Annotated in this window: 80 protein-coding genes, 1 tRNA gene, 1 pseudogene and 1 riboswitch (1 of these 83 running past the window's edge); of the genes and pseudogenes, 40 read left to right on the top strand and 42 right to left on the bottom strand. The window is 68.9% G+C overall.

All coding sequences use genetic code 11. The features are described from left to right. Positions 1-283: 283 nt before the first annotated feature. From rpmH to IOD14_RS43880, 9 genes are all read left to right on the top strand, one after another. A complete protein-coding gene (gene rpmH / locus IOD14_RS43920) occupies positions 284-421 on the top strand; it encodes a 50S ribosomal protein L34 (protein ID WP_005482975.1) in 138 nt (45 codons plus the stop codon). A 21-nt stretch (positions 422-442) separates the two neighbouring features. Then, on the top strand, positions 443-814 hold the full coding sequence (gene rnpA, locus IOD14_RS43915) for a ribonuclease P protein component (protein ID WP_123761899.1): 372 nt from the start codon (positions 443-445) through the stop codon (positions 812-814). Then, complete coding sequence (gene yidD / locus IOD14_RS43910) at positions 811-1,161, top strand: membrane protein insertion efficiency factor YidD (protein ID WP_123990382.1); 351 nt, start codon at positions 811-813, stop codon at positions 1,159-1,161. Before rnpA ends, yidD begins: the two co-directional genes overlap by 4 nt. A 3-nt stretch (positions 1,162-1,164) precedes the next feature. Then, positions 1,165-2,451 (top strand): membrane protein insertase YidC, encoded by a 1,287-nt coding sequence (gene yidC / locus IOD14_RS43905; protein ID WP_212673162.1) that lies wholly within the window; start codon positions 1,165-1,167, stop codon positions 2,449-2,451. A 15-nt stretch (positions 2,452-2,466) separates the two neighbouring features. Further along, on the top strand, positions 2,467-2,979 hold the full coding sequence (locus IOD14_RS43900) for a R3H domain-containing nucleic acid-binding protein (RefSeq protein WP_123990380.1): 513 nt from the start codon (positions 2,467-2,469) through the stop codon (positions 2,977-2,979). A 116-nt stretch (positions 2,980-3,095) separates the two neighbouring features. Beyond that, positions 3,096-3,812 (top strand): 16S rRNA (guanine(527)-N(7))-methyltransferase RsmG, encoded by a 717-nt coding sequence (gene rsmG / locus IOD14_RS43895; protein ID WP_123990379.1) that lies wholly within the window; start codon positions 3,096-3,098, stop codon positions 3,810-3,812. A 265-nt stretch (positions 3,813-4,077) separates the two neighbouring features. Then, a complete protein-coding gene (locus IOD14_RS43890; RefSeq protein WP_123992742.1) occupies positions 4,078-5,151 on the top strand; it encodes a ParA family protein in 1,074 nt (357 codons plus the stop codon). After that, positions 5,148-6,248 carry a ParB/RepB/Spo0J family partition protein gene (locus tag IOD14_RS43885; protein ID WP_123990378.1) on the top strand — a complete coding sequence of 367 codons (1,101 nt, stop codon included), beginning with the start codon at positions 5,148-5,150 and terminating at the stop codon, positions 6,246-6,248. The genes IOD14_RS43890 and IOD14_RS43885 overlap by 4 nt, the downstream gene beginning before the upstream one ends. Before the next feature lie 326 nt (positions 6,249-6,574). Then, positions 6,575-7,192 (top strand): GNAT family N-acetyltransferase, encoded by a 618-nt coding sequence (locus IOD14_RS43880; protein ID WP_123990377.1) that lies wholly within the window; start codon positions 6,575-6,577, stop codon positions 7,190-7,192. Between the two features lie 52 nt (positions 7,193-7,244). On the opposite strand, the gene trxA is transcribed toward IOD14_RS43880, so the two are convergent. From trxA to IOD14_RS43845, 7 genes are all read right to left on the bottom strand, one after another. Beyond that, the gene (trxA, locus tag IOD14_RS43875) at positions 7,245-7,577 is read right to left on the bottom strand and encodes a thioredoxin (protein WP_003991504.1); all 333 of its coding nucleotides are present in this window, start codon (positions 7,575-7,577) and stop codon (positions 7,245-7,247) included. A 45-nt stretch (positions 7,578-7,622) separates the two neighbouring features. Next, positions 7,623-8,591 carry a thioredoxin-disulfide reductase gene (gene trxB, locus IOD14_RS43870; RefSeq protein ID WP_212673161.1) on the bottom strand — a complete coding sequence of 323 codons (969 nt, stop codon included), beginning with the start codon at positions 8,589-8,591 and terminating at the stop codon, positions 7,623-7,625. A 168-nt stretch (positions 8,592-8,759) separates the two neighbouring features. Then, positions 8,760-9,656, bottom strand: a complete 897-nt coding sequence (locus tag IOD14_RS43865; RefSeq protein ID WP_212673160.1) for a hypothetical protein — start codon at positions 9,654-9,656, stop codon at positions 8,760-8,762. Beyond that, entirely contained in the window at positions 9,653-10,378 is a 726-nt protein-coding gene (gene sigM, locus IOD14_RS43860) for an RNA polymerase sigma factor SigM (protein WP_123990374.1), read from the bottom strand. Before sigM ends, IOD14_RS43865 begins: the two co-directional genes overlap by 4 nt. Before the next feature lie 31 nt (positions 10,379-10,409). Further along, complete coding sequence (locus IOD14_RS43855) at positions 10,410-12,125, bottom strand: protein kinase family protein (RefSeq protein WP_123990373.1); 1,716 nt, start codon at positions 12,123-12,125, stop codon at positions 10,410-10,412. A 119-nt stretch (positions 12,126-12,244) separates the two neighbouring features. After that, on the bottom strand, positions 12,245-14,536 hold the full coding sequence (gene murJ / locus IOD14_RS43850; RefSeq protein WP_212673159.1) for a murein biosynthesis integral membrane protein MurJ: 2,292 nt from the start codon (positions 14,534-14,536) through the stop codon (positions 12,245-12,247). Positions 14,537-14,580: 44 nt separating this feature from the next. Further along, positions 14,581-16,950: a DUF6049 family protein gene (locus IOD14_RS43845; RefSeq protein ID WP_123990371.1), complete on the bottom strand. Its 2,370-nt coding sequence runs from the start codon at positions 16,948-16,950 to the stop codon at positions 14,581-14,583. 257 nt (positions 16,951-17,207) lie between these two features. Here IOD14_RS43845 and IOD14_RS43840 point away from each other — a divergent pair, with 257 nt between their 5' ends. Beyond that, positions 17,208-18,650 carry a CCA tRNA nucleotidyltransferase gene (locus IOD14_RS43840; RefSeq protein WP_123990370.1) on the top strand — a complete coding sequence of 481 codons (1,443 nt, stop codon included), beginning with the start codon at positions 17,208-17,210 and terminating at the stop codon, positions 18,648-18,650. Between the two features lie 84 nt (positions 18,651-18,734). Here the strand turns inward: IOD14_RS43840 and IOD14_RS43835 are convergent, their stop codons facing one another. From IOD14_RS43835 to IOD14_RS43825, 3 genes are all read right to left on the bottom strand, one after another. Continuing rightward, positions 18,735-20,009 (bottom strand): MFS transporter, encoded by a 1,275-nt coding sequence (locus IOD14_RS43835; RefSeq protein ID WP_123990369.1) that lies wholly within the window; start codon positions 20,007-20,009, stop codon positions 18,735-18,737. An 87-nt stretch (positions 20,010-20,096) separates the two neighbouring features. Continuing rightward, positions 20,097-21,179 (bottom strand): inositol-3-phosphate synthase, encoded by a 1,083-nt coding sequence (locus tag IOD14_RS43830; RefSeq protein ID WP_123990368.1) that lies wholly within the window; start codon positions 21,177-21,179, stop codon positions 20,097-20,099. Positions 21,180-21,223: 44 nt separating this feature from the next. Beyond that, positions 21,224-21,904: a PadR family transcriptional regulator gene (locus tag IOD14_RS43825; protein ID WP_123990367.1), complete on the bottom strand. Its 681-nt coding sequence runs from the start codon at positions 21,902-21,904 to the stop codon at positions 21,224-21,226. Between the two features lie 351 nt (positions 21,905-22,255). Between IOD14_RS43825 and IOD14_RS43820 the strand changes: the two genes are divergently transcribed. Both IOD14_RS43820 and IOD14_RS43815 read left to right on the top strand, forming a co-directional pair. Beyond that, positions 22,256-24,940, top strand: a complete 2,685-nt coding sequence (locus tag IOD14_RS43820) for a transglycosylase domain-containing protein (protein WP_212673158.1) — start codon at positions 22,256-22,258, stop codon at positions 24,938-24,940. A gap of 108 nt (positions 24,941-25,048) precedes the next feature. Beyond that, the gene (locus tag IOD14_RS43815) at positions 25,049-26,551 is read left to right on the top strand and encodes a glycosyltransferase 87 family protein (RefSeq protein WP_123990365.1); all 1,503 of its coding nucleotides are present in this window, start codon (positions 25,049-25,051) and stop codon (positions 26,549-26,551) included. Positions 26,552-26,629: 78 nt separating this feature from the next. Here IOD14_RS43815 and IOD14_RS43810 read toward each other — a convergent pair whose 3' ends face one another. The 3 genes from IOD14_RS43810 to IOD14_RS43800 all read right to left on the bottom strand — a co-directional run bounded on the left by IOD14_RS43810 (position 26,630) and on the right by IOD14_RS43800 (position 29,352). Beyond that, the gene (locus tag IOD14_RS43810; RefSeq protein ID WP_123990364.1) at positions 26,630-27,661 is read right to left on the bottom strand and encodes an alanine racemase; all 1,032 of its coding nucleotides are present in this window, start codon (positions 27,659-27,661) and stop codon (positions 26,630-26,632) included. Between the two features lie 74 nt (positions 27,662-27,735). After that, positions 27,736-28,857 carry a peptidoglycan bridge formation glycyltransferase FemX gene (femX, locus tag IOD14_RS43805; RefSeq protein WP_123990363.1) on the bottom strand — a complete coding sequence of 374 codons (1,122 nt, stop codon included), beginning with the start codon at positions 28,855-28,857 and terminating at the stop codon, positions 27,736-27,738. Between the two features lie 180 nt (positions 28,858-29,037). Continuing rightward, complete coding sequence (locus IOD14_RS43800; protein WP_053846235.1) at positions 29,038-29,352, bottom strand: hypothetical protein; 315 nt, start codon at positions 29,350-29,352, stop codon at positions 29,038-29,040. 263 nt (positions 29,353-29,615) lie between these two features. Between IOD14_RS43800 and rpsF the strand changes: the two genes are divergently transcribed. The 4 genes from rpsF (at position 29,616) to rplI (ending at position 31,342) form a co-directional block, all read left to right on the top strand. Next, complete coding sequence (gene rpsF / locus IOD14_RS43795) at positions 29,616-29,906, top strand: 30S ribosomal protein S6 (protein WP_007383258.1); 291 nt, start codon at positions 29,616-29,618, stop codon at positions 29,904-29,906. 77 nt (positions 29,907-29,983) lie between these two features. Further along, complete coding sequence (locus tag IOD14_RS43790; protein ID WP_212673157.1) at positions 29,984-30,583, top strand: single-stranded DNA-binding protein; 600 nt, start codon at positions 29,984-29,986, stop codon at positions 30,581-30,583. A 57-nt stretch (positions 30,584-30,640) separates the two neighbouring features. Continuing rightward, entirely contained in the window at positions 30,641-30,877 is a 237-nt protein-coding gene (rpsR, locus tag IOD14_RS43785; protein ID WP_003949403.1) for a 30S ribosomal protein S18, read from the top strand. A gap of 18 nt (positions 30,878-30,895) precedes the next feature. Beyond that, the gene (gene rplI, locus IOD14_RS43780; protein ID WP_020134131.1) at positions 30,896-31,342 is read left to right on the top strand and encodes a 50S ribosomal protein L9; all 447 of its coding nucleotides are present in this window, start codon (positions 30,896-30,898) and stop codon (positions 31,340-31,342) included. 138 nt (positions 31,343-31,480) lie between these two features. On the opposite strand, the gene IOD14_RS43775 is transcribed toward rplI, so the two are convergent. Continuing rightward, positions 31,481-32,818, bottom strand: coding sequence for an MATE family efflux transporter (locus IOD14_RS43775; protein WP_123990361.1), 1,338 nt, complete (start codon positions 32,816-32,818; stop codon positions 31,481-31,483). A gap of 459 nt (positions 32,819-33,277) precedes the next feature. Here IOD14_RS43775 and dnaB point away from each other — a divergent pair, with 459 nt between their 5' ends. After that, on the top strand, positions 33,278-34,756 hold the full coding sequence (dnaB, locus tag IOD14_RS43770; protein WP_123990360.1) for a replicative DNA helicase: 1,479 nt from the start codon (positions 33,278-33,280) through the stop codon (positions 34,754-34,756). Between the two features lie 79 nt (positions 34,757-34,835). Continuing rightward, on the top strand, positions 34,836-36,221 hold the full coding sequence (locus IOD14_RS43765; protein ID WP_212673156.1) for a serine hydrolase domain-containing protein: 1,386 nt from the start codon (positions 34,836-34,838) through the stop codon (positions 36,219-36,221). A 127-nt stretch (positions 36,222-36,348) separates the two neighbouring features. Here the strand turns inward: IOD14_RS43765 and IOD14_RS43760 are convergent, their stop codons facing one another. Then, entirely contained in the window at positions 36,349-36,801 is a 453-nt protein-coding gene (locus IOD14_RS43760; RefSeq protein WP_123990358.1) for a GNAT family N-acetyltransferase, read from the bottom strand. 143 nt (positions 36,802-36,944) lie between these two features. Here IOD14_RS43760 and IOD14_RS43755 point away from each other — a divergent pair, with 143 nt between their 5' ends. Further along, positions 36,945-38,153 (top strand): MFS transporter, encoded by a 1,209-nt coding sequence (locus tag IOD14_RS43755; protein WP_212673155.1) that lies wholly within the window; start codon positions 36,945-36,947, stop codon positions 38,151-38,153. 88 nt (positions 38,154-38,241) lie between these two features. On the opposite strand, the gene IOD14_RS43750 is transcribed toward IOD14_RS43755, so the two are convergent. Next, the gene (locus IOD14_RS43750) at positions 38,242-39,108 is read right to left on the bottom strand and encodes a GNAT family N-acetyltransferase (protein ID WP_123990356.1); all 867 of its coding nucleotides are present in this window, start codon (positions 39,106-39,108) and stop codon (positions 38,242-38,244) included. A 204-nt stretch (positions 39,109-39,312) separates the two neighbouring features. On the opposite strand from IOD14_RS43750, the gene IOD14_RS43745 reads away from it, so the two are divergent. Continuing rightward, positions 39,313-39,945 carry a haloacid dehalogenase-like hydrolase gene (locus IOD14_RS43745; RefSeq protein ID WP_212673154.1) on the top strand — a complete coding sequence of 211 codons (633 nt, stop codon included), beginning with the start codon at positions 39,313-39,315 and terminating at the stop codon, positions 39,943-39,945. A gap of 323 nt (positions 39,946-40,268) precedes the next feature. Further along, on the top strand, positions 40,269-41,738 hold the full coding sequence (locus IOD14_RS43740; protein ID WP_212673153.1) for a globin domain-containing protein: 1,470 nt from the start codon (positions 40,269-40,271) through the stop codon (positions 41,736-41,738). A gap of 12 nt (positions 41,739-41,750) precedes the next feature. Here IOD14_RS43740 and IOD14_RS43735 read toward each other — a convergent pair whose 3' ends face one another. The 5 genes from IOD14_RS43735 to IOD14_RS43715 all read right to left on the bottom strand — a co-directional run bounded on the left by IOD14_RS43735 (position 41,751) and on the right by IOD14_RS43715 (position 45,492). Then, positions 41,751-42,233: an NUDIX hydrolase gene (locus tag IOD14_RS43735; protein ID WP_123990353.1), complete on the bottom strand. Its 483-nt coding sequence runs from the start codon at positions 42,231-42,233 to the stop codon at positions 41,751-41,753. Positions 42,234-42,320: 87 nt separating this feature from the next. Beyond that, on the bottom strand, positions 42,321-43,241 hold the full coding sequence (locus IOD14_RS43730; RefSeq protein ID WP_212673152.1) for a LysR family transcriptional regulator: 921 nt from the start codon (positions 43,239-43,241) through the stop codon (positions 42,321-42,323). Positions 43,242-43,478: 237 nt separating this feature from the next. Next, positions 43,479-44,618, bottom strand: coding sequence for a cystathionine gamma-lyase (locus IOD14_RS43725; RefSeq protein WP_212673151.1), 1,140 nt, complete (start codon positions 44,616-44,618; stop codon positions 43,479-43,481). Next, positions 44,615-45,106 carry a low molecular weight protein-tyrosine-phosphatase gene (locus tag IOD14_RS43720; protein ID WP_123990350.1) on the bottom strand — a complete coding sequence of 164 codons (492 nt, stop codon included), beginning with the start codon at positions 45,104-45,106 and terminating at the stop codon, positions 44,615-44,617. The genes IOD14_RS43725 and IOD14_RS43720 overlap by 4 nt, the downstream gene beginning before the upstream one ends. A gap of 8 nt (positions 45,107-45,114) precedes the next feature. Next, positions 45,115-45,492 carry a phage holin family protein gene (locus IOD14_RS43715; RefSeq protein WP_212673150.1) on the bottom strand — a complete coding sequence of 126 codons (378 nt, stop codon included), beginning with the start codon at positions 45,490-45,492 and terminating at the stop codon, positions 45,115-45,117. Between the two features lie 57 nt (positions 45,493-45,549). Here IOD14_RS43715 and IOD14_RS43710 point away from each other — a divergent pair, with 57 nt between their 5' ends. The 4 genes from IOD14_RS43710 (at position 45,550) to IOD14_RS43695 (ending at position 48,040) form a co-directional block, all read left to right on the top strand. Beyond that, a complete protein-coding gene (locus IOD14_RS43710; RefSeq protein ID WP_123990348.1) occupies positions 45,550-45,867 on the top strand; it encodes a cupin domain-containing protein in 318 nt (105 codons plus the stop codon). A gap of 158 nt (positions 45,868-46,025) precedes the next feature. Next, positions 46,026-46,238 (top strand): DUF5326 family protein, encoded by a 213-nt coding sequence (locus IOD14_RS43705; RefSeq protein WP_123990347.1) that lies wholly within the window; start codon positions 46,026-46,028, stop codon positions 46,236-46,238. Positions 46,239-46,769: 531 nt separating this feature from the next. Beyond that, a complete protein-coding gene (locus IOD14_RS43700; protein WP_249126344.1) occupies positions 46,770-47,504 on the top strand; it encodes a helix-turn-helix domain-containing protein in 735 nt (244 codons plus the stop codon). 98 nt (positions 47,505-47,602) lie between these two features. Then, positions 47,603-48,040, top strand: coding sequence for an SsgA family sporulation/cell division regulator (locus IOD14_RS43695; RefSeq protein WP_123990345.1), 438 nt, complete (start codon positions 47,603-47,605; stop codon positions 48,038-48,040). A gap of 101 nt (positions 48,041-48,141) precedes the next feature. Here IOD14_RS43695 and IOD14_RS43690 read toward each other — a convergent pair whose 3' ends face one another. After that, positions 48,142-49,923, bottom strand: a complete 1,782-nt coding sequence (locus IOD14_RS43690; RefSeq protein ID WP_212673148.1) for a YibE/F family protein — start codon at positions 49,921-49,923, stop codon at positions 48,142-48,144. A 72-nt stretch (positions 49,924-49,995) separates the two neighbouring features. Beyond that, positions 49,996-50,185, top strand: a riboswitch (TPP riboswitch). On the opposite strand from IOD14_RS43690, the gene thiC reads away from it, so the two are divergent. Then, positions 50,178-51,956, top strand: a complete 1,779-nt coding sequence (gene thiC / locus IOD14_RS43685) for a phosphomethylpyrimidine synthase ThiC (protein ID WP_212673147.1) — start codon at positions 50,178-50,180, stop codon at positions 51,954-51,956. (Overlaps the previous riboswitch by 8 nt.) Positions 51,957-52,047: 91 nt before the next feature. Here thiC and IOD14_RS43680 read toward each other — a convergent pair whose 3' ends face one another. From IOD14_RS43680 to IOD14_RS43670, 3 genes are all read right to left on the bottom strand, one after another. Next, a complete protein-coding gene (locus IOD14_RS43680; RefSeq protein ID WP_212673146.1) occupies positions 52,048-52,908 on the bottom strand; it encodes a hypothetical protein in 861 nt (286 codons plus the stop codon). Positions 52,909-53,101: 193 nt separating this feature from the next. Continuing rightward, entirely contained in the window at positions 53,102-54,166 is a 1,065-nt protein-coding gene (locus IOD14_RS43675; RefSeq protein ID WP_123990341.1) for a metallophosphoesterase, read from the bottom strand. A gap of 299 nt (positions 54,167-54,465) precedes the next feature. After that, positions 54,466-55,578 carry a LacI family DNA-binding transcriptional regulator gene (locus tag IOD14_RS43670; protein ID WP_123990340.1) on the bottom strand — a complete coding sequence of 371 codons (1,113 nt, stop codon included), beginning with the start codon at positions 55,576-55,578 and terminating at the stop codon, positions 54,466-54,468. Positions 55,579-56,001: 423 nt separating this feature from the next. Here IOD14_RS43670 and hisC point away from each other — a divergent pair, with 423 nt between their 5' ends. The 6 genes from hisC (at position 56,002) to IOD14_RS43640 (ending at position 66,260) form a co-directional block, all read left to right on the top strand. Continuing rightward, a complete protein-coding gene (hisC, locus tag IOD14_RS43665) occupies positions 56,002-57,081 on the top strand; it encodes a histidinol-phosphate transaminase (protein WP_212673145.1) in 1,080 nt (359 codons plus the stop codon). 233 nt (positions 57,082-57,314) lie between these two features. Next, positions 57,315-58,823, top strand: a complete 1,509-nt coding sequence (locus IOD14_RS43660) for a cytochrome ubiquinol oxidase subunit I (RefSeq protein ID WP_123990338.1) — start codon at positions 57,315-57,317, stop codon at positions 58,821-58,823. A gap of 18 nt (positions 58,824-58,841) precedes the next feature. Then, positions 58,842-59,846, top strand: a complete 1,005-nt coding sequence (gene cydB, locus IOD14_RS43655) for a cytochrome d ubiquinol oxidase subunit II (protein WP_123990337.1) — start codon at positions 58,842-58,844, stop codon at positions 59,844-59,846. A gap of 59 nt (positions 59,847-59,905) precedes the next feature. After that, the gene (gene cydD / locus IOD14_RS43650) at positions 59,906-63,394 is read left to right on the top strand and encodes a thiol reductant ABC exporter subunit CydD (protein ID WP_212673144.1); all 3,489 of its coding nucleotides are present in this window, start codon (positions 59,906-59,908) and stop codon (positions 63,392-63,394) included. A 67-nt stretch (positions 63,395-63,461) separates the two neighbouring features. After that, positions 63,462-65,123: a GAF domain-containing sensor histidine kinase gene (locus tag IOD14_RS43645; protein ID WP_212673143.1), complete on the top strand. Its 1,662-nt coding sequence runs from the start codon at positions 63,462-63,464 to the stop codon at positions 65,121-65,123. Between the two features lie 78 nt (positions 65,124-65,201). Further along, complete coding sequence (locus IOD14_RS43640; protein ID WP_123990334.1) at positions 65,202-66,260, top strand: M23 family metallopeptidase; 1,059 nt, start codon at positions 65,202-65,204, stop codon at positions 66,258-66,260. A gap of 71 nt (positions 66,261-66,331) precedes the next feature. Here the strand turns inward: IOD14_RS43640 and IOD14_RS43635 are convergent, their stop codons facing one another. From IOD14_RS43635 to IOD14_RS43600, 8 genes and pseudogenes are all read right to left on the bottom strand, one after another. Further along, the gene (locus tag IOD14_RS43635; RefSeq protein ID WP_174269178.1) at positions 66,332-67,216 is read right to left on the bottom strand and encodes an HAD-IIB family hydrolase; all 885 of its coding nucleotides are present in this window, start codon (positions 67,214-67,216) and stop codon (positions 66,332-66,334) included. 84 nt (positions 67,217-67,300) lie between these two features. Then, entirely contained in the window at positions 67,301-68,203 is a 903-nt protein-coding gene (locus tag IOD14_RS43630) for an LLM class flavin-dependent oxidoreductase (RefSeq protein WP_212673142.1), read from the bottom strand. A 52-nt stretch (positions 68,204-68,255) separates the two neighbouring features. Beyond that, a complete protein-coding gene (locus IOD14_RS43625) occupies positions 68,256-68,699 on the bottom strand; it encodes a hypothetical protein (protein ID WP_212673141.1) in 444 nt (147 codons plus the stop codon). A gap of 25 nt (positions 68,700-68,724) precedes the next feature. After that, entirely contained in the window at positions 68,725-69,273 is a 549-nt protein-coding gene (locus IOD14_RS43620; RefSeq protein ID WP_123990330.1) for an RNA 2'-phosphotransferase, read from the bottom strand. A 122-nt stretch (positions 69,274-69,395) separates the two neighbouring features. Next, positions 69,396-70,334, bottom strand: a complete 939-nt coding sequence (locus IOD14_RS43615; protein ID WP_212673140.1) for a MerR family transcriptional regulator — start codon at positions 70,332-70,334, stop codon at positions 69,396-69,398. After that, entirely contained in the window at positions 70,331-71,248 is a 918-nt protein-coding gene (locus IOD14_RS43610; RefSeq protein WP_212673139.1) for a metal-dependent hydrolase, read from the bottom strand. The genes IOD14_RS43615 and IOD14_RS43610 overlap by 4 nt, the downstream gene beginning before the upstream one ends. Then, on the bottom strand, positions 71,197-72,954 hold the full coding sequence (locus IOD14_RS43605; RefSeq protein WP_212673138.1) for an SDR family oxidoreductase: 1,758 nt from the start codon (positions 72,952-72,954) through the stop codon (positions 71,197-71,199). The genes IOD14_RS43610 and IOD14_RS43605 overlap by 52 nt, the downstream gene beginning before the upstream one ends. After that, a pseudogene (locus tag IOD14_RS43600) lies at positions 72,951-73,792 on the bottom strand (M24 family metallopeptidase). Before IOD14_RS43600 ends, IOD14_RS43605 begins: the two are co-directional and overlap by 4 nt. A 198-nt stretch (positions 73,793-73,990) precedes the next feature. Between IOD14_RS43600 and IOD14_RS43595 the strand changes: the two are divergent. From IOD14_RS43595 to IOD14_RS43570, 6 genes are all read left to right on the top strand, one after another. Then, positions 73,991-74,992: an ABC transporter ATP-binding protein gene (locus IOD14_RS43595; RefSeq protein ID WP_212673527.1), complete on the top strand. Its 1,002-nt coding sequence runs from the start codon at positions 73,991-73,993 to the stop codon at positions 74,990-74,992. Then, positions 74,982-75,890, top strand: coding sequence for an ABC transporter permease (locus tag IOD14_RS43590; protein WP_212673137.1), 909 nt, complete (start codon positions 74,982-74,984; stop codon positions 75,888-75,890). The genes IOD14_RS43595 and IOD14_RS43590 overlap by 11 nt, the downstream gene beginning before the upstream one ends. After that, positions 75,887-76,798: an ABC transporter ATP-binding protein gene (locus tag IOD14_RS43585; RefSeq protein ID WP_123990324.1), complete on the top strand. Its 912-nt coding sequence runs from the start codon at positions 75,887-75,889 to the stop codon at positions 76,796-76,798. The genes IOD14_RS43590 and IOD14_RS43585 overlap by 4 nt, the downstream gene beginning before the upstream one ends. A 10-nt stretch (positions 76,799-76,808) precedes the next feature. After that, positions 76,809-77,528 (top strand): ABC transporter permease, encoded by a 720-nt coding sequence (locus tag IOD14_RS43580; RefSeq protein ID WP_212673136.1) that lies wholly within the window; start codon positions 76,809-76,811, stop codon positions 77,526-77,528. 132 nt (positions 77,529-77,660) lie between these two features. After that, positions 77,661-77,858, top strand: a complete 198-nt coding sequence (locus tag IOD14_RS43575; RefSeq protein ID WP_123990322.1) for a hypothetical protein — start codon at positions 77,661-77,663, stop codon at positions 77,856-77,858. A 267-nt stretch (positions 77,859-78,125) separates the two neighbouring features. Further along, a tRNA-Ser gene (locus IOD14_RS43570) sits at positions 78,126-78,212 on the top strand. Positions 78,213-78,274: 62 nt separating this feature from the next. Here IOD14_RS43570 and IOD14_RS43565 read toward each other — a convergent pair. The 9 genes from IOD14_RS43565 to IOD14_RS43525 all read right to left on the bottom strand — a co-directional run bounded on the left by IOD14_RS43565 (position 78,275) and on the right by IOD14_RS43525 (position 88,063). After that, a complete protein-coding gene (locus IOD14_RS43565; RefSeq protein WP_123990321.1) occupies positions 78,275-79,078 on the bottom strand; it encodes an HAD family hydrolase in 804 nt (267 codons plus the stop codon). After that, a complete protein-coding gene (gene serS / locus IOD14_RS43560) occupies positions 79,075-80,352 on the bottom strand; it encodes a serine--tRNA ligase (RefSeq protein ID WP_123990320.1) in 1,278 nt (425 codons plus the stop codon). Before serS ends, IOD14_RS43565 begins: the two co-directional genes overlap by 4 nt. 531 nt (positions 80,353-80,883) lie before the next feature. After that, positions 80,884-81,816 carry a prephenate dehydratase gene (pheA, locus tag IOD14_RS43555; RefSeq protein ID WP_123990319.1) on the bottom strand — a complete coding sequence of 311 codons (933 nt, stop codon included), beginning with the start codon at positions 81,814-81,816 and terminating at the stop codon, positions 80,884-80,886. Between the two features lie 68 nt (positions 81,817-81,884). Continuing rightward, positions 81,885-83,162: an iron uptake transporter deferrochelatase/peroxidase subunit gene (gene efeB, locus IOD14_RS43550; protein WP_212673135.1), complete on the bottom strand. Its 1,278-nt coding sequence runs from the start codon at positions 83,160-83,162 to the stop codon at positions 81,885-81,887. An 8-nt stretch (positions 83,163-83,170) separates the two neighbouring features. Beyond that, positions 83,171-85,111: a copper resistance protein CopC gene (locus IOD14_RS43545; RefSeq protein WP_212673134.1), complete on the bottom strand. Its 1,941-nt coding sequence runs from the start codon at positions 85,109-85,111 to the stop codon at positions 83,171-83,173. 13 nt (positions 85,112-85,124) lie between these two features. After that, the gene (locus IOD14_RS43540) at positions 85,125-85,577 is read right to left on the bottom strand and encodes a copper chaperone PCu(A)C (RefSeq protein WP_212673133.1); all 453 of its coding nucleotides are present in this window, start codon (positions 85,575-85,577) and stop codon (positions 85,125-85,127) included. Continuing rightward, positions 85,574-86,230 carry an SCO family protein gene (locus IOD14_RS43535; RefSeq protein WP_123990315.1) on the bottom strand — a complete coding sequence of 219 codons (657 nt, stop codon included), beginning with the start codon at positions 86,228-86,230 and terminating at the stop codon, positions 85,574-85,576. The genes IOD14_RS43540 and IOD14_RS43535 overlap by 4 nt, the downstream gene beginning before the upstream one ends. Positions 86,231-86,307: 77 nt before the next feature. Further along, entirely contained in the window at positions 86,308-87,042 is a 735-nt protein-coding gene (locus IOD14_RS43530) for a YcnI family protein (RefSeq protein ID WP_123990314.1), read from the bottom strand. 172 nt (positions 87,043-87,214) lie between these two features. After that, on the bottom strand, positions 87,215-88,063 hold the full coding sequence (locus IOD14_RS43525) for a hypothetical protein (protein WP_212673132.1): 849 nt from the start codon (positions 88,061-88,063) through the stop codon (positions 87,215-87,217). 230 nt (positions 88,064-88,293) lie between these two features. On the opposite strand from IOD14_RS43525, the gene IOD14_RS43520 reads away from it, so the two are divergent. Then, positions 88,294-88,737 (top strand): ATP-binding protein, encoded by a 444-nt coding sequence (locus IOD14_RS43520; RefSeq protein WP_212673131.1) that lies wholly within the window; start codon positions 88,294-88,296, stop codon positions 88,735-88,737. A gap of 88 nt (positions 88,738-88,825) precedes the next feature. Next, positions 88,826-88,973, top strand: partial view of an intradiol ring-cleavage dioxygenase gene (locus IOD14_RS43515; RefSeq protein ID WP_212673130.1) — the 5' end (the start) only. Its footprint extends 872 nt past the window's final position; the window shows 148 of its 1,020 coding nt (coding positions 1-148); it begins with the start codon at positions 88,826-88,828; the stop codon falls past the right edge of the window.

The raw sequence follows: 88,973 nt of genomic DNA, 5'->3' as shown, positions 1-88,973 counted from the left end.
GAGTTCAGCCACGGTAGTCAGGGCGACGGGTGCGGTTCAAGTTGTTGTCCCCAGCCTGTGGATAGTGTCTCCCGGTGACCACTGGTTTGACCGGATGGCGTAGCCGCGCGTACCGTAACCAGGTCGAGTTGTCGATGGCTGCTGCCGCCTGCCTCCGATGGGCACAGATCGCTTCGGGTGATCGGGAAGCGGTGCACTCGGGCGTAACTGCGAGCTACTCGTGGGCGCACGGTGACAGCCAGGACGGCACCCGCAACCACCGATTTATCTCTGGAGCCCCCGAGTGAGCAAGCGCACCTTCCAGCCGAACAACCGTCGTCGCGCCAAGACCCACGGCTTCCGTCTGCGGATGCGTACCCGTGCCGGCCGCGCGATTCTGGCGAACCGCCGCAGCAAGGGTCGCGCCAGCCTGTCCGCCTGATCCCGGTCAGGTCATGCCGTCGTGCTGCCCACCGAGAACCGGCTGAGGCGGCGCGAGGACTTCGCGACCGCGGTACGACGAGGGCGCCGGGCCGGGCGCCCGTCCCTCGTCGTCCATCTTCGTAGCGGTGCCACGGACCCGCACGCGCCTGGGGAGAGCGCTCCCCCGACGCGTGCGGGTTTCGTCGTGAGCAAGGCCGTGGGTGGCGCGGTCGTGCGCAACAAGGTGAAGCGCAGGCTTCGCCATCTGATGCGCGACAGGGTCGCTCTGTTTCCCCCCGGTAGCCTGGTAGTCGTACGAGCGCTGCCCGAGGCGGGCGACGCCGATCATGAACAGCTGGCCCGAGACCTGGATGCCGCCGTTCAGCGGCTGCTGGGAGGGGGCGCACGATGAAGTACCCGCTGCTGGCACTGATCAAGCTGTACCAGTGGACCATCAGCCCGCTGTTGGGGCCGGTGTGCAAGTACTACCCGTCGTGCTCCCACTACGGCTACCAGGCCATCGACCGGCACGGTGCGATCAAGGGAACGGCACTCACCGCCTGGCGCATCCTGCGGTGCAATCCGTGGTCGCTGGGCGGTGTGGACCATGTCCCGCCGCGCAAGCGTCCGCGGTGGCACGAAATGCTGCGTAACGCCTGGCGTGCACGTAGGGGCGGGCCCTCCGCCGCCTCGGCCATCGAGGGGCAAACTCCTTCGAGCCCGGCCGCAGAGACTCCGTCCCATGCCCAAGGAGCATGATTAGTGGACACGATTGCCAGTCTTTTCAGCTTCATCACGACACCCGTCTCCTGGGTCATCGTCCAGTTCCACAAGGTGTACGGCGCCATCTTCGGCCCCGACACCGGGTGGGCCTGGGGCCTGTCGATCGTGTCCCTGGTGATCCTGATCCGTATCTGCCTGATCCCGCTCTTCGTGAAGCAGATCAAGGCGACGCGGGCCATGCAGACGCTCCAGCCCGAGATGAAGAAGATCCAGGAGCGCTACAAGAACGACAAACAGCGTCAGTCCGAAGAGATGATGAAGCTGTACAAGGAGACGGGCACCAACCCGCTCTCCTCGTGCCTTCCCATCCTGGCGCAGTCGCCGTTCTTCTTCGCCCTGTATCACGTGCTCAACGGCATCGCGACGGGCGACACCATCGGTGTCATCAACGAGTCGCTGCTGGCCAGCGCCCGTAAGGCGCACATCTTCGGGGCACCGCTGGCCGCGAAGTTCACGGACGGCTCGAGCAAGGTCGAGGCACTCGGCGCCTCGCTGACCGACGTCCGTGTCGTCACCGCGGTCATGATCGTCCTGATGTCGGCGTCGCAGTTCTACACGCAGCGCCAGCTGATGACGAAGAACGTCGACACCACGGTCAAGACGCCGTTCATGCAGCAGCAGAAGATGCTGATGTACGTCTTCCCGGTCATGTTCGCCGTCTTCGGCATCAACTTCCCGGTCGGTGTCCTCGTCTACTGGCTGACCACCAACGTGTGGACCATGGGCCAGCAGATGTACGTCATCCACAACAACCCCACCCCGGGTTCCAAGGCTCAGGCCGCCTACCTGGAGCGCCTCACCAAGCACGTCATGAACCACGGCAAGGCCCGCAAGCGCAGCGAGCGCACCATCATCAAGGCGATCGTCGCCAAGGGCCGTGACCGCAACGAGTTCGAGCGCAAGTTCATCAACGGTCTGAACAAGGCGGGCCTCGCGGCCCAGGCCGACGGCTCGGTCATCCAGAGCGAGTCCCAGGCCACGGTCCAGACCGAGGACGGTTCGCCGGCGAGCGCGGCCACTCCCAAGCGGCAGCAGCCCAAGCGGCAGAGCAAGTCCCAGCGTCAGTCGGGTGCTGCCTCGGCCGGTTCGAAGGCCGCCGGTGACACCCAGCCGTCGGAGCCGACCTCGCTCACCAAGTCCGACGAGCCCGAGGACGCCAAGCCCGCCGCTCCCGCCAAGAAGCAGTCCGGCGGCGGTACCCGCAGCAAGGCCCAGTCCGGACAGCGCAAGGGTCCGCAGCGGCCCAAGTCCCCGTCCAAGAAGTAAGAAGGAGTCCATCCCGTGACGGAAGGCACCACCTCCGCCGCTGCCGAGGGTGCAGACACCCTGACTCGCCTGGAGCAGGAGGGTGAGATCGCGGCGGACTACCTCGAGGGTCTGCTCGACATCGCCGACCTCGACGGCGACATCGACATGGACGTCGAGGCCGACCGCGCCGCTGTCTCGATCATCAGCGACGCGGGCGGCCGCGACCTGCAGAAGCTGGTCGGCCGTGACGGCGAGGTGCTGGAAGCCCTGCAGGAGCTCACCCGCCTGGCCGTGCACCGGGAGACCGGGGACCGCAGCCGTCTGATGCTGGACATCGCCGGCTACCGGGCCAAGAAGCGTGCCGAGCTCTCCGAGCTGGGCGCCAAGGCCGCCGCCGAGGTCAAGAACACCGGCGAGTCCGTGAAGCTCAAGCCGATGACGCCGTTCGAGCGCAAGGTCGTCCACGATGCGATCAAGGCGGCCGGTCTGCGCAGCGAGTCCGAGGGCGAGGAGCCCCAGCGCTTCGTCGTCGTGCTTCCCGCCTGACCGGTCCTACGTCCCCCGGCCCCGTCTGTAGAGCAGGCGGGGCCGAACTTTGTCAGCCTGATAGTTCTGGTGGTCGGCGCCCGGTGCGCTGATGCGGTACGGAAGGACGGTTCCCCGTGACGGAGGCAGCGGAGCTTCCCCCCGCGCCCGAGCAGGCGCGTGAGGTCTTCGGCGATCGCTTCGAGGACGCGGTGCGCTACGCCGAGCTGCTCGCTGAGGCAGGGGTGCAGCGCGGCCTCATCGGCCCGCGAGAAGTGCCCCGGCTGTGGGAGCGGCATCTACTGAACTGCGCGGTGCTCTCGGAGGTCGTTCCCGAGGGTGTGACGGTGTGCGACGTCGGCTCCGGCGCAGGTCTTCCCGGAATCCCGCTGGCCCTCGTCCGCGAGGATCTGAAGATCACGCTGCTGGAGCCGTTGCTGAGGCGCACGACCTTTCTGACGGAGGTCGTGGAGCTCCTGGGGCTGGACCATGTGACGGTCGTGCGCGGCCGTGCCGAGGAAGTCATGGGCAAGCTGACCCCGGTGCATGTGGTGACAGCGCGGGCTGTTGCCCCGCTGGACCGGCTGGCGACGTGGGGTGTCCCACTGCTGCGTCCCTACGGGGAGATGCTCGCACTCAAGGGCGACACCGCAGAGGAGGAGCTCAAGGCGGCTGGTACGGCTCTGAGCAAACTCGGTGCCGTGGGGACCTCCATCCTGCATGTGGGTGAGGGCGTCGTGGATCCGTTGTCCACGGTGGTGAGGGTCGAGGTCGGGGAGAGCCCCGGCGGGGTGCGTTTCGCTGCCAAGCGGGCGAAGGCGGCCCGTACCGGCCGCACGCGTCGGCGTCGCTGATCCGTCCTGACGACGAGACGTACTCCACACAAGCTGCCAAACCTATGCATGCCGGAGTGTCGCGGCAGAACGGGCACCGCAGCCCTGCATCGTGTTTCACGTGAAACGTCGCTCACTGCTGCACGGCATCATCAGCCGGGGCCGCGCCGCGGCCGAACCCCGCGACCGAAAGCCTCTCGGGTCACTCGGAGAGGTAACGGAGTTGTCCACAGAGGTGGATTTCTCCACAGAACAACAGGCCTCACTGGTTCACGACCCCGAAGACATGGGAGGCTCTGTTCATTGCGAGCCTGAAGTCGAGGAGAGTGAATCCTTGCGGTCCGACGCCAACATCGCGGGACCGATGACCGATCCGGTCCCCGGTCCCCGAACCGAGTCGATGGGGGAGGATGTTTCACGTGAAACACCGCCCCCGATGGACGACACTCCGATCGGTCGTGCTGCCCAACTGGCGGTAGAGGCTCTTGGTCGCGCCGGCGAGGGCCTGCCACGGCCTGAGCAGACCCGGATCATGGTCGTTGCCAACCAGAAGGGCGGGGTGGGCAAGACGACGACGACCGTCAATCTTGCCGCCTCGCTGGCTCTGCACGGCGGCCGTGTCCTGGTGGTCGACCTCGACCCCCAGGGCAATGCGTCCACTGCGCTGGGTATCGACCACCACGCCGAAGTCCCGTCCATCTATGACGTCCTGGTCGACAGCAGGCCGCTGTCCGAGGTCGTCCAGCCGGTCCCGGATGTCGAGGGCCTCTTCTGTGCCCCTGCCACCATCGATCTCGCCGGTGCGGAGATCGAGCTGGTGTCCCTGGTGGCACGTGAGAGCCGACTGCAGCGCGCCATCCAGGCGTACGAGCAGCCCCTGGACTACATCCTCATCGACTGTCCGCCCTCGCTCGGTCTGCTGACGGTCAACGCGCTCGTGGCCGGTGCGGAGGTCCTCATCCCGATCCAGTGCGAGTACTACGCGCTGGAGGGCCTGGGACAGCTGCTGCGCAACGTCGATCTGGTGCGGGGCCACCTCAACCCCACCTTGCACGTATCGACCATCCTGCTCACCATGTACGACGGCCGGACGCGCCTCGCGTCCCAGGTCGCGGACGAGGTGCGCACCCACTTCGGCGACGAGGTGCTGCGGACGAGCATTCCCCGCTCGGTCCGTATCTCCGAGGCGCCGAGTTACGGCCAGACGGTACTGACCTACGATCCCGGATCGAGCGGTGCCCTGTCCTACCTTGAGGCAGCACGAGAGATCGCGCTGAAGGGCGTCGGCGTCAGCTACGACCCGACGCAGGCGCACATCGGCGCACAGAGCAACCCGAGCATGGTGGAGGGCATCCAGTGAGCGAGCGACGGAGGGGTTTGGGTCGTGGTCTCGGCGCACTGATCCCTGCTGCCCCGACGGAGAAGACACCGACCCCGGCGGCGATGGGGGGCGCTGGTTCGGCGTCTCCGGCGTCCGTCCCGGTGTTGACCACAGACCGTGGGGTGGCCGCGGCGAAGGTGGCCACGCTGCCGCCTGTTTCACGTGAAACCGAGGAGCCGTCGGTCAACGGCAACGCGGAGACGCCCGCGCCTCCGATGGGCGCCCACTTCGCGGAGCTCCCCCTTGACTCCATCACGCCGAACCCGCGCCAGCCGCGTGAGGTCTTCGACGATGACGCGCTCCAGGAACTGGTCACTTCCATCAAGGAAGTCGGTCTTCTCCAGCCGGTCGTCGTACGACAGGTCGGCCCCGCCCGCTACGAGCTCATCATGGGTGAGCGGCGCTGGCGGGCCAGCCGTGAGGCCGGCCTGGAGGCGATTCCGGCGATCGTTCGGGCCACGGAGGACGACAAGCTTCTCCTGGACGCCCTCCTGGAGAACCTGCACCGTGCTCAGCTGAACCCGCTGGAAGAAGCAGCCGCCTACGACCAGTTGCTGAAGGACTTCAACTGCACGCACGACCAGCTGGCAGACCGCATCGGCCGGTCCCGTCCACAGGTCTCCAACACCCTGCGTCTGCTGAAGCTCTCCCCTGCGGTGCAGCGCCGAGTGGCCGCCGGAGTGCTCTCCGCCGGACACGCCCGCGCCCTGCTCTCCGTCGACGACTCGGAGGAACAGGACCGGCTGGCCCACCGGATCGTCGCCGAGGGACTCTCGGTGCGAGCGGTCGAGGAGATCGTGACCCTCATGGGGTCGCGGCCACAGACTGCCCAGCGCCCCAAGGGGCCGCGGGCCGGCGCCCTGGTCTCTCCGGCACTGTCCGACCTCGCGACGCGTCTCTCTGACCGCTTCGAGACGCGGGTCAAGGTCGACCTCGGGCAGAAGAAGGGCAAGATCACCGTCGAGTTCGCCTCGATGGAGGACCTTGAGCGCATCCTCAGCTCCCTCGCCCCCGGTGAGGGACCGGTTCTGCAGAGGAGTCTGCTGGACGACGAAGCCGAGGAGACGGAAGGCTGAACCAGGTCCCGTCAAGGTGACACCGCCCAGGCGAAGCACCAAGAGCGGGCTGTGTCCGGTACACACCGGACACAGCCCGCTCTTTGCTTTCAGGCGGTATCGAGGGAATCGGAGTGTGGATACGATGCGATTGGGTGCAGCACATCGACCCGGCAGTACCTCTGAGGGGAGGCAGGGGCCATGCGAACGATGAGCCGAAGCGGACTGGTGAGCGCGGGCCTGGGACTGGGGGCGGTCGGCGGATTCGTCGGCAGCCTGCTGAGGGAACGGAGCGCTCTGACAGCCGCCCGCGATGCGGCGGGCGAAGGAAGCGAGGAACAGCCTTCATGGGGCGTCGGCTTGTACCGCTCACGCTGGACAACCTTCCGGACCTCCCCCGGCGCTGCCGCTCGTGTGTCTTCTGGGAGTTGGACCCCGTCAGCGGAGAAGCCGCGGTAAAGGCGGGAACAGCTGCTCTGGAGAAGGAAGCCTGGATCTCCGCCGTCCTACTGGACTGGGGATCGTGCGGCCGGGTCGTCTACGTCGACGACGTACCGGTTGGCTTCGTCCTCTACGCCCCGCCTGCGTACGTTCCTCGCTCGACGGCGTTTCCCACGAGCCCTGTTTCTCCGGACGCCGTCCAGTTGATGACGTCCTTCATCATGCCGGGCTATCAGGGGCAGGGGCTGGGCCGGGTGATGGTGCAGACGGTGGCCAAGGATCTGCTGCGGCGGGGCTTCAAGGCCATCGAGGCCTTCGGTGACGCCCGCTGGAAAGAGTCCGCCTGTCTGCTTCCGGCGGACCATCTTCTCGCCGTGGGCTTCAAGACGGTCAGACCCCATCCCACGTACCCGAGGCTGAGGCTGGAGCTGCGCACCACGCTTTCCTGGAAGGAAGACGTGGAGATGGCACTGGACCGGCTCCTGGGGGCGGTACAGAAAGAACCGGCACTGCGTCCCCTGTAATGCGATGGGGCCGGCCCTTTCGGGCCGGCCCCATCGTGTTTCACGTGAAACATCACTCGGCGATGAAGTCCTCAAGGTCGCGGACGATCGCGGCCTTCGGCTTGGCACCGACGATGGTCTTGGCGACCTCGCCACCCTGGTACACGTTCAGCGTCGGGATGGACATGACGCCGTACTTGGCGGCCGTACCCGGGTTCTCGTCGATGTTGAGCTTGACGACCTCGATCTTGTCGCCGTACTCGGCGGCGATCGCCTCGAGGGACGGCGCGATCTGACGGCACGGTCCGCACCAGGCGGCCCAGAAGTCCACCAGGACGGGCTTGTCGCTCTTCAGGACGTCCTGCTCGAAGGAATCGTCGGTCACATTCTTCAGGGTGCCGGCCACGGCGGGCTCCTTAACTGGTTGGTGCGGTGGGGCGGGAAGGGAGGGTCAGACGGCGGTCTTCTCGGGCTCTGCCTTTTCCTCGTCCGCGAGGGCCGCGAGGAAACGCTCGGCGTCGAGAGCGGCGGAGCAACCGGTGCCGGCCGCGGTGATCGCCTGGCGGTAGGTGTGGTCGACCACGTCACCGGCGCCGAAGACACCGGTCAGGTTGGTGCGGGTCGAAGGCGCTTCCACCTTCAGGTAGCCCTCACCGTCCAGCTCGAGCTGGCCCTTGAAGAGTTCGGTGCGCGGGTCGTGGCCGATCGCGATGAACAGGCCGGTGACCGCCAGGTCCGAGATCTCGCCGGTCTTGAGGTTGCGCAGCTTCAGACCCGAGAGCTTCGGGTCACCCTGGATCTCGGCGACCTCGCTGTCCCACACGAACTTGATCTTCGGGTCGGCGAAGGCACGCTCCTGCATGGCCTTGGAGGCACGCAGGGTGTCACGGCGGTGGACGATCGTCACCGACTTGGCGAAGCGGGAGAGGAAGGTCGCCTCCTCCATCGCGGTGTCACCGCCACCGATCACGGCGATGTCCTGGTCCTTGAAGAAGAAGCCGTCACAGGTGGCACACCACGAGACACCGCGGCCGGAGAGGGCGTCCTCGTTCGGCAGGCCAAGCTTGCGGTGCTGAGACCCGGTCGTGACGATCACGGCCTTCGCCCGGTGGACCGTGCCCGACGTGTCGGTAACGGTCTTGATCTCGCCGGTCAGGTCGACGCTGACGATGTCGTCCGGGATGAGCTCGGCACCAAAACGCTCTGCCTGGGCGCGCATGTTGTCCATGAGCTCGGGGCCCATGATGCCGTCCTGGAAGCCAGGGAAGTTCTCCACCTCGGTGGTGTTCATCAGCGCGCCACCGGCGGTGACGGCACCCTCGAACACCAGCGGCTTCAGCGACGCGCGCGCGGTGTAGAGCGCCGCCGTGTAGCCGGCGGGCCCGGAGCCGATGATGATCACGTTACGGACGTCGCTCACGGCTTGGTTCCTCGTCTCTGGACTGCGTCGTCGGACCGGTGGAGCCCCTCTCAGAACTCTCACCCCACCCAACGGATCCTAAGGGGCGCGCATTCCCGGTGTGTCCGGGCACACGGAGACGCCACACCGTACGAACTACCACGCAGGACAGAGACGAAGCCGGCGCGTTCAGGAACGCGCGTAGGACTGCTTCAAGAGGATCTTCGCGGTGCCTTTGGGTGCGTTCTTCACGCACGAGGCATCCATGATGTACGCGATGACCCGGGTGCTGTCGGAGGGATCACGCAGAACGACCAGAAGCGCGTCCGTGCCCTGGTAGACGCCGTTCTCTGTCGCGAGCGGTGCGTCACTGCTGTGGAGGCCGTTCCGGATGCACTGGGGAACCTCGGGCGTCACCAGGATGCGAGGGTCCCCGGAGCCTGGGATGTCCGCGGCGCCCATGCTGGTGTGCGGAGACTTGGACCCGCCGCTCGCACTCTTCTTCTCTGTGAGAAGGCCCGAGACCCGCTCCTGGAGCCCGCTTGCGGAGAAGGTGTCGGCGGAGGCCGTCGCCTGTCCGTGTTCCGTGCCGGTCGGCTTGCCGTCATCCAACGCCGACAGCAGGACGGAGCCGAAGCCGAGTGCGGCGACGGTGAAGACCGCGCCGAGGACAGCGACCTTGCGGCGTCCGGTCCTCCTGCGGTCCTTGCGACCGGGGCCTGTGGAGGAGGTGCGGGCATGTCCCGTGGGTCGGTCGGTGGTGGGCGATGTTTCACGTGAAACATGCGCGCTCTCGACCGGTGCCGGTGCATTCACCGACTCCGGAGCAGTTGCCTGGAGCAGGGCCTCCGCTGCGAGAGCGGCGTCGATCCTGCCGGCGACGTCGGCGGGCATACGAGGCGGGCCCGGCAGCGTGCCTAGCAGGCCGCGAATCTCCTCCAGCGAGGCGTGCACGTCCGCGCAGAGTTCGCACTCGTCCAGGTGCCGACGGACGTCTGTGGTCCTGGAGGCGGAAAGAAGGCCTTCAGTGAGGTCGGAGATCTCCGCGACGTCCGGGTGCCCGGCTGTGTCTGTCGTGGAAGTCACGCTCGCCCACCTCCGCCCTTCACTGCAGCTGAATCGCTTGGTCCCGTATCCGGCGGCCCCTCTGACGGAGGTCCCGCTGCGGGTGGGACGGATGTACCCTGCGTCCGGTTCCGTCCGATGCCCCCTTCTCTGCTGTCTCCGGCGCTTTCCGGCCGCAGATGAGTGAGGAGCGGGAGCAGTCTGGCTCTGCCCCGGGCGCAGCGGCTCTTGATCGTCCCCGTCGGCACGTCGAGCATGTGAGCGGCTTCCGCGACGGGGTAGCCCTGCATGTCCACCAGTACGAGGGCGGCGCGCTGGTCGGGCGGGAGCGTGCCGAGGGCCTCCAGGAGCTGGCGGTGGAGGTCGTTGCGCTCCGCGGGCGCCGAGGCGGACTCGTGCGGCTCCAGGAGCTGCTCCAGGCGCTCGGTGTCGTCCACCGGAGAGGTCTTGCGGGAAGCCGCCTTTCTGGCCCGGTCCAGGCAGGCGTTCACTGTGATCCGGTGCAGCCAGGTCGTGACCGCCGACTGCCCCCGGAAGGTGTGGGCGGCCCGGTAGGCGGACACCAGGGCGTCCTGCACGGCGTCAGCGGCTTCCTCGCGGTCCCCGAGCGTGCGGAGGGCGACGGCCCAGAGCCGATCCCGGTGCCGCCGCACGAGCTCACCGAAGGCGTCGGGGTCGCCTTCCACGTGGCGGGCCAGGAGGTCCTGATCGCTGGTGTCGCCGTACACGGTGTCATCTGCCATCGGACCCCCTCCCCTTGTCTGCGGTGAGCTCTCAGCCGGTGAACTTCACGTTGGTGATGGCCTGCTTGTAGCCGGCATCGCTGTAGTTCGCCGGGTCGGCCCCGGAGTAGGGCAATGCGGTGAGCCACACCAGGACGTACTGCGACTTCACCGGCTTGCTGATTTTCACCGTGGCCGTGGTGTTCTTCGTGGTGGCCGAGCCGATCTTGTCCAGTGAGTCCAGCGACGACGGTGTGAGCGAGTCGGCGGCGTACAGCTCGACCGTCGTGCGGTTGCCGGGGTAGCGGAGGGACAGCGTCGCAGCCGAGACCTCCTGAGCGGAACCGAGGTCGTAGACGATGCCGACACCGGGCTTGATCACTATGTCCGGGCCGTCCTTGTAGCTGCTGGTCCGCCAGCCCGTGGTCAGGCTGCTGTCGTACGTCAGCTTCACATCACCGGGATGCTGGGCATCGCCCTCGGCCACGTACTCCTCGGCGTTCTCGATGCTGAGGGTCTTCGTCGGCTTCGGCGCGGTGCTGTTCTTGTCGCCGTCGTCGTTCGTCTGGGTCTGGTTCTCGTCCGACGTGCCGCCCCGGTCCATCAGCGCGTCCGCGAGCTGCCAACTACCGAGGCCCAGAGCGGCGATGAGAAGGGCGGAGACCGCCCACTTCAGGGCCCGGCCCGTGCGGCTCTGCAGTGGCGGCGGCGGGGGCTGTACCGGCTGGGTGACGCCGGGGTGCGGCGCCGGACGGCCGTACGTGCCCTGTTGGTAGGTCGTGCGCTGGTACTCGGGCGGGGCCGTGAACGCCGGCTCCGGCGGGCGGATGCGGGGCATCTCACCGATCGCCTTGACCAGTTCCTCAGGCGTCGTGCAGGCCGACTCGTGCCGTGAGGCGGTCGCTCCGTCGTTGGCGAGGGCTCGCATGGCCAGCTCGGACAGCCCACGGTGGACGCCCGCCCGCACCTGGTCGGGTGCGATGAGCCCGACGTCCTTGGGCAGCCCGGCCAGGCCGTAGGCGTCGCTCTCGTACGGCCAGCGCTGGGTGAGCGCCGCGTACAGGAGCGCGCCGATCGCCTCGGTGTCCGTGCGCTGGGGGGTCTCCGAACTGGCGCCCCGCAGCGCGGCGTTCACGGCGAGGCCGCGGATGCGCCACTGACCGCTCGACGTGCGCAGGACCGCGTTCGGGTTCAGCCGCAGATGCGCGAGCCCCTCACGGTGGGCCGCGGCCATGGCGGACGCCACCTGACTGACCATCTGGTAGGCGTCGTACACCTCCAGCGGGCCCGGAGCGAGAAGGGCGGTCAGCTCGGTCGCGTCCGGCAGCCACTCGTGGACGACGTAGACGAGGTCGTTCTCCTCGACGGCGTCCAGGACCTGGACGAAGCGTGGGTCGCCCAGCAGCGCGGAGGAACGGGCTGCGGCCAGCACGGAACGCGCCCGGGCATGATCCGCGGGCAGGATGTGCACCCCGACGGCCCGACGGAGTTTCTCGTCGACCGCACGCCAGCTGCTGAACCCGTCCAGACGGGTGACGCACTCCTCGAGACGGTAGCGTCTGGCGAGTTTGTGGCCGCTGTGCAACTCCGGCGGTGACGTCTTGCCAGGACTGTCGGTCCCGCCACTCCCCTGTGCCTCGACGTCTTCCGTGTCCCGCTCCCGGTTCTTGGCCACGCCGTCGGCCGTGGGCTGGTCCGCCTTGGCGGTCAGCGGCTCGTCACCGCTGTTGTCTGCCACGTCGACGGCAGCCGTGCTCCGTTCCGCCACCGTCGTTCCCTGCCTCCCCATTCATTGCGCGCCATGCGACGCAGAATCCAATTGTGCCCACAGTCCGCCGCTATGCACGACACACGGTGGCGGACGATGGTTGTGCGCGTACCCCTGGCTCAGCGCCCCAGACGCCCCCGGACCATGCCTACCAGTGAGTTCAGCTCCTCGATCCGCATCTTGCGCGCGGCGACGAAGAAGATCCCGAGCAGTACCGCCCCACCCGCGATCAGAGCGGCGAACGAACCGACCACTCCCTGACCGAGCGAGTGCCCGATGCCGTAACAGGCCGCTCCGCTCAGCAGGGCCGCAGGTACCGAGGCGATGCAGAGGCGGGCGTAGGTCCGCAGGACGCGGTTGCCGTCCAGGTCGCCGCCGAGGCGCTTGCGCAGCCGGTTCCAGGCGACGCCGACGCCGATCGCGTACGCGAGGCCGTACGAGGCGGCCATGCCCGCCACGGCCCAGCGCGGCGGCAGCAGCACGTAACACAGCACCGACGCACCCGCGTTGACCGCCGCCACGATGACCGTGTTGTAGAAGGGGGTGCGCGTGTCCTCGTAGGCGTAGAAGGCGCGCAGGACGACGTACTGAACGGAGTAGGGGATCAGGCCGAGGCCGAAGGCCATCAGCATGTACCCCATGTTCGTGGCCTCGCCGGTGCCCGAGGAGCCGAAGATCAGCGTGCACATCGGGATGCCGAGGGCGAGGAATCCGAAGGCGATCGGCACGATGGCGACGGCCGTGGTGCGCAGGCCCTGGGAGATGTCGTCACGGACGGCTCCGCCGTCCTCCTCGGCCGCCGAGCGGGCCAGCCGCGGCAGCAGAGCCGCCATCAGGGAGACGGTGATGATGGCCTGCGGCAGACCCCAGATGAGCTGTGCGTTGGCGTAGGCGGAGAAGCCGGTGCCGTCGACCGGGGAGTCCTTGCCCGCCGCGGTCGACAGCTGCGACACGACGATCGCGCCGGCCTGGTTGGCCAGGACGAACAGGACGGTCCACTTGGCGAGCGTCACGGCCTTGCCGAGTCCGTGACCCCTCCAGTCGAAGCGCAGCCGAAGCCGGAACCCGGTCTCGCGCAGGTAGGGGATCATCGCCAGCGCCTGCACCACGAGGCCGAGCAGAACGCCGATGCCGAGGAGGCGCTGTCCCTCCGGCGGGATGTTCGTGACCTTCATGCCGGAGTCGGCCGCCGAGCCGTAGACCCAGATGAACGTGCCCAGCGTCACGATGATGACGATGTTGTTCAGGACCGGGGTCCACATCATCGCGCCGAACTTCCCGCGGGCGTTGAGGATCTGGCCCATCACCACGTGGATGCCCATGAAGAAGATCGAGGGCAGGAAGTAGCGGACGAAGGTGATGCCGACCTCGTTGGCCGCCGGGTCTCCGGCCACCGAGTCGGACAGCAGCCGGATCAGGAACGGGGCGCCGAGGACCGCGAGGGCGGTCAGGGCGCCGAGCGCCACCATCACCAGGGTCAGCAGCCGGTTGGCGTACGCCTCGCCGCCGTCCTCGTCCTCCTTCATGGCACGCACGAGCTGCGGCACGAACACGGAGTTGAGGCCGCCGCCGACGGTCAGGATGTAGATCATCGTCGGCAGCTGGTAGGCGACCTGGAAGGTGTCACCGAGCAGACCGACACCCAACGCCGACACGATCAGGGCCGAGCGGATGAAGCCGGTGAGGCGCGAGACCATGGTGCCGGCCGCCATCACGGCGCTCGACTTCAGCAGGCCCCCGGCCTTCCCGCCCTTCTTCGCGGGAGCCGCGGGAGCCGCAGGGGCCGACGGCTCCGCCGCAACCGGCGCGGTACCGAGGTTCATGGTCTCGTCGGCCGAGGGCGCGGACGCGGCCGGTGCCTGGAACTGCGGCGCGGGCGACGGCGAAGGCCCGCTCGGGGCCGGGGCCGGGCCGGGTACCGACGGGGGATCCGTCGGCCGGCCGCCCCCCTGCTGCTGGTCGCGGAAGAGGTGGGCGAAGGCGTCCGGCTCGTGACGTTCCTGTCCGGCCCTGCTGACCAGGTCGTCGACCCCCACGAACTGGGTGGTGCGAGGGTTGTCGCCGTAGGGCAGGTACTGCGTCGGGCCCTCCGGCTCGGGCGCCGGTGTCTGCGCCCACACGTGCGGGTCGGGGGCGTGCGGAGACTGGGGCGGCTGGGAGTACAGCGGCTGCTGCGGCTGGTAGGTGCCGGGAGGCGGCGGGGGGTGCGCGGCACGGTCGTAGAGGGCCTCGGCGACCGGGTCCTGGGCGTAGAGGTCCTGAGCCCGGTAGGGGTCCTGGTCGTAGGCGTCCTGGAGGTACATGTCCGCGGGAGCCTGCGGCGGCACCTGGCCGTGCTCGGGCGGCGGGCCTTCGGGGCGGTCCGAGCTGCCCGCGCCCTGACCGCGATCACCGTCGTACGGCGCGTTCATGGTTACCCCACCTCATCGTCCCGGGCCCACCGGCCACGACATCCTCAACGGTCCACTCTCTCACCCGTGCCGGAAGGGTCGGCGCTTTCCGCTGCGGTGTCCGCTGTCAGGTCACTCGGCTGCTCCGGGGCGTCTGCCCCGGGCCCGGTGCCGGACTCCTCCTTGAGACGGCCCTCGGGGGCCTCCGGGTTCTCCGGGCCGTCCACGGCCTCGCCCGTCGCGTCGTCGGGGCCGTTCTGCTCGGCCTCACGGGCGGCCGCGCGCTTGCGCTGGGTGTACATCCGGAATCCTGCCAGCACCAGCAGCAGGACACCGCCGCCGATGACCAGCATCACCGTGGCCGTGAACTCGGTGACCTTCACGTCGAACCGGACGGCCTCGCCGTAGGGCCGGCCGTCCTCCGTGTACAGCTGCGCGACCACCGAGGCCTTGCCGTTGGCGTTGGCCGTCGTGGTGAACTTCACCGTCTGGCTGTGTCCGCCCGAGACCTCGACCGGCTGCTCGTAGTAGGAGGAGCCACCGATCTCGAGCCGGTTGGGGCTCAGCGAGGTCAGGCGCAGCCTCAAGTGCTCCACGCCCTGCACCAGGTTGTTCTGGACCGTCACGGGGATCGTGGCGCTGCGGCCGGAGAGCTTGGTCTCCGACTTGTCGATCAGACTGACCTGGGAGATCAGCTCGTCGAGGTAGGCCTCGACGTCATTGCGGAAACTGCTCGCCTCGGTGGCACTGCCCCGCCACGACGTGGACATCTCGCGGTTCACGGCCCGGCCGAAGGGGGTCACGACGCGGGACTGGTCGGAGAGGATGACCTTGAATTTGTCGAGCTTGCCCTGGGTGCTCGCGATCTGCTGGAAGGCCCACTTCGGCAATTCCTGCTTGCGCAGCGAGGAGGGGTAGGCCGAGGCCGGGGGCACCTTGGTGGTGGCTTCCGGGTCGGGCTTGGCCGCGGCGGCCGCCGTGAGCTTCTGGGTCTGGGACCAGTTCCCGTTCTGCAGTGCGGTGATCGCTTCGGCCATGGCATCGGCCTGGCTCGTCGTGGGCATGCGCTGCGGGGCGACCACGATGCTGCGCTGCTTGTCGGTCTGCAGGTCGAGGGCGAGGCTCTGGGCGAGGAACCGCTGGACGGCGAGCGTGGCGGTGGAGGCCCTCGTCAAGTCGCCCTGGAACGCCGTGGACAGCCGTGCGTCCGCGACGACCGCCGTGGTGCCGCCGCCGATCGGGCGGGCCGCGGACGGCGTGTACGACAGTCCGGCGGTCTCCTGGAGGCTGTCGCTGCGGGCGATCACCTTGTCGGCGCCGGCGGAGGTGGCGACCTTGACGATCGAGGGGTCCACCGCGCCGTTCACGGGCCACGCGAAGTCGGTGCTCGGCGTCACGTGGAGCACGGTCCTCACCGTGGTGGCGGCGACGTCGGTGGCCTCGTCGAGGTGACTGAGCGAGCCGGTGACACTCGTGCCGTTGTGAGCCAGGGAGGCGAGGTCGGGATCGGCGAAGGGGAGCGCGACGACCTCCTTGTCCTCCACCGCCTTCTGGAGCCTGGCCAGCCACTGCTTGGCGACCGCCTGGTGGCTGCCCGGAGTGGTGGTGTCGCCCGCGCCCTGGATCCGGTAGCTGCGGGTCATCGCGTCGACGGAGGCCAGCAGGTCCGGGTCGATCACCCAGGTGACGTCAAGGTCCTCGCCCAGGGACAGCATCTGGTCCAGCCGGCCGCCCGCCGAGATCTCCTCGGCGAGATCGTCGTTGAGGAAGACCGGCGTCTGCTGTGCGTTCGAGCCGGTCTCCGCCGTCATGTGCACGCTGGAGATCAACGGCCACAGGAAGGTCGTCTTCGTCTTCGTGTCCGCCTCGTCGGACTGCCAGGGCAGGAAGGTCCGCTGGATGCCCAGCGTCTTGTCCCACGGCTGTGCGGAGGTCTTTCCCGAGATGGCGACGGCGAGCTGGTACACGCCGGGATCTCCGAGGTCCAACTCGTCGACGGGTACGGCGATGGAGAACGGCTGGGCCACTCCGGGCGTCAGCTTCGCGAACTTCGCCACGTACTTGCCGCCGACCTCGGATCCCGTGGCGCCCTGGAGCGAGTCCTGGTCGCCGGCGGTGGTGTCGATCGACGAGCGGGTGTTCAGCTCGGGGCCCACCTGCAGCCCCACATGGGCGGCCGTGACGGTCTGCTTGCCGTTGTTGGTAACCGTCCCCGACACGGTGAGTGTGTCACCCTCCGTAGGCGCACTGGGGCTGAGTGTGTCGACTGCGACGGACACCGTTCCGGAGCCCCCGGCGGCCTGAGCGGGCGCCGCGTCGGGAAGCTGGCACAGGCCGGCCAACAGAGGGACCCCTGCGAGCAGGGCTCCGGTACGCCGCAGCCAGCGGCGGGCAGGTGAGGGACTGGTCCCCTGGAAGTCTGCCGCCTCGGCCACGCGCTCGCCCGTCCCTAGTCGTCGTCAGTGGTCGTCGGAATGTGCGTCCACGCATGGTAACGATGCGCGCTGAGGGGAAGTGCCGCGGACTGCTCCACAAGATCGGGGAACGCTGCCGCACTGTCCTGAATGTCTACGTATAAAGGGGAGCGCGCCCGTGAGTCTCCCGAGCAGACCCTGTGCAGGTCCGGGTGACGAAGCTGTGCACGTTTAATGGAGGCGCCCGCGGGTGCCCGGGCCACGTACCCTCTTCTGTTGTGCCGAACGCCAACGAAGACAGCCTCAGTGCCCCGAATCAGGTGCAGGACCGCGCGGTGAACGAGCCGTTCGAGGTAGCGCCTGTCGCCGACGAGCTCGCCCGCCGCTTCCAGGAGGCCGGGTTCTCAATCGCCCTGGTCGGCGGTTCGGTCCGGGACGCACTGCTCGGCCGGCTCGGCAACGACCTGGACTTCACCACCGACGCCCGCCCCCAAGACGTACTGAAGATCGTTCGGCCGTGGGCGGACGCCGTGTGGGAAGTGGGGATCGCCTTCGGCACCGTCGGGGCGCAGAAGGACGGCTACCAGATCGAGGTGACCACCTACCGGTCCGAGGCGTACGACCGGACCTCGCGCAAGCCCGAGGTGTCATACGGCGACTCCATCGAGGAGGACCTCGTCCGGCGTGACTTCACCGTGAACGCGATGGCCGTCGCCCTCCCGGAGAAGAAGTTCATCGACCCGCACGGCGGCCTCGACGATCTCGCGGCCCGAGTGCTGCGGACGCCTGGCACCCCCGAAGCGTCCTTCTCGGACGACCCACTGCGGATGATGCGGGCAGCACGGTTCGCGGCTCAGCTCGACTTCGAGGTGGCGCCCGAGGTGGTCACCGCGATGACGGAGATGTGCGGGCGCCTGGAGATCGTCTCCGCCGAACGGATCAGGGACGAGTTGAACAAGCTCATCCTGTCCGCCCATCCGCGCAAGGGACTGACGCTGTTGGTCGACACAGGGCTCGCGGAGCATGTGCTCCCGGAGCTTCCGGCCCTGCGACTGGAGAGCGACGAGCACCACCGGCACAAGGACGTCTACGAGCACACGCTGATCGTCCTGGAGCAGGCCATTGCGCTGGAGAAGGAAGGGCCCGACCTGACCCTTCGCCTGTCGGCACTGCTCCACGACATCGGCAAGCCGCGCACTCGACGTTTCGAGAAAGACGGCCGGGTCTCGTTCCACCACCATGAGGTGGTCGGAGCGAAGATGACCAAGAAGCGCATGACGGCGCTCAAGTACTCCAACGAGCTGGTGAAGGAGGTCTCGCGACTCGTCGAGCTCCATCTGCGCTTCCACGGCTACGGCACCGGGGAGTGGACGGACTCGGCGGTTCGCCGTTATGTGAGGGACGCAGGCCCCCTGCTCGACCGTCTCCACAAGCTGACCCGCTCGGACTGCACGACCAGGAACAAGCGCAAGGCGGCCGCGCTGTCGCGTGCCTATGACGGTCTCGAGGACCGGATCTCCCAGCTGCAGGAGCAGGAGGAGCTGGACTCGATCAGGCCCGACCTCGACGGCAATCAGATTATGGAGATCCTCGGTGTGGCACCCGGCCCTGCGGTGGGCCGTGCGTACAAGCACATGCTGGAGCTTCGGCTGGAGAACGGGCCGATGGGGCACGACGAAGCGGTGGCCGCGCTCAAGGAGTGGTGGGCCGGGCAGGGCTGAGGCCCAGAAACGGGGTCATGTTTCACGTGAAACATGACCCCGGACGCATCGAGGGGGCGATGTTTCACGTGAAACATCGCCCCCTCATCGTTTCGTCGCCGTGTGGCGTTCCTTCGTCATCGCCACAGCGATCGCTGCGTAGAGGACGGCGATACCGACCACCAGGGTCACTGAACGGCCGTCCGGCGGCAGGATCAAGGCGGCGACGGCCGCGGCGCCCACAAAAGCGGTGTTGAACAGGACGTCGTAGACGGAGAAGATCCGGCCCCGGAATCCGTCGTCGACGGAGGACTGCACGATTGTGTCCGTGGCGATCTTCGCGCCCTGGGTGATCAGACCCAGGACGAATGCCGCGATGAGCATGGGGGCGGTGGCGAAGGGAAGCCCGAGGGCAGGCTCCAGAACCGCCGCGGCGGCCGCGCACACGACGATCCAGCGCTCCGGTCCGAGTCTCCCCGCGGCCCAGGGGGTGATCACCGCGGCTGCGAAGAATCCGGCGCCGGAGATTCCCAAGGCCAGCCCCAACAGGGCGAGTCCGTCGTCCGGATCGGATGTCAGGGTGTAGCGGCAGAGCATCAGCACCATGACGAGCAGAGCCCCGTAACAGAACCGCATGAGCGACATGGCGCCGAGTGCCCGGGCGGCCGACCGGCGTGACGGTGCGGCCAGATGGCGTACACCGGCTACCAGGTCGCGGGCCGTGCCGGCGAGGGCGGCGCCGAGGTGGGGCTGGATCAACTCGGGGTCGGGGCCGAGCAGTTCCGGCGGCATGCGCAGTGCGGCGAGCGCACCGCACAGGTACAGGCCCGCTCCCAGCAGCACCACGGCCGCGTCGGAGTCGGCGACCAGGAGTCGTACGACGAAGGCCAGGCCGCCGCCCGCGGTCGCGGCGAGCGTTCCCGCCGTCGGGGAGAGGGAGTTGGCGATCACCAGTCGCTCCTCGTCCACGACACGGGGCAGTGCGGCGGACAGGCCGGACAGGACGAAGCGATTGACGGCGGTCACGCACAGGGCGGAGACGTAGAAGAGCCAGTCCGGGACGTGGCTGAGCATCAGGACGGCCGTCGCCGATGCCAGCAGGGCGCGCACCAGGTTGCCGTAGAGGAAGACCTGGCGGCGGCGCCAGCGGTCCAGGAGGATTCCGGCGAAGGGCCCCACCAAGGAGTAGGGGAGCAGCAGGACCGCCATGGCGGAGGCGATGGCGGTGGCAGAGGTCTGCTTCTCCGGGGAGAACACGACGTAGGCAGCGAGCGCGATCTGGTAGACGCCGTCCGCGCCCTGGGAGAGCAGGCGCACGGACAGCAGTCGCCGGAAGTCCCGGAGGCGCAGCAGGAGCCGCAGATCACGCACGACGGACATGGGCACAGCCTCACATACGGCGAGGGTCCCCGGTCGACACAACCCGGGGACCCTCTGTAGCCCTGGCAGGAGCGTTTTGAGTGAGCCTTAGCGCTCGACTTCACCCTTGATGAACTTCTCGACGTTCTCGCGGGCCTCGTCGTCGAAGTACTGGACCGGCGGGGACTTCATGAAGTAGCTGGAGGCCGACAGGATCGGGCCGCCGATACCGCGGTCCTTGGCGATCTTCGCGGCGCGCACGGCGTCGATGATGACACCGGCGGAGTTCGGGGAGTCCCAGACCTCGAGCTTGTACTCCAGGTTCAGCGGGACGTCACCGAAGGCACGACCCTCGAGGCGGACGTAGGCCCACTTGCGGTCGTCGAGCCACGCGACATAGTCGGACGGGCCGATGTGGACGTTCTTCGCGCCCATGTCCCGGTCGGGGATCTGGGAGGTGACGGCCTGCGTCTTGGAGATCTTCTTGGACTCCAGGCGCTCGCGCTCGAGCATGTTCTTGAAGTCCATGTTGCCGCCGACGTTCAGCTGCATCGTGCGGTCCAGGACCACACCGCGGTCCTCGAACAGCTTCGCCATGACGCGGTGCGTGATGGTGGCGCCGACCTGGGACTTGATGTCGTCACCGACGATCGGGACGCCCGCCTCGGTGAACTTGTCCGCCCACTCCTTGGTACCGGCGATGAAGACCGGAAGGGCGTTGACGAAGGCGACCTTGGCGTCGATGGCGCACTGGGCGTAGAACTTCGCCGCGTCCTCGGAGCCGACGGGCAGGTAGCAGACGAGGACGTCGACCTGCTTGTCCTTGAGGATCTGGACGATGTCGACCGGGGCCTCGGGGGACTCCTCGATGGTCTCGCGGTAGTACTTGCCGAGACCGTCGAGGGTGTGGCCGCGCTGAACGGTCACGCCGGTGTTCGGCACATCGCAGATCTTGATGGTGTTGTTCTCGGAGGCGCCGATGGCGTCGGCGAGGTCGAGACCGACCTTCTTCGCGTCGACGTCGAACGCCGCGACGAACTCGATGTCACTCACGTGGTAGTCGCCGAACTGGACGTGCATCAGTCCGGGGACCTTCGACGCCGGGTCGGCGTCCTTGTAGTACTCGACTCCCTGAACCAGCGACGCGGCGCAGTTGCCCACGCCGACGACGGCTACACGAACCGAACCCATTCCGGTTGCTCCCTGTGTGTACGAGTGAGGCCCTGGCAGGGACCTCACGTGGCGGTGTCGCCGGGCGTATCCGGACCGGGGGTGTCCCCGGGCCGGGGCAGGACGCCCGGCGCTCCCTCTGTGGTGTCGCGAGTGGTTTCTCCATGGCCGGGGCCCTTGAGGTCCCGGCCGGCCCGCTCGCTTTCGATGAGCTCGTTCAGCCAGCGCACTTCGCGCTCCACGGACTCCATCCCGTGGCGCTGGAGCTCAAGCGTGTAGTCGTCGAGGCGCTCCCGGGTGCGTGCCAACGAGGCACTCATCTTCTCCAGGCGCTCCTCCAGCCGGCTGCGGCGGCCTTCGAGGACTCGCATACGGACGTCGCGCGAGGTCTGCCCGAAAAAGGCGAAACGAGCAGCGAAGTGCTCGTCCTCGTACGCGTCGGGACCCGTCTGCGAGAGCAGTTCCTCGAAGTGCTCCTTACCTTCCGCCGTCAACCGGTAGACGATCTTGGCGCGACGCCCTGCGAGTGGTGCGGCGAGGGCGTCCTCGGTCGTGTGCCCCGGTTCTTCGATCAACCAGCCGTTGGCGACCAGCGTCTTGAGGCAGGGGTAGAGCGTGCCGTAGCTGAACGCGCGGAACACGCCCAGTGACGTATTGAGGCGTTTGCGCAGCTCATAGCCGTGCATCGGGGACTCACGGAGCAGGCCGAGTACGGCGAATTCGAGGATCCCGGAACGCCGGCTCATCGTCGCCTCCTCGTCACTGTCTCGCACCGATGTATCGACTCGATACATCAAGACGATAGAACGCCCTTCCGGAAGCGACAAGTGGGGGGACGGTGAACGGGATCACATCAATGATTCATGCGAACCAAGTTGCCTGATTTGGGGTGAACTTCGGGGCTCGGTGGGTTTTGACGGTGCGTAGTCTGTGCGGCATGCACACCACCGGGAGCCGAGTGACACCTGGGAGGTGTCGCTGTCCCGGTGCGGTACGGATGAATGCAGAACCGACCACATCCGTACTTCGGGGGGACCGGAAACCAGCCGCCGTTTCCAGGCGCGCACGGGTGCGCCTGCCCGAGGAGTAGTCGTTCGATGAGCGAGCACCGTCGCAAACCGCCGCAGCCGCAGGGAGGCGGACGTGCCGCGGCCCGACGCGGCCAGTCCGGCTCGTCCTCCGGCCGCCGCGCGGCTCCGCGAGGCGCCACCGGGTCTCTTGCCGACTCCTATGGGACGAGCTCCCAGGAGTCGGCTTCCTATGGTCCGGGAGGCGAGGAACGTCAGTACGGCAGTCGTGCCGAGGCCCGTCGCGCGGCCCAGAGAAGCACGGGCGGTGGTCGCCGCAGAGGGGCGGAGCCCGTCCGCGGAAGCCGACGTGGGGCACCGGCCGGGCGGGGCCGCGCGTCCGATCCCGGCAAGAAGCGGTTCATCGACTACCCCCGCGCGGGCAAGTACGGCGTGGCACGCTGGGTGCCGTCCTGGAAGCTGGTGACGGGGCTGTTCATCGGCTTCATCGGAGGCCTGGTCGCGATCGCCGGCGTGGGCTACGCGCTCGTGAGCGTTCCGAACGTCGCCGAGACCGCGACGGCGCAGAACAACGTCTACTACTGGTCCGACGACTCCGAGATGGTCTCCACCGGTGGCGAGACCAACCGCCAGATCGTCAACCTCGCTCAGATCCCGAAGGCGATGCAGTACGCGGTCGTCTCCCAGGAGAACAAGACCTTCTACACCGACAGCGGCATCGACCCCAAAGGCATCGCCCGCGCCGTGTTCAACATGGCCAGGGGCGGCAACACGCAGGGTGGCTCCACCATCACCCAGCAGTACGTCAAGAACGCGCGCCTGGACGACCAGTCCCAGACCGTCACGCGCAAGTTCAAGGAGATCTTCATCTCCATCAAGGTGGGCGCCACGGTCAACAAGGACGAGATCATGGCGGGGTACCTGAACTCCGCCTACTACGGCCGCAACGCCTACGGCATCCAGGCGGCCGCGCGCGCGTACTTCAACAAGGACGCCAAGGATCTGAACCCGGGCGAGTGCGCCTTCCTGGCCGCCATGCTCAAGGGCGCCACGTACTACGACCCGGCGGGCGCGACGTCCATCGACGCGACACAAGCCACGGCTCAGGCCAACCAGAGGCGGGCCCTGCGGCAGATGCAGGACACGCTCAACAAGATGGTCGAGTACGGCCACCTCAGCGCGGCGGAACGGGCGAAGTACACCACGCTCCCTGCGTGGCAGAACCCCCGGTCCAACACCCAGCTCAAGGGCCAGATCGGCTATCTGGTCGACCTCGCCAAGGCCTATCTGATCAACAACAAGATCATCAGTGCCGACAAGCTCCAGCAGGGCGGCTACTCGATCTACACGACCTTCGACAAGAACAAGGTCAAGGAGCTCGAGGCGGCGGTCAAGAAGGTCCGCAAGGAGAACATCGATCCCAAGAAGCGCCCGGCCAAGGACACCTACGTCCAGTTCGGCGGGGCTTCCGTGGAGCCGGCCACCGGGGCGATCCGGGCCTGCTACGGCGGCGAGGACGCGACGACCCACTTCACCAACAACTGCGACTCGACCGGTGCCCAGGTCGGTTCGACGTTCAAGGCGTTCGTGCTCGCCGCGGCGATGAAGTGGGGTGTGCGCGATCCGGATCTCGGCGAGAGCCAGGCGCAGGACGAGCGCACGGTCGTCAACGCAAAGAGCCTGTTCAGTGGCAAGAACGACCTGAAGATCAAGAACTACGACGGTTCGATCTGGAAGAACGAGGAGGGCAAGGAGTGGCTCCAGGAGAACGACGGCAAGCAGTCCTACGGTTCTCCGCCCAAGTACCAGATCGATCTTCGTGAGGCGATGAGGGAGTCGGTGAACTCCGCCTTCGTGCAGCTCGGCATGGATGTCGGCCTGGACAAGGTGAAGGAGTCGGCCATGGACGCAGGTCTCAAGGAGAACAGCCTGGCCGGCACCAACTTCCCGTCCTTCTCCATCGGTATCTCCGACCCCAGCGCGATCCGCATGGCGGGCGCTTACGCCACCTTCGCGGCCAGCGGCAAGCAGAACGAGCCGTACTCCGTCGAGAGGGTCACCAGCAAGGACGGGGACGTCTTCACCCACAAGGCGAAGCCCAAGCAGGCCTTCGAGAAGAAGGTCGCCGACAACGTCACCGATGTACTCAAGACCGTGGTCGACGACGGCACGGGTACCAACGCCCAGCTCACCGGCCGTGAGGTGGCAGGTAAGACCGGAACCACCGACGGCAACAAGTCCGCCTGGTTCGTCGGGTACACCCCGCAGCTGTCCACGTCGATCACCATGTTCCGGCTGGACGACGACGAGACCAAGAAGAACCGCACCTTCCTGGAGATGTACGGAACCGGTGGCCAGGAGAAGATCCACGGTGCCTCGTTCCCGTCCGAGATCTGGCACGACTACATGGAACAGGCGCTGAAGGGTCAGAAGGCGATCGACTTCCCGACGCCTGAACCCATCGGTGAGGTCCTCAACGAGGAGCCGAGCCCCACGCCCACTCCGACGCCCAGTGAGACCGAGTCGGCCACTCCGACCCCGACCCCGACACCCAGTCAGACGCTCACGCCGCCGTCACCCACGGCGAGTGAGACCTGCCGGTTCGAGTGGCAGTGCACCGACGGGGGCGGAACGAACAACGGTGGAACCGACGGAGGTGTGACCTCGACACCTACGGCCACATCGACGGACACGAGCGGTGGCAATACCAACGGGAACGGCAATGGAGGCCTCTTCGGCGGCTCAGGCGGTTAGTTGCCGAATGCCCCGTGAAGGGTGTTTCACGTGAAACATGGGCCGTCGCACCCACCAGGTGCGGCGGCCCTCGGCGTACTCCTAGCCTCGTACGGCAGGATGGGCCGCATGCCCAGTGCTGAATCGACGCCAACGAGCGTGCACGACTCGGACCCAGTGCGTCCGACCAAGGACGACGAGGTCTCCCGGAGCGGCAGCGAGTTCATCGGCGGCCCTCTCGGGCGACGCGCCCTGCTGGGGGCTTCCTGGTGGACTCCCGTCCGGGTCATCGCGCTCGTGGCCATCGGGATGTTCGCGCTCGGCCTGGTCCAGAAGGCGCCTTGCTACAACGGCGGCTGGTTCTTCGGTGCCAGCACCCAGTACACCCACGCGTGCTACTCGGACATCCCGCACCTGTATCAGGGGCGCGGCTTCGCCGATGGACTTGTCCCGTACTTCGACAAGCTCCCCGGTGACATGCAGTACCTCGAATACCCGGTGCTGACCGGTGTGTTCATGGAGGTCGCCGCCTGGCTCACGCCCGGCAGCGGCAGCATCCAGCACCAGGAGCAGTGGTACTGGATGGTCAACGCCGGGATGCTGATGGTGTGCGCGGCCATCATCGTCGTCTGCGTCAGCCGTACGCAGGCCCGCCGGCCCTGGGACGGGCTGCTGGTCGCCCTGGCGCCCGCCTTCGCGTTGACCGCCACCATCAACTGGGACCTGCTGGCGGTCGCTCTGACGGCCTCCGCGATGCTGATGTGGGCGCGGGGACGCTCGCTCGCCTTCGGTGTCCTCCTGGGGCTCGCCACGGCCGCCAAGCTCTACCCGATCTTCCTGCTCGGACCGCTGTTCGTGCTGTGCTGGCGGGCAGGCAAGTGGCGGGACTTCGGCAAGGCGCTGGGCGGCGCGGTCGTCTCCTGGCTCGTCGTGAACCTGCCGGTGATGTTCTTCGCCTTCGACGGCTGGTCGAAGTTCTACACCTTCAGCCAGGAGCGGGGCGTGGACTTCGGCTCCTTCTGGCTGATCATGGCCCAGAACTCGACCGACCCGCTGAGCACCGAGACCGTCAACACGCTCGCCACGCTGCTGATGCTGCTGTCCTGCGCCGGCATCGCGGTGCTCACCCTGAGCGCCCCGCGGCGGCCGCGTTTCGCCCAGCTGGCGTTCCTGATCGTCGCCGCGTTCATCCTCACCAACAAGGTCTACTCACCGCAGTACGTCCTGTGGCTGGTGCCGCTGGCCGTGCTGGCCCGGCCGAAGTGGCGGGACTTCCTCATCTGGCAGGCGTGCGAGGTGGCCTACTTCCTGGGGATCTGGCTGTACCTCGCCTACACGACCAGTGGAAACGCCCACAAGGGCCTGCCGACCGACGGCTACCACTGGGCCATCGGAGTGCATCTGCTGGGCACGGCCTACCTGTGCGCGATGGTCCTGCGCGACATCCTCATGCCGGAACGGGACGTGGTGCGCCGAGCCGGCGACGACGATCCCTCCGGCGGTGTGCTCGATGGAGCCGAGGACGTCTTCGTGCTGGGCGCCGCCGCCCATCCACCGCGGCACGCGGCCCACTTTGACGGGCCACAGGTGGAGTGGGGCGGCGAACAGGGGACCACCGACCGTTCGCTCTGAGCGAACACGCCTGGGTGTCACACGCGAAAGGCCGTACAGGGCAGTCCCGTACGGCCTTCTTGCTGTCTCTACGACGTCTCAGCGGTCGACGATCCGGTCGAACTGCGTGGTGGTGTGCCGCAGATGGGCCACCAGCTCCTCGCCGACCTTCGGCTCGGGGGCGTCCGAGGGCACGAAGAGGATGGAGACCTGCATGTGCGGCGGTTCGGCGAACCAGCGCTGCTTGCCGCCCCAGACGAACGGAGAAAGGTTCCGGTTGACCGTGGCGAGGCCGGCGCGTGCGACGCCCTTGGCGCGCGGCATGACGCCGTGCAGGGCCTTCGGGGCCTCCAGGCCCACACCGTGCGACGTACCGCCCGCCACGACGACCAGGAAGCCGTCGGAGGCCGCCTTCTGCTGGCGGTAGCCGAAGCGGTCCCCCTTGGAGACGCGGGTGACGTCCAGGACCGCGCCGCGGTACTCCGTGGCCTCGTGGTCCCCCAGCCACAGCCGGGTGCCGATGCGGGCGCGGAAGCGGGTCTGCGGGAACTGCTGCTGCAGCCGGGCCAGGTCCTCGGCCTTGAGGTGGCTGACAAACATGGTGTGCAGCGGCAGCCGGGCCGCGCGCAGCCGGTCCATCCAGCCGATGACCTCCTCGACGGCGTCCGAGCCGTCGGTACGGTCGAGCGGCAGGTGGATCGCGAAGCCCTCGAGGCGGACGTTCTCTATGGCTGCGTGCAGCTGCGGCAGGTCCTGCTCGCTGATGCCGTGCCGCTTCATCGAGGACATCACCTCGATGACCACGCGGGCGCCCACCAGGCCGTAGACCCCGTCGATCGACGACACCGAGCGGATCACCCGGTCGGGCAGCGGCACGGGCTCCTCGCCCCGTCGGTACGGCGTCAGCACCAGCAGGTCACCGCCGAACCAGTCCTTGATGCGCGCGGCCTCGTAGGTGGTGCCGACGGCGAGGACGTCCGAACCCAGTCGGGTGGCCTCCTCCGCCAGCCGCTCGTGCCCGAAGCCGTAGCCGTTGCCCTTGCAGACCGGGACGAGCCCCGGGAACTGCTCCTGCACGTGCTTGTGGTGCGCCCGCCAGCGCGCGGTGTCGACGTAGAGCGTGAGCGCCATGGCCGGACCCGGAACCTTTCTAGTGGCTGCGGTGTATCAGAGGTATGCGAGCTATTGAAGCGAAGATCGCGACGTCAGCGGCGCGACATGTAGATGTCGAGAGCCTTGTGGAGCAGCTTGTTGAGCGGGAAGTCCCACTCGCCGAGGTACTCGGCGGCCTGGCCGCCCGTGCCCACCTTGAACTGGATCAGGCCGAAGAGGTGGTCGGTCTCGTCCAGCGAGTCGGAGATGCCCCGCAGGTCGTAGACGGTCGCGCCGAGCGCGTAGGCGTCGCGCAGCATCCGCCACTGCATCGCGTTCGAGGGCCGGACCTCACGGCCGATGTTGTCGGAGGCGCCGTAGGAGTACCAGACGTGCCCGCCGACGATCAGCATGGTCGCCGCCGACAGGTTCACGCCCTCGTGACGGGCGAAGTACAGCCGCATCCGGTTGGGGTCCTCGGAGTTGAGGGCCGTCCACATGCGCTGGAAGTACGACAGCGGGCGGGGCCGGAAGTGGTCGCGCACCGCCGTGATCTCGTACAGCCGCTGCCATTCCTCGAGATCCTGGTAACCGCCCTGCACGACCTCGACGCCGGCCTTCTCGGCCTTCTTGATGTTGCGGCGCCACAGCTGGTTGAAGTTCTTGTGGACCTCCTCCAGGGACCGGTTCGCGAGCGGCACCTGGTAGACGTAGCGGGGCTGCACGTCGCCGAAGCCGGCTCCCCCGTCCTCGCCCTGCTGCCAGCCCATGCGGCGCAGCTTGTCGGCGACCTCGAAGGCGCGCGGTTCGATGAAGTCGGCCTCGATGTCGCGCAGGCGCTTCACGTCCGGGTTCTGGATGCCGGCCTTGATGGAGGTGGCCTCCCAGCGCCGGATGATCACCGGCGGGCCCATCTTCACGGAGAAGGCGCCCTGGTGCTTGAGGTGGGCGAGCATCGGTTCCAGCCACTCGGTCAGATTCGGCGCGAACCAGTTGATGACCGGGCCCTCGGGCAGATAGGCGAGGTAGCGCTTGATCTTGGGCAGCTGGCGGTAGAGGACGAGACCCGCACCGACGAGCTCACCGGTCTTCTCGTCGAACCAGCCGAGGCTCTCGGAGCGCCATTCCGCCTTGACGTCTGCCCAGGCAGGAACCTGCATGTGGCTCGCCGAGGGCAGGCTCTGGATGTATGCCAGATGCTGCTCGCGGCTGATCGTCCTCAGGGTCAGGCTCATTCGGGGCGCTCCTCGGGCTGGTGTGTCCCCATGGGTACAGGGGCTCCGGCTCTCGCGCCGAAGCCTACTGCGCCTTGGGAGCGCCCCGACTGGGCGCACGGAACCTGCGCCCCGGCTCGAGGGCCGCCGAGGCGTTCCGTGGTGCTTTGGGTGGTGTGGGTGGGGACGGTGCCCGTGGCGTCAGTTGATGACCCCGCCGAAGAGGCCGCCGTGCGCCATGCCGAGGAAGAAGCCGACCGCGGCCGCGCCCAGGCCCAGGATCAGTCCGAAGCGCTCCCGGGTCGTCTCCGAGATCCACTGGCCGTACGCGCCGGTGAGGATGCCGACCAGGCCGGTCCAGGAGCTGAGCAGGTGCAGGTTGTGGAACATCGCCGAGACGAACGCCGTGACGCCCAGCACCAGGGTCACCGCGAGCAGCGTGTCCTGGAGAGGGTGGGGCTTTCCGTCCGTGGCGAAAAGGCCTCCGGCGGTGTTGGGTCGCATTGCCTGTGCCATAGGGCACCTCCTGCGGAAGACGGCGCACTGTAGCGCCATACACACCCGATGTGTACAGAGTGACCGTCCCCGGGGCCGGATTTCAACCGGAAGCCGGTGTGCGGGTAGTCTGTACCGTCTGCACGGTGTCTGCCCATGTCACGACCGGGTCTACCGCGAGGAAGCCCCGATTGTCAGTGGCGGCCGATACCGTTGCGTACGCATCACAACCCTCCTGCCACGGAACGACCGTGGCCGTTGAGTCCAAAGGAGGTGGGTTCCACATGCGTCACTACGAGGTGATGGTCATCCTCGACCCCGATCTGGAGGAGCGCGCTGTCGCCCCCCTGATCGAGAACTTCCTCTCCGTCGTCCGTGAGGGCAACGGCAAGGTGGAGAAGGTCGACACCTGGGGCCGTCGTCGGCTCTCGTACGAGATCAAGAAGAAGCCCGAGGGCATCTACTCGGTCATCGACCTGCAGGCCGAGCCTGCGGTCGTCAAGGAGCTCGACCGCCAGCTGAACCTGAACGAGTCGGTCCTCCGGACCAAGGTCCTCCGCCCCGAGACCCACTGAGCTCTCCAGCTCAGTTGATCCCGGGATTCGAGTAGCAGCAACCAAGCAGCCAGAGCAAACCCGCCGAGAGGTTCCCCATGGCAGGCGAGACCGTCATCACGGTCGTCGGCAATCTTGTCGATGACCCCGAGCTGCGCTTCACCCCTTCCGGTGCGGCGGTCGCGAAGTTCCGTGTCGCGTCCACCCCCCGCACCTTCGACCGTCAGACGAACGAGTGGAAGGACGGCGAGAGCCTGTTCCTGACCTGCTCGGTCTGGCGTCAGGCGGCGGAGAACGTCGCCGAGTCGCTCCAGCGAGGCATGCGCGTCATCGTGCAGGGCCGGCTGAAGCAGCGGTCCTACGAGGACCGTGAGGGCGTCAAGCGCACGGTCTACGAGCTGGACGTCGAGGAAGTGGGCGCCAGTCTGCGCAGTGCCACGGCCAAGGTCACCAAGACGGCCGGCGGTGCCGGTCGTGGTGGCCAGGGCGGTTACAGCGGCGGTGGCGGTGGCGGCCAGGGTGGCGGCGGCTGGGGTGGAAACTCCGGAGGCGGCCAGCAGGGCGGCGGCGCTCCCGCCGACGACCCGTGGGCCACCGGCGCTCCCGCCGGTGGCAGCCAGGGCGGCGGTGGCGGCGGCTGGGGTGGAAACTCCGGCGGCAGCGGCGGTGGCGGCTACTCGGACGAGCCCCCCTTCTAGGCCTCGGGCCGAGGGGTGGGTCGTACCCACACTTCTTGATCACACAGGAGAAACACCATGGCGAAGCCGCCTGTGCGCAAGCCTAAGAAGAAGGTCTGCGCTTTCTGCAAGGACAAGGTCACGTACGTGGACTACAAGGACACGAACATGCTGCGGAAGTTCATTTCCGACCGCGGCAAGATCCGTGCCCGCCGCGTGACCGGCAACTGCACGCAGCACCAGCGTGACGTCGCCACGGCCGTCAAGAACAGCCGTGAGATGGCGCTGCTGCCCTACACCTCCACCGCGCGATAAGGGAAGGGTGACCGACTAATGAAGATCATCCTCACCCACGAGGTCTCCGGCCTCGGTGCCGCGGGCGACGTCGTCGACGTCAAGGACGGTTACGCTCGCAACTACCTGATCCCGCGGAACTTTGCGATCCGCTGGACCAAGGGCGGCGAGAAGGACGTCGAGCAGATTCGTCGTGCTCGCAAGATCCACGAGATCCAGACCATCGAGCAGGCCAACCAGGTGAAGGCCCAGCTCGAGGGCGTCAAGGTCCGCCTGGCCGTCCGCTCGGGCGACGCCGGTCGTCTCTTCGGTTCCGTCACCCCGGCCGACATCGCTTCCGCGATCAAGGCTTCCGGTGGCCCCGAGGTCGACAAGCGCCGCATCGAGCTGGGTTCGCCGATCAAGACCCTGGGCGCCCACGAGACGTCCGTGCGTCTGCACCCCGAGGTTGCCGCCAAGGTCAACATCGAGGTCGTCGCGGCCTGATCGCTGCGTCTGGCTTGAGCAGTAGAGAGAGGGGCCGTACCCATCGAGGTGCGGCCCCTCTCGCATGCCGAAAAAGCTGGTGGAGCTCGCGGTGTTTCACGTGAAACGGGGCGGCCCACGATGTTTCACGTGAAACGGTCAGCGGGTCGCGCCGGTGACGAGCCAGTTGCCTGAGCGGGTGCGCAGCCAGAGCGTCAGCATGCGGATCACCATCATCAGGGTCATCGCTGCCCACAGTGCGGTGAGACCGCCGCCCAGCGTGGGCACGAGCAGCGCGATCGGGGCGAAGACTGCCAGGGTGATCACCATGGCCCAGGCGAGATAGGGCCCATCACCCGCTCCCATCAGAACACCGTCCAGGACGAAGACGACACCGCAGATCGGCTGGGAGAGCGCCACGATCACCAGGGCGGGCAGGGCGGCGTCCTTGACCATGGAGTCACCGGTGAACAGGGGGAGGAACAACGGTCGGGAGAGTACGACCAGTACACCGAGAGCGACTCCGACGGCGATGCCCCACTCCACCATTCGACGACATGCCTGGCGTGCGCCATTGGTGTCGCCGGCGCCCAGGTAGCGCCCGATGATGGCCTGCCCGGCGATGGCGATGGCGTCCAGTGCGAAGGCGAGCAGGCTCCACAGGGACAGGATGATCTGGTGGGCGGCGATATCGGCGTCACCGAGACGCGCTGCGACGGCTGTGGCGATCATCAGGATCGCCCTCAGGGACAGCGTACGGACCAACAGAGGGACGCCGGCTTGTGCGGAAGCCCGGATCCCTGCGGCATCAGGGCGCAAGGAGGCGCCGTGCCTGCTGGCTCCACGGACGACGACCACCAGATAGGCGGCGGCCATGCCGCACTGGGCAATGACTGTGCCCCAGGCGGAGCCCGCAATGCCGAGGTCGGCGCCATAGACGAGGCCCACGTTGAGGACGGCATTGGCCACGAAGCCGGCAACGGCGACGTAGAGCGGTGTTCTGGTGTCCTGCAGCCCGCGAAGTACCCCGGTCGAAGCGAGCACCACGAGCATGGCCGGGATGCCGAGGGCTGAGATCCGAAGATAGGTGGTCGCGTAGGGACCAGCGGTGTCGGACGCACCGAAGAGTTCCACGATCGACGGAGCGGTGGGCAGGACGACGGCGATGACGGCGGCGCCGAGCAGCAGGGCCAGCCAGATGCCGTCCATGCCCTGGCGGATGGCGGCCTGGAGATCGCCGGCTCCCACGCGACGGGCGACAGCGGCGGTGGTGGCGTAGGCGAGGAAGACGAAGACGCTGACGGCTGTCGTGAGAAGGGCCGAGGCGATACCGAGACCGGCCAGTTGGGCGGTGCCCAGATGGCCGACGATCGCGCTGTCGGCCAGGACGAAAAGTGGCTCGGCGACAAGCGCGCCGAAGGCCGGAACGGCGAGCGCGACGATCTCGCGGTCATGCTGTCGCCGGGTGGCTTTGGTGGTCGCGGACGCCTGTGTCATGTGCACCAATCTAATCGTCCACAGGTAAGAGATGCAATTGGCTTTAGACCCTTACTTGTGTTCAAGGGGTGTGCGTAGCTGTGTACAGTTCGAACTGATCTTGAGCCGACCGGGAAAGTTTTTCTTCTGCACAGCCGGTGGACGGCGAAGTCGCAGTTCAGAGCACTTCTCTGAGATGAGGGCAGGGCTTGTTCACAGGGCTGTCCACCGGGTCGTGCACAGGTTTTGCGGAGTTCTCCACAGCATCCGGGCCGTCGTCCACATGGCCTGTGGATAACCAGATTGGCTGACGGTGCCCGCGGGCCTACCGTGGTCCGGCGCCCGCTCCGTGTGTCGGCTGGGAAACCATCACAAAACCGACGCGCCAGAACCGGAGTTGGGCGTCTCATTTGTCAGTGCCGTGCCGTAGAACTGAGAAGCACGGCGAGGTCCGCTCGGCGGACGGGAGGAGGTGGCTCGGTGAGTATTTCCGAGCCCTTGGACGACCCGTGGGCCGACAGCGGTCCCAGTGATCGTCTGCCTTCCTCGCGTCGCCGCGGCGACGGGGGCCGGGGGCGGGACGAGCAGCACGACCGCGGCAGGGACAGCGGCGAGTGGGACGGCGGAGGTACCGCCTTCGAGCGTGTGCCGCCCCAGGACCTGGACGCCGAGCAGTCCGTCCTCGGCGGCATGCTCCTGTCCAAGGACGCCATCGCGGATGTCGTCGAGGTCATCAAGGGCCATGACTTCTACAAGCCCGCCCACGAGACGATCTTCCAGGCGATCCTGGACGTCTACGCCAAGGGCGAGCCGGCCGACCCCATCACGATCGCCGCCGAGCTCACCAAGCGCGGTGAGATCAACAAGGTCGGCGGTGCATCGTATCTGCACACCCTCGTCCAGACCGTTCCGACGGCGGCGAACGCGGAGTACTACGCGGAGATCGTCCACGAACGGGCAGTCCTGCGGCGCCTGGTCGAGGCGGGGACGCGTATCACGCAGATGGGATACGCGGCCGACGACGACGTCGACGAGATCGTCAACCGCGCCCAGGCCGAGATCTACGCGGTCACCGAGCAGCGCACCAGCGAGGACTATCTGCCGCTCGGCGACATCATGGAGGGCGCGCTCGACGAGATCGAGGCGATCGGCTCGCGCAGCGGTGAGATGACCGGTGTGCCGACCGGTTTCACCGACCTCGATTCGCTCACCAATGGCCTCCACCCGGGCCAGATGATCGTCATCGCGGCCCGTCCCGCCATGGGAAAGTCCACCCTCGCACTGGACTTCGCTCGCGCGGCCTCGATCAAGCACAACCTGGCCAGCGTCATCTTCTCCCTTGAGATGGGGCGCAACGAGATCGCGATGCGTCTGCTGTCGGCCGAGGCGCGGGTGGCCCTGCACCACATGCGTTCGGGCACCATGACGGACGAGGACTGGACCCGGTTGGCGCGCAGGATGCCCGAGGTGTCCTCCGCGCCGCTCTACATCGACGACTCCCCGAACCTGTCGATGATGGAGATCCGGGCGAAGTGCCGGCGACTGAAGCAGCGCAATGACATCAAGCTCGTGATCATCGACTATCTGCAGCTGATGCAGGCCGGTGGCTCCAAGCGCTCCGAGAGCCGTCAGCAGGAGGTCTCGGACATGTCCCGTAACCTCAAGCTTCTGGCCAAGGAGCTGGAGGTCCCGGTGATCGCGCTCTCGCAGCTCAACCGTGGTCCCGAGCAGCGCACGGACAAGAAGCCCATGGTGTCCGACCTGCGTGAGTCCGGCTCCATCGAGCAGGACGCCGACATGGTGATCCTTCTGCACCGCGAGGACGCGTACGAGAAGGAGTCACCGCGCGCCGGTGAGGCGGACATCATCGTGGGCAAGCACCGTAATGGCCCTACGGCGACGATCACTGTCGCTTTCCAGGGCCACTACTCGCGCTTTGTGGACATGGCGCAGACCTGATGTCCGTGCCCTCTCCGCATCGCGCTGGTCAGGGCAAAAGAAGTCGACGTCCGCGTCCCCCGCGGGATGGACTGGGGGCATGACGACTTCTCAGGAAGAGCTGCTCCCAGTTACGCGCCGGGCGCTGCTGCACCGGATCGCCGTGGCCCAGACAGAAGGCCGGGCGCCTTCACTGGTCGGGGCGGTCGTACGGGACGGACAGATCGTGTGGCACGGTGCGCGCACGTGTGTGGACGGGCACGGCCCGGACGAGAACGTGCAGTACCGCATCGGCTCGATCACCAAGACGTTCACCGCGGTCCTGGTGCTGCGACTGCGTGACGAGGGGCTGCTCGACCTCGGCGACCCGTTGGAGAAGCACGTGCCCGGCACGGGAGCGGGGGAGGCCACCGTCGCTGAACTCCTCGCTCACACCGGTGGATTGGCGGCCGAGTCCCCGGCGCCCTGGTGGGAACGCACCTCCGGAGATCTGCGTCCCGAACTCACCGACGTGCTGGGTGAGCAGCCCTTCCTGCATCCGGCAGGCCGCCGTTTCCACTACTCGAACCCCGGCTACACCCTGCTGGGCGTACTCGTCGAGAAGCTGCGCGGGGCTCCGTGGGAGGAAGTACTCCAGCGTGAAGTGCTCGCACCTCTGGGGCTCGACCGCACGAGCGTCCATCCTGAGGCGCCGCATGCGGGTGGCTGGGCGGTCCATCCGTGGGCCGATGTGATGCTGCCCGAGCCTTCCGAGGACCTCGGCCGGATGGCTTCTGCGGGCCAACTCTGGTCCACCGCAGCGGACTTGGCGCGCTTCGCGGTCTTCCTGGCGAACGGGGACGAACGGGTGCTGTCCGCGGAGACCGTGCGGGAGATGCGCACACCCGCGGCACCGGCCGGGACGGGGGAGCTCGCCGACGGTGCCACGTACGGCCTCGGGTTGCAGATCCAGCACCGTGACGGGCGGCTGCTCGTGGGCCATTCGGGCTCGCTGCCGGGCTTCCTCGCCAACCTCACGATCGGTGTGGCGGACGATGTCGCCGCGGTCGTGCTGGCCAACTGCACCTCCGGCCCTCTGCTGTCCGCCGTGGGGGCCGATCTCGTACGGATCGTCGCCGAGGCCGAACCCCGGATCCCCGAGCCGTGGCGTCCGATGCGCGAAGCGGACTCGCCCGCACTGGAGTTGGCGGGTCAGTGGTACTGGGGAACGAACGGATTCGCCCTACGGCTGACAGCGGACGGGCTCGCCTCGCTGGAGCCCTTGTCCGGTGCAGGTCGGCGCTCGCGATTCCGGGCCAACGGTGACGGCACCTGGACCGGTCTGGAGGGCTACTTCCAAGGGGAGCGACTGAAGGCCGTACGGCGGCCTGACGGGTCCGTGGACCACCTGGACCTCGGCTCGTTCGTGTTCACCCGCCAGCCGTACGACGAGGGGTCTTCCGTACCCGGCGGAGTGGACCCGGCGGGATGGCGAGGCATCGGCTAGGCGTCCCCTCGGTCGACCCCGGTGAGCGGCGCCTTGTTTCACGTGAAACAAGGCGCCTTCCTGTACGGCGAACCTGTGCAACGAGCGAGCCGGCCCCCGGGGACCGTGTGAGTCGGCCCTCGCGGGATCACAGGACCAGCTTGAAGCCCACATGGGAAGCCGTGAACCCGAGCCGCTCGTAGAAGCGGTGGGCGTCCGTGCGTGTGTTGTCCGACGTCAGCTGCACCAACTGGCAGCTCTGACGCCGGGATTCCTCGATCGCCCACTCGATGAGGCGGGACCCGAGTCCAGAGCCACGCTCATCGGCGTGGATGCGCACCCCTTCGATGATCGACCTGGTGGCACCGCGCCGGGACAGCCCCGGAACGATGGTGAGCTGAAGCGTTCCGACCACGCGATCCTCCCGTGTGGCGACGACCAGATGCTGGTTCGGGTCGTGGGAGAGGCGTTCCAGCGCGGCCAGATAGGGGTCCAGATCGTCCGGGGACTCACGCTGGGCGCCCAAGGGGTCGTCGGCGAGCATGCCGACGATCGCGGAGATGTCGTCCGTGGTGGCGGGCCGAATTTCAAGATCTCCCATGGCGGCACCCTACGCGAGGGGGTGCGGCCGAAGTCGGTGAGGAGCGAACCGGTATTACCTTCGCTTGCATGTATAGCGCGTCTGCAATTATTGTGAGAGTGCGCAACATGCTCCTGCAATCTTCTGGGAAGGTGTCACCCCCCATGCCGCTCGCGCTTCTGGCTCTCGCGATCGGGGCCTTCGGAATCGGAACGACCGAGTTCGTGATCATGGGGCTGCTGCCCGAGGTCGCGGGCGACTTCGGGGTCTCCATCCCCACCGCCGGCTTCCTGGTCACCGGCTATGCGCTCGGCGTCATGCTCGGTGCCCCGCTGATGACCGCCCTCGGCACCAAGATCTCCCGCAAGCGGATGCTGATGTTGCTGATGGGGCTCTTCATCGTCGGCAACCTGCTCTCGGCCCTCGCCCCGGTCTTCTCCGTCATGCTGATCGGCCGTGTGGTCGCCTCTCTCGCCCACGGAGCCTTCTTCGGGATCGGCTCGGTCGTCGCCGCCGACCTGGTGGCCCCTGACAAGAAGGCCGGAGCCATCGCGATGATGTTCACCGGCCTGACCGTCGCCAATGTCGTCGGCGTCCCGCTCGGCACACTGATCGGCCAGGGGGCCGGCTGGCGTCTCACCTTCACGATCGTCGCGGCCCTCGGTGTCATCGGCCTGATCGGCATCGCCAGGCTCGTCCCCGAGATGCCCCGGCCCCAGGGCGTGCGCCTGCGCCATGAACTGGCCGCGTTCAAGAACGCCCAGGTGCTGCTCGCCATGGCGATGACCGTCCTCGGCTTCGGCGGTGTCTTCGCCGCCATCACCTACATTGCGCCGATGATGACCCACGTGGCAGGCTTCGCCGACGGCTCGGTGACCTGGCTGCTGGTTCTCTTCGGCCTCGGAATGGTCGGCGGCAACCTCGTCGGCGGGAAGTACGCCGACCGGGCCCTGATGCCCATGCTGTACGTCTCCCTGGGCGCCCTGGCCGTCGTACTCGCGCTGTTCACGTTCACCGCGCACCACAAGGTGCTGGCCGGTGTCACGATCGCCCTCATCGGGGCCCTGGGCTTCGCATCGGTGCCGCCGCTCCAGAAGAGGGTCCTCGACCAGGCACACGACGCTCCGACGCTCGCCTCGGCCGTCAACATCGGTGCCTTCAACCTCGGCAACGCCCTCTCCGCCTGGCTCGGCGGCCTGGTGATCTCCGCCGGCTTCGGCTACACCGCCCCCAACTGGGTGGGCGCCGCCCTGGCCACGGGGGCTCTGCTCCTCGCGTTCCTCTCGGCCGGGCTGGAGCGCCGTGACAGTGCTCGCAGCACCGTGATCGCAGGGGCGACGCCCGCAGACCAGCGGACCGTGCTGCACCACTGAAACAGAAACCGCGTCGCCCGTGGACGGGCTCGATGAAGGCGCCGGTTCCCCGAAGTCCGGGGCGCCGGCGCCTTCGTGCAGGTGGGTCTCAGAGCGCCGCCACCGTCAGCGGAGCGAACCGCCGACTCCAGTCGCCCGGCAGCTCCGGGATGCCGTACGTCATGACCGAGTTGTGGGCCACCGATTCCAGCCGGCGTTCCCTGGCCCATGCCCGAAGCTCTTCGTGTCGTACGTCGATGTCGGTGCGCAGGGGACGGTCGGTGCCTGCGGCGAGCGAGGTGAGCAGTGCCTGGGCCGTCTCGGTGTCACGGGCGATCAGCGGGCCCACGACATGGGTGTCCATGTTGGGCCAGGCGGCCGCGTAACCGATGATCCGCCCGCTCTCCTCGGCGACGCGGAACTGGTCGGCGAAGGCGGGCAGCCGGGTGATGAGGTGCGTGCGATCCGTACCGAGCACCTCCTCGTCGAGGCTGAGGATCGCGGAGAGGTCATCTGCGGTGGCCGCACGCGTGCTCACCGCCGGCGAGGGGCCGCCCGGAGTGAAGTGTCCGCGGAGCATCTCTGCCCGCCCGATGACCTTGAAGCCCAGTTCCTCGTAGAGCGGGCGTCCATAGGGCGTCGCATGCAGAGTCAGCGGGGTGGTGCCCATCGCGGAGAGAATGTGATGCATGAGCCGACGGCCGATGCCCTGTCGAGCGTGCCGTTCGGCAACCAGCACCATCCCGATCGCTCCCAGGTCGGGCTCGCTGTATGGGCCGTACTCGGTGACCACACAGGCGGTGACGAGGCCTCCGTCGGGATCGTCGATGCCGTAGCCCTTGCCCGCCGCGAGGAGGAGGCCCCACTTGTGCTCCTCGCGCGGCCACCCCCGATCCTCGGACAGGTCGGCGCAGGCGGTGAGATCGCGCAGCGTCAGACGACGGATGGGGAGAGCGGTGAGAGAAGGAGTCGGCACGCAGGTCAGGCTGTCCGACAGGTGCCCTCGGCGTCCACCCGTTTCCCAGGGTGTGTACGAGCTTTTGGCCATGTCGGCACCGAGTGCGCAGCAGTCGATCAGATGCCGGGTGTTTCACGTGAAACATCGGAAAACGGCGACCGTCCGGTGGTCGTCCGAAAGCGCGATAATGCCTCGTCTGTCTCGGGCACTAACCTCCAGAGCATGGCGAGACTTCATCTCTTCGACCTCGACGGCACCTTGCTCCCGGGGACCAGCGCGCCGGTGCAGATCTCCCGGCAACTCGGCCTGGAGGCCGAGACGGTGGCACTCGATCAGGCGATCGGGGCCGGCTTGATAGGTCCGACCCAATACGCGCAGCAGGTGTACGAGCTGTGGGCCTCCCTGACGGAGGCGCACGTCGTCGCGGCCTTCGAAGGCGCTCCTTGGCTGGCCCGGATTCGTGAGGTCTGGGCGGAGATCAGGGGACAGGGCGACTACTGCGCGGTCGTGTCGCTCTCGCCGTCCTTCTTTGTGGAACGGCTGACCAGCTGGGGAGCTCATGCCGCACACGGGTCCCGCTTTCCGGCCGTCCCCTTCACCGAGCCCGTGGATCCCGCGGGAGTGCTGAATGCAGCCGCCAAGGTCCTGATCGCGGACCGGCTGTGCGAACAGTTCGGAGTGACACGGGCGGACTGCATTGCCTATGGCGACTCGTCCTCCGACAAGGATCTGTTCGCCGTGGTGCCGATCTCCGTGGCGGTCAATGCAGACCACCATCTGTCCGATATCTCGACTCACGCGTACACGGGCATGGATCTGTGGGAAGCCTATGAATTGGTGCGCCGTGTCCAGTGATTGAGGCCATTCACCGTTCGCCCTGCGAACAGCGCGCGATCAATTCGTGAGGAGGAGGGGGGACTTGTGTGCGAAGCGGGGACCGGTAGGGTCGACTCCGGTTCCCGTCCGTACTGGGGTGCGACTCCTCGTGCGGTCGTGAGCGGGCATTGCAGCCTAACCGGACGGAGAGATCGAAGACACGCATTTGCGGTTATGCGGTCCGGACATCCGTGCGCGGTGGGACGCTGCGGCGAGGGTGTCGCGGCCGGCGGGGAGAGCGAACCGTCTGCGGGGGAAAGCAGGCACCTTCCGACCCAGGAAGTGCGCAGACCGACCGAAAGATGTTCGAGGCGAGGCACACCATGGACGCTCCGACCGCCATGTCAGCCGACAACGGCGCTTCCGGGGGCGCGGGCGGCTGGTTCGGTCCAAGCAGTCAACCGGCGATGCCTGGTACCGAACCGGACCAGTCGGAAACGGCCGCAGAGCCTCCCGGCACTTCGGGGCGGGCCACAGAACACGGCACGGAGACCGGCCGGGGGGAACCGGCACCCCTCGAGGCGATATCCGCGTCGGACGGCATCCCCTCCGCAGACCCCCGGGTTCCCGTCCAGAGCCCCTCTCTCCCCCTGGGCGCCACCACGGCACCCGGCGTTCCCACGCCGCAGTTCCCGGGCCTGTCCCCGCGAGACCAGCCACCGTCCCCGGACGCCGTCCGTATCCGCAGGACCATGGCCGAGGTCGCCCCTGTCGCCGACAAGGTCACGTCGTACTTCTACGCGCTGCTCTTCGTACGCCACCCCGGTCTGCGGCCGATGTTCCCCGCCGCCATGGACGCCCAGCGGGACCGCCTGCTCAGGGCCCTGCTGACGGCTGCCGAGCACATCGACAACGCCCCGGCCCTGGTCGACTACCTGCAGAACCTGGGGCGGGCCCATCGCAAGTACGGCACCCGCGCCGAGCACTACCCGGCGGTCGGAGAGTGCCTCATCGGCGCGCTGAGCAAGTACGCCTCCGGCAGCTGGGACAGGGAGACGGAAGCGGCCTGGGTCCGGGCGTACACGAGGATCTCGCAGGTGATGATCGACGCGGCAGCCGCGGACGAACTGCGTGCCCCCGCCTGGTGGCACGCGGAGGTCGTGTCGCACGACCTGAGGACCCCGCATGTCGCCGTTGTCACCGTGCGGCCCGACCAGCCCTATCCGTTCCTCGCGGGCCAGTACACAAGCCTGGAGACGCCGTGGTGGCCGCGCATATGGCGGCACTACTCCTTCGCCTCGGCACCCCGCTCGGACGGTCTGCTGTCGTTCCACGTGAAGGCCGTTCCCGCGGGCTGGGTCTCCAATGCCCTGGTGCACCGGGCCCGCCCCGGTGATGTCATCCGGCTCGGGCCGCCGACCGGATCCATGACCGTGGACCACACCGCCGACAGCGGGCTGCTCTGCCTGGGCGGCGGTACGGGCATAGCCCCGATCAAGGCGCTGGTCGAGGACGTGGCCGAGCACGGGGCACGACGGTCGGTCGAGGTGTTCTACGGAGCCCGCACCGACAACGACCTGTACGACATCGACAGCATGCTCAGACTCCAGCAGTCCCACCCCTGGCTCTCGGTGCGTGCCGTCGTCGACCAGCAGGTCCATCTGCAGCTTCCGGACGCCGTCCGCGCATACGGCCCCTGGCACGCGTACGACGCCTACCTCTCGGGTCCGCCCGGCATGATCCGCAGCGGTGTGGACACGCTCAGGTCCCTCGGTATCCCGTCGGCACGCATACGTCACGACGCCGTGGAGGAACTCGTCCTGGCCCAGTGACCGGGCGGGAGGTCAGCCCAGGTCCGGTGCGTGCATGGCCCGTACACCCTCGATGTTCCCGTCCAGATAGTGGCGCAGGGACAGCGGGACCAGGTGGACGGAGGCGATCCCGACGCGGGTGAACGGCACCCGGACGATCTCGTACTCCCCGATGGGCTCGTCCACCTCGGGACCGTGCCGCAAGGACGGGTCCATCGATTCCAGGTGGCAGACGAAGAAGTGCTGCACCTTCACTCCGGTCGCGCCACCGTCGTCGCCGATGTGCTCGACGGTGTCCACGAAGCAGGGCACCACGTCGGTGATCTTGGCGCCGAGCTCCTCGTACACCTCGCGGTGCAGGGCGTCGATGACGGTCGTGTCCGTCGGCTCGACTCCACCGCCGGGAGTCAGCCAGTAAGGATCCATGCCGGGCTTGGTGCGCTTGATCAGGATCAGGTCGTCGCCGTCGAGCAGGACGGCTCGGGCGGTGCGCTTGACCACGGGTCGGACGGTCATGGGGGGAATGTGGCCCGGATGGTTCCACGTGAAACATCGCGGGCTGTCATCGGCCGGGCTCGCTGCGTGAAGAGGGCGAATCCCAGTTCAGCACCAGTGGGCAGCCGCCCGCAGCAGCCATTCGTGTGCTCGCGCGACATGGGGCATGGCCAGCGTCCCGGTACGCACCACCAGGAAGTACGTCCGAAGCGGGGGGACGGCGGGCTCGTGCAGCGCGACGACGTCACCTCGTGCCAGGGCGGCTGCACACAGATAGCGCGGCAGCACCGCGAGCCCGGCGCCCGCGACCGCGCAGGCGAGCACGGCGCGCAGATCGGGTACGACGACGGTGCCCGGTGCGGCCGGGCGGGAATCGAAGACCGCGGCCCAGTAGCGCGAGACGAAGGGCAGAGACTCGTGCACCTCGATCACGGGGACGTGCTCGAACGCGGGGGCTCGTTTGACCGCGGGAACGGCGTCGAGTGCCTCTCCTGAGCCGATCTGACGGGCCCAGCTCGGGGCGGCGACCAGGACGTGCTCCTCGTCGCAGAGCGTGCTCGCCGTGAGCAACGCACCCCGGGGACGGGCCGTGCTGATGGCCAGATCGTGATGCCCGGCTGCCAGACCCTCCAGGGTCTCCTCGGCGTTCCCGAAGGAGGCTCGCAGGGCGAAGCCCTGGCTGTCCTCGCCGGTCAGCCCGGTGAGGGCGGGCAGCGCTCGCTCGGCGGTGAACTCGGGAGGCCCGGCGAGATGCAGTGTGCGCAGGGACGACTCGTCGTCGAGGCCGGTCTCGGTGATCTCCACCAGGGCATCGAGGTGAGGAGCGGCCTTGTGGGCGAGCTCGTCGCCGATGCTCGTGGGGGTCACACCGCGGGCCTGCCGTAAGAACAGGGGGCGGCCCAACTGACGCTCCAGGGTGCGGATCTGCGAGGTGACAGCCGGCTGGGACAGTCCGAGCAGCGCGGCAGCGCGGGTGAAGGAACCGGCCCGGTGCACCGTCACGAAGGTGCGCAGCAAGGCCAGATCCATGGCGACGCCCCTTTCCCTGCCCTTCTCCCGGCCCCGGGGCAGGAGCCCAACTATAAATATGTCGATAGGTCTCTGTCGCTACTGTGATTGGACACTGACACAGAGTCAACTAGCCTTGTTCGCGCGGTTCTTCGCGCGCGGAACCGGGGCGGTCCGAGCCACGAGGGGGGAGGCTCGGACCGTCCGTTGTACGTAGCGGGACATGGTTGAACGTCCGTAAAGTCCCTGCTGAAACGGTCAGTCGGCCGACTCGTCCAGCGCACGCAGCACATCCGCCACCAGATCCTCGGGGTCCTCCGCCCCGACGGAGAGGCGAATGAAGCCCTCCGGCACATCGTCGCCGCCCCAGCGTCGGCGCCGCTCGGCCGTGGAGCGCACTCCGCCGAAGCTCGTCGCGTCGTCCACGAGCCGCAGCGCGTCGAGGAAGCGGTCGGCACGCGCGCGCGTGGCCAGCGTGAAAGAGACCACGCATCCATAGCGCCGCATCTGCTGCGAGGCGATCTTGTGCGAGGGGTCGTCGGGCAGTCCGGGGTAGCGCAGCCCGGTCACCTCGGGGCGCGTGCGCAGGGCTTCGGCGAGCACAAGGGCGCTCGCGTTCTGGCGGTCGACCCGCATCTGGAGGGTCGCGATCGAGCGATGCGCGAGCCAGGCCTCCATGGGCCCTGCGATCGCCCCGACGATCTTCCGCCAGCGACGTACGGCGTCCATGGACTCGCCCTCGCGGCCGCTGACGTACCCGAGGAGGACGTCTCCGTGCCCCGTGAGCTGCTTGGTGCCGCTGGCCACCGAGAAGTCGGCGCCCAGCTCCAGCGGACGCTGTCCGAGCGGGGTGGCGAGCGTGTTGTCGACGGCGACGAGCGCCCCACGCGTGTGTGCCGCCCCGACGAGCCGCCGGATGTCGCACACGTCGAGGCCGGGGTTGGACGGGCTCTCGATCCACAGCAGGCGGGCGCCGTCCAGGACGTCGAGCTGGGCGTCGCCGCCGGTCGGCGCGGTGCGCACCTCGATGCCGTACGCCTCCAGCTGGGCGCGGATCAGCGGCAGCACCTGGTAGCCGTCGCTGGGCAGGACGACCGTGTCCCCGGCGCGCAGCTGTGAGAAGAGCACGGCGGAGATGGCGGCCATGCCCGAGGCGAAGACCAGCGTCTCCACTCCGTCCTGCCCCGGCGCCTCCAGCTCGCCGATGGCGCTCTCCAGCAGGCTCCAGCTCGGGTTCGTGTCGCGGCCGTAGGTGTACGGGCCGTCGACCTCACCCGGCAGGTGGAAGTGGGCGGCGAAGGCCGGGCCGGGCAGGGTCGGTTCGTTCTTGACCGCCTCGGGCAGTCCGGCCCGCACCGCGCGCGTGCCCTCCCCCTTGTCCGCAGCCCTGTCGCTCATGCCACCCGTCCTTCCGTCTGCTCGCGCACCGCGGCGAGCAGACCCTCGCTCGCCGCCTCCACCATCTCAAGGCACTCCTCGAAGCCGTCCAGGCCCCCGTAGTACGGGTCGGGAACGTCGAGGTCGTCGCCCGCGGCGGGGTCGTACGAACGCAGCAGCCGCACCTTCGCGGCGTCCTCCGGCGTGGGTGCGAGGCGGCGCAGGGCCTTGAGATGGCCGGTGTCGAGGGCGATGACGAGGTCGAGGCGGGAGAACCAGGAGGGCTGGAACTGACGGGCCGTATGGGCGCCGTCGTAGCCGTGCTCCTCCAGGACGGAGACGGTGCGCGGGTCGGCGCCGTCGCCCTCGTGCCAGCCGCCCGTGCCGGCGCTGTCGACCTCGACCACGCCGTCCAGGCCGGCCTCGGCTGTCCGGGCACGGAAGACCGACTCCGCCATCGGGGAACGGCAGATGTTGCCCGTGCAGACGAAACAGACGCGGTAGATCATGCCTCCCCTCAGTCCTCGTCAGGCAGGACCATGGACAGGGCCCAGGACACGATCGAGATGATCAGGCCGCCCAGGACGGCGGTCCAGAACCCCTCGACGTGGAAACTCAGGTTGAGCACGTCGGCGAGCCACGAGGTCAGCAGCAGCATCAGTGCGTTGACGATCAGCGTGAACAGCCCGAGCGTCAGGATGAACAAGGGGAAGGTCAGGAGCTTCACGACCGGCTTGACCAGCCAGTTCACCAGGCCGAACACCAGGGCGACGAGGATCAGCGTCCAGACCTTCTTGCCGGTGCTGCCACCGGTCAGGGTGATCTTGTCGAGCAACCAGACGGCGACCGCCAGAGCACCCGCGTTGGCGAGCGTCTTGACTAGGAAATTCTTCATGTGTCTGATCGTGGCAGAAGAGATCGGTTACGGGTACGACGAGGGCGGACTAAGTCGATGAAGGCATTCCGGTTGGATGAACTGGAGGCGGAGCGCGCCGCCAACGACGGCGCCTACCTGCAGTTCCTGCGAGAGCGGAACATGTCGGTCGGCCTGTACGCACTCGACTCGGGGACCCAGGACCCGCAGCAGCCACACAACCAGGACGAGGTCTACTTCGTGGTCAGCGGCCGCGCGGCGATCACTGTGGGCATGGAGACCACCCAGGTCGCGCGCGGCAGCGTGGTCTACGTGCCGGCCGGTGTCGCCCACAAGTTCCACCACATCAGCGAGGACCTCAGGGTCATGGTGGTGTTCTCTCCCCCCGAGAGCTGACCTGCGGTCTCGGGGTTCCCTAGGGGATCAGTCAGGGGAGGACAAGGGATGCGAGGCCCCCGCGGCGGCACCCGCCGTCCTAGCATCGAGTGCAGGACATTGGTGGATCCGGTACCAGAGGGGCCGGACGGTGCCGGACTGCAGAGAGGTTGAGTGCGATGGGAGAGTTCTTCGCGGGACTGCCGTGGTGGGTCAAGTGGGTCGCGGTGCCCGTCATCGCCCTGGTCGTGTTCGGCGGGCTGATAGCGACGGTCGTGGGCTTCGTCATCGGCCTGCTCTTCAAGCTGCTGGTCTTCGTGGCCCTGGTCGGTGGACTCGTCTACGTCGTGCGGAAGTTCATGTCGAGCTCCTCCTCGCGCAGCGACTGGTGAGCGTCCGGAGCGGGCGGGGCGACCGGTAACAGGAATCACCTGTTCCCTCGGGCGAGGGAAGTTTCCCGGACGGGCCGTATACGTGCGGTGGCGGACCGTTAAAGTCCGGAACTCGACGCGGGGACGACCCCGCGAGCGGCGTACACCCCTCCCGTGTTCCCCCGCACGGACTGCCCCCTCGCGCTCCGGGAGTGACCCTTGGCCACGGTTGACACCGCACCCGCCCAGATCGACGCCCGCTCGACGACGCCTCCCGCACAACCGACGGCCTCGGAACGGCCGACGACTCCCGGAGGCCCGGAAACGCCCGCACAGCCGACGGCTCCGGCGGGACCGCAGGATCCCGTACGACCGCCTGCTCCGGTACGACCGTCAGCTCCTGTACCGCCGGCGGCTCCTGTACGACCGTCAACTCCAGTACGCTCTTCAGCCCTTGTACCGCCGGCGGCTCCCGTACGACCGTCAGCCCCCGTCCAGCGCCACACGGCACCGGCCCCCGAGCCTCCCGAACAGACCCACTCCGCGACCCTCATCGGGTCGGTCCAGCGCGCGATGCGCCTGCTCGAGTGCGTCGCCGAGCACGAAAACGGAGCCCCGGCCAAACAACTCGCCCGCGAGACCGGGCTGGCGCTCCCGACGGCCTACCACCTGCTGCGCACCCTCGTGCACGAGGGCTATCTGCGCCGCGACAAGGGCCTGTTCTTCCTCGGGGAGGCCGCCGAGCGGCTGAGCAGCAGTGGAGCCGAGCAGAAACGTCGCAGCACGGTCGTCGAGGCGCTCGCGCACTGGCGGGATCTGATCGGTGTACCGGTGTACTACGCGCAGTACCGGGACGGCGAGATCGAGGTCCTCTGCGTCTCCGACAGCCCCGGCACCCCGGCGGTCGAGGAGTGGGCCGACTTCCGCGAGACCGGCCACGCGCACGCCATCGGGCAGTGCCTGCTGGCCCAGCTGGACGACGAGGCCCGGCGCGACCACCTCGACCGGTACCCCGTGCAGTCCATCACCCCGTACACCGTGCGCGACGGCCACAGTCTGCTCCGGCGGCTCGAACGGACCGCGCGGATGGAGCCCGTGATCGAGCGTCAGGAGTACGCGCTGGGAACAGTGTGCGCGGCGATTCCGATCACGTTGGGTAACGCTGCGGCAACGATGGCCATCTCCCTGCCCGCCCATCAGGCGGACCGGTTGGTGGCCGCAACCCAGCAACTACAAGCAGAAATCGGGCGTTTGACGGGCTCGCTGGCGATCTCTATCAGTATCTGAAAACTCACTCCTTGTGATCTGTCGTACACGTTCAGCAAGATGCCACCAGTGTCAGAGGGATCATTCCCGGCCAACGAAGGCAGATGACGGGGTAGGCGATGCGCGAGTCCGTACAGGCAGAGGTCATGATGAGCTTTCTCGTCTCGGAGGAGCTCTCCTTCCGCATTCCGGTGGAGCTGCGCTACGAGGCCTGTGATCCTTACGCGGTCCGGCTGACCTTCCATCTCCCGGGCGACGCCCCGGTGACCTGGGCTTTCGGCCGCGAGCTGCTGATCGACGGCGTGGGCCGGCCCTGCGGCGAGGGTGATGTGCGGGTCGCGCCCGCCGGGGCCGACCTGTTGGGCGATGTCCTGATCCGGCTTCAGGTCGGCGGCGACCAGGCACTGTTCCGCTCGTCGACGGCGCCGATCATCGCGTTCCTCGACCGCACCGACAAGCTGGTCCCGCTGGGCCAGGAGGCAGCGCTGGCCGATTTCGACACCCATCTCGACGAGGCGCTGGACCGGATCCTGGCGGAGGAGCAGAGCGCGGGCTGAGGCCGTAGGGCGCCAGCGATGTGAAGGAACCTTCTTCTCGAGGTGGGAGGACGCAGGAACGCTTCTGCCGGAGCCGGGCCTGACCTGGCCCGGGGTTGCTCTCAGCGCCTGCGTCGCCGGCCCTTGCCACCGCGTCCCGTTGCCGGCCGGCTGTCGGCCGTGCCCGCGCTCGCACTCGTCGCCGGTACGGGCGTCGGCATACCTGCCCCTGCCCCGGAACCCATCGCCTCCGTCTCCGGGCGGTCGGCCGAGACCACGAGGGCGGCGAGGGCCGTGGTGACTGGTACCGAGGCGACGAGGCCGATCGAGCCGACCAGGGTGCGCACGATCTCCTCCGCCACCAGCTCGCTGTTGGCGACGGTCCCCACACTGGACTGCGCGATGGAGAAGAGCAGCAGCAGCGGCAGTGCGGCGCCGGCGTAGGCGAGGACGAGCGTGTTGACGACGGACGCGATGTGGTCGCGGCCGATCCGGATACCCGCGCGGTACAGACCGCGCCAGCCCATCGTCGGGTTGGCCTCGTGCAGCTCCCAGACCGCCGAGGTCTGTGTGACCGTCACGTCGTCGAGGACACCGAGCGAGCCGATGATGACGCCGGCGAGCAGCAGACCGCTCATGTCGATCGACGGATACAACCCGTGGATGAGACCGGTGTTGTCGTCGGTGTTGCCGGTGAGCGCGGCCCAGCCGATGAACTGCGAGCCGAGGATGCCGATCAGCACCAGGGAGATCAGCGTCCCCAGGACGGCAACGGAGGTTCTGGCCGACAGGCCGTGGCACATGTAGAGGGCGATCAGCATGATGGCGCTCGACCCGATCACCGCCACGAGCAGCGGGTTCGAGCCCTGGAGGATCGCGGGCAGGATGAAGAAGTTCAGCACCATGAAGCTGATGGCCAGCGCGACCAGCGCCATGACTCCGCGCAGCCGCCCGACGACCACGACGGCGAGCGCGAAGATGCCGGCGAGCAGTCCCATCGGCAGCTTGCGGTTCACGTCGGTGACCGAGTACTGCAGGTCCCTCGGCGCGGAGGGCTCGTACGCGACCACGACCTTCTGGCCCTCGTGCAACTGCCGCGACTGATCCGGCTGGACGATCTCCGTGAATGTACGGCCCGTGTCGTTGCCGGTGTCGACCCGGATCGTCGCCTTCTTGCAGGTGCCGTTCGCCTGCTGCTCGGCGGACGAGCCCTCGGCGGTAGAGGTGTCCCCGGTCGGGGTCTCCCCCGAGGCGTTCACCGACTTGCAGCTGACGCTCACGACCTTGGTGACGGTTGCCTGCTGGGTCTGCCGGTCGAAGCCGACCCCGGTGCGTTCGTGCCCCGGAGCGCCACCGGGCCAGAGCACCGCGAGCCCCACCAGCACGGCCACCCCGAACGGGATGAGGATCGCCGCGATGACCTTGCGCAGGTGCTTGGAGACGGGGGTTGCCGGCCCGTGGCTGTGACTGTGCGAGTGGCCGTGCCCACTGCCGGCACCGTGCCCGCTCCCGGACGCGGGCTCGCTCCCGTGCCCCTGTCCATGCCCGTGGCCATCGCCGGGACCATGACCGTCACCGGGACCCTGCCCGTGCCAGTCACCCCCACGGCCACCGCCGCTCCCCGGACCGCCGCCGCCACTCCGACCGCCACCGCCAGGGCCACCTCCGCCCGGGCCGCCTGGACCCGCGCCCTGACCTTGGCCGTAGTCGTGACCACCGCCATGTCCGCCGCCGTGCTCATGCTCGTGCCAGCCGTCGGCCCCGGTGTCCCCGAAACCTCTGGGGGAACCGCTGCCGTGGACGTGCCCGGAGCCACTGCCGGGGCCGTACCCAGGGCCGTCTCCGGAGCCCGGTCGGCGCGGAGGCTCGGACGGCGGGTACGGAGGCTGATGCGTCGTGGTCACCGACCGATCATCGCAAGAACGACAGGGGCCCTCTGTTCACCGCGCCCGAATTGACGCTAGCGTGGTGGCACCTTTTGTACACGCGGGAGCTCGGAGCACCGGGCTGAGAGGGCGCTGACCTCCGTCCCAGCGATGTTTCACGTGGAACGTCATCTCCAGCGAGTGACGTTCCCCACGAAACGTCGACAGACGGAAAACGCTGCGTCGACCGCCGAACCTGTTACCGGGTAATGCCGGCGTAGGGAGTAGGTCTCATGACCATCAAGGACGCGCGCACGCCTGCCTCCGACCAGATCGACGAGGAGGCCGGGAAGTCCATCGGCTGGCACAAGGCGTACGTCGAGGGCTCGCGCCCCGATCTGCGGGTGCCGGTCCGCCAGGTGCACCTCACCAACGGGCAGTCGGTCACGCTGTACGACACGTCGGGCCCGTACACCGATCCGCTCACCGAGACGGATGTCCGCCGGGGCCTGGTGCCGCTGCGGGAGAACTGGATCGTCGCCCGCGGTGACACCGAGGAGTACGCGGGTCGCCCGGTACGCCCCGAGGACGACGGGATCAAGCACACCTCACCGCGCGGTGGCCTGCGCAACCTCGACGCGGTCTTCCCGGGGCGGCCACGGCAGCCGCGCCGCAGCCGTGACGGCAAGGCGGTCACCCAGCTCGCCTACGCCCGCCGCGGTGAGATCACACCGGAGATGGAGTACGTGTCCATCCGGGAGAACGTCTCGCCCGAGGTGGTCCGCGAGGAGATCGCGGCGGGCCGCGCGGTGCTGCCGGCGAACGTCAACCACCCGGAGATCGAGCCGATGATCATCGGCAAGCGGTTCCTGGTGAAGGTCAACGCCAACATCGGCAACTCGGCGGTGACGTCCTCCATCGAGGAGGAGGTCGAGAAGATGACCTGGGCGACCCGCTGGGGCGCCGACACGGTCATGGATCTGTCCACCGGCCGCAACATCCACACCACGCGCGAGTGGGTGCTGCGCAACTCCCCCGTCCCCATCGGCACGGTGCCGCTCTACCAGGCCCTGGAGAAGGTCGACGGCAGGGCCGAGGAGCTGACCTGGGAGATCTACAAGGACACGGTCATCGAGCAGGCCGAGCAGGGCGTGGACTACATGACGGTCCACGCGGGCGTGCGCCTGCCGTACGTACCACTGACGGCCAACCGCAAGACGGGCATTGTCTCGCGTGGCGGCTCGATCATGGCGGCGTGGTGCCTCGCCCACCACAAGGAGTCGTTCCTGTACGAGAACTTCGAGGAGCTGTGCGAGATCCTCGCCGCCTACGACGTCACGTACTCGCTGGGAGACGGCCTCAGGCCCGGCTCGATCGCGGACGCCAACGACGAGGCGCAGTTCGCGGAGTTGCGCACGCTCGGGGAACTCAACCGGATCGCGAAGCGCTTCCACGTACAGACCATGATCGAGGGCCCGGGGCACGTCCCGATGCACAAGATCAAGGAGAACATCGACCTTCAGCAGGAGATCTGCGACGAAGCTCCGTTCTACACGCTCGGCCCGCTGACCACCGACGTCGCGCCGGCCTACGACCACATCACCTCCGGCATCGGCGCCGCGATGATCGCCTGGTGGGGCACCGCGATGCTCTGCTACGTCACGCCCAAGGAGCATCTGGGCCTGCCCAACCGGGACGACGTCAAGACGGGTGTCATCACCTACAAGATCGCCGCCCACGCGGCCGACCTCGCCAAGGGACACCCGGGCGCCCAGGAGTGGGACGACGCCCTCTCCGACGCACGCTTCGAGTTCCGCTGGGAGGACCAGTTCAACCTGGCCCTCGACCCCGACACAGCCCGCGAGTTCCACGACGAGACCCTCCCGGCCGAACCGGCCAAGACGGCCCACTTCTGCTCCATGTGCGGGCCGAAGTTCTGCTCGATGAAGATCTCCCAGGACATCCGCCGCCGCCACGGTGGCAGTCAGGAGGAGATCGAGGAGGGCATGGCCCAGAAGTCGAAGGAGTTCGCGGCGGCGGGCAACCGGGTTTATCTGCCGATCGCCGACTGACGCAGGCGAACCGTCGGCGGGTGGTCCGCGGTCGGGTCTTCGGCTTGCGCTCCCCGTGGTGGGGGCGCAAGCCGAGGGGCGGTGCCGGGTGTCACTCCGGCTGGTGCTCCGGCCCCCCGAAGTCCGGGCTGGTGTAGTCCGGGCTGGTGAAGCTCGGGCGGGCACCGGAGGCCCCGTCGCCCGGGCTGCTGAAGCCCGGGCGGTCGTAGCCGAGGCTGGGCATCCGGCTGGTCGGTGCGGGCGGTGCCGTGTGGTGCAGTGCGGCGGTGCCGGGGTCGGCCAGGGCCTCCCGGAGGAAGGGGAGGATGCCCCGTTCCAGCAGGGCCTCGCGCCAGGTGTCCCTGGCCCGTGCCACCTCCTCGCTCAGTTCGCCGTATCCCGCGTCCGGCGAGGGCTGGTTGCGCAGGGCGGTGATGAGCAGGCCGCCGGCGGCGACCAGGATCGCGGCCGCGGTCAGGGCACCGAAGACCCATCCGATAGTGATCATGGCGTGGGCGAACGCCGGCGGTGGGCTGAGCATCTGGAGGATGTAGCCCACGAGCAGGAAGATCGCCGCGGCGATTCCGGCGAGGACGGGCGTCAGGACGGCGGCGACGGCGACGGCGCCCGCACCGGCGGTCTCGGCGACCTCTCCCATGGTGGTGGCGAGCCCCATCGCACCCGTGCCCGACTCGGCGGGGCCGGGTTCGTGCACGGACGACAGGGTGGACGGCGCCGGACGGCGCTGTTCCTCGCGGACCTTCACGTAGTGCTGGTACTCGGTCGCCGCGGCCGCCGTGATGAGTGCGGTGGCGTTCAGCGCCATGGTGCGCAGCTGTTCGGGATTCAGCCGCTGTCCGACAGCGGCCAGTTCGGGACGGTGTGGTGCGGAGCGCAGCGCCTCATCGAGGATCCGCTCGTACTCTTGGCGGTCCTCGCTGTGCAGGTGCTGCGGAACGCTGTTCATGTGCATCCCCCGATGCTCCGTAGGGCTTGGGGCTCGCATGCCAACGAGCCGTCGGGCAGAAACGGAGGGGAGCCTGCTACGGATAACCAGATGGTAGAGCGGCGACGGCACAGGGTGACAGGGGGTTTCCAGAAATTGGCCTCTGGCCTGCGCGGTCGACGGTCACTCCGTCATGGGGGAACGTCTGCCCCGAGAAGGTTCAGATATCCAGGGGCAGTTGCTGGACCAGCAGCTTTCCGGCCATGGTCACCCCGCCGTCCATCGCGATGGCCAGTCCGTCGGCGTAGACGTGCGGTCCCTCGACCACCGGACCGGAATCGTCCTCGCTGTCCTCGGAGCCCACTTCGCCGAGCAGATAGGGGATCGGGCTGTGGCCGTGAACGATGCGGACGCCGCCGTACGTATCGAGCAGCGAGCGCACATGGTCGGCGCCGCCTTCGTCGCGGAAGGAGAAGCGCTTGGTGAACTTGCGGAACAGGTCCCACACCTCGTCCGCGTCGTTGCGCGTGATCGTCTCGCGGACGGTGTCGTTGACCGCCTCGATCGAGTCGCCGTAGTCGAGATAGGCGGTGGTGTCGGAGTGGACGAGGAGATGGCCGTCGACCTCCTCCACCGCGTCGAGGCGGGACATCCATTGGAGGTGGTGGTCCTGGAGGCGGTCCATGTCGGTCTTCTGCCCGCCGTTGAGCAGCCAGGCCGCCTGGAAGGTGGCGGTGCCAGCGCCCGAGTTGACGGGGGTGTCGCCGAACCGCTTGGCGCCGAGCAGCAGCAGTTCGTGGTTGCCCATGAGGGCCTTGCAGTAGCCGCCTGCCGCCGCGGCCTCCGCGGACAGCCGCATCACGAGGTCGATGACGCCGATGCCGTCGGGACCGCGGTCCGTGAAGTCGCCGAGGAACCACAGCCGGGCGGTGCCCGCGCACCAGTTGCCCTCGGCGTCGACCAGGCCCTTCTCGTGGAGTGCGGCCATCAGTTCGTCGAGGTAGCCGTGGACGTCGCCGACGACGAAGAGCGGACCTGGACCGTCCTCCGCCTCCACAGCGGCGTCGGCGGCCGGCTGGAGTCCCTCGCCGTGGTGGATGACGGGCAGGTCCTGCTCGGTGGGGGTGTACCCCTCCGGGTAGGCCTCCTCGTGCGCCTGGACGACATCGCCGGGGTGTGTGCTGTGGTCGTAAGGACCGGTCTCGTTGACGTACGCGGGCACCCGGAAGTCGCGCAGCACTGCCGTGCGCTCCACCTCGGGTCCCTGACCGGCCCCCTGAGTCATCAGACCCCTCCACCATCGCGCCGCATCTGCACCGCTTCGGACTGCCTGGTCGCAGCGGCCCCGCGGTGTCGTGGGCCCATCATAGGAATGCGGATCGCGCCGTGTGATGACCCAGGGGTGGTGAATCGGAGCAAGACTCCTGTTCATCGCGGCATTCGCCCCGATTGGGCAGGGCTTCGACCACTGCACGGACGTGTCCGCCGGGCTGCGACCACCGCCCGGAGACGCCCGCCGGGCTGCGACCACCGCCCGGACCGCACCCACCGGGCTTCGGCCCCTGCCCGGCGGTCGGCTGTCGGCTACCCCTCCTCGGGCGACCGCGGCGGGCTGACCGTCGTCCGTGGGGCCCGTCGCTGGGACGAGGTGCGCACGATCAGTTCGGTCGGTATCACCTGCTCGACCGGTTGGTCCGATTCGACTCCTTCGATGGCGTCGATGAGGAGCTGGATCACGGCCGTGCCGATGCGGCGGGGCTTGAGGGAGAGCGTCGTGACGGGCGGCTCGGTGCTGGCGTACACCGTGGACTCGCTGCAGCAGACGATCAGCAGGTCGTCCGGGACGCGCAGCCCGTAGCGGCGGGCGGCGGCCAGCAGGTCGGTGCCGTTCGGGTCGAACAGGCCGTAGACGGCGTCCGGCCGGTCCGGGCGGGCGAGCAGCCGGTCGGCGGCGACGGCGCCCGCGCACGGATCGTGTGCCGGGTAGGCCTCGTAGACCGGATCCTGGCCCACCCGTTCGCACCAGCGCAGATACGCGGTGGTGGACAGATGGGTGTACGTGTCCGTCGTCGTCCCGGTCAGCAGGCCGATGCGGCGGGCGCCGGCGTCGGCCAGGTGGTCGAGGATGCCGAGGACGGCGGCCTCGTGGTCGTTGTCGACCCAGGCGGTGACGGGGAGCGCGCCGGCCGGGCGGCCGTCGGAGACCACCGGTAAACCCTGCCGGACCAGTTCGCTGACGACCGGGTCCTGGTCGGACGGGTCGATGACCACGGTGCCGTCCAGGGCGACGTTCGACCACACGTCGTGGCGTGAGGTCGCGGGCAGGATCACGAGGGCGTAGCCGCGGGCGAGCGCCGCGGAGGTGGCCGCCCGCGCCATCTCGGCGAAGTACGCGAACTCGGTGAAGGTGAAAGGTTCATCCCCGTACGTCGTCACCGTCAGGCCGATGAGTCCCGACTTGCCGGTACGGAGGGTTCTGGCCGCGGCGGAGGGCCGGTAGCCCAGCCGGTCGGCGACCTCCCTGACATGGCGGCGGGTGGCGTCCGGGAGCCTGCCCTTGCCGTTCAGGGCGTCGGACACGGTCGTGATGGAGACTCCGGCGGCGGCGGCCACGTCTCTGATGCCCGCCCGGCCCGGCCGACTGCCTCGACGTGAGGTTTCCGCGCGGCTCACCTGGTGCTTCCCTGCTGCTGTCATGGCGAGCCGATAGTAGGGCTCATGCGGTGGGGTAGGGCGGACGCATATGCACGCGTTGACAGGCACGTTTCTGCAAGGTCATCTGGTGTCAACTACCTGCGAAAAAAAGCCAGTTAAACGATCCAATGGCACTACGTAACTTGTCGGCACGCATAGGCCTGCCAAGTCCCCGATGTTTCGAAGAGGTCTCAACTCACCTTCACGGGTGACGCGCGCCACGGCGCGAGCCACCGGCGCATAGATATATGTGACCGCGCCCCCTGATTCGTCAGCCTTCGTACGGTGATGCCCCTGATGCCTGTGTGGCTGATGAGGTGACTCTCACCTGTACGCAGCGGCGCTCAATCCTCATAAGGTGAGCAGTATTGGATGCCGGCTGCCGGAGTCGGCCGCCATGCGTCGGTGGTCAAGAGGAGGACTGCGGTGAGCGAGACGAGCCCGAAGCTGCGCGCCGAGCTGGAGGGTATCCCCACGTACAAGCCGGGCAAGCCCGCCGCGGCCGGCGGGCCGGTGGCCTACAAGCTGTCCTCCAACGAGAACCCCTATCCGCCGCTGCCGAGCGTGCTGGAGACTCTGACGGCCGCGGCCTCCTCGTTCAACCGCTACCCGGACATGGCGTGCACGGGTCTGATGAACGAGCTGTCCGAGCGCTTCGGTGTCCCGCTCTCCCACCTGGCCACCGGCACCGGTTCGGTCGGTGTCGCCCAGCAGCTGATCCAGGCGACCTCGGGACCGGGTGACGAGGTGATCTACGCCTGGCGCTCCTTCGAGGCGTACCCGATCATCACGCAGATCAGCGGTGCCACCTCGGTGAAGGTGTCGCTGACCGATGGCGATGTGCACGACCTGGACGCGATGGCCGACGCGATCACCGACCGGACCCGGTTGATCTTCGTCTGCAACCCCAACAACCCGACCGGCACGGTCGTGAAGCGGGCCGAGCTGGAACGATTCCTCGATCGGGTGCCCAGCGATGTGCTGGTGGTGCTCGACGAGGCCTACCGTGAGTTCATCCGCGACCTCGAGGTCCCGGACGGCGTGGAGCTGTACCGCACCCGGCCGAACGTCTGCGTGCTGCGCACCTTCTCCAAGGCGTACGGCCTCGCGGGCCTGAGAGTCGGCTTCGCGATCGCCCACGAGCCGGTGGCCGCAGCCCTGCGCAAGACGGCGGTGCCCTTCGGAGTCAGCCAGCTCGCGCAGGAGGCGGCGATCGCCTCGCTTCAGGCCGAGGACGAACTCCTGGGCCGGGTCGGCTCGCTGGTCTGTGAACGCAACCGTGTGCTGGAGGGGCTGCGGGCCCAGGGCTGGACGGTGCCCGAGACCCAGGCGAACTTCGTGTGGCTGCGACTGGGGGAGCGCACGCTCGACTTCGCGGCGGCCTGCGAGCAGCACGGCGTGGTCGTGCGGCCCTTCGCGGGCGAGGGCGTGCGGGTGACGGTCGGCGAGGCCGAGGCCAACGACATCTTCCTGAAGGTGGCGGAGGGCTTCCTCAAGGAGCTGTGACGGGGCGGTACACGTCTGCGAGGCGCCGGGGTTTCACGTGAAACCCCGGCGCCTCGCGCGCTAGAGGCCGACCGGTCCCTCTCCGATGTGACCTATCGGACCCTCTCAGGGACCCCCCGCCCATCCCACGTCGAACTGCCATGCGTCATAATTGCTTGTGAATGTGAACGCTTTCACAAGCGCTCTTTTTGTATGCATATGTTCCACAAGCCTGTGAGGTAAGGAGCGGCGACGTGGACCTGGCTCTGGCGCCGGAGACCCTGGCGCGCTGGCAGTTCGGCATCACCACCGTCTACCACTTCCTGTTCGTCCCCCTGACGATCTCCCTGGCCGCTCTGACGGCCGGCCTGCAGACGGCCTGGGTACGTACGGAGAACGAGAAGTACCTCAGGGCCACCAAGTTCTGGGGCAAGCTCTTCCTGATCAACATCGCGATGGGTGTGGTCACCGGCATCGTGCAGGAGTTCCAGTTCGGCATGAACTGGTCCGACTACTCGCGCTTCGTCGGCGACGTCTTCGGTGCTCCGCTCGCCTTCGAGGCGCTGATCGCCTTCTTCTTCGAGTCCACCTTCATCGGGCTGTGGATCTTCGGCTGGGACAAGCTGCCCAAGAAGATCCACCTGGCCTGCATCTGGATGGTCTCGATCGGCACGATCCTGTCGGCCTACTTCATCCTCGCGGCCAACTCGTGGATGCAGCACCCGGTCGGCTACCGGATCAACAAGGAGAAGGGCCGAGCCGAACTCACCGACTTCTGGGCGGTGCTGACCCAGAACACCACGCTCGCCCAGGTCTTCCACACCATGTCGGCCACCTTCCTCACCGGCGGCGCCTTCATGGTCGGCATCGCGGCCTTCCATCTGTTCCGCAAGAAGCACATCCCCGTGATGAAGACCTCGCTGCGCCTCGGCCTGGTCACCGTGGTCATCGCCGGCATGCTCACCGCGATCAGCGGTGACACCCTCGGCAAGGTCATGTTCAAGCAGCAACCGATGAAGATGGCGGCCGCCGAAGCCCTCTGGGACGGCCAGGACTCGGCACCCTTCTCGATCTTCGCCTACGGCGACGTGGAGAAGGGCCACAACACCGTGGCCATCGAGATCCCCGGCCTGCTGTCCTTCCTCGCCAACGACGACTTCTCCTCGTACGTCCCCGGCATCAACGACGTCAACAAGGCCGAGCAGCAGAAGTACGGGCCCGGCGACTACCGGCCCAACATCCCCGTCACCTTCTGGGCGTTCCGTTGGATGATCGGCTTCGGCATGGCGTCCTTCGCCATCGGTCTGGCCGGACTCTGGCTGACCCGCAAGAAGTTCATGCTGCCGCAGCACCTGAGGGTGGCCGACGACGAGGTGCCGCATCTGGTTCTCTTCAAGAACAAGGCGCTCAGCCCCAAGCTCGGCCGGCTCTACTGGCTGGTGGCGATCTGGACCCTGGGCTTCCCGCTGATCGCCAACTCCTGGGGCTGGATCTTCACCGAGATGGGCCGCCAGCCATGGGTCGTCTACGGCGTCCTGCAGACCCGGCACGCGGTCTCCCCCGGTGTCTCCCAGGCCGAGGTCCTCATCTCGATGATCACCTTCACGGCCCTGTACGCCGTCCTCGCCGTCGTCGAGGTCAAGCTGCTCGTGAAGTACGTCAAGGCGGGACCGCCCGAACTCACCGAGGCCGACCTCAACCCGCCCACGAAGATCGGCGGCGACACCCGTGACGCCGACAAGCCGATGGCCTTCTCGTACTAGGCCGAGGGAGATCGAGTCATGGAACTTCACGACGTCTGGTTCGTCCTCATCGCCGTCCTGTGGACCGGCTACTTCTTCCTGGAGGGCTTCGACTTCGGGGTCGGCGTCCTCACCAGGCTGCTCGCCCGCAACCGGGTCGAAAAGCGTGTCCTGATCAACACCATCGGTCCCGTCTGGGACGGCAACGAGGTGTGGCTGCTCACAGCGGGCGGGGCCACCTTCGCTGCCTTCCCCGAGTGGTACGCCACCCTGTTCTCGGGCTTCTACCTGCCGCTGCTGGTCATCCTGGTCTGCCTGATCGTCCGGGGTGTCGCCTTCGAGTACCGGGCCAAGCGGCCCGAGGAGAACTGGCAGCGCAACTGGGAGACCGCGATCTTCTGGACCTCGCTCATCCCCGCGTTCCTGTGGGGTGTGGCCTTCGGCAACATCGTGCACGGCGTGAAGATCGACCGGAACTTCGAGTACGTCGGTGGCTTCTGGGACCTGCTCAACCCCTACGCCCTCCTTGGCGGAGTGGTGACGCTGACCCTGTTCACCTTCCACGGCACGGTGTTCACGGCCCTCAAGACGGTCGGGGAGATCCGGGAGCGAGCGCGGAGGCTGGCGCTTCGGGTGGGCGTGGTGACGGCTGCTGCGGCGCTGGTCTTCCTCCTGTGGACCCAGGTCGACAACGGAGACGGCAAGAGCCTGGTGGCGATGGTGGTGGCGGTCGCCGCCCTGGTCGCCGCTCTGGTGGCCAACCAGGCCGGACGCGAGGGATGGTCGTTCGCCCTGTCCGGCGTCACCATCGTGGCCGCGGTCGCCATGCTCTTCCTCGCGTTGTTCCCGAACGTCATGCCGTCCTCGCTGAACGAGGACTGGAGCCTGACGGTCACCAATGCGTCGTCGAGCCCGTACACGTTGAAGATCATGACCTGGTGTGCGGGGATTGCCACACCGATCGTCCTGCTCTACCAGGGCTGGACCTACTGGGTGTTCCGCAAGCGGATCGGCACGCAGCACATCGCCGAACCCGCGCACTGAGCCCGATATGTGGCATGTTTCACGTGAAACATGCCCCTTGAGAAGAGGGTGTGTTTCACGTGAAACCGATCGACCCGCGTCTGCTGCGCTACGCCCGGGCCACTCGCCTCTTCCTGGTGGCCGTGGTGGGCCTGGGAGTCCTCGGCTCGCTGCTGGTCATCGCTCAGGCGATGCTCATCGCCGAGATCGTGGTCGGTGCGTTCCAGCACGGTCTGGCCGTGTCCGAACTCCGCACACCCCTCATGCTGTTGGCGGCTGTAGCCGTCGGCCGCGGGTTCGTCTCCTGGCTCACCGAACTCGCCGCACACCGGGCCGGCGCGGCGGTGAAGTCGGAGCTCCGGGGGCGGCTGCTGGAGCGGGCCTCGGAGCTGGGGCCCGGGTGGCTGAGCGGGCAGCGGACCGGGTCGCTGGTCGCCCTCGCCACCAGGGGAGTCGACGCCCTCGACGACTACTTCTCGCGCTATCTCCCGCAGTTGGGCCTGGCGGTGGTCGTGCCGGTGGCGGTGCTGGCGCGGATCGTGACCGAGGACTGGGTCTCGGCGGCCATCATCGTCGGGACCCTGCCCCTCATCCCCGTCTTCATGGTCCTCATCGGCTGGGCCACCCAGTCCCGGATGGACCGACAGTGGCGGCTGCTGTCCCGGCTGTCGGGGCACTTCCTGGACGTGGTCGCGGGACTGCCGACGCTGAAGGTGTTCGGCCGGGCCAAGGCGCAGGCCGAGTCGATCCGACGCATCACCGGCGAGTACCGGCAGGCGACCATGCGGACGCTGCGGATCGCCTTCATCTCATCGTTCGCCCTGGAGTTGCTGTCGACGCTCTCGGTGGCCCTGGTCGCCGTGACGATCGGGATGCGGCTCGTCCACGGCGAGATGCACCTGTACGACGGCCTGGTCATTCTCATCCTGGCCCCCGAGGCGTATCTGCCCCTGCGGCAGGTGGGCGCGCAGTATCACGCGGCGGCGGAGGGACTGGCGGCCGCCGAGGAGATCTTCTCGGTGCTGGAGACGCCGGTGCCGACGACGGGTACGGCTGCGGTGCCCGCCGGTGGGCTGTCCTTCGAGCAGGTCACGGTCAGGTACCCGGGCCGCTCCGGGGACGCCGTCACCCAGGTGTCCTTCGAGGTCGCGCCCGGGGAGACGGTGGCCCTGGTCGGACCCAGCGGCGCGGGCAAGTCGACCCTGCTGAACGTCCTGTTGGGATTCGTGCCGCCGACCGAGGGACAGGTGCGGATCGGGGGAACCGATCTCGCGGAGCTCGATCTCGAGGAGTGGCGTTCGCGCATCGCCTGGGTGCCGCAGCGGCCGCAGCTGTTCGCCGGGAGCATTGCCGACAACGTACGGCTGGCACGACCCGACGCCGACGAAGCCGCAGTACGGCGGGCGCTGGGGGACGCGGGGGCGCTGGAGTTCGTCGACGCGCTTTCCCGGGGAACCGGCACCGTGCTCGGTGAGGACGGCGCCGGGCTCTCTGCCGGGCAACGGCAACGGCTCGCGCTGGCCCGGGCGTTTCTCGCGGACCGGCCGGTACTGCTCCTCGACGAGCCGACGGCGGCCCTCGACGGGGCGACCGAGGCGGACGTCGTTGCGGCGGTACGACGGCTCGCTGCTGGGCGGACCGTACTGCTGGTGGTGCATCGACCGGCGCTGCTCGGCGTGGCGGACCGGGTCGTGCGGCTGGCGGAACCTTCGGTCCCGGCTCCTGTCGATGCCACGGCCAGGACGTCGACGGCACGCCCGGTCGAGGACAGCGGGACCGTGGTGCCGGAGACCTGGACGACCGAGTCGCCGGCCGAGGCGCGCAGCGCGCTCGCCCGTGTCCGCGCCATGTCCGGCCCCCGACGCGGCCGGCTCGCGCTCGCGCTGCTGCTCGGGAGCCTGGCGCTCGGCAGTGCCGTGGGACTGATGGCCACCTCGGGGTGGCTGATCTCACGGGCCTCGCAGCAGCCCCCCGTGCTGTATCTGATGGTGGCCGTGACGGCTACCCGGGCCTTCGGGATCGGCCGGGCTGTCTTCCGGTACGCGGAGCGGCTGGTGTCGCACGACGCCGTGCTGCGGATGCTGGCCGACACCCGGGTCGCGGTGTACCGGCGCCTTGAGCGGCTGGCGCCCGCCGGTCTGCGGACGACCCGCCGGGGGGATCTGCTCTCGCGGCTCGTCTCCGACGTGGACGCCCTCCAGGACTACTGGCTGCGCTGGCTGCTGCCCGCCGGAGCGGCCGTCGTGGTGTCGGCGGCCTCCGTCGGTTTCACGGCCTGGCTGCTGCCGGAGGCCGGTGCCGTGCTCGCCGTGGGCCTGCTGGCCGCCGGTGCCGGTGTCCCGCTCATCACGGGAGCCGTGGCTCGCCGCGCCGAGCGCAGGCTGGCCCCCGCCCGGGGGGAACTGGCCACCCGCGTGACCGATCTCCTCACCGGGACGGCGGAGTTGACCGTCGCCGGCGCCCTGCCCGCCCGCAGTGCCGAGACCCGGCGGGCGGACGGCGTCCTCACCCGGATCGCCTCCCGCGGCGCCACCGCCACCGCACTCGGTGACGGTCTGACCGCCCTGATCTGTGGCCTGACCGTCACCGCGACCGCCCTCGTCGGCGCCCAGGCGGTGGCCTCCGGGCGACTCGGCGGGGTCGTCATGGCCGTCGTCGTGCTCACTCCGCTGGCAGCCTTCGAGGCCGTGCTGGGGCTGCCGCTCGCGGTGCAGTACCGCCAGCGGGTGCGCCGGAGCGCGGAGCGCGTCCACGAGGTGCTGGACGCGCCCGAGCCGGTACGGGAACCGGAGCGGGCCCGGCAGGCGCCCGCCTCGCCGTTCCCGGTCGTCCTCAAGCAAGTCACCACCCGGCACGAGGGCCAGGACCGGGACGCGCTCGCGGGCCTGGACCTGACCCTGGCGCAGGGCCGGAGGATCGCCGTGGTCGGCGCCTCCGGTTCCGGCAAGACGACGCTCGCGCAGGTTCTGCTGCGCTTCCTGGACGCGGACGCCGGCACCTACACCCTGGGTGGCGTGGACGCCTACGGGCTGCACAGCGACGACGTACGGCACCTGGTGGGGCTGTGCGCGCAGGACGCACACCTCTTCGACAGCTCGGTGCGCGAGAACCTGCTCCTGGCGAAGAAGGACGCGACCGAGGAGGAACTGCGGGACGCGCTGGGGCGGGCCCGTCTGCTCGACTGGGCCGAGAGCCTGCCCGACGGCCTCGACACCCTGGTCGGCGAGCACGGGGCGTGGCTGTCCGGCGGTCAGCGGCAGCGGCTCGCGCTGGCTCGGGCCCTGCTCGCCGACTTCCCCGTTCTCGTCCTGGACGAGCCCGCCGAGCATCTCGACCTGCCCACCGCCGACGCGCTGACCGCCGATCTGCTGGCCGCCACCGAGGGCCGTACGACTGTCCTCATCACGCACCGCCTGGCGGGGCTCGAATCGGTGGACGAGGTGGTCGTGCTCGACGAGGGACGGGTCGTGCAGCGCGGTACGTACGCGGAGTTGGCGGCCGTGCAGGGGCCGTTGCGGGCGATGGCCGAGCGGGAGGCGGAGTCGGAGCTGCTGGTGGGAGCGCGCTGAGCCCGGGGGCGGGCCGCGGGACCGAGTCCGGCTTTCAGGATGAATCGGCATTAATTACCCTCTGGTCATGTCCACCCCCCAGGGAACGCCGCCGAACGCATTGACCGTACGGCTGCCGCAATTGCTGGAGGCGATGCGGTCCGTCGGCAGCGGTCTCGAACTGCGCTCCACGCTGGAACGGATCTGCGAGACGGCGGCGGAGCTGACCGGTGCCCGCTATGCGGCCATCGGTGTCGTCGACGAGGACGGTGACGGTCTCGCCGACTTCGTCTTCCGTGGGACCGGCGAGGAAACGGCCCGGCGGATCGGGCGGCTGCCCGACGGGCACAGGGGGCTGCTCGGCGCCCTCATCCGCGATCCGGAACCGGTGCGGCTGACCGACCTGACCGCGGACCCGCGTTCGTGCGGCCTCCCCGAGCACCATCCGCCGATGCGCACCTTCCTCGGTCTGCCGATCCGGGTGCAGGGCGAGGTCTTCGGGAACCTGTATCTGACGGACAAGCGCGGGGGCGGGCCGTTCGGCGACGACGACCTCGACACGGCCCGGGTGCTGGCCACCGAGGCGGGCATCGCCGTCGGCAACGCGCGGCTGTACGAGGCGGCGCAGCAGCGCGAACGCTGGATCGACGGCTCGGTCGCCGTGACCACCGCCCTGCTGTCCGACGGCGACGCCGACGACGCCCTCCAGGTCGTCGCCGAACAGGCCCGCCGGCTCTCCCGGTCGACGGCCGGGATCGTGCTTCTGACCGCCGAGGAGGGTGGTCTGGAGATCGCCGCCGTGGCCGCGGACACGCCCTCGGACGCCCTGGGCAGGGTGGTTCCCCCGGACAACGAGATCGTCGCCGAACTCCTCGACGGACAGGCGGTGTTCGTCGAGGACGCGGGCACGGATCCCCGGATGGCCGACAGCCTGGCCCGCGGCTACGGGCCGATCATGATGGTTCCCCTGCAGAGCTACGGCCGGGTGCTGGGCGGTCTCGTCACTCCGCGCGCCCGGGGAGAGCGGCCGTTCACGCGGACGGAACGGGCTCTGGCCGTCCAGTTCGCCTCGCAGGCCGCGCTCGCGCTGATGATGGCCGAGACACAGCGGGACCGGGAGCGGCTGGCGGTGTACCAGGACCGTGACCGTATCGCCCGTGATCTGCACGACCTCGTCATCCAGCGGCTGTTCACCACCGGGATGACGCTGGAGAGCGCACAGCGGCGTTCGGTCGTGCCGGAGGTGCGCGACGGGGTCGGCAAGGCGGTCGGTGAGCTCGACACCACCATCCAGGAGATCCGTACGGCGATCTTCGCGCTCCAACAGGATCCGGCCGAGGCGCCCGCGGGGCTGCGGACCCGGGTGCTGCGCGAGATCAACATGGCCGCCGTGCCGCTCGGCTTCAGGCCCTCGCACCGTTTCGTCGGCCCGGTCGACACCGCGGTGGGCGAGCTCACCGGCAAGAACCTCGTCGCGGCGTTGCGCGAGGCTCTCTCCAACGCCTTCCGGCACGCCGGGGCCTCCCGGATCGCGGTCGTCGTCGACGCCACCGCGACCCTGCCCGACGGCCGTCCCGGTGTACGGCTGACCGTCGTGGACGACGGCGTCGGCATTCCCGAGGGAGGCCGGCGCAGCGGCCTGAACAACCTGAGGCGGCGCGCGGAATCCCTGGGCGGGGGCAGCTGGCACGGTCCCGGAACCGGGGAGGGCGGCGGCGGTACGACGATCGTGTGGCAGGCGCCGCACTGACCCGTCCGCAGCAACGTGTCCCCCGGCCGTACGACGTGAACAGGACCGCGTCCCGGTGCCCGGGTCAGGATCGCTGACATGCGATCACCTCACCGACATCCGCTGCTCGTTCCGGCACTGCTGTGTGCGTTCGCGGTGTTGGCCGCGCGTCCCACGGACGCCGCCGAGGGCAGTGCGGGCCGTCGCGATGACGGTGGGGTCAGCACGCAGGTCCTGCGGCTGTACGAGGAGGCGGCACTGGCGACCCAGCGGTACGAGGCGGGGCGCCAGGAGGCGGAGGCGCAGCGGGTGCGGGCGCAGCGGCTCGAGGAACTCCTCGGCCGGGAACGGCGGGAGATCGCCGTTCTGCACAAGGACCTCGGCCGCATGGCCCGGGCCCAGTACCGCGACGGCGGCGGACTCCCGCTCACCGCGCAGATCATCTTCGCGGACGACACCGCCGAACTGATGCAGGGTCAGCATGTCTTCTCCCGGACCACGCTGGCGGTCGACAATGCGGTCGAGAAGAGCCGCAGGGCCGAGGCCCGGCTCGCGGCGGACGAGGCGAAGGCCGCGACGGCGCGGCGGTCGTTGGAGCGGCGCAGCGCCGAACTTGCCGCGTTGAAGCAGGACATCGAGCAGAGACTCGAAGAGGCACGCGGGCAGTTGCAAGGTGAGGCCGACGCGTCCGTGGCGGCCGGGGCATGCCGGGGAGCCGTACGTCTGGACCAGCCGCAGCAGCCCGTGGAGGGCACCTGGGTCACGCCGGTGGCGACGTACGAGCTGTCCGCCGGGTTCGGCAGCGGTGGGTCGCGGTGGGCGAGCCGGCACACCGGGCAGGACTTCGCGGTGCCGATCGGGACGCCGGTGCGGGCGGTGGGCGCGGGCCGGGTGGTGAAGGTGTCGTGCGGCGGCCCCTTCGGCATCGAGATCGTGATCGAGCACCCGGACGGCTACTTCACTCAGTACGCCCATCTCGCCGCCGTCACTGTCGACCAGGGGGAGGGCGTCGCCCCCGGGCAGTGGATCGGGCAGTCGGGCACGACCGGCAACTCGACCGGCCCGCATCTGCACTTCGAGGCGCGGGTCACGCCCGAGACAGGCTCGGCGGTGGACCCGGTGCCGTGGCTGGCGGCCCGTGGGGTGCCGATCGGCTGAGACACGTGCGGGGCATCCGGCGGCCGAACCACGGCCGAGCATCCCCGCGCCGCGCCGCGCCGCGGCAACAGCTACAGCCGTTCCAGCATCCGCTCGATCACGACGGCCACCCCGTCGTCGTTGTTGGCGACGGTCCGGCCCGAGGCCGCCGCGATCACGTCGGGGTGGGCGTTGCCCATCGCGTACGACTGGCCCGCCCAGGTGAGCATCTCGACGTCGTTGGGCATGTCCCCGAAGGCGACGACCTGCTCGTGGGAGATCCCGCGCTCGGCGCAGCACAGGGCGAGCGTGCTCGCCTTGGAGACGCCGGGGCCGCTGATCTCCAGCAGGGCGCTGGGGCTGGACCGGGTGACGTTGGCGCGGTCGCCGATGGCCAGGCGCGAGAGGGTGAGGAAGGCGTCCGGGTCGATCGAGGGGTGGTAGGCGAGGATCTTCAGCACCGGCTCGGCGGCACCTGGGCCGTCGTCGGCCAGCAGTTCCTCGGCGGGGGCCAGGTTGTCCGGGATCTCCATGTGCAGCTTGGGGTAGTCCGGCTCCTGGTGGAAGCCGTAGGTCTGCTCCACCGCGTACACCGTGCCGGGCGCCGCCTCCCGCAGCAGCCGTACGGCGTCCAGCGCGTTCTCCCGGGCCAGCTCGCGCACCTTCACGAAACGGTGGGCGCCGCGGCCGCCGTGCAGGTCGACCACCGCGGCGCCGTTGCCGCAGATGGCGAGGCCATGACCGTGGACGTGGTCGCTGACGACGTCCATCCAGCGGGCCGGTCGGCCGGTGACGAAGAAGACCTCGATGCCGGCCTCCTCGGCGGCGGCGAGGGCCGCGACCGTGCGTGGGGACACCGACTTGTCGTCGCGCAGCAGAGTGCCGTCGAGATCGGTGGCGATCAGGCGCGGCGGTATGTCGGCGGCCGGGGTCTCGGGCTGTCGCGTTGCTGAGGTCACCCGCTCATTCTCCCGCATATGCCTGCACGACCGTGCGGGTGCCCGCACAGGTGAGACATAGATGACGCGGGGCGGGAGCCCGCCCGCCCCGGTGCTGCCGTCTCAGCCCAGCTGTGCCGGTGCCTCCATGGCGATCTGTTCGAAGACCTTCTCGTCGGCGGCGAAGTCCGAGTCGGGGATCGGCCAGTGGATGACGAGTTCGCTGAAGCCGAGCTCCCGATGGCGGCCCGCGAAGTCGACGAAGGCGTCCAGGGACTCCAGCGGGCGGCCGCGGTCCGGGGTGAAGCCGGTGAGCAGGATCTTGTCCAGAGTGTTCACGTCCCGACCGAGTGCTGCGCAGGCGTCGGTGAGTTTGTCGACCTGGCCGCGGAGGGCCTGTAGGGACTGCTCGGGGGTGCCGTTCTCATACAGCTTCGGGTCGCCGGTGGTCACCCAGGCCTGCCCGTGACGCGCGGCGAGCTTCAGGCCGCGCGGTCCGGTGGCCGCCACCGCGAAGGGCAGCCGGGGCCGCTGGAGGCAGCCGGGGATGTTCCGGGCCTCGTGCGCCGAGTAGAAGTCGCCCTCGTAGGACACGGAGTCCTCGCGGAGCAGGCGGTCGAGCAGCGGGACGAACTCGGCGAGCCGGTCGGCGCGCTCGCGCGGGCTCCACGGTTCCTGGCCGAGCGCGGTGGCGTCGAAGCCGGTGCCGCCCGCGCCGATGCCGAGAGTGACCCGGCCGCCGGAGATGTCGTCCAGAGTGATCAGTTCCTTGGCGAGGGTCACCGGGTGCCGGAAGTTCGGCGAGGTCACGAGGGTGCCCAGACGCAGCCGGTCGGTGACGCCCGCGGCGGCGGTCAGTGTGGGAACGGCACCGAACCAGGGCCCGTCGCGGAAGGTGCGCCAGGACAGGTGGTCGTAGGTGTATCCGGTGTGGAAGCCGAGCTGCTCCGCGCGCTGCCATGCCTCGCGGCTCCCCTCGTTCCAGCGGCGGTAGGGGAGGATCACGGTGCTCAGACGCAGACTCATGTGTCCGAGCGTAAGCGGCGGGCGCTGTTTCACGTGAAACAGCGACGCACGGTCACCGAGCGCGGCCGCTGAGCCAGGGACTGAGGCCGACCGGGATGAACTCCTTGTGCACCCGGTCGCCCGGGAGCGGCACCATCAGGAAGTGGCTGGGCGGGAACCGGCGTGCCTTCACCCAGGCGTGGCCTTCGTAGAGGGCGCGGAGGAAGGCGGGGACGTCGTCGCGGGCGACGTCGGGGCACTCGACTCCGTCGACGGTGATCAGGGCGTCGTCGTCCGGGAACAGGCGCACATCCACCCGGGGCCGGCCGCCGAACTCGACGTAGGCCTCGTGGGGCAGGGTGCCGTCCGGGTCGGTGGTGACGCCGACGCCCGCGGCGCTGCGGCGGGAGGTCTGGTCGGCGCCGATGTCGTGGCTCACCTCGATCGCGAGCCCGTATTCGGCGGCGAGGGCGCGGAGCGCGGTGACGGCGGCCTCGGTGGTGGGCAACTGGTCCATACCACCGATCATGCCTGGGAAGGAGTCAGTGCGACTCGGGAAACCGCAGATATCGGGGCGGCACGGCCTGGGTCAGCCAGACCCCGTTCGCGCTGACGTGGAAGACGTGGCCGTCGCGGTGCATGGCTGCCGCGTCCACGGAGAGCACGACGGGGCGGCCGCGGCGGGCTCCGACGCGGGTCGCGGTCTCGCGGTCGGGAGACAGGTGCACGTCGTGCCGGTTCATGGGCCGCAGTCCCTCGGCGCGGATCGCGTCCAGGGTGCGGGCCACGGTGCCGTGGTAGAGGTACGGCGGCGGGGTCGCCGGTGGCAGTCCGAGGTCGACCTCGATGCTGTGGCCCTGGCTGGCACGGATGCGGGTGCCGTCGATGGCGAAGCGTTGTTTGTCGTTCGCGGCGACGACCTGGTCCAGTTCTTCACGGGTGATGCGGAAGTTGTGCGCGGCGGTCGCGGCGAGCAGGGCGTCGATCTCGACCCAGCCGGCCTCGTCGAGGGTGAGGCCGATCCGTTCGGGCTGGTGCCGCAGATGCTTCGAGAGGTACTTCGACACCTTCACGGTGCGTCTTTCGTCCATGTCACCAGGGTGCTGGGAGAGACGTGAATCACGCGAATGATTTTGACCCGGATGTTTGATCCACAACCAACTGTAGTTATCCACAGGCCACTTGGCGTTTCTGTGGACAACTCCCTGTCATGTCAGCCCTCTTCGTCAAGATCGACTGGGGGACGTCCACTTGACGTGAGCGCATCCAACGCCCTTGCCCGCACCTCCCGTTCAGCCGCCAGCACAAAGAACTCCGACACCCGCTCGGCCCCAACCAGCCTTTCCACCGCCCGCATCGTCTCCTCGGGCACGGCCACGGAACGTGACGTCGGGCGCCCGTCCGCCGTCGCCCCGGAGCCGAGGTGCCGGCGCAGTTCCTGTGCCGCCAACAGCCTCATCGCCCGCGCGAGTTCGGCGTCGACGGTCTGCTGTGCGAGGGGGCGCAGCCGTCGTACGAGCGAGGCCGCCTCGGCGGCGTCGGCCTCGGTCGGCCGGTGGGCTGCGTCCAGGTAGCGAGCGAAGACGTGCTCGGTGGTGAACTCCAGGAAGCGGGCGGCGATGTGCTCGACCTGTCCCCTCAACTCCCGCAGATGGCACGAGATCGCGGGGAGCGGGACCCCGGCCGCGTGCAACTCCACGGCCACGGAAAGCTCTTGGGGGCTCGGTACGAGGAAGGTGTCGCTGTCTCCGGGCACCGGCTCCAGTACGCCGAGTTCGACCGCCTCGGCGACCGCGGCCTCGTCGGGGGTGCCGCCGAAGCGTGCGTGCAGGTCGGCCCGGGAGATCCGGCCGGTCTCCTCGTCGGTCCACGGGCCGTCGACCTCGGCGACCAGGCCGAGGATCCCGCCGAGGCCGCGGCCGGAGTCGTAGGCCTCCAGGAGCTCCTTGATGGAGGCCAGGCCGTAGCCGCGCTCCAGGAGGTCGGCGATCTGACGCAGCCGGGCGAGGTGGGTGTCGGTGTAGATGTTGGCGCGGCCGCGGCGCTCGGGGCGGGGGAGCAGTCCTCTGTCCTGGTAGGCGCGGATGGTGCGGACGGTGGCACCACTGAGGTGGGCGAGGTCCTCGATCCGGTAGGCGGGGGTGTCGCTCACGAGGCGGCCCTCGCCGCCGGTGACCGCTTCAGGTACTCCACCGCGCGGCTCAACGACCCTTCCCGCGAGGGGTGGTAGGACCGCCGCAGGTAGCGCGGTACGGCCGCGCCGAGCTCCCGCCAGGCAGGCAGCAGACCCTTCCGTACGGCTTTCTCGTGCTCCTTGAGGGAGTACCGCGACCGGTCCGTCAGTTGTGGGTCGCGGCGCATGAGGTAGTTCGTCCCCCATACCCACAGGTACAGCATCACCGGGGCCGTCACCGCCATGCCGGCGATCCGGCGGGCGTAGCGGGGTGTGCCGGTGCCGCCGCAGTGCTGGTACATGTCGAAGGCGACCGCGCGGTGTTCGACCTCCTCGGCGCCGTGCCAGCGCAGCAGGTCGAGCATCACCTCGTCGGCGCCGGCCCGGTCGAGGCCGTCGGCGGCCAGGACCCAGTCGCCGAGCACGGCGGTGAACTGTTCGATCGCGGCGACGACGGAGAGCCGGAAGCGCAGCCACTCGCGTGCGGGGACGGGCGCGTTGAGGGGCGGGCGCTCGCCGAGCAGGCGCTCGAAGAGGAAGTCGACGTGCCGGGTGAAGTCGGCGGTGTCGAGCTGCTGGGCGGCCAGGTGGTCGAGTACGTGCGTGTGCTGGACGCTGTGGGTGGCCTCCTGTCCCATGAACCCCTTGACGTCGGCGCGGAGTCCGGGGTCCGTGATCAGGGGCAGGCCTTCCTTGAAGACCTGCACGAACCAGCGCTCCCCCGCCGGCAGCAGCAGGTGCAGCACGTTGATGACATGGGTGGCGGTGGGCTCGCCGGGGATCCAGTGCAGGGGCGTGCGGGACCAGTCGAAGGACACCCGGCGCGGGGCGATCCGGTGGTTCACAGCGGTGGCTCCAGTCGGGCGAGCGCCCGCAGTGCCTTCGGCGCCCATCGGGCCAGGGCGCGGGTGCCGCGGGCCTCGGGCGTGACCGGTACGACGGCCTGGTTGCGCACGACCGCTCGCAGGATCGCGTCGGCGACCTTCTCGGGCGGGTAGTTCCGCAGTTTGTAGAGGCGGGCGGCGCGTTTCTGGCGGCGTTTCTCCTCGGCGGCGTCGACGCCCGCGAAGCGCGCGGTGCCGGTGATGCCGGTGTTGACGAAGCCGGGGCAGATCGCGCTCACGCCGATGCCCTGGCCGGCGAGTTCGGCGCGCAGGCTCTCGCTGAGCATGAGGACGGCGGCCTTGGAGGTGCCGTACGCGGACAGGGCTTTGGAGGGCTGGTAGGCGGCCGCCGAGGCGGTGTTGACGATGTGGCCGCCCTGTCCGCGCTCGGCCATCTGCCGGCCGAAGAGCCGGCAGCCGTGGATGACGCCCCACAGGTTGACGTCGAGGACCTTCTTCCAGTCCTCGACGGTGGTGTCGAGGAAGGGGCCGCCGAGGCCGATCCCGGCGTTGTTGACGAGGACGTCCACGACGCCGTACTCGGTGGCGACCTTGGCGGCGAGTTTCTCCATGGCCTGTTCGTCGGAGACGTCGACGGTCTCCGCCCAGGCCTCGGGGGCGCCGAGCAGCCGGGACAGTTCGGCGGTGCGGGCGGCGGACTCGGCGTCCCGGTCGACGGCCACCACGCGCGCGCCGGACTCGGCGAAGGCGAACGCGGTGGCCCGTCCGATGCCGCTGCCCGCGCCGGTGATCAGGACGAGCTGTCCGCCGAACCGGTCGGCGTACTTCCCGGTGGCCGGCACCGCGGTCCGGCCGCTCTCGACGGACGTCACGAACTCCGTGATCCACGCCGAGAGCTGGTCGGGCCGGGAGCGGGGGATCCAGTGCTTGGCCGGGAGCGTGCGCCGGGTCAGTTCGGGGACCCACTGCTCCAGGCCGTCGTAGAGCTTCTCCGACAGGAAGGCGTCGCCCAGGGGCGTGATGAGCTGCACGGGCGCGTGTGCGTGGGCGTCGGTGCGGGGGCGGCGCAGCCGGGCCCGGACGTTGTCCCGGTACAGCCAGGCGCCGTGGGCCGCGTCGGTGGGCAGAGATGCGGTCGGGTAGCCGTGGGCGGGGACCTTCTCGGCGAGCTCCAGGACGCGCGGCCAGAGCTTGCCGAGCGGGCCGCGCCAGGCCAGCTCGGGCAGAGCGGGGGTGTGCAGCGCGTACACGTACCAGGACTTGGCGCCCTGGCCGAGGAGCTGGCCTAGGCGGCGGGGGGTGGGGCGCCTGAGGCGGCCCGCGATCCAGTGGCCGAAGTGGTCCAGGGACGGTCCGGACATCGAGGTGAAGGAGGCGATGCGGCCCTCGGTGCGCCGGACGGTGACGAACTCCCAGGCCTGCACCGAGCCCCAGTCGTGCCCGACCAGGTGCACGGGCCGGTCCGGGCTGACGGCGTCCGCGACGGCCAGGAAGTCGTCGGTCAGCTTCTCCAGGGTGAACCCGCCGCGCAGCGGCTTCGGCGCGGTGGAGCGGCCGTGGCCGCGGACGTCGTAGAGGACGACGTGGAAGCGGTCGGCGAGACGGCCGGCCACCTGGGACCAGACCTCCTTGCTGTCCGGGTAGCCATGCACCAGGACCACGGTCGGCTGCCCCGGGTCGCCGAGTTCGGCCACGCACAGTTCGATGCCGCCGGTGCGTACCCGGCGTTCGCGCGCACCTTCCATCAAGGTCACTTCTCCTCCGCCCAGCGCCGCACGTGCGGCAGGTCGTCGTCCAGCCAGAAGGCGCTCTGTTCGGGATCCGCGGAGTCGGTGACGACGAGGATCTCCTCGAACTTCGCGCCCGTGCCCCGGAATCCGAGGTGGGGTTCGACCGCCCACAGGCCCGGCTGGGGCGGGTGGTCGGAGAAGCGGTACGGCGACCACAGGGGCGACCAGCCCTCACGGTGGCCGTGCAGCGCGTCGGCGGCCAGGCCCTTCAGGGACTGGGCCCGAACCCGAACAGGTGCGGTGACCAGCGGCGTTGTCCGACCCGGTCGACCTTGTGGGCGATCACGCCGAAGGGGTAGGCGCGGTGCCGGTTGGCGTAGCCCTGGCGGACCATGAGGCGGTCCACGTCCTCGTAGATCTCGCGCAGCGACCGCCGCTCGCGGACCTCGCGCAGGATCAGCTCGCGGTGTGCCTCCAGGTCGGCCATCAGTCTGTCCTGGACCGGGTTGGCGCCGAGCGAGCCGGAGTAGCCGATGTCCGCGGTGTATCCCTCGTACACCGGTGCCATGTCCAGGATGAACGGCATCCCGGGCTCCAGTCGGCGGCCGGTGGGGAAGAACTGCAGGGGCACGCGGAAGCCCGTGAACGCCGTGCGGTCCCCGAACCAGGCGAAGGGCAGATGGAACCAGTCCCTGACGCCCCGCTCGCGCAGCCACCGGCGCTGCATCCCGGCGGCCTGCCGCTCGCTCATGCCGGGCTCCAGACGGGCCGCGACCGCTTCCGCGCACTCGTACGCGAGCTGCTGGACCCGTCTGAATCCCCGCAGCCCGGCGGAGAGTTCGCTGCTCGCTGCTGTCGTCATGCCGCCCGTCCCGTCGGTCGCGGTACGTGTCCGTAACTTGACACTGCCGAATGTGACAGTTGTGAGAGGCTGCGTCAATAGGCGGTATGAGACCTCAGGGTGACCCCTAGGTGCCCGTACATCTGGAGTCTGATGCCGAGACAGCTCTACGGAGTGACGACCGGGGTGGCCCACGTCACTACTGTCGATGTCGTGACTGTGATCGCGACCGAAAGCCTGAGCAAGCGGTTCCCCCGGGTGACCGCGCTTGACCGGCTCTCCTTGGACGTCGGACCCGGTGTTACCGGACTCGTCGGAGCCAACGGAGCCGGCAAGTCCACCATGATCAAGATCCTGCTGGGTCTGTCCCCCGCCACCGAGGGCCGTGCCGAAGTGCTCGGGCTCGACGTCGCGACCGAGGGTGCCGCCATCCGCGAGCGGGTCGGCTACATGCCGGAGCACGACTGCCTGCCGCCCGACGTCTCGGCCACCGAGTTCGTCGTGCACATGGCCCGCATGTCCGGCCTGCCGCCCACCGCCGCGCGGGAGCGCACCGCGGACACCCTGCGCCATGTCGGCCTGTACGAGGAGCGCTACCGCCCCATCGGCGGCTACTCCACCGGCATGAAGCAGCGCGTGAAGCTCGCGCAGGCCCTGGTGCACGACCCGCAGTTGGTCTTCCTCGACGAGCCGACCAACGGCCTCGACCCGGTCGGCCGCGACGACATGCTGGGCCTGATCCGCCGTATCTACACCGACTTCGGCATCTCGGTCCTGGTCACCTCGCACCTGCTGGGCGAGCTGGAGCGCACCTGCGACCACGTCGTCGTCATCGACGGCGGCAAGCTCCTGCGTTCCAGCTCCACCACCGACTTCACCCAGAACACCACGACCCTCGCGGTCGAGGTCACCGACACCGACGAGCACCCGGACGGTACCCGCGCGGTGCGCGAGGCGCTGCACGCGCGCGGGGTGGAGATCCTCGACTCCCCGAGCGGTCTGCCGGGCGCCGGCCACATCCTGCTGCTGACCGCACAGGGCGAGCAGACCTACGACGTCGTCCGTGACGTCGTCGCCGACCTGGGCCTCGGCCTGGTGCGCATGGAACAGCGCAGGCACCACATCTCGGAGGTCTTCACCAGCGAAGGCACCGGTGAAGGCACCAGCGAAGGCACGAGCGCGGCACAGCAGCGGAAGGAGGCCGTCGGCCATGGCAGTTGAGCACCCGGTCGCCGCCCCCTCGGGCGACCAGACCCGCATCCACAACATCGGCTACCGCACCTACGACGGCCCTCGTCTCGGCCGTTCCTACGCCACCCGCTCGCTGTACTCGCAGTCCCTGCGCGGCGCCTACGGCCTCGGCCGCTCGGTCAAGTCCAAGGTGCTGCCGATGCTGCTGTTCGTCGTGATGTGCGTGCCCGCGGCCATCATGGTGGCCGTCGCGGTCGCCACCAAGGCGAACGACCTGCCGGTCGACTACACCCGCTACGCGATCATCATGCAGGCCGTCATCAGCCTGTATGTCGCCTCGCAGGCACCGCAGTCCGTCTCCCGCGACCTGCGCTTCAAGACCGTCCCGCTGTACTTCTCGCGGCCCATCGAGACCGCGGACTACGTGCGCGCGAAGTACGCGGCGCTGGCCTCCGCGATGTTCGTCCTCACCGCCGCCCCGCTGATCGTGCTCTACGTGGGCGCGCTGCTGGCCAAGCTGGACTTCACCGACCAGACCAAGGGATTCGCACAGGGACTCGTCTCCGTGGCGCTGCTCTCGCTGCTCTTCGCCGGCATCGGCCTGGTCGTCGCGTCGGTCACCCCGCGCCGCGGCTTCGGCATCGCGGCCGTGATCGCCGTCATGACCATCTCCTACGGCGCCGTCTCCACGCTCCAGGCGATCGCCGACGCCCAGGGCAGCTCCAGTGCCATCCCGTGGATGGGCCTGTTCTCGCCGGTCACCCTCATCGACGGACTGCAGTCGGCGTTCCTCGGCGCGAGCTCCGCGTTCCCGGGGGCGGTCGGCCCGTCCAACGGCGAGGGCGTGGTCTACGTCCTGGCCGTCCTCGGCCTGATCGCCGCCTGCTACGGCCTCCTGCTGCGCCGCTACAAGAAGGTGGGACTGTGACCACGCTCCAGATCGACCATGTCTCCCGCTGGTTCGGCAACGTGGTCGCCGTCAACGACATCACCATGACGATCGGCCCCGGCGTCACCGGCCTGCTCGGCCCCAACGGCGCCGGAAAGTCCACCCTCATCAACATGATGGGCGGCTTCCTCGCCCCGTCCACCGGCACCGTCACCCTCGACGGACAGCAGGTGTGGCGCAACGAGGCGATCTACAAGCACATCGGCATCGTCCCCGAGCGCGAGGCGATGTACGACTTCCTCACCGGGCGCGAATTCGTCGTCGCCAACGCCGAGTTGCACGGCCTCGGCGCCAAGGCGGCCCAGAAGGCGCTGGCCACGGTCGAGATGGAGTACGCGCAGGACCGCAAGATCTCCACGTACTCCAAGGGCATGCGCCAGCGCGTGAAGATGGCGTCCGCCCTGGTCCACGACCCCTCGCTGCTCCTGCTCGACGAGCCGTTCAACGGCATGGACCCGCGCCAGCGCATGCAGCTCATGGACCTGCTGCGGCGCATGGGCGACGAGGGCCGCACCGTGCTGTTCTCCTCGCACATCCTCGAGGAGGTCGAGCAGCTCGCCTGGCACATCGAGGTCGTCGTCGCGGGCCGGCACGCGGCCAGCGGCGACTTCCGCAGGATCCGCCGCCTGATGACGGACCGCCCGCACCGCTATCTGGTGCGCTCCAGCGACGACCGCGCCCTCGCGGCCGCGCTGATCGCCGACCCGTCGACGTCCGGCATCGAAGTCGACCTGTCGGAGGGCGCGTTGCGCATCCAGGCCGTCGACTTCGGCCGCTTCACCGCGCTGTTGCCCAAGGTCGCCCGCGACCACGGCATCCGGCTGCTCACGGTCTCGCCCTCCGACGAGTCCCTCGAGTCCGTCTTCTCGTATCTCGTCGCGGCGTAGGAGGCCGAACATGTACGACCCCACAGTCGCCCGACTCACCTACCGGGCCCTGCTCGGCCGCCGCAGGGCCCTCATCCTGGGCGCCCTGCCCATCCTGCTGATCGTGATCTCCGTGATCGTGCGCGCACTGGTCGGCGCCGACGACCAGACCGCCTCCGACCTGCTGGGCGGGCTCGCGCTCGCCACCATGGTGCCGATCATCGGCGTCATCGCGGGCACCGGCGCGATCGGCCCCGAGATCGACGACGGCTCGGTGGTGTACCTGCTGTCCAAGCCGCTCAAGCGGCCGACGATCATCTTCACCAAGCTGATCGTGGCGATCTCCGTGACGATGGTCTTCTCCGCCCTGCCGACGCTGATCGCGGGCTTCATCCTCAACGGCAACGGCCAGCAGATCGCCGTCGCCTACACGGTGGCCGCACTGGTCTCCTCGATCGCCTACGCGGCACTCTTCCTGCTGCTCGGCACGGTGTCCCGGCACGCGGTGGTCTTCGGTCTCGTCTACGCGCTGGTCTGGGAGGCCCTGTTCGGCTCCCTGGTCGCCGGGGCGCGGACCCTGAGCGTCCAGCAGTGGTCGCTGGCCGTCGCCCACAAGGTCGCCGGCGGCGACCTCGTCACCTCGGACGTCGGACTGCCGACGGCCACGGTGCTGCTGGTCGTGGTGACCGTCCTCGCCACCTGGTACGCGGGACAGAAGCTGCGCTCGCTGACGCTGGCGGGCGAGGAGTAACAGGCACCGCCCTATCAGGCACCGCCCTATCAGGCACCGCCCCTGACACCGGATTTATTGACAGGGGCTTCACCTCTGTCCGGGCACACTGGACAAAGGCGGACGTACGACTGCGAGTTGAAGGGAACGGGCATGGCAGACGACTGGGACGACCTCGTGCTGGACGAGGACTTCATACGCTCCGCCGAGACCTCCGAGCCGTCTGCCCGGGCCCGTATGCTCGCCGCGCGCTGGCGCCAGGAGTCGCCCGAGCCACAGCCCTGGCGCTCCGACGAGCCGCCCGCGGGGTGGTTCTTCAGCAAGCGCCGCAAGCGGTGGGGACGCCGATAGTTCGAACACCCGGCCGTTTAATTCGGTGGCGCCCAACTCGGCGTACAGGCACCATGGTTGTGTCCACACCGCCGGACAGCGACTCCGGCGCCACGTTCTGGGAGAGGAGCCGGGCGATGTCCATGCACGACAGTACGTCCAGCTCCCGTCGGGGCGGCCCGCGGAGGACTCCGGTGTAGTTACGCCACCGTCGAGTCCACCCGCAGGCACTGCCCGGGGCGGCCGCTTCGAGCACGCGATGTCGCTCTCGCGTGAGGCCGCCCACCCGGAGGATTGGCCGAGTGGTAAGGCACTGGCTTGCTAAGCCATGGTCGGGTTGCAAAGCCCGCGCACGTTCGATCCGTGCATCCTCCGCAGACCGCTGAGACCGCTGAGACCGCTGAGACCGCCGGGGCAACGACCGCGAGCCGGTCGTGTCAGCCCAGCAACCGCTCCAGCACCACCGCGATGCCGTCCTCCTCGTGGGAGGCCGTCACCTCGTCCGCCGCGGCCTTCAGCTCCTCGTGCGCGTTGGCCATGGCCACGCCGTACGAGGCCCAGCCGAACATCGGGATGTCGTTCGGCATGTCGCCGAAGGCGATCGTGTCCGCGGCCTTCAGACCGAGGCGCCGCGCCGCCAGGGACAGTCCCGTCGCCTTCGACAGACCCAGCGGGAGCAGCTCGACGATGCCCTCACCGGACATGGCGACGGTCACGAAACCACCCGCCGCCTGCCGGGAGGCCGCCGCGAGCGCGTCGTCCGACAGCTCCGGATGCTGAATGTAGATCTTGCTCAGCGGGGCCGCCCACAGGTCCGACACGTCCGTGAACGGCGTCGACGGCAGCGCACCCGTCACCGCGTACCCCGGCCCGACCAGCACGTCTCCGTCGAGGCCGCTGCGGCTCGCCGCCAGGAACAGCGGGCCGACCTCCGCCTCGATCTTCGCGAGGGCCACCGCGGCCAGCTGCCGGTCCAGGGTCACCGAGGTCAGCAGTCGGTGCTCGCCGGCGTCGTAGACCTGCGAACCCTGCCCGCAGACCGCGAGACCGTCGTACCCGAGGTCGTCGAGGATGTGCCGGGTCCAGGGGACCCCGCGGCCCGTCACCACGATGTGGGCGGCACCCGCCGCGGTGGCCGCGGCGAGCGCGTCACGGGTGCGCCGCGAGACCGACTCGTCGGAGCGCAGGAGCGTTCCGTCGAGGTCGGTCGCGATCAGCCGGTACGGAAAACCGCTGCTCACTTGGCGACCGGCTCCAGCAGCTCCCGGCCGCCGAGGTACGGCCGCAGCACCTCGGGCACCCGCACCGAGCCGTCGGCCAGCTGGTGGTTCTCCAGGATCGCCACGATGGTGCGCGGTACGGCGCACAGCGTGCCGTTGAGCGTGGCCAGCGGCTGGACCTTCTTGCCGTCGCGCATACGGATGGCCAGGCGGCGGGCCTGGAAGCTGTTGCAGTTGGAGGCCGAGGTCAGCTCGCGGTACTTGCCCTGGGTCGGGATCCACGCCTCGCAGTCGTACTTGCGGGACGCGGAGGCGCCGAGGTCGCCCGAGGCCACGTCGATGACCTGGAAGGGCAGCTCGAGGCCGGTCAGCCACTGCTTCTCCCACTCCAGGAGCCGCTTGTGCTCGTTCTCCGCGTCCTCGGGGGCGACGTACGAGAACATCTCGACCTTGTCGAACTGGTGCACGCGGAAGATGCCCCGGGTGTCCTTGCCGTAGGTGCCGGCCTCGCGGCGGAAGCACGGCGAGAAGCCGGCGTAGCGCAGCGGCAGCTGGTCGGCGTCGAGGATCTCGTCCATGTGGTACGCGGCGAGCGGGACCTCGGAGGTGCCGACCAGGTAGTAGTCGTCCTTCTCCAGGTGGTAGACGTTCTCCGCGGCCTGGCCGAGGAAGCCGGTGCCCTCCATGGCGCGCGGGCGGACCAGCGCGGGGGTGAGCATCGGGGTGAAGCCGGCCTCGGTGGCCTGCGCGATCGCCGCGTTGACGAGTGCGAGCTCCAGGAGCGCGCCGACGCCCGTCAGGTAGTAGAAGCGCGAGCCGGACACCTTGGCGCCCCGCTCCACGTCGATGGCGCCCAGCGCCTCGCCGAGCTCCAGGTGGTCCTTGGGCTCGAAGCCCTCAGCACCGAAGTCACGGATGGTGCCGTGCGTCTCCAGGACGACGAAGTCCTCCTCGCCGCCGACGGGGACGTCGGGGTGGACGAGGTTGCCGAGCTGCGAGGCGAGGCGCTTGGTCTCCTCGTCGGCGTCGTTCTGCGCGGCCTCGGCGGCCTTGACGTCGGCCTTGAGCTGCTCCGCCTTCTGGAGCAGCTCGGCACGCTCGTCCGGAGTGGCCTTGGGGATGAGCTTGCCGAGCGACTTCTGCTCGGAACGCAGCTCGTCGAAGCGGACGCCGGACGACCTGCGCCGCTCGTCGGCAGACAGGAGGGCGTCGACGAGGGCGACGTCCTCTCCACGGGCGCGCTGGGACGCGCGCACTCGGTCGGGGTCCTCACGGAGCAGGCGAAGGTCAATCACGCGGTCAAGGCTACCGGTGCGGGGATACGGCCCACGACTCACTATTGCCGGACGTGCCGAATCGTGGCTTACGTTCCGTTATGGGGGAATTGCGGAGGGTGTCAATGAAAAGCACCCCGGCCCCCCGGAACGAAGCAGGCGCGGGGAGTCGGGTTGACTCGACTCCCTTGTGGAGAGCGGGACTTGGTGTGCCGTTGTCCACAGGAATCCACATGCCTCGAAAAGTTATCCACAGGGTGTGCGGGGGATCTGTGGATTTCGGAATTGATCACTCCGAAACCTGGGGATCACGCCATGGATTCCCGGTGCAAACCCATATTTACCCCTACTTTCGAGTGGAAAGTGGTCACTCCAAAGGGTTACGCAAGGGAAAAGAATGGACGAAGGGTGACCTGCGCGCGTGTGGACACCGGAGGGGTCTGTAGGCCGATTTGTCGACAGGGTCGCCCTCCGGTGTCGACTTGTCCCCAGGTCGAGACGCGCACCTGTGGACAACTCCTGTGGATAACTAAAATCTGCAGGTAAGACAGGTCAGAATCGCCCGTCCTGGCACCGGGCCACCCAGTCCGAGGCCGCCATGAACTCCTCGTCCGAGGTGCCCGCCAGCGGGGCTCCCAGCTCCGCGGGCCCCTTGTCCGCACGAGGGTACGAACCGAGGAAACGCACCTCGCGGCAGATCCGCTTCAGCCCCATCAGGGCCTCCGCCACCCTTCGGTCGGTGATGTGACCCTCGGCGTCGATGCAGAAGCAGTAGTTGCCGATGCCCGTGCCCGTGGGCCGGGACTGGAGCAGCATCAGGTTGATGCCCCGGGTGGCGAACTCGCCCAGCAGGTCGCGCAGCCCGCCCGGATGGTCGTCGCGCTGCCACAGCACGACGGAGGTCTTGTCGGCGCCGGTCGGTGCGGCAGGCCGGGCGGGGCGGCCGACCAGCACGAACCGCGTCTGAGCGTTCTCGGCGTCGTGGATCCCGGTCTCCAGTGCCTCGAGGCCGTACCGGGCTGCCGCGAACTCGCCGGCGAAGGCCGCGTCGTACTGGCCCTCCTGGACCAGCCGGGCCGCGTCCGCGTTCGAGGCGGCCGACTCCCAGTGGACGTCCGGGAGGTTCTTCTTGAGCCAGTTGCGCACCTGCGGCTGGGCGGCCGGGTGCGCGGAGACCGTCTTGATGTCCGTCAGCTCGGTGCCCGGCCTGACCAGCAGCGCGAAGGTGATCGACAGCAGCACCTCGCGGTAGATCATCAGCGGGGCGCCCGCGACCAGTTCGTCGAGGGTGGTGGTGATGCCGCCCTCGACGGAGTTCTCGATCGGCACGAACGCGGCCTCGGCCTCACCCGCGCGTACCGCGTCCAGCGCGGACTGCACCGACACGTACGGGATCAGCTCACGGGTCGCCGTCTCGGGAAGCGTCCGCAGCGCGACTTCGGTGAAGGTGCCCTCAGGGCCGAGATACGCGTAGCTCGCTGGCATGACCTCACCCTAATGGCCCTTGTGGAGCGCAGCCCGCCCGTCTCACGACCGGGTGAACCCGCGCGACCTCACCCCTCCAGCAGGCCCTGCCCCACGTACTCCCCCTCCGCCGCCCCGCCCGGCACCGCGAACAGACCGCTCGACTCGTGCCGGATGTACTGGGACAGCGCGTCGCCGCGGTCGAGCTTGCGCTGGATGGGGACGAAGCCGCGCAGCGGGTCGGCCTGCCAGCAGACGAACAGGAGCCCCGCGTCCGGCGTCCCGTCCGCGTCGATGCCGTCGTGGTACGAGAAGGGGCGGCGCAGGATGGCCGCGCCCCCGTTCTGGTCGGGCCGGGTGATCCGGGCGTGCGCGTTGATCGGGACGGCCAGGTCCCCCTTCGCGTCCGTCTTCTCCAGGTCCATCGCGGTCGTCTCGGTGCCCCCGGACAGCGCGGCCCCGTTGGCCTTCCGGCGCCCGATCACAGCCTCCTGGGACCCGAGCGTCAACTTCTCCCAGTCGTCCAGCAGCATCCGGATCCGGCGTACGACCGCATAGGAACCGTTCGCCATCCACGCGGGCGTGCCGGACTCCGGGACGAAGATGCGCTGGTCGAAGTCGGGCTCGCTCGGCTTCGGATTGCGGGTGCCGTCCAGCTGGCCCATAAGGTTGCGGGCCGTCATGGGGTGGGCCGTGGCCCCCGGCGTGCGGTTGAAGCCGTTCATCTGCCAGCGGACCTTCGCCGCGCTGCCTGCGTCCTTCTGGATCGCGCGCAGGGCGTGGAAGGCGACCAAGGCGTCGTTCGCGCCGATCTGCACCCACAGGTCGCCGTTGCTGCGGGCCTTGTCGAGCTGGTCGGAGGAGAAGTCGGGCAGCGGGTCGAGGGCGACCGGGCGCTGCTTCTCCAGCCCGGTGCGGGCGAAGAAGCTGTGCCCGAAGCCGAAGGTCACCGTCAGGGAGGACGGTCCCGCGTCCCGGGCGACATCCGTGTCGGCGGAGCCCACAGGCTCCCCCGCCATCACCCGCTTCGCCGTCTCCGACCAGCGACGTAGCAGCGCGGCGGCCTCCTTGCGGCCCGCGCCCGGCGCGAGGTCGAAGGCGACGAGGTGACCGCGTGCCTGGAGGCCCTCCGTGATGCCGGGCTGATGTTTCACGTGGAACATCACCTCGGTGCTGCCCACCGAGGTCAGCGCAGTGGCCGCGGCGGGCGCGGCGGCGTACCCCACGGCCCCGCCGCCCGCACCGAGGACGAGCCCGGTGGCGCCGGCGGTGCCGAGCAGGGCACGGCGGGAGATGCCCTCGCGCGAAGCGGGACCCGCTTGAGCGGAGGTGCCTTCGTCGACGGCGGGGAGGGACTGTTCAGCCATGGTGCGGTTCAGCCGATCTGCGCGTTCTTGGAGACGGTCGTCTGGTCGATGTCGGAGGTCCGCACGGTCACGGCGACCTTCCAGTCGCCCGCCATGGGGATCTGCACATTGCTCGCCGACCAGTGGCCGGTGGAGATGCGGTCGGGGGTGATGGCCAGCGGCCCGATCTTCTTGGCCTCCAGGGTGAGGGCGACCTTCACCTCGGGGATGTCGAAGGCACGGCCGTTGGGCCGCTGGACGTAGACGTGCATCTCGTTGCCGCCCACGCGGGCGGGGTCGACGTCGACCGTGACGACACCCTTGCCGTCCGTGCCGCCGGTGTCGAAGGACATGTCCAGGGTCACCGCCCCGGACCCGGCCGTCGAGGACGAGGAGGAGGAAGACGAGGAGGCGGCCTTGGCCGCCTTGGCGTCCTCCTCCGTGCGGCCGGGCTCGGTCTGCGTCAGCACGGTCGTGACGGCCAGCAGGACGACCGCGACCCCCGCCTCGGCGAGCACCGAGCGGCGCAGCCCGAACCGGTTCGGATCGGCGTCCCGCGTCCGCTTCTGGCGCGCGGTGTCCATCGCGGCCTGCTGCCGGGCGAGCTGGGCGGCCCGCTTGGAGCCGGGGCCCTTGGAACCACCGGCGTCCGTGGCGTCGGCGGCCGCCTTCTTCGACTTGCCGGTGCCGGACGTGCTCGCGGCCACCCGCTCCTTCTGGGGCGCCCGCCTGCCCTGCCGTACGACGGTGTCGGCCAGCTGGGCCGTCCACCGCCGTGAGATGAACGCGATGCCGACCAGCAGTGCCACCAGCCCGATCTTGACCAGCAGCAGCTGCCCGTACCGGGTCTCGGTGAACGCGGACCAGGAGCCGAGCTGCCGCCAGGACTGGTAGACGCCGGTCGCCACCAGGGCGACGACGCTGCCGAAGGCGACCTGGGAGAACCGTCGTACGGCGGTCGACTCGATCGGCGCGTCCGAGCGGTACAGCGCGACGAGCAGTGCGGTCAGCCCGCCGAGCCAGGCGGCGACGGCCAGCAGGTGGACGACGTCGACGGGCATCGCGATGCCCGCCTGCAGACCGACCGAGGCGTGCTCGGCCATCGCCCAGCTCGCCGCGAGCCCGGCCGCGACGACGGTCCCGCCGATCGCGAGCCCGAAGGTGAGGTCGCGCTTCTCCTCGTCCTCGCGCTTGTCGTACGCACCGAAGAGCACGGAGATGAACAGGGCCGCCGCCGCGAGCAGCAGCAGCCGGGAGACGAGGGCCGCGCCCGCCTTGGTCTGGAGCACGTTCCCGAGCAGGTCCAGGTCGAAGATGTCCCCGACCTTCCCTGAGCCCGTGTAGGAGCCGCGCAGCAGGAGCAGCAGCAGGGTGGCCGAGGTGAGCGTGAGCCAGCCGCCGACGACGAGCCGCTGCATGGGCCGCACTCCGGCGCCGCGCTGCCAGCAGCCGAGCACGAAGGCGGCGCCGCCGACCAGCACGATGAAGCCGGCGTACGACATGTACCGCCCGAAGCCGTACAGCCAGCCGACGACCCCGCCGCCGGCCGTGTCCCCGGAGACCGAGACGGAGGTGACGGAGGGCGCGCCGATGGAGAAGGTGTAGGCGCCGGCGACGGGATGGCTGTCGGCGGAGACGACCTGGTAGGTGACGGTGTAGGTGCCGTCGGGCAGACCGCTGTGGAGCTTCACGGCGTAGGTCGTGCCGCTGACCTCGAACGGCTTGCCCTGCTGTACGGGCTTGCCCTTGGGGTCGAGGACGCGCAGCGAGTCGTTCGACAGGGCGACCTTCTCGGAGAAGGTCAGTGAGACCTGGTCGGGCGCCTTGTCGACCACCACCCCCTGCTGGGGGTCGCTGCCGGTCAGCGCGGCGTGTGCGGAGGCCGGCCCGGCCGTGGTCAGCAGCAGGCCGCACGCGGCCAGGAGCAGCAGTACCAGGGTCCGGACGCGGGGGGCGATGGTCTGCGTCAAGGTGATCCCTCCCTCAGTGTCCGGTCTTCGGGACGTAGGTCGCCGACTTCACCGGCATCTTCACGACGACGGGGTCGGCCTTGGCGAAGTGCAGTTCGACGGTGACCGTCTGACCCTGTTTCGGAGCCTGCTTCAGCTTGTCGAACATCAGATGGTTGGCGCCGCTTTTGAACACGAGTTGACCGTGGGCCGGGACGGCGAGGCGGGAGACCTCCTCCATCGCCCCTCCGTTGGTCTCGTGCATGGTGACCTGGCCGTCGTCGCTGGTGACGGAGGTCAGCTCGTCCTTCGACGAGCCGGAGTTGGAGATGGTCAGGAACCCGGCGGCCATGTCGGCGGAGACGGGCTGCGGGATGTAGGCGCCGGAGACGGTGAGGCCTTCCGGTGAGCCGTCGGAGTCCGAGCAGCCGGCCAGCAGCAGGACGGCCCCCGCCACTACGGCGAGCCCGGCGGAGGAACGGTTCACGGGTTCTGCCCCTTGATGATCTTGGGCAGGTCCTTGGTGTAGTCGTCGACGGTGGCGTCCTCGCCGTACAGGACGTACCCCTGGTCGGTCCTGGGGGAGAAGGCGACGACCTGGGTGCCGTGCACCGAGACGGTCTTGCCGGTCTTCTTGTCCTTGTGGGTCGGCTCGATGGAGATGCCGAGGGTGCGGGCGCTCGCCTGGATGGTGGCGAAGTCCCCGGTGAGGCCCACGAACTGGGTGTCGATGCCCTTGAGCCACTTGCCGAGCTCGGCGGGGGTGTCGCGGGCCGGGTCAGTGGTGACGAACACGACGGTGAGCTTGTCCTGCTCGGACTTGGGCAGCTGCTTCTTCGCCACGGCGATGTTGTTCATGGTCAGCGGGCAGATGTCGGGGCAGTGGGTGTAGCCGAAGTAGATCAGCGTCGGCTTGCCCTTCGTCTCCTTGCGGAGGTCGTACTTCTCGCCCTTGGTGTCGGTGAGGACCAGGTCCGGCTTCTCGAACGGCTGGTCGAGGACGGTGGCCGCCTTGTCCGAGCCGGCCTCCTCCGAGACCACGGAGACGGGCGAGGAGCTGTCGTCACCGCTGCCGCAGGCGGAGAGGGTCAGGGTGGCGGCGGCGACCAGCGCGGCCGCGGCGAGCGTCTTGTTGCGCATATCAAAAAGTCCCAGATGTAAGAATTTCGGTGCGCGCCGGGGCCCTTCGACCCCGGCGCGCTTCCCGCGGAACAGGGTCAGGCGTCGCTGCGCCGACGGCCGGCGAGCACGCCGTAGGCCACGCCCAGGGCGCCGACGACGATGCCGACCACGCCGAGGACGCGGGCGGTGGTGTCACTGCTGTCGCCGGCGACCTCGGTGGTGGCGGCGGCGTTCTCGGTCTTGTCGTCCGCCTCCTCGGCGGCCGTGGAGCCGTGGTGGCCGTCCTCGGAGGCCGCGGACAGGGCGAGCACGGGAGCCGGCGTCTCGGGCTCCTCCGCGCCGTCCTCCTGTACCTCGATCCAGCGCACGACCTCCTTGTTGGAGTACGTCTGGATGGCCTTGAAGACCAGTTCGTCGGCGTCCTCGGGCAGGGCCCCGATGGAGACCGGGAACTTCTCGAAGTAGCCGGGCTGGATGCCGCTGTCCTTGCCGGTGGCGGTCCAGGTGACCTTGGAGACGGCCTCGGTGATCTGCTCGCCGTGCAGCTCGAGGGGCTTGGCCAGCTTGGACTTGGTGACCTCGATCTTCCAGCCGGGCATCGGCTCCGGCATGACCGAGGCGAGCGGGTGGTCGGTCGGGAAGTTGACCTCGAGCTTGGTGGTGGAGGCGTTGTCGCGCTCGTTGGGGACCTTGAAGTCCACGACTGCGTAGCCGCCCTTGGCGGCGGTCCCCTCGGCGGCCACGCTGACGTGCGCGAACGCGGGCGAGGAGAGGACGACGACGGCGCCGGCGGCGACGGCGGCGGTCGCGGCGAGACGAGAAGCCTTCATGAAGAGCACTCCGCTTCGAAAGGGATGTCGGTGAAGAGGGATGCGCGTGCGCACACGCGCGTGCCGCACGACGGCGGCCCCTCCTCCGTGTCCCTCAGGAGCTCAGGAGCTCAGGAGCTCGGGAACTCAGGAGCTCGGGAACTCGAGAAGCGGAGTGGGTGGTCGCGTCGCGTCAGGCGGTGAGAACGAGTGCCGCGGCGGGCGGCGGGCCGCGCCTGATCACCGTGTGCTGGAGTGCCGCGGTACGCGGCCGGGGCGGCGCGAGTGACACGGCCAGCGGGGGGCGCGGTCCGGTCTCGGGTGCCCCCGGCAGCCCCACGCGCAGGGCCCGCACCAGTGCGAGCGCCCCGCGCAGGGACCGTACGAGCGCCCCTTCCGCCACCGAGTGCGCCGAGCACGCGGACAGTTCGACGAGCCTCAGCAGCGCCAGGTCACCACGCCGCAGCAGCCATCCGGCGGCGACGGCGGCGAGGACGTGCGCGAGGACCATCGGCAGGGACGGCCAGACGGAGGAGCCGGCCATGACGTCGGTCGCATGGTGCGCCGCTTCCGTCGCCCCCGTCGTCCCCGTCGTCCCCGTCGATCCCGCCGCTCCCGCCGTCCCGGGGTACAACCGCGCCTCGGTCAGGACCCGCTGGGCCTGTGCCGGACTGATCGCCGCGGCGGTGGTCCCGCACAGCAGCCGCGCGGCCTGCTGGACCAGGGCGGTGTCGGAGGCCGGCTGCGTCGACGACATCGTCATCGTGGCCGTGCCGTGCTGTCCGAGCCCGAACAGCACGTGCAGCACGGTCTGTCCGACCGCGAGCAGGGTCGCGATCCCCGCCAGTGAGCGCTCGCGCCCGGCGAGAGGTGCCACGACGAGAACGGCCCCGACGAACCCCGCGCCGAGCGTCCACAGCGGAACCGTGGCGCAGGAGGCGATCGCGTGACCGGCCGCGGCCAGCACGACGCAGACCGCGGCGAACACCGCGGCCCGCAGAACCCGGAGATCCGCTCCGGAGCGCGCGTGGGGGGCAGTCATGGCGGGCTCATCATCGCACTGGGCTTATGGACGCCATACGGCAGGTCCACAAGATGACGTACGGGGTGTACGCCCGGAAGGTCACTTAAGCGACGAGCTGCCCCACATACACCGCCGGTTGCCGCCGGCGCATCCCCCATATGGGCGGCATCACGTCAAGGATGTGCTTACACCGGGGCACGCGCGGCAATACGTAACGGTATGTCGAGCCGCGGCCAGGAGGCTGGAGCATGAGCATCTGGTGGTCACTCCATCTGCGGCGCGAGGCTGCGAGCGTTCCGCTCGCCCGGCGCCTGCTGCTCGGCACCATGGAGACCGCGGGCGTCGACCCGGACGTCTCCTACGACCTCTCCCTCGCCCTCAGCGAGGCCTGTGCCAACGCCGTGGAGCACGGCGGGGAGAGCGGACCGCAGGACCCCTCGGCGGCCTACCGGGTCACCGCCTACCTCGACGGCGAGAAGTGCCGAATCGAGGTCACCGACTCCGGACCGGGCTTCCCGCCCGTGCGGCCGCCCCGCCCCACGGCCACGGAGGCGGAGAACGGCCGCGGCCTCTGTCTCATCCACGAACTCGCCGACCACGTCCAGATCGGCAACAAACCGGGTCGCGGTGCCGTGGTGAGCTTCGACAAGATCCTCAAATGGCGAGAGGACGCACCGCTGATGGCGGTGTGAACCCGGGGCTCCGGTTTTCCCGGCATCCTCAGGTCGCGCACAGCCTGCCCTCAGGGTCCTGACGGACGGGACTCGTACGTTCCCGGTCATGACGGGAACCCACAGGAACTCCACCATCACCCGACGGCGTGCCCTCGTGGTGACCGGCGGGACGGTCGCGGCCGGCGGGCTCGCCGTCGCCGGCTACCGGTCGGCCTTCGCCGACACCGCGGACGGCGTCACGGACACCACCACGG

The sequence above is a fragment of the Streptomyces sp. A2-16 genome (genome assembly GCF_018128905.1).
In the GTDB taxonomy this organism is placed as follows: Bacteria; Actinomycetota; Actinomycetes; order Streptomycetales; family Streptomycetaceae; genus Streptomyces.
The sequence above is the reverse complement of the archived record's forward strand: the minus strand, read 5'-3'. Positions and strand labels throughout refer to the sequence as shown.

What these genes read in the sequence shown, in the direction of transcription:
- yidD (WP_123990382.1), top strand. Translation starts at nt 811, where the DNA reads ATGAAGTACCCGCTGCTGGCACTGATCAAGCTGTACCAGTGGACCATC.
- IOD14_RS43890 (WP_123992742.1), top strand. Translation starts at nt 4,078, where the DNA reads ATGGGAGGCTCTGTTCATTGCGAGCCTGAAGTCGAGGAGAGTGAATCC.
- IOD14_RS43880 (WP_123990377.1), top strand. Translation starts at nt 6,575, where the DNA reads ATGGGGCGTCGGCTTGTACCGCTCACGCTGGACAACCTTCCGGACCTC.
- sigM (WP_123990374.1), bottom strand. Translation starts at nt 10,378, where the DNA reads ATGGCAGATGACACCGTGTACGGCGACACCAGCGATCAGGACCTCCTG.
- murJ (WP_212673159.1), bottom strand. Translation starts at nt 14,536, where the DNA reads ATGAACGCGCCGTACGACGGTGATCGCGGTCAGGGCGCGGGCAGCTCG.
- IOD14_RS43835 (WP_123990369.1), bottom strand. Translation starts at nt 20,009, where the DNA reads ATGTCCGTCGTGCGTGATCTGCGGCTCCTGCTGCGCCTCCGGGACTTC.
- IOD14_RS43830 (WP_123990368.1), bottom strand. Translation starts at nt 21,179, where the DNA reads ATGGGTTCGGTTCGTGTAGCCGTCGTCGGCGTGGGCAACTGCGCCGCG.
- IOD14_RS43825 (WP_123990367.1), bottom strand. Translation starts at nt 21,904, where the DNA reads ATGAGCCGGCGTTCCGGGATCCTCGAATTCGCCGTACTCGGCCTGCTC.
- IOD14_RS43820 (WP_212673158.1), top strand. Translation starts at nt 22,256, where the DNA reads ATGAGCGAGCACCGTCGCAAACCGCCGCAGCCGCAGGGAGGCGGACGT.
- IOD14_RS43815 (WP_123990365.1), top strand. Translation starts at nt 25,049, where the DNA reads ATGCCCAGTGCTGAATCGACGCCAACGAGCGTGCACGACTCGGACCCA.
- IOD14_RS43810 (WP_123990364.1), bottom strand. Translation starts at nt 27,661, where the DNA reads ATGGCGCTCACGCTCTACGTCGACACCGCGCGCTGGCGGGCGCACCAC.
- femX (WP_123990363.1), bottom strand. Translation starts at nt 28,857, where the DNA reads ATGAGCCTGACCCTGAGGACGATCAGCCGCGAGCAGCATCTGGCATAC.
- IOD14_RS43800 (WP_053846235.1), bottom strand. Translation starts at nt 29,352, where the DNA reads ATGGCACAGGCAATGCGACCCAACACCGCCGGAGGCCTTTTCGCCACG.
- rpsF (WP_007383258.1), top strand. Translation starts at nt 29,616, where the DNA reads ATGCGTCACTACGAGGTGATGGTCATCCTCGACCCCGATCTGGAGGAG.
- IOD14_RS43790 (WP_212673157.1), top strand. Translation starts at nt 29,984, where the DNA reads ATGGCAGGCGAGACCGTCATCACGGTCGTCGGCAATCTTGTCGATGAC.
- rpsR (WP_003949403.1), top strand. Translation starts at nt 30,641, where the DNA reads ATGGCGAAGCCGCCTGTGCGCAAGCCTAAGAAGAAGGTCTGCGCTTTC.
- rplI (WP_020134131.1), top strand. Translation starts at nt 30,896, where the DNA reads ATGAAGATCATCCTCACCCACGAGGTCTCCGGCCTCGGTGCCGCGGGC.
- IOD14_RS43775 (WP_123990361.1), bottom strand. Translation starts at nt 32,818, where the DNA reads ATGACACAGGCGTCCGCGACCACCAAAGCCACCCGGCGACAGCATGAC.
- IOD14_RS43765 (WP_212673156.1), top strand. Translation starts at nt 34,836, where the DNA reads ATGACGACTTCTCAGGAAGAGCTGCTCCCAGTTACGCGCCGGGCGCTG.
- IOD14_RS43760 (WP_123990358.1), bottom strand. Translation starts at nt 36,801, where the DNA reads ATGGGAGATCTTGAAATTCGGCCCGCCACCACGGACGACATCTCCGCG.
- IOD14_RS43755 (WP_212673155.1), top strand. Translation starts at nt 36,945, where the DNA reads ATGCCGCTCGCGCTTCTGGCTCTCGCGATCGGGGCCTTCGGAATCGGA.
- IOD14_RS43745 (WP_212673154.1), top strand. Translation starts at nt 39,313, where the DNA reads ATGGCGAGACTTCATCTCTTCGACCTCGACGGCACCTTGCTCCCGGGG.
- IOD14_RS43740 (WP_212673153.1), top strand. Translation starts at nt 40,269, where the DNA reads ATGTTCGAGGCGAGGCACACCATGGACGCTCCGACCGCCATGTCAGCC.
- IOD14_RS43735 (WP_123990353.1), bottom strand. Translation starts at nt 42,233, where the DNA reads ATGACCGTCCGACCCGTGGTCAAGCGCACCGCCCGAGCCGTCCTGCTC.
- IOD14_RS43730 (WP_212673152.1), bottom strand. Translation starts at nt 43,241, where the DNA reads ATGGATCTGGCCTTGCTGCGCACCTTCGTGACGGTGCACCGGGCCGGT.
- IOD14_RS43725 (WP_212673151.1), bottom strand. Translation starts at nt 44,618, where the DNA reads ATGAGCGACAGGGCTGCGGACAAGGGGGAGGGCACGCGCGCGGTGCGG.
- IOD14_RS43720 (WP_123990350.1), bottom strand. Translation starts at nt 45,106, where the DNA reads ATGATCTACCGCGTCTGTTTCGTCTGCACGGGCAACATCTGCCGTTCC.
- IOD14_RS43715 (WP_212673150.1), bottom strand. Translation starts at nt 45,492, where the DNA reads ATGAAGAATTTCCTAGTCAAGACGCTCGCCAACGCGGGTGCTCTGGCG.
- IOD14_RS43710 (WP_123990348.1), top strand. Translation starts at nt 45,550, where the DNA reads ATGAAGGCATTCCGGTTGGATGAACTGGAGGCGGAGCGCGCCGCCAAC.
- IOD14_RS43705 (WP_123990347.1), top strand. Translation starts at nt 46,026, where the DNA reads ATGGGAGAGTTCTTCGCGGGACTGCCGTGGTGGGTCAAGTGGGTCGCG.
- IOD14_RS43695 (WP_123990345.1), top strand. Translation starts at nt 47,603, where the DNA reads ATGCGCGAGTCCGTACAGGCAGAGGTCATGATGAGCTTTCTCGTCTCG.
- thiC (WP_212673147.1), top strand. Translation starts at nt 50,178, where the DNA reads ATGACCATCAAGGACGCGCGCACGCCTGCCTCCGACCAGATCGACGAG.
- IOD14_RS43680 (WP_212673146.1), bottom strand. Translation starts at nt 52,908, where the DNA reads ATGCACATGAACAGCGTTCCGCAGCACCTGCACAGCGAGGACCGCCAA.
- IOD14_RS43675 (WP_123990341.1), bottom strand. Translation starts at nt 54,166, where the DNA reads ATGACTCAGGGGGCCGGTCAGGGACCCGAGGTGGAGCGCACGGCAGTG.
- IOD14_RS43670 (WP_123990340.1), bottom strand. Translation starts at nt 55,578, where the DNA reads ATGACAGCAGCAGGGAAGCACCAGGTGAGCCGCGCGGAAACCTCACGT.
- cydB (WP_123990337.1), top strand. Translation starts at nt 58,842, where the DNA reads ATGGAACTTCACGACGTCTGGTTCGTCCTCATCGCCGTCCTGTGGACC.
- IOD14_RS43645 (WP_212673143.1), top strand. Translation starts at nt 63,462, where the DNA reads ATGTCCACCCCCCAGGGAACGCCGCCGAACGCATTGACCGTACGGCTG.
- IOD14_RS43640 (WP_123990334.1), top strand. Translation starts at nt 65,202, where the DNA reads ATGCGATCACCTCACCGACATCCGCTGCTCGTTCCGGCACTGCTGTGT.
- IOD14_RS43635 (WP_174269178.1), bottom strand. Translation starts at nt 67,216, where the DNA reads ATGCGGGAGAATGAGCGGGTGACCTCAGCAACGCGACAGCCCGAGACC.
- IOD14_RS43630 (WP_212673142.1), bottom strand. Translation starts at nt 68,203, where the DNA reads ATGAGTCTGCGTCTGAGCACCGTGATCCTCCCCTACCGCCGCTGGAAC.
- IOD14_RS43625 (WP_212673141.1), bottom strand. Translation starts at nt 68,699, where the DNA reads ATGGACCAGTTGCCCACCACCGAGGCCGCCGTCACCGCGCTCCGCGCC.
- IOD14_RS43620 (WP_123990330.1), bottom strand. Translation starts at nt 69,273, where the DNA reads ATGGACGAAAGACGCACCGTGAAGGTGTCGAAGTACCTCTCGAAGCAT.
- IOD14_RS43610 (WP_212673139.1), bottom strand. Translation starts at nt 71,248, where the DNA reads ATGGGCGCCGAAGGCACTGCGGGCGCTCGCCCGACTGGAGCCACCGCT.
- IOD14_RS43590 (WP_212673137.1), top strand. Translation starts at nt 74,982, where the DNA reads ATGGCAGTTGAGCACCCGGTCGCCGCCCCCTCGGGCGACCAGACCCGC.
- IOD14_RS43580 (WP_212673136.1), top strand. Translation starts at nt 76,809, where the DNA reads ATGTACGACCCCACAGTCGCCCGACTCACCTACCGGGCCCTGCTCGGC.
- IOD14_RS43575 (WP_123990322.1), top strand. Translation starts at nt 77,661, where the DNA reads ATGGCAGACGACTGGGACGACCTCGTGCTGGACGAGGACTTCATACGC.
- pheA (WP_123990319.1), bottom strand. Translation starts at nt 81,816, where the DNA reads ATGCCAGCGAGCTACGCGTATCTCGGCCCTGAGGGCACCTTCACCGAA.
- efeB (WP_212673135.1), bottom strand. Translation starts at nt 83,162, where the DNA reads ATGGCTGAACAGTCCCTCCCCGCCGTCGACGAAGGCACCTCCGCTCAA.
- IOD14_RS43535 (WP_123990315.1), bottom strand. Translation starts at nt 86,230, where the DNA reads ATGCGCAACAAGACGCTCGCCGCGGCCGCGCTGGTCGCCGCCGCCACC.
- IOD14_RS43530 (WP_123990314.1), bottom strand. Translation starts at nt 87,042, where the DNA reads ATGAAGGCTTCTCGTCTCGCCGCGACCGCCGCCGTCGCCGCCGGCGCC.
- IOD14_RS43525 (WP_212673132.1), bottom strand. Translation starts at nt 88,063, where the DNA reads ATGACTGCCCCCCACGCGCGCTCCGGAGCGGATCTCCGGGTTCTGCGG.
- IOD14_RS43520 (WP_212673131.1), top strand. Translation starts at nt 88,294, where the DNA reads ATGAGCATCTGGTGGTCACTCCATCTGCGGCGCGAGGCTGCGAGCGTT.